The organism is Nonomuraea sp. NPDC050478 (genome assembly GCF_044458265.1).
GTDB lineage: Bacteria > Actinomycetota > Actinomycetes > Streptosporangiales > Streptosporangiaceae > Nonomuraea > Nonomuraea ferruginea.
Genome location: NZ_JBITHT010000009.1, coordinates 169,290 through 284,073 on the forward strand (window position 1 = coordinate 169,290; position 114,784 = coordinate 284,073).

General features: G+C 72.2%; 101 protein-coding genes and 1 pseudogene (2 of these 102 only partly in view). 44 read left to right on the forward strand and 58 right to left on the reverse strand.

Annotated features, from left to right (window positions below; translation table 11 throughout):
• The 11 genes from ACIBF7_RS38250 to ACIBF7_RS38300 all read left to right on the forward strand — a co-directional run.
• Positions 1–1,408, forward strand: partial view of an ABC transporter substrate-binding protein gene (locus ACIBF7_RS38250; protein WP_271277526.1) — the 3' portion only. Its footprint begins 5 nt before the window's first position; the window shows 1,408 of its 1,413 coding nt (coding positions 6–1,413); its start codon lies beyond the left edge, outside the window; the stop codon is at positions 1,406–1,408.
• A gap of 141 nt (positions 1,409–1,549) precedes the next feature.
• The gene (locus ACIBF7_RS38255; RefSeq protein WP_397199300.1) at positions 1,550–2,542 is read left to right on the forward strand and encodes a LacI family DNA-binding transcriptional regulator; all 993 of its coding nucleotides are present in this window, start codon (positions 1,550–1,552) and stop codon (positions 2,540–2,542) included.
• Between the two features lie 69 nt (positions 2,543–2,611).
• Positions 2,612–4,072 (forward strand): FGGY-family carbohydrate kinase, encoded by a 1,461-nt coding sequence (locus ACIBF7_RS38260; RefSeq protein WP_271277527.1) that lies wholly within the window; start codon positions 2,612–2,614, stop codon positions 4,070–4,072.
• Between the two features lie 9 nt (positions 4,073–4,081).
• A complete protein-coding gene (locus ACIBF7_RS38265; RefSeq protein ID WP_397199301.1) occupies positions 4,082–5,722 on the forward strand; it encodes a hypothetical protein in 1,641 nt (546 codons plus the stop codon).
• A complete protein-coding gene (locus ACIBF7_RS38270; RefSeq protein WP_397199302.1) occupies positions 5,719–7,209 on the forward strand; it encodes a DUF4185 domain-containing protein in 1,491 nt (496 codons plus the stop codon). Before ACIBF7_RS38265 ends, ACIBF7_RS38270 begins: the two co-directional genes overlap by 4 nt.
• 101 nt (positions 7,210–7,310) lie before the next feature.
• Positions 7,311–8,384, forward strand: a complete 1,074-nt coding sequence (locus ACIBF7_RS38275) for a glycoside hydrolase family 172 protein (RefSeq protein WP_364234250.1) — start codon at positions 7,311–7,313, stop codon at positions 8,382–8,384.
• Between the two features lie 16 nt (positions 8,385–8,400).
• On the forward strand, positions 8,401–9,717 hold the full coding sequence (locus ACIBF7_RS38280) for a sugar ABC transporter substrate-binding protein (RefSeq protein WP_364234247.1): 1,317 nt from the start codon (positions 8,401–8,403) through the stop codon (positions 9,715–9,717).
• 56 nt (positions 9,718–9,773) lie between these two features.
• Positions 9,774–10,706, forward strand: coding sequence for a sugar ABC transporter permease (locus ACIBF7_RS38285; protein ID WP_364234244.1), 933 nt, complete (start codon positions 9,774–9,776; stop codon positions 10,704–10,706).
• Positions 10,703–11,521: a carbohydrate ABC transporter permease gene (locus tag ACIBF7_RS38290; RefSeq protein ID WP_219549518.1), complete on the forward strand. Its 819-nt coding sequence runs from the start codon at positions 10,703–10,705 to the stop codon at positions 11,519–11,521. Before ACIBF7_RS38285 ends, ACIBF7_RS38290 begins: the two co-directional genes overlap by 4 nt.
• On the forward strand, positions 11,518–13,995 hold the full coding sequence (locus ACIBF7_RS38295; protein ID WP_364234241.1) for a GH116 family glycosyl-hydrolase: 2,478 nt from the start codon (positions 11,518–11,520) through the stop codon (positions 13,993–13,995). The genes ACIBF7_RS38290 and ACIBF7_RS38295 overlap by 4 nt, the downstream gene beginning before the upstream one ends.
• 148 nt (positions 13,996–14,143) lie before the next feature.
• Positions 14,144–15,016 carry a hypothetical protein gene (locus ACIBF7_RS38300; protein ID WP_397199303.1) on the forward strand — a complete coding sequence of 291 codons (873 nt, stop codon included), beginning with the start codon at positions 14,144–14,146 and terminating at the stop codon, positions 15,014–15,016.
• Positions 15,017–15,056: 40 nt separating this feature from the next.
• On the opposite strand, the gene ACIBF7_RS38305 is transcribed toward ACIBF7_RS38300, so the two are convergent.
• A complete protein-coding gene (locus ACIBF7_RS38305; RefSeq protein ID WP_397199304.1) occupies positions 15,057–16,451 on the reverse strand; it encodes a family 43 glycosylhydrolase in 1,395 nt (464 codons plus the stop codon).
• Between the two features lie 495 nt (positions 16,452–16,946).
• Between ACIBF7_RS38305 and ACIBF7_RS38310 the strand changes: the two genes are divergently transcribed.
• On the forward strand, positions 16,947–18,149 hold the full coding sequence (locus ACIBF7_RS38310) for an erythromycin esterase family protein (protein ID WP_364234234.1): 1,203 nt from the start codon (positions 16,947–16,949) through the stop codon (positions 18,147–18,149).
• Between the two features lies 1 nt (position 18,150).
• On the opposite strand, the gene ACIBF7_RS38315 is transcribed toward ACIBF7_RS38310, so the two are convergent.
• From ACIBF7_RS38315 to ureA, 7 genes are all read right to left on the reverse strand, one after another.
• Positions 18,151–19,404, reverse strand: a complete 1,254-nt coding sequence (locus tag ACIBF7_RS38315) for an MFS transporter (RefSeq protein ID WP_397199305.1) — start codon at positions 19,402–19,404, stop codon at positions 18,151–18,153.
• A gap of 32 nt (positions 19,405–19,436) precedes the next feature.
• Complete coding sequence (locus tag ACIBF7_RS38320) at positions 19,437–19,982, reverse strand: TetR/AcrR family transcriptional regulator (protein WP_271279963.1); 546 nt, start codon at positions 19,980–19,982, stop codon at positions 19,437–19,439.
• 29 nt (positions 19,983–20,011) lie between these two features.
• Positions 20,012–20,668, reverse strand: a complete 657-nt coding sequence (locus tag ACIBF7_RS38325; RefSeq protein WP_271279962.1) for a sugar O-acetyltransferase — start codon at positions 20,666–20,668, stop codon at positions 20,012–20,014.
• Positions 20,669–20,747: 79 nt separating this feature from the next.
• Positions 20,748–22,118 (reverse strand): APC family permease, encoded by a 1,371-nt coding sequence (locus ACIBF7_RS38330; protein WP_271279961.1) that lies wholly within the window; start codon positions 22,116–22,118, stop codon positions 20,748–20,750.
• 10 nt (positions 22,119–22,128) lie between these two features.
• Positions 22,129–23,757, reverse strand: a complete 1,629-nt coding sequence (locus tag ACIBF7_RS38335; protein ID WP_271279960.1) for an amidohydrolase — start codon at positions 23,755–23,757, stop codon at positions 22,129–22,131.
• 20 nt (positions 23,758–23,777) lie between these two features.
• Entirely contained in the window at positions 23,778–25,457 is a 1,680-nt protein-coding gene (locus ACIBF7_RS38340; RefSeq protein WP_397199306.1) for an urease subunit alpha, read from the reverse strand.
• On the reverse strand, positions 25,454–26,140 hold the full coding sequence (ureA, locus tag ACIBF7_RS38345; protein ID WP_397199307.1) for an urease subunit gamma: 687 nt from the start codon (positions 26,138–26,140) through the stop codon (positions 25,454–25,456). The genes ACIBF7_RS38340 and ureA overlap by 4 nt, the downstream gene beginning before the upstream one ends.
• A gap of 153 nt (positions 26,141–26,293) precedes the next feature.
• On the opposite strand from ureA, the gene ACIBF7_RS38350 reads away from it, so the two are divergent.
• Positions 26,294–27,295 (forward strand): LacI family DNA-binding transcriptional regulator, encoded by a 1,002-nt coding sequence (locus ACIBF7_RS38350; protein WP_187281124.1) that lies wholly within the window; start codon positions 26,294–26,296, stop codon positions 27,293–27,295.
• On the opposite strand, the gene ACIBF7_RS38355 is transcribed toward ACIBF7_RS38350, so the two are convergent.
• The gene (locus tag ACIBF7_RS38355; RefSeq protein ID WP_271279957.1) at positions 27,281–28,489 is read right to left on the reverse strand and encodes an ROK family transcriptional regulator; all 1,209 of its coding nucleotides are present in this window, start codon (positions 28,487–28,489) and stop codon (positions 27,281–27,283) included. The genes ACIBF7_RS38350 and ACIBF7_RS38355 overlap by 15 nt on opposite strands.
• 236 nt (positions 28,490–28,725) lie before the next feature.
• Between ACIBF7_RS38355 and ACIBF7_RS38360 the strand changes: the two genes are divergently transcribed.
• Both ACIBF7_RS38360 and ACIBF7_RS38365 read left to right on the forward strand, forming a co-directional pair.
• Positions 28,726–29,316: an RNA polymerase sigma factor gene (locus tag ACIBF7_RS38360; protein ID WP_271279956.1), complete on the forward strand. Its 591-nt coding sequence runs from the start codon at positions 28,726–28,728 to the stop codon at positions 29,314–29,316.
• A 3-nt stretch (positions 29,317–29,319) separates the two neighbouring features.
• Positions 29,320–30,402, forward strand: a complete 1,083-nt coding sequence (locus ACIBF7_RS38365; protein WP_271279955.1) for a CU044_5270 family protein — start codon at positions 29,320–29,322, stop codon at positions 30,400–30,402.
• A 42-nt stretch (positions 30,403–30,444) separates the two neighbouring features.
• Here the strand turns inward: ACIBF7_RS38365 and ACIBF7_RS38370 are convergent, their stop codons facing one another.
• The 24 genes from ACIBF7_RS38370 to ACIBF7_RS38485 all read right to left on the reverse strand — a co-directional run bounded on the left by ACIBF7_RS38370 (position 30,445) and on the right by ACIBF7_RS38485 (position 56,817).
• Positions 30,445–31,491, reverse strand: a complete 1,047-nt coding sequence (locus ACIBF7_RS38370) for a 2-oxoacid:ferredoxin oxidoreductase subunit beta (RefSeq protein WP_397199367.1) — start codon at positions 31,489–31,491, stop codon at positions 30,445–30,447.
• A gap of 1 nt (position 31,492) precedes the next feature.
• Complete coding sequence (locus ACIBF7_RS38375; protein ID WP_397199308.1) at positions 31,493–33,499, reverse strand: 2-oxoacid:acceptor oxidoreductase subunit alpha; 2,007 nt, start codon at positions 33,497–33,499, stop codon at positions 31,493–31,495.
• 3 nt (positions 33,500–33,502) lie between these two features.
• Positions 33,503–34,651 (reverse strand): acetyl-CoA C-acyltransferase, encoded by a 1,149-nt coding sequence (locus ACIBF7_RS38380; protein ID WP_397199309.1) that lies wholly within the window; start codon positions 34,649–34,651, stop codon positions 33,503–33,505.
• A gap of 11 nt (positions 34,652–34,662) precedes the next feature.
• Positions 34,663–35,427, reverse strand: coding sequence for a crotonase/enoyl-CoA hydratase family protein (locus ACIBF7_RS38385; protein ID WP_271280221.1), 765 nt, complete (start codon positions 35,425–35,427; stop codon positions 34,663–34,665).
• Positions 35,424–36,182, reverse strand: a complete 759-nt coding sequence (locus ACIBF7_RS38390) for an SDR family NAD(P)-dependent oxidoreductase (protein ID WP_219551448.1) — start codon at positions 36,180–36,182, stop codon at positions 35,424–35,426. The genes ACIBF7_RS38385 and ACIBF7_RS38390 overlap by 4 nt, the downstream gene beginning before the upstream one ends.
• Before the next feature lie 16 nt (positions 36,183–36,198).
• Positions 36,199–37,380, reverse strand: a complete 1,182-nt coding sequence (locus ACIBF7_RS38395) for a thiolase family protein (RefSeq protein WP_271280220.1) — start codon at positions 37,378–37,380, stop codon at positions 36,199–36,201.
• On the reverse strand, positions 37,377–38,192 hold the full coding sequence (locus tag ACIBF7_RS38400; protein ID WP_397199310.1) for an enoyl-CoA hydratase/isomerase family protein: 816 nt from the start codon (positions 38,190–38,192) through the stop codon (positions 37,377–37,379). The genes ACIBF7_RS38395 and ACIBF7_RS38400 overlap by 4 nt, the downstream gene beginning before the upstream one ends.
• The gene (locus ACIBF7_RS38405) at positions 38,189–40,426 is read right to left on the reverse strand and encodes an acetate--CoA ligase family protein (protein ID WP_397199311.1); all 2,238 of its coding nucleotides are present in this window, start codon (positions 40,424–40,426) and stop codon (positions 38,189–38,191) included. The genes ACIBF7_RS38400 and ACIBF7_RS38405 overlap by 4 nt, the downstream gene beginning before the upstream one ends.
• Positions 40,423–40,788 carry a hypothetical protein gene (locus ACIBF7_RS38410; RefSeq protein WP_187281122.1) on the reverse strand — a complete coding sequence of 122 codons (366 nt, stop codon included), beginning with the start codon at positions 40,786–40,788 and terminating at the stop codon, positions 40,423–40,425. The genes ACIBF7_RS38405 and ACIBF7_RS38410 overlap by 4 nt, the downstream gene beginning before the upstream one ends.
• Position 40,789: 1 nt before the next feature.
• Entirely contained in the window at positions 40,790–42,130 is a 1,341-nt protein-coding gene (locus tag ACIBF7_RS38415; protein WP_148031088.1) for an acyclic terpene utilization AtuA family protein, read from the reverse strand.
• A 170-nt stretch (positions 42,131–42,300) separates the two neighbouring features.
• Positions 42,301–43,089 carry an amidohydrolase family protein gene (locus tag ACIBF7_RS38420; RefSeq protein ID WP_148031087.1) on the reverse strand — a complete coding sequence of 263 codons (789 nt, stop codon included), beginning with the start codon at positions 43,087–43,089 and terminating at the stop codon, positions 42,301–42,303.
• Positions 43,086–44,228, reverse strand: coding sequence for an acyl-CoA dehydrogenase family protein (locus ACIBF7_RS38425; RefSeq protein WP_397199312.1), 1,143 nt, complete (start codon positions 44,226–44,228; stop codon positions 43,086–43,088). The genes ACIBF7_RS38420 and ACIBF7_RS38425 overlap by 4 nt, the downstream gene beginning before the upstream one ends.
• On the reverse strand, positions 44,225–45,400 hold the full coding sequence (locus tag ACIBF7_RS38430) for an acyl-CoA dehydrogenase family protein (protein ID WP_271280435.1): 1,176 nt from the start codon (positions 45,398–45,400) through the stop codon (positions 44,225–44,227). Before ACIBF7_RS38430 ends, ACIBF7_RS38425 begins: the two co-directional genes overlap by 4 nt.
• A 10-nt stretch (positions 45,401–45,410) precedes the next feature.
• Positions 45,411–46,160 carry an SDR family NAD(P)-dependent oxidoreductase gene (locus ACIBF7_RS38435; RefSeq protein ID WP_148031084.1) on the reverse strand — a complete coding sequence of 250 codons (750 nt, stop codon included), beginning with the start codon at positions 46,158–46,160 and terminating at the stop codon, positions 45,411–45,413.
• A complete protein-coding gene (locus ACIBF7_RS38440) occupies positions 46,157–47,359 on the reverse strand; it encodes an acyl-CoA dehydrogenase family protein (protein ID WP_148031083.1) in 1,203 nt (400 codons plus the stop codon). Before ACIBF7_RS38440 ends, ACIBF7_RS38435 begins: the two co-directional genes overlap by 4 nt.
• 17 nt (positions 47,360–47,376) lie before the next feature.
• Positions 47,377–48,390, reverse strand: a complete 1,014-nt coding sequence (locus ACIBF7_RS38445) for an LLM class flavin-dependent oxidoreductase (protein WP_397199313.1) — start codon at positions 48,388–48,390, stop codon at positions 47,377–47,379.
• A gap of 38 nt (positions 48,391–48,428) precedes the next feature.
• Complete coding sequence (locus ACIBF7_RS38450; RefSeq protein ID WP_397199314.1) at positions 48,429–50,132, reverse strand: MFS transporter; 1,704 nt, start codon at positions 50,130–50,132, stop codon at positions 48,429–48,431.
• Positions 50,133–50,141: 9 nt separating this feature from the next.
• The gene (locus tag ACIBF7_RS38455; RefSeq protein WP_397199315.1) at positions 50,142–51,377 is read right to left on the reverse strand and encodes a cytochrome P450; all 1,236 of its coding nucleotides are present in this window, start codon (positions 51,375–51,377) and stop codon (positions 50,142–50,144) included.
• A gap of 9 nt (positions 51,378–51,386) precedes the next feature.
• The gene (locus ACIBF7_RS38460; protein WP_219551428.1) at positions 51,387–52,184 is read right to left on the reverse strand and encodes an SDR family NAD(P)-dependent oxidoreductase; all 798 of its coding nucleotides are present in this window, start codon (positions 52,182–52,184) and stop codon (positions 51,387–51,389) included.
• Positions 52,184–52,804, reverse strand: a complete 621-nt coding sequence (locus tag ACIBF7_RS38465; protein ID WP_271279540.1) for a hypothetical protein — start codon at positions 52,802–52,804, stop codon at positions 52,184–52,186. The genes ACIBF7_RS38460 and ACIBF7_RS38465 overlap by 1 nt, the downstream gene beginning before the upstream one ends.
• Positions 52,759–53,643, reverse strand: coding sequence for an ABC transporter permease (locus ACIBF7_RS38470; RefSeq protein WP_271279541.1), 885 nt, complete (start codon positions 53,641–53,643; stop codon positions 52,759–52,761). The genes ACIBF7_RS38465 and ACIBF7_RS38470 overlap by 46 nt, the downstream gene beginning before the upstream one ends.
• Positions 53,643–54,476 (reverse strand): ABC transporter ATP-binding protein, encoded by an 834-nt coding sequence (locus ACIBF7_RS38475; RefSeq protein ID WP_271279542.1) that lies wholly within the window; start codon positions 54,474–54,476, stop codon positions 53,643–53,645. Before ACIBF7_RS38475 ends, ACIBF7_RS38470 begins: the two co-directional genes overlap by 1 nt.
• 15 nt (positions 54,477–54,491) lie before the next feature.
• The gene (locus ACIBF7_RS38480; protein ID WP_397199316.1) at positions 54,492–55,571 is read right to left on the reverse strand and encodes an ABC transporter substrate-binding protein; all 1,080 of its coding nucleotides are present in this window, start codon (positions 55,569–55,571) and stop codon (positions 54,492–54,494) included.
• Positions 55,572–55,953: 382 nt separating this feature from the next.
• On the reverse strand, positions 55,954–56,817 hold the full coding sequence (locus ACIBF7_RS38485) for a TIGR03619 family F420-dependent LLM class oxidoreductase (protein WP_397199317.1): 864 nt from the start codon (positions 56,815–56,817) through the stop codon (positions 55,954–55,956).
• An 83-nt stretch (positions 56,818–56,900) separates the two neighbouring features.
• On the opposite strand from ACIBF7_RS38485, the gene ACIBF7_RS38490 reads away from it, so the two are divergent.
• Positions 56,901–57,242 carry a DUF4286 family protein gene (locus ACIBF7_RS38490; protein ID WP_148031073.1) on the forward strand — a complete coding sequence of 114 codons (342 nt, stop codon included), beginning with the start codon at positions 56,901–56,903 and terminating at the stop codon, positions 57,240–57,242.
• Positions 57,243–57,250: 8 nt separating this feature from the next.
• Positions 57,251–57,766, forward strand: coding sequence for a nuclear transport factor 2 family protein (locus ACIBF7_RS38495; RefSeq protein ID WP_148031072.1), 516 nt, complete (start codon positions 57,251–57,253; stop codon positions 57,764–57,766).
• Positions 57,767–57,797: 31 nt separating this feature from the next.
• On the opposite strand, the gene ACIBF7_RS38500 is transcribed toward ACIBF7_RS38495, so the two are convergent.
• Positions 57,798–58,556 carry a FadR/GntR family transcriptional regulator gene (locus ACIBF7_RS38500; RefSeq protein ID WP_397199318.1) on the reverse strand — a complete coding sequence of 253 codons (759 nt, stop codon included), beginning with the start codon at positions 58,554–58,556 and terminating at the stop codon, positions 57,798–57,800.
• Between the two features lie 109 nt (positions 58,557–58,665).
• On the reverse strand, positions 58,666–59,109 hold the full coding sequence (locus ACIBF7_RS38505; protein WP_397199319.1) for a rhodanese-like domain-containing protein: 444 nt from the start codon (positions 59,107–59,109) through the stop codon (positions 58,666–58,668).
• 93 nt (positions 59,110–59,202) lie between these two features.
• Here ACIBF7_RS38505 and ACIBF7_RS38510 point away from each other — a divergent pair, with 93 nt between their 5' ends.
• Entirely contained in the window at positions 59,203–59,715 is a 513-nt protein-coding gene (locus ACIBF7_RS38510) for an Lrp/AsnC family transcriptional regulator (protein WP_148031069.1), read from the forward strand.
• Here the strand turns inward: ACIBF7_RS38510 and hydA are convergent.
• From hydA to ACIBF7_RS38580, 14 genes are all read right to left on the reverse strand, one after another.
• Entirely contained in the window at positions 59,690–61,084 is a 1,395-nt protein-coding gene (hydA, locus tag ACIBF7_RS38515) for a dihydropyrimidinase (protein ID WP_397199320.1), read from the reverse strand. The genes ACIBF7_RS38510 and hydA overlap by 26 nt on opposite strands.
• Entirely contained in the window at positions 61,081–61,467 is a 387-nt protein-coding gene (locus tag ACIBF7_RS38520) for a gamma-glutamylcyclotransferase (RefSeq protein ID WP_148031067.1), read from the reverse strand. The genes hydA and ACIBF7_RS38520 overlap by 4 nt, the downstream gene beginning before the upstream one ends.
• An 11-nt stretch (positions 61,468–61,478) precedes the next feature.
• A complete protein-coding gene (locus ACIBF7_RS38525) occupies positions 61,479–62,273 on the reverse strand; it encodes an ATP-binding cassette domain-containing protein (RefSeq protein WP_261808486.1) in 795 nt (264 codons plus the stop codon).
• A complete protein-coding gene (locus tag ACIBF7_RS38530; protein WP_397199321.1) occupies positions 62,270–63,139 on the reverse strand; it encodes an ABC transporter ATP-binding protein in 870 nt (289 codons plus the stop codon). Before ACIBF7_RS38530 ends, ACIBF7_RS38525 begins: the two co-directional genes overlap by 4 nt.
• On the reverse strand, positions 63,136–63,990 hold the full coding sequence (locus ACIBF7_RS38535; protein WP_148031064.1) for an ABC transporter permease: 855 nt from the start codon (positions 63,988–63,990) through the stop codon (positions 63,136–63,138). The genes ACIBF7_RS38530 and ACIBF7_RS38535 overlap by 4 nt, the downstream gene beginning before the upstream one ends.
• Complete coding sequence (locus ACIBF7_RS38540) at positions 63,987–65,051, reverse strand: ABC transporter permease (protein WP_397199322.1); 1,065 nt, start codon at positions 65,049–65,051, stop codon at positions 63,987–63,989. The genes ACIBF7_RS38535 and ACIBF7_RS38540 overlap by 4 nt, the downstream gene beginning before the upstream one ends.
• A 26-nt stretch (positions 65,052–65,077) precedes the next feature.
• A complete protein-coding gene (locus ACIBF7_RS38545; RefSeq protein WP_397199323.1) occupies positions 65,078–66,676 on the reverse strand; it encodes an ABC transporter substrate-binding protein in 1,599 nt (532 codons plus the stop codon).
• A 79-nt stretch (positions 66,677–66,755) separates the two neighbouring features.
• Positions 66,756–68,489 carry a hydantoinase B/oxoprolinase family protein gene (locus ACIBF7_RS38550; protein ID WP_219551905.1) on the reverse strand — a complete coding sequence of 578 codons (1,734 nt, stop codon included), beginning with the start codon at positions 68,487–68,489 and terminating at the stop codon, positions 66,756–66,758.
• A complete protein-coding gene (locus tag ACIBF7_RS38555) occupies positions 68,486–70,537 on the reverse strand; it encodes a hydantoinase/oxoprolinase family protein (protein WP_271279143.1) in 2,052 nt (683 codons plus the stop codon). Before ACIBF7_RS38555 ends, ACIBF7_RS38550 begins: the two co-directional genes overlap by 4 nt.
• A complete protein-coding gene (locus ACIBF7_RS38560) occupies positions 70,534–71,796 on the reverse strand; it encodes an amidohydrolase family protein (RefSeq protein ID WP_397199324.1) in 1,263 nt (420 codons plus the stop codon). The genes ACIBF7_RS38555 and ACIBF7_RS38560 overlap by 4 nt, the downstream gene beginning before the upstream one ends.
• 34 nt (positions 71,797–71,830) lie before the next feature.
• Entirely contained in the window at positions 71,831–72,988 is a 1,158-nt protein-coding gene (locus ACIBF7_RS38565; protein WP_271279145.1) for an FAD-binding oxidoreductase, read from the reverse strand.
• Positions 72,985–74,385: an NAD(P)/FAD-dependent oxidoreductase gene (locus ACIBF7_RS38570; protein ID WP_397199325.1), complete on the reverse strand. Its 1,401-nt coding sequence runs from the start codon at positions 74,383–74,385 to the stop codon at positions 72,985–72,987. The genes ACIBF7_RS38565 and ACIBF7_RS38570 overlap by 4 nt, the downstream gene beginning before the upstream one ends.
• Positions 74,382–74,669: a (2Fe-2S)-binding protein gene (locus ACIBF7_RS38575; RefSeq protein WP_148031057.1), complete on the reverse strand. Its 288-nt coding sequence runs from the start codon at positions 74,667–74,669 to the stop codon at positions 74,382–74,384. The genes ACIBF7_RS38570 and ACIBF7_RS38575 overlap by 4 nt, the downstream gene beginning before the upstream one ends.
• Positions 74,666–75,613, reverse strand: a complete 948-nt coding sequence (locus ACIBF7_RS38580) for a dihydrodipicolinate synthase family protein (RefSeq protein WP_271279147.1) — start codon at positions 75,611–75,613, stop codon at positions 74,666–74,668. Before ACIBF7_RS38580 ends, ACIBF7_RS38575 begins: the two co-directional genes overlap by 4 nt.
• A gap of 196 nt (positions 75,614–75,809) precedes the next feature.
• Here ACIBF7_RS38580 and ACIBF7_RS38585 point away from each other — a divergent pair, with 196 nt between their 5' ends.
• From ACIBF7_RS38585 to ACIBF7_RS38625, 9 genes are all read left to right on the forward strand, one after another.
• Positions 75,810–76,883: a LacI family DNA-binding transcriptional regulator gene (locus ACIBF7_RS38585; protein ID WP_397199326.1), complete on the forward strand. Its 1,074-nt coding sequence runs from the start codon at positions 75,810–75,812 to the stop codon at positions 76,881–76,883.
• Between the two features lie 571 nt (positions 76,884–77,454).
• Positions 77,455–77,802 carry an Lsr2 family protein gene (locus ACIBF7_RS38590; RefSeq protein WP_148031054.1) on the forward strand — a complete coding sequence of 116 codons (348 nt, stop codon included), beginning with the start codon at positions 77,455–77,457 and terminating at the stop codon, positions 77,800–77,802.
• A 208-nt stretch (positions 77,803–78,010) separates the two neighbouring features.
• Positions 78,011–78,178: a hypothetical protein gene (locus tag ACIBF7_RS38595; protein ID WP_364234166.1), complete on the forward strand. Its 168-nt coding sequence runs from the start codon at positions 78,011–78,013 to the stop codon at positions 78,176–78,178.
• A gap of 112 nt (positions 78,179–78,290) precedes the next feature.
• Positions 78,291–78,971, forward strand: coding sequence for a CBS domain-containing protein (locus tag ACIBF7_RS38600; protein WP_397199327.1), 681 nt, complete (start codon positions 78,291–78,293; stop codon positions 78,969–78,971).
• Positions 78,956–79,579: a CBS domain-containing protein gene (locus ACIBF7_RS38605; RefSeq protein ID WP_148031053.1), complete on the forward strand. Its 624-nt coding sequence runs from the start codon at positions 78,956–78,958 to the stop codon at positions 79,577–79,579. The genes ACIBF7_RS38600 and ACIBF7_RS38605 overlap by 16 nt, the downstream gene beginning before the upstream one ends.
• Positions 79,576–80,268 (forward strand): CBS domain-containing protein, encoded by a 693-nt coding sequence (locus tag ACIBF7_RS38610; RefSeq protein ID WP_148031052.1) that lies wholly within the window; start codon positions 79,576–79,578, stop codon positions 80,266–80,268. The genes ACIBF7_RS38605 and ACIBF7_RS38610 overlap by 4 nt, the downstream gene beginning before the upstream one ends.
• A gap of 176 nt (positions 80,269–80,444) precedes the next feature.
• Positions 80,445–80,780 carry a helix-turn-helix transcriptional regulator gene (locus ACIBF7_RS38615; protein WP_148031051.1) on the forward strand — a complete coding sequence of 112 codons (336 nt, stop codon included), beginning with the start codon at positions 80,445–80,447 and terminating at the stop codon, positions 80,778–80,780.
• Positions 80,773–81,366 (forward strand): TIGR03086 family metal-binding protein, encoded by a 594-nt coding sequence (locus ACIBF7_RS38620; RefSeq protein ID WP_397199328.1) that lies wholly within the window; start codon positions 80,773–80,775, stop codon positions 81,364–81,366. The genes ACIBF7_RS38615 and ACIBF7_RS38620 overlap by 8 nt, the downstream gene beginning before the upstream one ends.
• Positions 81,363–81,833: an SRPBCC family protein gene (locus ACIBF7_RS38625; RefSeq protein WP_397199329.1), complete on the forward strand. Its 471-nt coding sequence runs from the start codon at positions 81,363–81,365 to the stop codon at positions 81,831–81,833. The genes ACIBF7_RS38620 and ACIBF7_RS38625 overlap by 4 nt, the downstream gene beginning before the upstream one ends.
• Before the next feature lie 161 nt (positions 81,834–81,994).
• Here the strand turns inward: ACIBF7_RS38625 and ACIBF7_RS38630 are convergent, their stop codons facing one another.
• The 3 genes from ACIBF7_RS38630 to ACIBF7_RS38640 all read right to left on the reverse strand — a co-directional run bounded on the left by ACIBF7_RS38630 (position 81,995) and on the right by ACIBF7_RS38640 (position 83,573).
• Complete coding sequence (locus ACIBF7_RS38630) at positions 81,995–82,405, reverse strand: rhodanese-like domain-containing protein (RefSeq protein ID WP_397199330.1); 411 nt, start codon at positions 82,403–82,405, stop codon at positions 81,995–81,997.
• The gene (locus ACIBF7_RS38635) at positions 82,402–82,854 is read right to left on the reverse strand and encodes a cysteine dioxygenase (RefSeq protein ID WP_397199331.1); all 453 of its coding nucleotides are present in this window, start codon (positions 82,852–82,854) and stop codon (positions 82,402–82,404) included. Before ACIBF7_RS38635 ends, ACIBF7_RS38630 begins: the two co-directional genes overlap by 4 nt.
• Positions 82,855–83,051: 197 nt before the next feature.
• Positions 83,052–83,573 carry a MarR family winged helix-turn-helix transcriptional regulator gene (locus tag ACIBF7_RS38640; RefSeq protein WP_397199332.1) on the reverse strand — a complete coding sequence of 174 codons (522 nt, stop codon included), beginning with the start codon at positions 83,571–83,573 and terminating at the stop codon, positions 83,052–83,054.
• Positions 83,574–83,611: 38 nt separating this feature from the next.
• On the opposite strand from ACIBF7_RS38640, the gene ACIBF7_RS38645 reads away from it, so the two are divergent.
• The 3 genes from ACIBF7_RS38645 to ACIBF7_RS38655 all read left to right on the forward strand — a co-directional run bounded on the left by ACIBF7_RS38645 (position 83,612) and on the right by ACIBF7_RS38655 (position 88,734).
• Positions 83,612–84,583 carry a DMT family transporter gene (locus ACIBF7_RS38645; protein WP_397199333.1) on the forward strand — a complete coding sequence of 324 codons (972 nt, stop codon included), beginning with the start codon at positions 83,612–83,614 and terminating at the stop codon, positions 84,581–84,583.
• A gap of 391 nt (positions 84,584–84,974) precedes the next feature.
• Complete coding sequence (locus ACIBF7_RS38650) at positions 84,975–85,700, forward strand: class I SAM-dependent methyltransferase (protein WP_397199334.1); 726 nt, start codon at positions 84,975–84,977, stop codon at positions 85,698–85,700.
• 982 nt (positions 85,701–86,682) lie between these two features.
• A complete protein-coding gene (locus tag ACIBF7_RS38655) occupies positions 86,683–88,734 on the forward strand; it encodes a prolyl oligopeptidase family serine peptidase (protein ID WP_397199335.1) in 2,052 nt (683 codons plus the stop codon).
• Positions 88,735–88,796: 62 nt separating this feature from the next.
• Here the strand turns inward: ACIBF7_RS38655 and ACIBF7_RS38660 are convergent.
• The 4 genes and pseudogenes from ACIBF7_RS38660 to ACIBF7_RS38675 form a co-directional block, all read right to left on the reverse strand.
• Positions 88,797–89,381, reverse strand: a pseudogene (locus ACIBF7_RS38660) (alpha-L-rhamnosidase N-terminal domain-containing protein); the annotation flags it as partial.
• 56 nt (positions 89,382–89,437) lie between these two features.
• Entirely contained in the window at positions 89,438–90,265 is an 828-nt protein-coding gene (locus ACIBF7_RS38665; protein WP_397199336.1) for a carbohydrate ABC transporter permease, read from the reverse strand.
• Entirely contained in the window at positions 90,262–91,194 is a 933-nt protein-coding gene (locus tag ACIBF7_RS38670) for a carbohydrate ABC transporter permease (RefSeq protein WP_397199337.1), read from the reverse strand. Before ACIBF7_RS38670 ends, ACIBF7_RS38665 begins: the two co-directional genes overlap by 4 nt.
• Positions 91,191–92,492: an ABC transporter substrate-binding protein gene (locus tag ACIBF7_RS38675; RefSeq protein WP_271278226.1), complete on the reverse strand. Its 1,302-nt coding sequence runs from the start codon at positions 92,490–92,492 to the stop codon at positions 91,191–91,193. Before ACIBF7_RS38675 ends, ACIBF7_RS38670 begins: the two co-directional genes overlap by 4 nt.
• A 260-nt stretch (positions 92,493–92,752) precedes the next feature.
• Here ACIBF7_RS38675 and ACIBF7_RS38680 point away from each other — a divergent pair, with 260 nt between their 5' ends.
• The 11 genes from ACIBF7_RS38680 to ACIBF7_RS38730 all read left to right on the forward strand — a co-directional run bounded on the left by ACIBF7_RS38680 (position 92,753) and on the right by ACIBF7_RS38730 (position 106,197).
• The gene (locus ACIBF7_RS38680; RefSeq protein WP_271278225.1) at positions 92,753–93,745 is read left to right on the forward strand and encodes a LacI family DNA-binding transcriptional regulator; all 993 of its coding nucleotides are present in this window, start codon (positions 92,753–92,755) and stop codon (positions 93,743–93,745) included.
• Between the two features lie 190 nt (positions 93,746–93,935).
• Entirely contained in the window at positions 93,936–94,145 is a 210-nt protein-coding gene (locus tag ACIBF7_RS38685; protein WP_397199338.1) for a hypothetical protein, read from the forward strand.
• 138 nt (positions 94,146–94,283) lie between these two features.
• Complete coding sequence (locus tag ACIBF7_RS38690) at positions 94,284–96,722, forward strand: PEP/pyruvate-binding domain-containing protein (RefSeq protein WP_397199339.1); 2,439 nt, start codon at positions 94,284–94,286, stop codon at positions 96,720–96,722.
• A 65-nt stretch (positions 96,723–96,787) separates the two neighbouring features.
• Positions 96,788–96,979, forward strand: coding sequence for a hypothetical protein (locus ACIBF7_RS38695; RefSeq protein ID WP_271278222.1), 192 nt, complete (start codon positions 96,788–96,790; stop codon positions 96,977–96,979).
• Complete coding sequence (gene kdpF / locus ACIBF7_RS38700) at positions 96,976–97,065, forward strand: K(+)-transporting ATPase subunit F (RefSeq protein ID WP_271278221.1); 90 nt, start codon at positions 96,976–96,978, stop codon at positions 97,063–97,065. The genes ACIBF7_RS38695 and kdpF overlap by 4 nt, the downstream gene beginning before the upstream one ends.
• Complete coding sequence (gene kdpA, locus ACIBF7_RS38705; RefSeq protein ID WP_271278220.1) at positions 97,065–98,729, forward strand: potassium-transporting ATPase subunit KdpA; 1,665 nt, start codon at positions 97,065–97,067, stop codon at positions 98,727–98,729. Before kdpF ends, kdpA begins: the two co-directional genes overlap by 1 nt.
• Complete coding sequence (gene kdpB / locus ACIBF7_RS38710; protein WP_271278219.1) at positions 98,726–100,789, forward strand: potassium-transporting ATPase subunit KdpB; 2,064 nt, start codon at positions 98,726–98,728, stop codon at positions 100,787–100,789. Before kdpA ends, kdpB begins: the two co-directional genes overlap by 4 nt.
• Entirely contained in the window at positions 100,789–101,622 is an 834-nt protein-coding gene (locus ACIBF7_RS38715; RefSeq protein WP_364236759.1) for a potassium-transporting ATPase subunit C, read from the forward strand. Before kdpB ends, ACIBF7_RS38715 begins: the two co-directional genes overlap by 1 nt.
• A 1-nt stretch (position 101,623) precedes the next feature.
• Entirely contained in the window at positions 101,624–104,161 is a 2,538-nt protein-coding gene (locus tag ACIBF7_RS38720; protein ID WP_364236756.1) for a DUF4118 domain-containing protein, read from the forward strand.
• On the forward strand, positions 104,158–104,826 hold the full coding sequence (locus ACIBF7_RS38725) for a response regulator (RefSeq protein ID WP_148031035.1): 669 nt from the start codon (positions 104,158–104,160) through the stop codon (positions 104,824–104,826). Before ACIBF7_RS38720 ends, ACIBF7_RS38725 begins: the two co-directional genes overlap by 4 nt.
• A 150-nt stretch (positions 104,827–104,976) precedes the next feature.
• Positions 104,977–106,197: a S1 family peptidase gene (locus tag ACIBF7_RS38730; protein ID WP_222708908.1), complete on the forward strand. Its 1,221-nt coding sequence runs from the start codon at positions 104,977–104,979 to the stop codon at positions 106,195–106,197.
• Between the two features lie 10 nt (positions 106,198–106,207).
• Here the strand turns inward: ACIBF7_RS38730 and ACIBF7_RS38735 are convergent, their stop codons facing one another.
• Positions 106,208–109,072 (reverse strand): BTAD domain-containing putative transcriptional regulator, encoded by a 2,865-nt coding sequence (locus ACIBF7_RS38735; RefSeq protein WP_397199340.1) that lies wholly within the window; start codon positions 109,070–109,072, stop codon positions 106,208–106,210.
• 281 nt (positions 109,073–109,353) lie between these two features.
• On the opposite strand from ACIBF7_RS38735, the gene ACIBF7_RS38740 reads away from it, so the two are divergent.
• The 3 genes from ACIBF7_RS38740 (at position 109,354) to ACIBF7_RS38750 (ending at position 113,043) form a co-directional block, all read left to right on the forward strand.
• Positions 109,354–110,361, forward strand: coding sequence for an aldo/keto reductase (locus tag ACIBF7_RS38740; RefSeq protein WP_148031033.1), 1,008 nt, complete (start codon positions 109,354–109,356; stop codon positions 110,359–110,361).
• A gap of 381 nt (positions 110,362–110,742) precedes the next feature.
• Positions 110,743–111,033, forward strand: coding sequence for a hypothetical protein (locus ACIBF7_RS38745; protein WP_364236747.1), 291 nt, complete (start codon positions 110,743–110,745; stop codon positions 111,031–111,033).
• Positions 111,034–111,204: 171 nt separating this feature from the next.
• Complete coding sequence (locus ACIBF7_RS38750) at positions 111,205–113,043, forward strand: BTAD domain-containing putative transcriptional regulator (protein ID WP_397199341.1); 1,839 nt, start codon at positions 111,205–111,207, stop codon at positions 113,041–113,043.
• Here ACIBF7_RS38750 and ACIBF7_RS38755 read toward each other — a convergent pair.
• Positions 113,040–114,784, reverse strand: the 3' portion of a protein-coding gene (locus ACIBF7_RS38755; RefSeq protein ID WP_397199342.1) for an ATP-binding protein. It continues 1,051 nt past the right edge of the window; 1,745 of the gene's 2,796 nt are visible here — the last part of the coding sequence; its start codon lies beyond the right edge, outside the window; it ends in the stop codon at positions 113,040–113,042. The genes ACIBF7_RS38750 and ACIBF7_RS38755 overlap by 4 nt on opposite strands.

The window sequence follows — 114,784 nt, forward strand, 5'->3', positions numbered from 1 at the left end:
CATTCCTCGTCCCCGCCGGTTCCGGCGGGTCACGTCAGCGGTGGCCGTGACCGCCCTCTTCTCCTTCACCACGGCATGCGGCGGGGGTTCAGGCACCGCCTCCTCCGGTTCGTCAGGCACGGGCGCCGCCAAGGCGGCCGCGACCGAGCCGCTGACCGCGCAGCAGGCCGGTGAGGAGATCGCCAAGCTCCTCGGCGACCTGCCGGAGCTCACCGGCGAGACGGTGCGCGGCGTCAACGGCAAGGTCATCACCGTGGGCGGGACCGGGACCAACACCAAGGCGGGCCAGCACACCCTGCCCGGCCTCGACGTGGGCGCGCGGGCCCGCTTCGAGCGGGCCAACCGCGAGGGCGGCGTGAACGGCTACACCTTCGAGTACGCCGGGTTCCAGGACGACAACGGCCAGCCGGCCGCCTCGCAGCACGCCACCCAGAACCTCGTCGAGTCCAAGCAGGTCTTCGCCCTGGTGCCGTACGTGCCGGCCTCCGGGGTGAACGGCGACTACATCGCCAAGCACAGGGTCCCGACGTTCGGCTGGCTGGGGCAGGACTTCTGCACCTGGAACGAGAACCCGTGGATGTACAGCAACCAGGGGCAGACCTCGTGCCCGGAGGTGCTGCCCGGCAAGGCGGTGGGCTCCTCCGCCTCGCTGGAGCAGTATCTCAAGGCGACCGGCAAGGACGCCGCCTCCATCAAGTTCGGCGTCTTCGCCTCCTCCGACCCCTACGGCAAGGCGGGCGTCATCTCGTCCCGGGCGACCGCCGAGAACCTCGGCCTCAGCGTCGTCTACGCCGAGGCGGACCTGCCCAGCGCCACCGAGCCGCCGCTGTCCGACTACACCCCGATCGCCTCGCGCATCATGGCGTCGGGCGCGAACGTGGTGGCGGCCAACGTCACCGCGCCGGCACTGCTGGGCGTGCTCGGCGCGCTGAAGTCGCTGGGCTGGACCGGCGACATGATCTACGGGCAGGCGGCGCAGGCGCTGCTCGACAACCCCGGCACGGCGCAGACGGTCGACGGCATGATCGGCACCACGGCCCAGGGCGCCATGGCGTTCGGCGGGGACAGCTTCGCCCAGGTCAGCGAGGACCTCAAGGCGATCGGGTCGGACGCCCCGGCCGACGGCATCGGCACGGTGACGACGTACTGGGCGGCCGACCTGTTCCTGCAGGCGTTCGCCGAGATCGAGGGTGAGCCCACCGCGGAGAAGCTGGCCAACGTGCTCAACGGCGGCTCGTTCGGCTACGAGGCGATCCAGGGCGTCACCTGCTCGCAGTCCTGGCCCGCCGGACGGGTGCTCGCCGCCGCCTGCGCCGGTGTCGTGAAGTACGACGCCGCCGCCAAGAAGCTGACCCCGCTGGCTCCGCTGGAGAACACCGGCGGCTACTTCATCGTCGACGCCCAGTAGCGGCGGGCCCGCCGGCGGAGTGGCCGAGAGCACCCCGCCGGCGGGCGTCCACCCGGAGTCTGGCCGGATCGGGACAGCGCCTCCCGACGGGGGAATCGATTGCCGTTAGTCTTCCCCCAGACGATCCGAAACGAGGACGGGATGACGACGATCTACGACGTGGCGCGCCACGCGGGGGTGTCCGCGGCGACGGTTTCGCGGGTGGTCAACGGGCGGTCGAGCGTGGATCCGGCGCTGGCCGAGCGGGTCCGGCAGGCCATGGGCGAGCTCAAGTACCGGCCCAACGCCGTGGCGCGCAACCTGCGCAGGAGCCAGACCACGCTGTGGGCCGTCATCATCTCCGACATCGGCAACCCGTTCTTCACCGCGATGGTCCGCGGCGTGGAGGACGTCGCGCAGAAGGCCGGCTTCTCGGTCGTCCTGTGCAACAGCGACGAGGATCCCGCCAAGGAGGGCAAGTACGTCACCGCCGCGCTCAACGACCAGATGGCCGGGGTGATCATCTCTCCTTCGGGCCGGGGCACGCACGTGAACCGGCTGGTGGAGGCCGGGGTCCCGGTGGTCGTCATCGACCGGCTGCCCCGCGGCGTCGCCGTCGACACCGTGATGGTGGACAACGAGCACGGCGCGCAGCTGGCCACCGGGCACCTCATCGAGGCGGGGTACGAGCGCATCGCCTGCGTCACCGGCCCGCGCCGGTTGTCGACGGCGGCCCAGCGCCTGCGCGGCTACCAGCGGGCGCTGCGCGCCGCCGGCCGCAAGGTCAGGACGGAGCTGATCAGGTTCGCCGACTTCCGCGAGGAGGGCGGTTACGCGGCGATGGCGGACCTGCTGCGGCAGGATCCCCGGCCCGACGCCGTCTTCGCGGTCAACAACCTGATGACGGTCGGCGCCGTCGAATGCCTGGTCGACCAGGGGGTGCGCATCCCCCAGGAGGTCGGCGTGGCCGGGTTCGACAACATCCCGTGGGCCCACCTGGTCCGGCCCACCCTGACGACCGTGGACCAGCCCACCTACGAGCTGGGCCGTACCGCCGCCCTGCTGCTCGCCGAGCGGATCACCGAGCCGACCCGTCCGGCGAGCAGCGTCACCCTGCACACCCAGTTGCACGTACGGGAGAGCTCGCGCCGCTGAGCTGTTGACTCCGTCGGCGGGGTTCATTAGCGTCGGCGAAGTCAGCAATCGATTTCCCAGGGGTTGCTCGTGTACGTGCTCGGCGTCGACATCGGGACCTCCAGCAGCAAGGGCGTGCTGGTCGCCCCCGACGGCACGGTGCGGCGGTCGGCGGCACGCGAGCACACGGTGGACCGGCCGGGGCCGGGACGGTTCGAGATGGACGGCCGCCACTGGTGGCGGGAGTTCGCCGAGCTGGCCCGTGAGCTGGCGCGGGACGTGACGGTCGGCGCGGTCGGGGTGAGCGGCATGGGGCCGTGCGTGCTGCTCGCCGACGCCGGCGACGAGCCGGTGCGGCCCGCGATCCTCTACGGCGTCGACACCCGCGCCACCGCGCAGATCGACCGGCTCGAACGGGAGCTGGGCAAGGACGAGATCCGGCGGAGGGGCGGCTCGGACCTGTCGAGCCAGGCGGCCGGCGCGAAGATCGCGTGGATCGCCGACGAGGAGCCCGGACGGTACGCGAGGGCGCGGCGGCTGTACATGCCGAGCTCCTGGCTGGTGCGCAGGCTCACCGGCGCCTACGTGCTCGACCACCACTCGGCCAGCCAGTGCACGCCGCTCTACGACGTCGGCGGCCTCGGCTGGCACCGGCCCTGGGCCGACGCGGTCGCGCCGGGCATCGAGCTGCCCCCGCTGCGCTGGCCGGGCGAGCAGGCGGGCACGGTCACCGCCGGGGCCGCCCGGGAGACCGGCCTGCCGGCGGGCATCCCGGTGACCACCGGGACGATCGACGCCTGGGCCGAGGCGCTCAGCGTCGGCGCCCACGGCGCGGGCGACCTCATGCTCATGTACGGCACGACCATGTTCCTCGTCCACACCACCGCCGAGCACCTGACCTGGCCCGGCCTCTGGGGGACGGTCGGCGCGGTGCCCGGCACCTACAACCTGGCCGGCGGCATGGCGACCTCGGGCGCGATCACCACGTGGCTGAGCGACCTGTCCGGCGCCGGCTACGAGGAGCTCCTGGCGGAGGCCGGAGAGTCCGGCGCCGGCGCCAACGGCCTGCTCATGCTGCCCTACTTCGCCGGCGAGCGCACCCCGGTCATGGACCCGCGCGCCAGGGGCGTGATCGCCGGCCTGACCCTCTCGCACACCCGCGGCGACCTCTACCGGGCCGCCCTGGAGGCGACCGGCTTCGCCGTGCGCCACAACGTCGAGACCATCCGGGCGGCGGGTGGCGACGTGCGCCGCGCCGTCGCCGTCGGCGGCGGCACCCAGGGCGCCCTGTGGACCCAGATCGTCTCCGACATCACCGGCCTGCCGCAGGAGGTCCGGGTCACCTCCATCGGCGCCTCGTACGGCAGCGCGCTGCTCGCCGCCGGGCTCGTCGGCGAGGCCGGCGCCGACGCCTGGAACCCCGTGAGCCACGTGGTCACCCCGCGGCCGGAGTCGTCGGCCGCGTACGACGAGCTCTACCGCCTCTACCTGCGGCTCTACCCCAGCACGGCGAGCCTCGCGCACGAGCTCGCCGACCGTCAGCATCGTTGAAGGGCAGACATGTACGCATTCCCCCAGCTCATCGAGCCGCCCGCGGCGGAGCCCGGCGTGGTCTACACCGTCGCGAGCGGCGACCTGCGCCAGAGCGCCAACCAGACCTGCTGGCCGGTCCAGGAGAAGCTGGAAGCCGATCTCGCCCGGGCGCTCGGCGAGCTCGGCTGGTCGGTGCGGCGCGGGCACGAGGCCGACCCCGTCAAGGGTCACGGTTTCATCGACAGCCAGCGCGCCGGCATCGACGTCTTCAGGACCCTGCCGCCGGACGCGCCGCTCATCGTCGTCGAGGCGGTCTGGCAGTACAGCCACCACGTGCTGGCGGGGCTGCGCGGCCATCGCGGCCCGGTCCTGATCGTGGCCAACTGGAGCGGGCAGTGGCCCGGACTGGTCGGCCTGCTGAACCTGGCCGGGAGCCTGACCAAGGCGGGTCGCCCGTACTCGGTGCTGTGGAGCGAGGAGTTCACCGACGAGTGGTCGCGGCACGGGCTCAAGACCTGGCTGGAGACCGGAGAGATCACCCACGACACCAGCCATGTCACGAAATATCGGCCGGAAGGGGAGAGTCTGGAGATCGCCCTCGGCAAGGCCGTCGCCCGGCAGCTCGCCACCGAGAAGGCCATCATCGGCGTCTTCGACGAGGGCTGCATGGGCATGTACAACGCCATCATCGACGACGAGCTGCTCAACCCCCTCGGGATCTACAAGGAGCGCCTGTCGCAGAGCGCGCTCGTCGCCGAGATGCAACGGGTCGGCGACGAGGAGGCCGGGCGGGTCCGCGCCTGGCTCGACCGGGAGGGCCTGACCTTCCACCTCGGCACGGACGAGGCCACCGAGCTGACCGAGGCCCAGCTGACCAGCCAGTTCAAGATGTACGTCGCCGCGCTGCGGATCGCCGACGACTTCGGCCTCGACGCGGTCGGCATCCAGTACCAGCAGGGCCTGAAGGACGTGGTCCCGGCCAGCGACCTGGCGGAGGGCCTGCTCAACAACGTCTCCCGCCCGCCGGTGCTCAGCCGCGACGGTTCCCGTGAGCTGTACGCGGGACGGCCGCTGCCGCACTTCAACGAGGTCGACGAGGGCGTCGCCGTGGACTCTCTGATCACCAACCGCGTCTGGACCGCGATGGGCCTCGACCCGGCCACGACGCTGCACGACATCCGCTGGGGCGAGGAGTACGACGGACGGTTCGTCTGGGTCTTCGAGATCTCGGGTTCCGTACCCGCCTCGCACAACGGCGGCTACCGCGCCTCGTGGAGCATGCGGCAGCCCCCGATGTACTTCCCGCTCGGCGGCGGCACGCTCAGCGGCGTCTCCAAGCCGGGCGAGATCGTCTGGTCGCGCGTGTTCATCATGGGCGGCGAACTGCACGCCGACCTCGGCCGGGCGACCGTCGTCGAGCTGCCCGAGGAGGAGACCAGGCGCAGGCTCGACGCCACGACCCCGCAGTGGCCGATCATGCACGCCGTGCTGCACGGCGTCACCCGCGACCAGTTCATGGCCCGCCACCGGGCCAACCACCTCAACGTGGCCTACGCGGGCGACGCCGACGGCGCGGACCGCGCCCTCGCCGCCAAGGCCGCGGCCTTCGCCGAACTCGGCGTGCACGTGCACCTGTGCGGAATCTCCTTAGAAGGAGGGGCCCTGTGAAGCCCTTACGCATCGCACTGATCCCGCTCCTGGGCCTGGCGCTGACCGGGCCGGCCCAGGCCTCGACGACCCACTCCCCCGCCGTCGTGGTGAGCAAGATGACCGGTCCCGGCTCGGTCAGCGCCACCGACACCGCCTGGAAGGTCAAGGCGACCGACCTAGGCGTCATGTGGGACAACGGCCGCGGGGAGATCCTGGCCGCGTTCGGCGACACGTTCGGCGCCTCCTGGCAGCCGCCGGGCGCCAACGGCGACGACTGGCGCAGCCAGGTGCTGCTGCGCAGCACCGACCGGAACCTGGCCGACGGCATGTCCTTCAGCGGCGCGGCCACCGACCGGCCCGGCCACGCCAAGGAGCTCATCCCGAGCAGGAAGGTCGACGGCGACGAGATCACCGTGATCCCCACGGCCGGGGTGTCGGTGGGGACGCGGCAGTACCTCGCCTACATGTCGGTGCGGCACTGGGGCGAACCCGGCTACTGGGACACCAACTACTCCGCCATCGCCTACTCCGACGACAACGGCCAGACCTGGGTGACCAGCGGCGGCCCCCGCTGGGACAACCCCGGCGGCGCCGACCACTTCCAGATGGCGGCCTTCGTCCGCCGCGACGGCCACGTCTACATGTTCGGCACGCCGAACGGCCGCCAGGGCGCCGCCTACCTGGCCCGGGTGCCCGAGACCGCGGTCCTGACCAAGTCCGCCTACCAGTACTGGACGGGCAGCGCCTGGCAGTCCGGCGCCGACACGCTCGCCGCCCCGATCGTCGCGGCGCCGGTGTCGGAGCTGTCGGTCCAGTTCAACGCCCACACCGGCAAGTGGCTGATGACCTACCTCAAGGGCAGCGACGTCGTGCTGAGGAGCGCGAGCGCGCCCACCGGCCCGTGGAGCGGCCCGGCGGTGGTGGCGAGCTTCGCCGACTTCCCCGGGCTCTACGGCGGCTACATGCATCCCTGGTCGTCGGGGCCGGACCTCTATCTGGCGCTGTCGCAGTGGACGCCCTACAACGTCTACCTGATCCGCGTCCAGCTGAACCCGGACGGGACCATCGCCAACCCGAACCTCGTCCGCGACCCGAGCTTCGAACGCCAGGCCACGAACACGGTCGCGGCGCCCTGGAAGGTGCGCGGCAACGGCGGCGTCGACCAGGGCACCTGGGCCTTCACCGCCGACCGCAACGCCTTCGTCCGCTACAACCGCGGCTGGCATGACATCTACCAGACCGTCCAGGTCACGCCCCACACGAACTACACGCTGACCGGCTGGCTGCGCACCTCGCCCGACAACGACAACGGCTTCTTCGGCGTCCGCGCCCCCGGTGGCGCCCCGTTCGCGGAGCTCAACTTCCGCGCGCTCGGCGGCTGGACCAAGCGCACCGTCACCTTCAACAGCGGGAACCGCGGCTCGATCGAGGTCTTCGCGGGGATCTGGACGGACAACGGCGACATGTGGCTGCAGCTGGACGACTTCGCCCTGGTGAAGTCCTGATCGATGTGCGGGACCCGTACATCGATCGCGTAACGCTCATTGACCTGTCACCCGCGGGGCGATAGGAAGCGGCAATCGATTTCTCATATCCAGGAGGAACCGTGACGTATGGCCAGTACGGCAGCAGCCTGCGCGACCTGCCGCGGCTGCGCTCGCACCGCCGCAGGAGGGTGTCGAGCTGGGACCGTTCGGGCGGCAACGACGACCGCGTCACGGTGGCGCCGGGCGAGACCGTGACCCTCGCCGACATCCGCGGCGCCGGCTCGGTCAACCACATCTGGATGACCGTGGCGCCGCGCGACCCCGGCACGCCGGAGACGCACGACCGCGACTTCCTCCGCAAGCTCGTGCTGCGCGTCTTCTGGGACGACAACGAGCACCCCAGCGTGCTCGTGCCGCTGGGCGACTTCTTCGGCATGGGCCACGCCCGCACCGCGAACTTCGTCTCGGCGCCGCTGCAGATGAGCCCGCAGGACGGCAAGGCCTTCAACTGCTGGTTCCACATGCCGTTCGGCAGCCGGGCGAGGTTCGAGCTGACCAGCGAGTGCGAGGAAGAGGTGCTCTGGTTCTACTACTACATCGACTACGACGAGTTCGACGAGCTGGGTGACGGACTGGGCCGCTTCCACGCCCAGTGGCGGCGGGAGAACCCCGCCGACGGCGTCGACCAGGGGTCCATGACGAACGCCGAGTACCTGTTCGGCGGCACCAACCAGGACGGGGCGGGCAACTACCTCATCCTGGAGGCCGAGGGCCGCGGCCACTACGTGGGCTGCGTCCTGAACGTCACCAACCTGCGCCGCACCTCCGACTGGAACTGGTACGGCGAGGGCGACGACATGATCTTCATCGACGGCGAGGCCTTCCCGCCCAGCCTGCACGGCACCGGGACCGAGGACTACTTCAACACCGCCTGGTGCCCGAGCCAGTCCTACCACGCCCCGTACCACGGCCTGACGCTGCCCGGCGGGGAGAACTGGTCGGGGCAGATCTCGATGTACCGCTTCCACGTCGAGGACCCGGTGCCCTTCACCACCTCCATCAAGGTGACCATCGAGCACGGTCACGCCAACCGCCGCCAGGACGACCTGTCCTCGGTCGCGTACTGGTACCAAGAGCTCCCGCACCGGCCGTTCACGCTCCCGCCCGTCAGCGCCCGGCTGCCCATCCTGTGACGCGAGAGGAGACGACGTGCGCACACCACTCATCCGGCTGGTCGCGGCCGTGGCCGGCGCGACCGTGCTGGCCGCCGGCTGCGGATCGGGCGCCGGCCCGTCGGCGCCCGGCAAGTCCGAGATCACGCTCTGGCAGCAGAAGTTCACCGACCAGGAGGACGCCTGGTACAAGAAGGCCGTCGCGGCCTTCAACAAGTCCCAGGACGAGGTCGTGCTCAAGCATGTGATCGTCCCGGCGGACACCTGGGACCAGAAGATGAGGTCCGCCCAGGCCGCGGGCAAGGCACCCGACGTCTACACGGTCAACTACAGCAAGGTGCCCGGCTTCGCCCGCACCGGCGTGATCCAGGCGCTCGACCCGCTCATCCCGGCCGACAAGTGGACCGGGCTGCAGGAGCCGGTGCTCGCCTCGGTGGAGCACGACGGCAAGAAGTACGGGTACCCGATGCTGGTGGAGCCGTCGGCCGTGCTCTTCTACCGCAAGGACCTGTTCGCCCAGGCCGGGCTCGACCCCGAGCGGCCGCCGGCCACCTGGCAGGAGCTCATCGACTACGGCAGGAAGCTGACCACCAAGGACGTCGCGGGCGTCGTCACCGCCGCCAACCAGATCGACCTGGCCTGGTCGACGTGGGGCCTGCAGTGGAACGCGGCCGGGCACCTGCCGATCAGCGACGACTGGTCCGCGCCGCGCGCCGCCGACCCCGCCTACAAGCAGCTGCTGCAGGTCTACCAGACGCTCTACCAGCAGGGGATCATGCCCAAGCAGCCGCTGGCGCCGTACGCCGACGCCAACCCGCTGGGCCAGGGCAAGACCGCGATGATGGTGTGCGGCTCGTGGGCGGCCAGCGTGCTGCTGCAGGACTATCCGAAGCTGGTCGGCCAGATCGGAGTGGCGGCCCTGCCCTCCTTCGACGGCGACGCCACCAAGCCGACCGCGACGCTCGGCGGCTGGACGCTGGTCGTCGACGCCAAGTCCCGCGACGCCCGCGCCTCCGCCGGCTTCGTCTCCTGGCTGCTGGCCGAGGACACCACGCTGCTGGTCGAGTTCTTCAAGAACACCAAGTTCTCCAAGTACTCGCCGCGCGCCGCCGTCGCCGAGGCGATCGCCAAGGACCCGGCGGCGGCCGAGAACCCGTGGGCCAAGACGATCGAGGAGCGGGTCGTGCGGTACGCCAAGGCGGAGCCGGCCTATGACTGGGCCGTCAGCCTGGCCTTCGGCAAGGCCGTCGAGAAGGCGCTGCAGGGCAAGGACATCGACGAGGCCCTGCGAGCGGCCGACGCGGAGATCAAAGAGCTGATCGCCAAGAACGACCTGGCCGGACAGGGATCCTGATCCCGCACAGCCCGCCGCCGGTCCGCGCCGGACCGGCGGCGGAGAAAGGAGTGCCGGTGGCTGTCACGTCACTGCGGGCCACGCGCGCCCGGCCGCGCGCCGGCGCCCGCCCCCGGCCGAGGCGGGAGAACCGGGCCGCCTTCGTCATGCTGGCCCCGCTGCTGGTCCTGCTCGGCGTCTTTGTCGTCTGGCCGCTGCTGCACGCGGTCTACATCAGCTTCTTCACCTGGAGCTTCTACGACCCGGCCGTCTTCGTCGGGCTGCGCAACTACCTCAACGTGCTCACCGACGTGGAGTTCGTCAACTCGGTGACGCGCGGCCTGCTCTTCTCCGCCATCGTGGTGCCCGCGCAGGTCACGATCGCCTTCGTCTTCGCCAACCTGGTCAAGTCGGTCAGCCGGCGGATGGCGACCGTGATGAAGGTGACGATCTACGTGCCCGCGGTGATCTCCGAGGTGATCGCGGCCATCGTCTTCGCGCTCATCTACACCCACCGCGGCGGGCTGCTCAACTGGTTCCTCGACTTCTTCGGCATCGAGGCGATCCCCTGGCTCGGCGACACCGTCACCGCGCTGCCGGCCATCGCGGTCCCGGCGATCTGGATCGGCATGGGCGTGGCCTCCCTGATCATGCTGGCCGGGCTGCTCGACATCCCGGAGACCTACTACGAGTGCGCCTCGCTCGACGGCGCCGGCCCGTGGACGAAGATGTTCAGGATCACGCTGCCGCTCATGAAGAACGTCATCCTGTTCCTGCTGATCACCGGTTTCGCGGCGTCGCTGCAGTTCCTCATCCTGCCGTTGCTGATGACCCAGGGCGGCCCGGTGAACTCCACCAACCTGCCGAACCTGTTCATCCTTCAGCATTTCACCACCGACCTGTACGTCGGCTACTCGATCGCCGCCGCGCTGCTGCTGTTCGCCGTGCTCGGCACGGTGTCGGCGATCATCTTCCGGCTGGTCAGATCAGAGAAGGCGATGGACGCATGAGAGGCGCACCCGGCGCGATCCTGCGGTACGGCCTGGCCGCGGTCTTCGTCGTCGCCGCGTTGTTCCCGCTCGCGTGGCTGGCGATGGCGGGGTTCAAGGCCAAGACCGAGGTCGTGGCGACCCCGTTCCAGTTCTTCCCCGAGATGTGGCGCTGGGACAACTACGCGCGGCTCCTGGCCGACGAGGCGTTCCTGCGCTCGCTGGGCGTGACGTTCGCCGGCGCCGCCCTGTTCGCGGCGCTCAGCCTGGTGGTCAACGCGCTGGGCGCCTATGCCTTCGCCCGGCTGGAGTTCGCCTTCAAACGGACGATCTGGGTCATCGTGCTCACCACGATGTTCATCCCGGGGATCGCGATCATGCTGACCTCCTTCATCGTGGTGACCGAGCTGGGCATGCTCGACAGCCTGGCGGTGCTGGTGATCCCCGGCGCGGCGGCGGGCGTGCAGGTCTTCTTCCTGCGCCAGTTCTTCCTGTCGGTGCCGGCGGTGCTGGAGGAGGCCGCCCAGCTCGACGGGGCGGGGCCGTGGCGGATCTTCCGTCACATCTTCGTCCCGCTCTCGAAGGGCGCGTTCGTGGTGGTCGGGGCGACGTCGTTCCTGATGTTCTGGAACTCCTACATCTGGCCGGTGCTGACTATCACCGACCCTGAGCTCTTCCCGATCCAGCAGTACCTGGCGACCTTCCGCTCCGAGCGGACCAGCGAGCACGGCCTGCTGATGGCCGGTTCGACGCTGGCCGCCCTGCCCGTCATCGTGCTGTTCCTGATCTTCCAGCGGCACATCATCCGCGGCGTGCGCCTCTCGGGGCTCAAGTGAACGGCGCGGCCCGGCCCATCCCGCACGGGCAGGGCAGGCACGTGGCCATGCCGCTCGGCGGGATCGGCACCGGCAACCTCGCGATCGGCGCGGACGGCGGGCTGCGCCAGTGGCAGCTGCAGAACTGCGGCAACCATCGCGGCGTCCTGCCGTACACGTTCTTCGCGCTGCGCGTCAGCACGTGGGAGCCGCCCGCGAACGAGCTGTTCGTCCTTCAGGCGCGGTCACCGGACGCTCCGGCCACGCCGCTGGTGAACGACGACCACGTGCCCGCGTGGCAGCGCGATCTGCTGCGCACGCGCCGGGCGGTGAGCGGGACGACCTTCCGCGGCCTCTACCCCTTCGCCCACCTGGAGTACCACGGGCTGCCCGTCGAGGTCGGGCTGGAGGCGTTCAACCCGCTGGTCCCGCTCGACGTGGACGACAGCTCGCTGCCGGTCGCGCTGTTCACCTTCACGATCGCCAATCCGGGGCCGCTGCCGGCGCAGGTGTGGCTGGCGGCGGCCGCGCAGAACCCGGTCGGGCACGACGGGACCACGCCGATCGACGGCGTGCGCGGGCTCGGCTACGGCGGCAACGTCAACAGCGTGCGCCGCGCGGGCGGCTGGACCTCGCTGGTCATGGAGAACCCGCTGATCGACCCGGCGTCGCCCGGCGCCGGGCAGATGGTGCTGACCGTGGACGCGGCCGACGCGGCGGTGCTCCCGCAGTGGACGCATCCCGACGAGTTCCTCGCCTTCGTGGCCGGGCGCGCGGTCTACGGCGACGCCGAACGGGCGCGGCACGCGTCCTGGCAGGCCGACTACCAGGCGAGCGGGCCGCGGCAGGGGTTCGGGCCGAGCCCGGCGGGCCTGACGTGGAACGGCGGCGTGGTCGCCCCGATGGTGCTGACTCCCGGTGAGACCCGTGCCGTCCGGTTGTGCCTGGCGTGGTACTTCCCGAACCGCTACGCGAACTTCGTACAGTTCGGTCCGCCGAACCCGCAGTGGGGGCCGACCAGGTTCTGGCTCGGCAACGCCTACGCCACCCGCTTCGCCGACGCCCTCGACGTGGCGGCCCACGTGCGCGAGCGGTGGACGCCGCTCCGCGAGACCTCGCTGCGGTGGGTGGACGTCCTGGCGGACAGCAGCCTGCCCGCCCAGGCGGCCGAACACCTGGCCGCGCAGGCGTCGATCCCGCGCAGCCCGTCGTGCTTCCGGACGGCCGACGGGGCGTTCTTCGGCTTCGAGGGGGTGCTGGGCGCCTCGACCGTGATGTGGTCGGGCGACGTGGGGGGCTCCTGCCCGCTCAACTGCACCCACGTCTGGAACTACGCGCAGGCGGTGGCCAGGCTCTTCCCGTCGCTGGAGCGGAGCATGCGCGCCACCGAGTACGAGGTCATGCAGGCGCCGGAGGGTTACCTGCCGCACCGGGTGATCGCGCCGACCTACCTGCGCCAGCTCTGGGACGTGCCCGTCGGGGGGCCGGTCGAGCCCGCGCTCGACGGCATGCTCGGGGCCGTGCTGAAGACCTACCGCGAGGTACGGCACGGCGCCCCGCTGGAGCCCTGGTGGCTTGGGGTGAAGCGGCTGCTGGGGCACGTCCGGGCGACCTGGGACCCCGAGGGCAGCGGGGTGCTGCACGGCGTGCAGCCGTCCACCCACGACATCGACCTGTGCGGGCTCAACCCGTTCATGGGCACGCTCTGGCTGGCGGCGTTGCGGGCCGCCGAGGAGATGGCGGTGCCGGCCGGGGAGCCGGGCCTGGCCGCGGAGCTGCGCGAACTGTTCGACCGCGGCAGCGCCCGCTACGACGAGGCGCTGTTCAACGGCTCGTACTACGTGCAGGTCCTGGAGGAGGGCGACTCGGCCGAGTTCCAGTGGCTCGAAGGCTGCCTGGCCGACCAGCTCATCGGGCAGTGGTGGGCGCACCAGCTCGGCCTCGGCCACCTGCTGCCTCGCGAGCACGTCGTCTCGGCCCTCCGCGCGGTCGTCGGGCACAACCTGCGCACCGGTTTCCGCGACTTCGACCACCCCTACCGGGTCTTCGCCGACGAGGACGACACCGGGCTGCTCATGTGCACCTGGCCGCTCGGCGGCCGCCCGGCGGTGCCCACCCGCTACTGCGACGAGGTGTGGACCGGTAGCGAGTACCAGGTCGCGGCGCACTGCCTCTGGGAAGGGCTGGAGGAGGAGGCGCAGGCGATCCTCGCCGGGCTCTGGCGCCGCTACGACGGCGGCCGGCGCAACCCCTACAACGAGATCGAGTGCGGCGACCACTACGTGCGCGCCATGGCCGGCTGGTCGGTGCTCGACGCCCTGGCGGGAGCCTCCTATGACGCCACCAGCGGGCGCCTCACCCTGGCGCCGCGCGGGCACGGCCGATGGCCGCTGCTGCTCCCGACGGGCTGGGGAACCCTGATCCGGGACGCCGGCGGCGCCCGCGTGGTTCCCGCGCACGGCGAGCTGAGGATCAGCGAGATCATCTGTCACTGAACGCCCCGTCCTCGGCCGGACGCTGCTGACGGCATGGCAGATCGTGGAATGATCTATTCGTGATCGGTCTGTCATGCATGGTCCGCTATATTCGGCACGTCGCCGCCTCCGCGACATACGGCACCACTTCGGGGGTCATGGTCACCGCATGAGCCGCCTGGACGATTCCGGCCTGACCAGCGTCGGTCAGCTCGGAGGGCTTGGCCCGCCCCACCGCGGCCGGGGCGACGCCGACGTGGCCCTGGTCGACGCGCTGGACCCGCTGACCTGGCGCGCGGCCATGACCTGGCTCGCGGGCAGGCCCTCCACGGCCCGGCGGCGGACCTGCCTGCGGGTCCTCGCCTCATGGCTGCGCTGGCTGTACGCGGCCGAACAGGGCCTCGAACCGCTGGCCGCCTCCGCCGCCCATCTCGACGCCTACTGCTACGCCGCACTCACCACCGGCGACGGCGTCACCGCCAGGCCGCTGGCCCAGGCGACGGTGGCCGGCAGGCGCGCCGTCGTGGCCTCCTTCTACGCGCACGCCGAGCGGACCGGCGCCGTACGGGCGCAGCGCATCCTGAACGGCACGTCCCGCCTCACCCGGGACGAACGACGCCTGCTGCGCAGGGGGATCGCGCGGCTGGCCGGTGACGGCCGGCGCGCCGAGGCGCTCGCCGTCGCCCTGCTGGAGGCCACCGGCACGTCCGCGGACGCGCTCGCCTCGCTGTCGGCCCGCGACCTGCATGCGCTGCCCGGCGACGGCCCGCCCGTCGTGCTCGTCGTGCGCGACGAGCGGGACCCGGTCGCGTACCCGATCTCGCCGCAGATCCGCCGCCTGCTGGAGGCCGAGTCCGCCGGACGGGGCGCCGACGAGCCGCTGATCAGGCGGCCGGACGGCGGTCAGGTGGAGCCCGGCTGGATCGCCGACGCGCTCACGGGCGCCGCGCGGGCCGGCGGGCTGCCCCTGCAGCGGGCCGAACTCCTGCGCCCGCACCTGCTGCGGGCGACCGGGGTGCACGGGGACGCCGGGGGCGGGTAGAGGGCGGCCGGGCGCGGCGCGTGCCGGCCGCCCTGCCGCGTCAGTAGACGTACGGCCAGCCGGCCGCGTCATAGCCGATCTTGTTGATGCCCAGCCGGGACGAGTTGTCCGCCGCGTACCAGTGGTAGAAGAGGACGTCGCCGTCGGTGTCGGCGAGGACCGCCTGATGGCCGGGGCCGTGGATGTCGCCGTGGCCGGCCAGGATCTGCGTGCCGCCGCCGGCGGTCAGCGCCACCCCGTTGCGGTCCACGTACGGGCCGGTCACCGAGGTGGAGCGGCCGGCCATGACGCGGTAGGTGCTGGCGGCGCCCCGGCAGCACGCGTCGAAGGAGACCAGCAGGTAGTAGTAGGCGCCGTGCCGGTAGACGGTCGGCGCCTCGATCGCGCCGCCGTTGCGGCCGGCGATCGAGTGGACGGCCGAGCCGAGCCGCCTGCCGGTGGCCGGGTCGAGCTGGATCATCTTGATGCCGGACCAGAACGAGCCGAAGCTCAGCCACCAGCGGCCCTGGTCGTCGACGACGAGGTTGGGGTCGATGGCGTTGAAGTCGTCCGAGGTCCGCGACTCGATGACCAGGCCCTGGTTGGTCCACGACCCCGACGCCCCGCTCGTGCTGGTGGCGAGGAAGATCGCCGAGCGGTTGGAGCCGAAGGTGGAGGCCGAGTAGTACATGACGTAGCGGCCGCCGGTGTAGGTGATGTCCGGCGCCCAGAGCGTGTTGCCGCCGTTCGTGTACGGATGCGCCCACGGCACGCCGCCGGGGAAGGCGGACCCGGCGTTGCGCCAGGCCGTCCGGTCGGCCGAGGTCTTCAGCTGGATGCCCTCGCCGGTGTGGGCCAGCAGATAGCCGCCGGCGGGAGTCTTGGCCACCTCGGGATCGTGCACGTTGACGGAGCCGGTGACGGTGCCGGGGTCGGGGTAGGAGGGCGGCGGCGTGGACGAGTCGCCCAGCTTGACGAGCTGCCACTGCTGGTTGGCGCCGTTCAGGTCGGCGTACTGCGACAGCCGTCCGCCGTCGGCGGTCGACCACTCCCAGACCTCCAGGGCCTTGCCGCTGTTGCGGTTGATCAGCTTGACGAAGCCGTTGTCGGTGTCGGCGACGCGGAACTGCTGGTTGGCGCCGTTGCGGTCGCTCCACTGGACGATGTTCGCGCCGTCGGCGGTGGAGTTGTCGCGGACGTCGAGGACCTTGCCGCTGTGGCGGGAGCGCAGGCGGTAGTGGCCGCCTCCGGAGTCGACGAACTGCCACTGCTGCCAGGCGCCGTCGTTGCGGGCCCACTGGACGATGGGCGCGCCGTCGGCCGTGGCGCGCTCGTAGACGTCCATGACCTTGCCGCTGTGCCGGTTGACCAGCACGTACCAGGCGCTGGTGTCGATCGTCGCGGCGGCCGCCTGCCCGGCGGCCACGAGGGTCTGGCACATGGCCAGCAGTGCCACGACGGCTGCCGTGAGGGCGCGGCGGGGTCTCGGTCGTGAGGAAGCGGGTCTGTTCATAGAGCGCCTCTCGATGTTAGCGCTAACATATGGCTGGGCTGTCGAGAAAGGAAGGTCGATCGAGAACTACACCACCGAGGGCCGACGTCCGCGGTGCTGGTCATCCTGGTTGTGCGCCCAGTGTTAGCGCGAACACCCGGCCGGTCAAGGAATCGCGCGCAGCCCCGCCGTACCGCAGGAACGGCGCCCGCCGCCGCCCGCGGTCCCCGCCGCCGCCCGCCACCTGCCCGTGATCCCCACGGGGGATCGCCCCGCGCGGCTCCGGTCGCCCGGCGCGGCGCGCTGAAAGTTTCACCGCTCGCGACCGTCGCACGTCCGTGCCGCCGCGCCCGTGGCCGCTAGGTCGGACAGCTGACCCCTTTTTGAGGGTTGTGCGCCTCAACCAGGCATGGAGGCGAGCAAAGTCTCAACCGTATGTCCAACGATACCGTTGAGGGCATGACTAGTGGCATCAAGGACACCGCCCATGCCGTCGAGGCCGCCGCCGTCATGCGGCTGCTCCCGGCGCGGCCGCGGGTGCTCGCGCTGGGCGAGCCGACCCACGGCGAGGAGCTCCTGCTCGACGTCCGCAACGAGCTCTTCCGGCAGCTCGTCGAGCAGGAGGGCTACACGACGATCGCCATCGAGAGCGACTGCGTGATGGGCCTGGTCGTGGACGACTACGTCGCCACGGGCGAGGGCACCCTCGACGAGGTCATGGAGCGCGGCATCAGCCACGGCTGGGGCGCGGCGGCGGGCAACCGCGAGCTCGTGCGCTGGATGCGCGCCCACAACGAGGGCCGGCCCGCGCCGGAGCGGCTGCGCTTCGCCGGTGTCGACGGCCCGATGGAGATCACCGGCCCGGCGAGCCCCCGGGAGTCGCTCACCGCTCTTCACGGCTACCTCGCGGCCCTGGTGCACGAGAGCCTGCTCCCCTGCACCGCGGAGACGCTCGACCGCCTGCTCGGCGCCGACGAGCGGTGGACCGACGAGGCGGCGATGATGGATCCGTCCCGGTCCGTGGGACGGTCGGCCGAGGCCCGCGAGCTGCGGCTGCTCGCCGACGACCTGGCGGCGCTGCTCGACGAGCGGACGCCGCACCTGATCGCGGCGACCTCACGGGACGCCTGGGAACGCGCGCGCCAGTACGCCAGAGCCGCCACCGGCCTGATGCGCTACCACTTCTGGATGGCCGACGACTCGCCGGGCCGCATGGCGCGGCTGCTGGGCGTACGGGATTCGATCATGGCCGACAACCTCCTCGCGGCCGCACGGCGGGGTCCGGTGCTGGTCCACGCCCACAACCTCCACCTGCAGCGGCACGAGGCCGCGATGCGGATGGGCGACCTGCCGCTGGACTGGTGGGGCGCCGGCGCGCTGGTGAGCGCCCATCTGGGCGAGGAGTACGCCTTCGTGGCCGGGGCTCTCGGCACGATCCGGCACCAGGGGGTGGACACCCCGCCCCCGGGCACCGTCGAAGGGCTCCTGTACGCGCTCCCGGAGGACCGCTGCCTGGTCGACGCCCGCCGGCTGGCCGCCGTCCTCGCCGATGCGCCGCCCGGGCCCCGCGAGTCCTCCTGGTTCGGCTACTTCCCCCTCGATCCGGCCCACCTGGCTCAGAGCGACGGCATCGTGTACGTCAAGGACATGCCGCCGAGGTAGGTCAGCGCGACTGGACGTGTTCCCGGTCGACCAGGGCACGGGCGAAGACGACCGTGACGAGGCCCGCCAGCACGACGGAGAGCAGCCCGGCGCGGAGGCTGACGAGGTCGGCGACGAGTCCGACGAGGAGCGGGGACAGCAGGAGTCCCCCGCGCAGCAGCCAGCTGACGACGGTCAGGCCGGTGCCGGGGGGCAGCCCCGGCAGCTCGTCGGCGGTGTGCATGGCGGCGGGGACGAGCGTCGCGAAGCCGAGCCCGGCCAGGGCGAAGCCGATCAGCGCGGTCGCGATCGACGGCACGGCGAGCGCGCCGCCCATGCCGGCGGCGGCCAGCACCCCTCCCGCCCGCGCGACGGCGCGCCGGCCGAAGCGGTCCACCACGCGGTCGCCGGTGAGGCGGCCGGCGGTCATGGCGGCCTGGAAGGCCACCACGGCCAGGCCGGCGGTGGCGGCGTCGGCGTGCAGGCCGCTGAGGTAGAGGGCGCCCCAGGACGCGCCGGCGTCCTCGACGAGCGCGCCGCAGGCCGCCAGCACGCCGAGCGCGGCCAGCATCCGCACGGCGGGACCGGCGAACGAGCGCCGCCCGCCGCGGACGGGCAGGGCGGCCGGATGGCCTTCGGCGGCGGCCGGGGCGGCTGGATGGCCGTCTGCGGCGGCCGGGTCCTGGGCCTCGGCGGTGCGCTCGGCGTCCTCCGGGCCGGACAGCAGGAACCGGTAGGCGACCACGGCGACGACGCTGAACAGCGCGGCGGAGATGGCCAGGTGGATCGCCAGGGGCAGCCGGAGACCGGCGGCGGCCGCGCCCATCAGGCCGCCCAGCACCGCGCCGACGCTCCACAGGCCGTGCAGCGAGTTGACGATGGAGCGCCGGTAGAGCCGCTGGACGCGCAGGCCGTGGGCGTTCTGGGCGACGTCGACGATCGCGTCGAGAGCGCCCACGACGAACAGCACGCCGCCGAACGCGACCCAGTTCGGCACGAAGGGCAGGACCAGCGTCGCGATCGTCGTCAGGACGATCCCGAACGCCGCCACCCGCGCGGAGCGGAAGCGGCGGATGGCGGCGCCGGCGAGCAGCCCGGCCAGCAGCGCGCCCAGCGGGTATCCCGCCAGCGCGGTGCCGAAGACGGCGTTGGTCACTCCGAGGTCGGCCTTGATCTGCGGGTAGCGGGGGACGATGTTGAAGAACACGGCGCCGTTGGTGAGGAACAGCGCCGCGACGGCGACGCGGGCCCGGCGGACGGGCGCGGTGACGGACATCGGCTTTCCGATCGGGGTAGAGGGGGTGGGGGTCAGCGCAGGTAGCGCTGGATGGCGTCGCGGATCTGCGCGGGCGTCATCGGCTCGGTCGACAGCGCGTTGTGCAGCGTGAGGCCCTCGATGAGCGCGTCGAGGCCCCGGGCGGTGTCGGCGTCGAAGTGGCGTTCCAGCGCCTGGCGGCTGCGGGCCATCCATTCCTGGGTGACGGCTCTCAGGACCGGGTTGCGCGCCGCGGCCACGTACAGCTCCACCGTGAGCACGAGGTCGCGCTGTGAGCCGAGCAGGTCGTCCGAGACCAGCGTGATGACGGCCTCGACCGCCGCGTCCCGGTCACGGGCGGCCGCCATCCGCTCGTCGAACACCCGGGCCACCGTGGCGGCGTACCGCTTGAACGCCTCGGCGAGCAGTTCCTCAAGAGAGGTGAAGTGGTAGGTCGTCGAGCCCAGCGGCACGTCCGCCACCCTGGCGATCTCCCGGTGGGTCGTCCCGGCGAGGCCGCGCTCGGCGATGACGGTGAGCGCGGCGTCGATCAGCCGGTCCCGCCGGCCGGGGTCATGGCGGCGGGCGCGCCGTGGCACGGCCCCGCCGTCCCCGCCGGAGACACGACTCACCCCGCGCCCGGTCCGGAGCCCGGACCAGCGCCCGGACCAGCGTCCGTCCCTGCGCTCGGTCCCGCGCCCGGTCCGGTGTGCTCGATCGTGCGGATCACCCGGGCCGGGTTGCCGGCCGCGACCACGTTGGGCGGGAGGTCGCGGGTGACCACCGCGCCGGCGCCGACGACCGCGTTCTCCCCGATCGTGACCCCTGCCAGGACGATCACGCCGCTGCCCAGCCAGACGTTGTCGCCGATGGTGATCGGCGCGGCGGACTCCCACTTCGCCCGGCGGAGGTCCGGGTCCACCGGATGGGTCGGGGTCATCAGCTGCACGTTCGTCCCGATCTGCACGTCGTCGCCGATGGTGATCGACGCGACGTCCAGGGCGACGAGGCCGAAGTTGGCGAAGGACCGGGCGCCGACGCGGATGTGGCTGCCGTAGTCGACCCGCAGCGGCGGCCGGATCTCCGTGCCCTCGCCGACCGCGCCGAGCAGCTTGGCGAGCAGCCGCCGCCGCGTCTGCGGGTCACGGGCCGACGTGGCGTTGTACGCGTCCATCAGATCCGCGGCCCGCCGCATGTGCTCGGCCAGCTCCGGGTCGTCGGCGATGTACAGGTCGCCGGCGAGCATCCGCTCACGCATCGAGCGGCCGTCCGAATCATGCGTCATAAGGACGAGTGTACACATTATATGTACATTCGTACGTAAAGGATGTTTTCCCCGGTGGAAACGCGTCGGCGGGGGTGATCTACGTGGTCGGCACGGTGACGTCGTCGTCCCGTTCGACCTCGCCGAGGCGCAGCTCCGGCGGGCGGCGGGTGAACATCCGGGTCAGGCCGAGCAGGTAGACGAATCCGGCGCCGACCCAGGACAGCCCGACGACGAACGTGAGGCCGGACAGGCTGGTCCACAGCCAGAGGCAGAGCAGCACGCCGACGGCGGGCGCCACGCCGTACTTGACCAGGTCAGGCGGAGTCCGCCTGCCCTCGTTCACGACGTAGTGCTTGATCACCGAGAGGTTGACGAAGGAGAAGGCCACGAGCGCGCCGAAGCTGACCATGGCGGACGCCAACTCCAGGTCGATGACCAGCGCCACCAGCGACAGCGCGCCGACCGCGAGCGTGGCCAGCACGGGGTTGCGGAACCTGGGGTGCACGTAGCCGAAGAACCGCCGCGGCAGCACGCCGTCGCGGCCCATCGCGTACAGGATGCGCGAGACACTCGCCTGCGAGGTCATCGCCGAGGCGAACGCGCCGGAGATGTAGGAGGCGGTGAAGAAGGCGGCCAGCAGCGTCCCGCCGACGTGCCGCATGACGTCCAGGGCCGCCGAGTCCGGGTCGGTGAACGACTGCCAGTCAGGGAAGGCCAGGTGGCCGACGTAGGAGATGACGATGAAGAAGACGCCGCCGGCCAGGGTCGTCAGCATGATCGCCCGGGGGACCCGCCGCCGGGGGTCGTGCGTCTCCTCCGACAGCGTGGAGACCGCGTCGAAGCCCAGGAAGGACAGGCACAGGATCGCGGCGCCGCCGAGGATCATGGACAGGTCGGTGCCGTCGCCGAAGAACGGCTCGGTGATCGACGGCATCGGTTCACCGGCGATGGCGCGCAGGGCTCCGGCCAGGAACACCACGACGAACACGACCTGGATCCCGATGAGCACGACGTTCATCCGGCTGACCATCCGGATGCCCAGCACGTTCAGCCCGGTGACCAGGGCGATCGCGCCGACGACCCAGACCCAGGCCGGGATCGCCTCGAAGGCCGCGTTCAGGTAGATACCGATCACCAGGTAGTTGATCATCGGCAGGAACACGTAGTCCAGCAGCAGGGCCCAGCCCGCCATGAAGCCCAGGTGCGGGCCGAACGATTTCTGGGTGTAGGTGTAGGCCGAGCCGGCGTACGGATGCGCCCGGACCATCCGCCCGTAGCTGTAGGCGGTGAACAGCATCGCGACGAGGGTGACGACGTACGCGCCGGGCAGGTGGCCCTCGGTCATCTCGGTGACGATCCCGTACGTGGTGAACACCGTGAGCGGCACCATGTACGCCAGGCCGAACAGGACAAGCGAGGGCAGACCGAGCACCCGCCGCAGGTGTGGGGTGGGGGGTTGGCTGGACAAGGGTTCCTCCTCAGGGGCGTTCGTAGACGACGGACCCCTCGGTGATGGTGTAGTCGACGCGGGCGTCGGCGGCCGGGCCGGCGGCGCGGGCGAACAGGTTGCGGTCGAGGACGGCGAGGTCGGCGCGGTTGCCGACGGCGATGGTGCCGGCGTCGGCGTCGTGGTTGACGTACGCGGAGCCGGCGGTGAACGCGGCCAGCGCGACGGGCAACGGCAGCGCCTGTTCGGGCAGGAAGGGCGCGTTGTCCCGGTTCTCCGGGTCGACGCGGGTGACGGCGACCTCGATCTCCTCCAGCGGGTTGGCGGTGGTCACCGACCAGTCGCTGCCCATCGCCAGGGTCGCGCCGGAGCGCAGCAGGTCGCCGAAGGGGTACTGCAGGTCGGCGCGGTCGCGGCCGAGGAACGGCAGCGTCAGCTCCTCCATCTGCGGTTCCATCTGCGCCCAGTACGCCTGGCAGTTGGCCGTGACGCCGAGGGCGCGGAAGCGCGGGACGTCGTCGGGGTGCACGAGCTGCAGGTGCGCGATGTGGTGCCGGCGGTCGCCGGGGCCGTTGGCGGTCCTGGCGGCCTGCACGGCGTCGAGCGCGTTGCGCACGGCGCGGTCGCCGATCGCGTGCAGGTGCGTCTGGAAGCCGAGCCGGTCGAGCTCGGTGACCGCGGCGGCCAGCAGGTCGGGTTCGACGTAGGTCAGGCCGTGGTTGGCGGTGTGCCCGCCGCAGCCGTCGCAGTAGGGCTCCAGCAGCGCGCCCGTGTAGTTCTCCATCACCCCGTCGGTCATGATCTTCACGGTGGTGGGGCGGAACCGGGCGGTGCCCGTCTCCCTCTGGCCGAGGAACTCCGGGATCTGGTCCAGCCCGCGATGCCGGTCCCACCACAGCGCGCCCACGACGCGCGCGGTGAGCCGGCCGGCGGAGTCCAGGGAGCGGTAGGCGTCCAGGGTGGCCGGGGTGACCCAGGCGTCCTGCCAGCCGGTGATGCCGAGGGAGTGCAGGTGCGCCTGGGCGTCGAGGATGGCGTCCTCCCACTCCTCGCGGGAGGGCAGTGGGACGTGCCGGTCGTTGAAGGAGTAGGCCGCGCCCTCGTGCAGGGTGCCGGTGGGCTCGCCGGTCCGCGGGTCGCGTTCGATCCGGCCGTCGGGCGGGTCGGGGGTGGCTGCGGTGATCCCGGCCAGCGCGAGCGCGGCGGAGTTCACCCACGCGCCGTGCACGTCCCGGTTGAACAGGAACACCGGCCGGTCCGGCACGATCGCGTCGAGGTCCTCCTTGCGCGGGGTGCCGCCGGGGAAGTACTCCATCGCCCAGCCGCCGCCGACGATCCAGGGCCGGTCCGGCTCCCCCGCCGCGTAGGCGGCGACGCGGTCGAGGTAGGCCTGCCGGCCCACCAGCCCGTTGAGGTCCACGTTCAGCCGGTTGCGGCCGGCGAACGGCGCGTGGACGTGCGCGTCCTGGAAGCCGGGCAGCACCATCCCGCCGCGCGCCTCGATCACCCGGGTGCGCGGGCCGACGAGCTCGCGGACGGCGGGCTCGCCCAGCGCGACGATCCGGTCCCCGCGCACGGCCACCGCGTCGGACCAGCTCCGTGCGGCGTCGACGGTGTAGACGTCGGCTCCGACGATCACGAGATCGGCGTGTGGGGTCACTCGGTGCACCTTCTTCGGGGTCAGAGGAAGTACAGGCGGGACAGGGACACCTGCTCGGCCGGTGCGGAACTGATGGGCTCGCCGTCCAGCCGGACGGCGCCGGTGCGCGGGTCGACGTGGACGTGGCCGGTGCGGGCGTTGCGCACCATGTCGGGCAGGCCGATGCCGCGCGTGCCGCGTACGGGGACGCGGCGGCGGCGGGTGGGCAGCAGGTCCGCCCCGGCCTCGGCGGCGGCCCGGCTGACGAAGGCGACGGCCAGCTCGGCGGGGGCGGCCCCGTACCCGCCGAACTGCGGGCCGAGGACGAGCGGCTGCGCCTCGTCCACCGCCGCGTTCGGGTCGCCGGTCACGCCCCAGGCGGGGAACCCGGCCTTGAGCACCAGCCGCGGGGTGGCGGCGAACCTGGCCGGCTCCCAGAGCACGAGGTCGGCGAGCAGGCCGGGCCGCAGCGAGCCGATCTCGTGGCCGAGCCCGTGCGCGAGCGCCGGGTTGACGGTGAGCTTGGCCAGGTAGCGCAGGACCCGGGCGTTGTCGTGGCGGTCGTGCTCGGCCCCCCGCTCGGCCTTCATCTTCGCGGCCAGGGCGAAGGTCCGCCGGACCGTCTCGCCGGCCCGGCCCATGCCCTGGGCGTCGGAGGAGGTGATGGGTATGACGCCGAGGTCGTGCAGCACGTCCTCGGCCCCCATGGTCTGCTCGCGAATCCGGTCGCGGGCCATCGCCTCGTCGCAGGGCAGGTCCGGAGAGAGCCCGTGGCAGGAGACGATCATGTCGTAGTGCTCGGCGACGGCGTCCCGGCCGAACGGCAGCGTCGGGTTGGTGGAGGAGCCGATGACGTGCGGCTGCCCGGCCAGGCTGAGCACGTCGGGCACGTGACCGCCGCCGCAGCCCTCGATGTGGAAGGCGTGGATGGTGCGCCCGTCCAGCACCGCCAGCGTGTCACGTACAGACAGGCTCTCGTTCAGCCCGTCGGTGTGCAGCGCGACCTGCACGTCGTGCTCCTCGGCCACCCGGAGCGCGGTGTCCAGCGCGCGGGCGTGCGCGCCCATGTCCTCGTGCACCTTGAACCCGCAGGCGCCGCCCTCGGCCAGCGCCTCGACCAGCGGCTCGGGCCGCGACGAGGAGCCGCGGGCGAGGAACCCGACGTTGACCGGCCAGGCGTCGAACGCGGCGAAGGCGGTGCGCAGCGCCCACGGCGAGTTCACCCCGACGCCCCACACCGGGCCGAACTCCTGGCCGAGGATGGTGGTCACCCCGGAGGCGAGCGAGGCCTCCATCACCCGCGGCGACAGCAGGTGCACGTGCGTGTCGATCACTCCCGCGGTGGCGATCAGGCCTTCGCCGCTGATGATCGTGGTGCCGGTGCCGGCCACCACCTCGACGCCGTCGAGGGTGTCGGGGTTCCCCGCCCGCCCGATCGCGCAGATGCGGCCCTCCCGGATACCGATGGAGGCCTTGCGCACCCCGAGCAGCGGGTCGAGGATCAGCACGTTGGACACGATCAGGTCGCACGTGTCGTGGGTCGATGTGGCCTTCAGGTGCAGGCCGTCGCGGGCGGTCTTGCCGAAGCCGGCGAGGAACTCGTCCCCGCGCCGCTGCGCGTCCGCCTCGACCTCCACCACCAGCCCGGTGTCGCCGAGCACCACCCTGTCCCCGGTGGTCGGCCCGTACACCGCCGCGTAGTCGCCGCCGTTCACGGTCACTCCGATCCCAGGTAGCCGCAGGCCCGAGCGCGTTCCAGCGCCGCCTCCCGGGCGCCCGGGGCGTCCAGCGGCCCGTCCACGAGGCCGGCGAAGCCGACCACCACGCGCGCGCCGCCGATCGGCGCCAGCCGCACCCCGGTGGTCTGGCCGGGGTCGAACCGCGTCGCCGTGCCCGCCAGCACGGCCAGGTGCCGCCCGTAGGCGGCGGCCCGGTCGAACCGCAGCCGCGGGTTCACCTCGAAGAAGTGGAAGTGCGAGGTGACGCTGATCGGCACCGCCGCCGTGTTGGTGACCAGGACCGTCACGACCTCGTCACCGTACGGCTCGGGACGGTCCGCCCCGGGCAGCAGGGCGCCCGGCCCGGCCGGGTCGGGCGCCGCCGGGCCGAACGGGGCGGTGACCACGGCCAGCCGGGTCCCGTCGTCGAAGACCGCCTCGACCTTCACCTCGGTGACCACGTTGATGACGCCGGGCAGCACGTCCTCGTGGGTCAGCACGGAGCGCCCGGCGGCGATCGCCTCGCTCAGCCGCCGGCCGTCACGGGCCGCCTCGCAGACCGTGTCCGCGATCAGCGCGGTGGCCTCGGGCACGTTCAGCCGCAGGCCCCTGGCCCGCCGCGCCCGCGCCAGCTCCGCCGCGGTGAACAGCAGCAGCCGGTCGCGTTCCGCAGGAGTGAGATGCACGACGACCGCCTCCATGACCTGTAGGAATCCGCCGAGGTGGGCATGATTAGAACACGTACAGGAACGTTCCTGCAATGGTCTGGAGAAACGTTCCTGCACAGGCGCGGGAACCACGGCCGCGACCGCCGTCGCGCGGGAGTACGGTTGCCCTTGATGAACGCGCCTCGACCGATCACCTTGCAGGACGTGGCCCGCGCGGCGGGGGTGTCGACGACGACCGTGTCCGACGCCCTGAGCGGCCGGGGCCGGCTGCCCGCCGCGACGCGCGAGCGGGTGGCCGCGGTCGCCCGCGACCTGGGCTACGTCGCCAACCGGAGCGCCCGCAATCTGCGCAGGGGCCGCACCGGCGCCATCGGCCTCTACTTCCCCGGCCGCACGATCGGTCTCGAGTACTACATGCACCTCGCGATCGGCGCCGCCGAGGAGGCGCTGGCCCACGATCTGGCGCTCACGCTCATCCCGGCGACGAAGGATCCGGGGCGCGCGCCGTCCCTCCACCTCGACGGCGTGGTGGTCTCCGACCCCGTGCTCGGCGACCCGATGCTGGAGACGCTGACCGGCCTGCGCGTGCCGATCGTCACCTGCGAGCGCGACCTGACGCCGGGCGCCCGGCACGCGGGCCGGGTCGAGTCCGACCACGCCGCGGCGACCCGCACGCTGCTCGGCCACCTGTCCCGTCACGGCGGCCAGATCGCGATGCTCTGCCCCGGCGAGGAGACCGCGTTCGGCCTGGACATCCGCACCGCCTACCAGAGGTGGTGCGCCGAGACCGGCCGGACGCCGCTGGTCTACGACGTGCCGCTGGTCTGCGAGCCGCAGGACGTCAGCCGCGCCGTGGCCGAGGCCCTGCGGGCGCCCGGCGGCGTCGAAGCGATCGTCTCCGTCCCCGACGGCGGCGCGAACAGCGCCGTGCAGGCCGCCTTCCAGCAGGGCCGCCACGTGCCCGGTGACCTGCGGGTGGCCTCGTACGTCGACAGCCCTTCCCTGCGCGGCCTGGCCACCCCCATCACCGCGATCGACATCGCGCCGCGCGAGATGGGCCGCCGGGCGGCGCGGATGCTCGCCGACCTTCTCACCGGCGCCGTCGCGCCGGGCGCGGTGGAGGTCCTGCCCACCCGGCTCATGGTGCGGGCCAGCACCTCACCGGCGGGCTGAACACGGCGCGGTACGGGCGAGCACGCCCAGCGGGTCGGCCAGCAGGCCGGAGAAGCCGAGTTCGGCGGCGCCGGCCAGCGTGGCGTCGTAGCCCAGGGCCGACGTGCGCAGCCGTACCCGCTCCCGGGCGACGGGCAGCGCGTTGGCGGCGATGCGGGCGCGCACCTGTGCCGCCATGCCCGGATAGATCTCGCGCAACGTACCGCCGAAGATGACCATGCCGGGGTTGAAGAGGTTGCACAGGTTCGCCACCCCGATGCCGAGCCAGTCGCCGATCCGGTGCAGCGCCTCCTGGGCCGCCGGATCGCCGCGGTCGGCGTCGTCCGCCACCGCCCGCACGGCGTCGCGGCCGAACAGTTCGGCCGGTCGCCCGGCGGCGTCGAGCAGGGCCCGCTCGCCGACCTCCGCCTCCAGGCAGCCGTGCGAGCCGCAGCCGCACGGGCGCCCGTCGTACGGGTTGACCACCATGTGCCCCAGCTCGCAGCCGTATCCGCTGTCGCCGTCGAGCAGCTTGCCGCCGACGATGATGCCGCCGCCCACGCCGACGTCACCGTGGAGGTAGATCAGGTTCTGGAAGTTCGCGCCGGCTCCGCGCTGCTGTTCGGCGAGCGCGCCGAGATGCGCCTCGTTCCCCACCGACACCGGCAGGCCGAGCCCGAGGCGGCGCCCGAGCTCGGCGCCGAACGCCTGGTCGACCCAGCCCAGGTCGGGCCCGAAGCGCACCATGCCGTCGCCGGGCCGGATCATCCCGCAGTAGGACGCGCCGACCCCGACGCACAGCGCGTCAGGAGGAGCCTCCCCGTGCAGCCGGCGACCGAACTCGGCGAGCACCTCGACCACGCGGTCGAGGTCCGCCCCGGCGCGCGGGCGGACCGCCTCCCTGCGGTCGAGCACGATCCCGCCCAGCGCGACCCTGGCGGCGACCAGTCTGTCCACCGCCACGTCGAAGGCCAGCACGTACGCCCGGCCCGACTCGGGCCGGACCACGAGCGACGGCCGCCCCGCCCGCCCGGTGCCCTGGGGAAGCTCCTCGCGCACCAGGCCGGCCCTGGTGAGCTCCGCTATCAGCGCCATGATGGTGCTGCGGTTGAGCCGCATCCGCTCGCTCAGCGCCGTACGGGAGACCGAACCGCCCAGGTGCACGTGTCGGAGCAGGGTGCCGACGTTGTTCCGGCGGATCTCCTCCTGAACCAACCTGACCTCCGCGATCGTCCGGCTTCCCAGTATCGCGGAGTATGCCCCGGAAGTGTGATCTTCGGCACCCGGACGGCCAGGGCGGCCGGTCCTCCGCCCGCCCCGCGGATACAGTGACCTGCCGTGGCCGGGGGCGCGACGGGACGCCGATCGTCGTCACCGTCCGGAGGGCACCGCGAACAAGAACGCCCGCATCGGGCAATCAGCGCCGACCCTCTTCTCGAGAAAGGCGCCGGATGCATGACCCTTCGTACCCCGCCACACGGCTGGCCGCGGAGCCGGACGACGCGTCGGTCATCGCGAACTCCCGGCACGAGCCGGAGTGGTTCTCGGTGATCTTCGACCGGTACTTCACCGCGATCCACCGCTACGCCGCCGCCCGGCTCGGGTCCGGCGCCGCCGACGACGTGGCAGCGGAGACGTTCCTGGCCGCGTTCGACCAGCGCGACCGCTACGACCTGACCCGCCCGGAGGCCAGGGCCTGGCTGTACGGCATCGCCACCAACCTCATCGGCCGCCATCGCCGCGGCGAGCTCCGCCTCTACCGGGCGCTCAGCCGTTCGGCCGCCCGCGACGACGTGGAAGGCCACGCCGACCGCGTCACCGACCGGGTGACCGCCGAGCAGCTCAGCCCTCGGCTGGCGCGCGGCCTGCAGGGCCTGTCCCGGGGCGACCGCGACGCGCTGATGCTCGTGGCCTGCGCCGGCCTCAGCTACGCGGAGACCGCCTCGGCCCTGAACATCCCGATCGGCACCGTCAGCTCCCGGGTGAACCGGGCCAGGGCCAAGCTGCGCGAGGCACTGGGTCACGTGGCGAAGGAGGTCTGAATCATGGACGAGCTGCAGGAACTGCGCCGCTATCACGACGCGCTGCCGGAGACCTCCGCGGAGACCATCGGCGCGGCCCGGTCCCGCCTGGCGGATCACGCGCGAAGGCGTCCGCGGGCCCGCCGCCGGCCGGTGTGGGGGCTGGGCCTGGCCGGGGCGGCCGCGCTGCTCACCGTGGCCACGACCATGGTTCCTGGCGTCACCCAGGAGAAGGGCGGCGAGGTCGCCGGGGCGCGGCACTCCCCCGCCGTCACCGAGCTCCGGTTGCGACCGGTGGCGAACGCCCAGGATCTGGCCGACAACGCGGCGGTGCTGGCCTCCGGCGAGCCCGGATGGAGCGCCGGCCCCGAGCAGTGGGGCTACGTGAAGAGCCTGCGGGCCCGGACACGGCTGGACGGCGGGCGATGGCTGATCGGCAGGCCGGAGGTCACGAGCACCCACGAGCAGTGGCGGCGGCTCGACGACAAGGCGTTCGCCACCGTCGAGAAGGGCAGGCTCAAGGTCTCCAAGGGGTCGGAGTTCGAGGTGACCTACCCCTACCTGCTCTCCCTGCCGGCCGACGCCGGCCCCCTGCTGGCCCGCGTCTACCAGACCGTCGACACCGAGAACGCCAGGAATCGCGCCTCCTTCCTGCGCTCGGCCCGGGAACGTGCGGAGAACAGGGGCAAGACCCCCGAGGAGGCGAAGCGGCTGGCCGAGGAGTCGCTGCCCGCGTTCACCTCCCAGCACCGCGACCGGTGGGCGTTCCAGCTGATCGCGATGGGCATGAGGGAGACCGCGCTGCCGCCCAGGCTCCGTGCCGCCATGTACGGCGCGATGGCGAAGATCCCGGGCGTCCGCTACGAAGCCGAGGCATCCGACCTGCTCAAGCGCCGAGGCGTCACCCTCTACCACGTCCTGGACGGCTACCTGCGCGACGAGATCTTCATCGATCCGAAGACCTGCGAGTATCTGGGCTACCGCACCCTCGTGGTCGAGGACCACGAGGACAGGCCTTTCGGGACCATGAAGAAGGGCGAGATCCATGACTGGGACGCCCTGATCGCGGCGGCTGTCGTCGACAAGCCGGGGCAGCGGCCCGGCTGACTCCGCGTGGACCGTGGGGCTCGCCCTACATCCCCGGCGGACTCAGCCGATGCGCCAGGTGTCGCCGCCCATCAGCAGATCGGCCAGATCACCCTGGCCCTTCTGTGTCACCGCTTCGTCGAGCTGGCTGGTCATCAGCGTGTCGTAGGCCGGGCGGTCCACGCTGCGGAAGATCCCGATCGGGACGTGGTCGAACGCGGGCTCGTCCAGCCGGGACAGCGCGAACGCCACCGACGGGTCGGGGTTGTGCGCGTCGTGCACCAGGACCCGGTCCTCCTCCACGCTGTCGCGGGGGACGACCTCCAGGCTGCCGTTCGCCGCCCGGATGACCGCCTTGGAGGCCGAGGCGATCGGCCGGCCGTGTTCCAGCTTCAACGTGATGTCGTCGCGCAGCTCCGGGTCCTTGAGCGGTTCGAAGGCGTTGTCGTTGAAGATGTTGCAGTTCTGGTAGATCTCCACCAGGGACGCGCCCCGGTGCGCGGTCGCCTCCCGCAGCACCGCCTGCAGGTGCTTGCGGTCCGAGTCCAGGGTGCGCGCCACGAACGACGCCTCGGCGCCGAGGGCGAGGGAGATCGGGTTGAACGGCTTGTCCAGCGATCCCATCGGGGTGGACTTGGTGATCTTGCCGACCTCGGAGGTGGGCGAGTACTGGCCCTTGGTCAGCCCGTAGATGCGGTTGTTGAACAGCAGGATGTTGAGGTTGACGTTGCGGCGCAGCGCGTGGATCAGGTGGTTGCCGCCGATCGACAGGGCGTCCCCGTCACCGGTGATCACCCACACGCTCAGGTCCGGCCTGGAGGCTGCCAGCCCGGTGGCGATGGCGGGGGCGCGGCCGTGGATGGAGTGCACGCCGTAGGTGTTGAGGTAGTACGGGAACCTGGAGGAGCAGCCGATCCCGGAGACGAACACGATGTTCTCGCGCTTGAGCCCCAGCTCAGGCAGGAACGACTGCACCGCGGCCAGGATGGCGTAGTCGCCGCAGCCCGGGCACCAGCGCACTTCCTGGTCGGACTTGAAGTCCTTCAGGCTCTGCTTGGTGTCGGTCTTGGGCACCAGCGACAGGCCCTTGCCGTTGACGAGCCCGTTCATGTCAGTCACTGCCGTTCACCTGCTGATCATCACGGTCGATCACGTCCTGGATCACTGCGGCCAGTTCCTCGGCCTTGAACGGAAGCCCGCGCACCCGGTTGTAGCTGATGACGTCGACCAGGAACCGGGCCCGCAGCAGCAACGCCAGCTGGCCCAGGTTGATCTCCGGCAGCAACACCTTCTCGTAGCGCGCCAGGACGTCACCGATGTTGGCCGGCAGCGGGTTCAGATGCCGCAGATGCGCCTGGGCCACCTTCCCGCCCGCCGCCCGCACCCGCCGCACCCCAGCGGCGATCGCACCGTAGGTGGAACCCCACCCGAGCACCAGCACCCGCGCACCACCAGACCCAGACCGGCCAGACCCGGCGTGAGCGCGGGACCTGCCGGGCCCGCCAGGACCGCCGGGCCCGCCAGGACCGCCTGGGACATCGGGGTCGTGAGGGTCGTCGGGGTTGTCGGTGACGTCGAGATTGTGCGGGTCGTGGGGGTCGTCGACCTGGAGATCCGGCACGTCGATGCCGGCCACCTTGGCCGCGCGCAACCGCACCATCCGGTCATGATTGTCCGGATCGTAGGAGATGTTGCCGGTGCCGTCGGCCTTCTCGATACCACCGATACGGTGCTCCAACCCCGGCGTGCCCGGGATCGCCCACGGCCGCGCCAGAGTCTCCGGATCCCGCTGGAACGGCAAGAACGCCCCGTCCTGGCCGTTCGGCTCGGTCGTGAACGGCACACTGATGTCCGGCAGCGCGGACACCTCCGGCAGCCGCCACGGCTCCGAACCGTTGGCCAGATACCCATCCGACAACAACATCACCGGCGTCCGATAGGCCACCGCGATACGAGCCGCTTCCACCGCCGCGTCGAAACAATCCGAAGGCGACATCGGCGCGATGACCGGCACCGGCGACTCGCCGTTGCGGCCGAACAACGCCATCAGCAGGTCGGTCTGCTCGGTCTTGGTCGGCATACCGGTGGATGGGCCGGCCCGTTGCACGTCCACCACGATCAGCGGCAACTCCGTGGTGACGGCCAGGCCGACGGTCTCGGCCTTGAGTGCCACGCCGGGGCCGCTGGTGGTGGTCACGCCGAGCGCGCCGCCGAACGCCGCCCCCAGCGCCGCACCGACACCGGCGATCTCGTCCTCGGCCTGGAAGGTGCGGATGCCGAACTGCTTGTGCTTCGACAGCTCGTGCAGGATGTCCGAGGCCGGGGTGATCGGGTAGGAGCCGAGGAACAGGGGCAGCCGGGCTTGGACGGCGGCGGCGATCAGGCCGTAGGCCAGCGCCTGGTTGCCGGAGATGTTGCGGTACACGCCCGGCGCCAGCCGGGCCGGCTTCACCTCATACGAGACCGAGAACGACTCGGTGGTCTCGCCGAAGTTCCAGCCGGCCTGGAAGGCGGCGATGTTGGCCTTGGCGATCTCCGGCTTCCGCGCGAACTTCGTTTCCAGGAAGCTGATGGTCTGCTCGGTCGGGCGGTGGTAGAGCCAGGACAGCAGGCCGAGCGCGAACATGTTCTTGGCGCGTTCGGCGTCCTTCTTGCTGATGTCGACGTCTTCCAGCGCCTTGACCGTCAACGACGTGAGCGGGACGGCGTGCACTCGCCACTCGGCCAGCGACCCGTCTTCCAGCGGGCTGGCCGGGTAGCCGACCTTGGCCAGGTTGCGTTTGGTGAACTCGTCGGTGTTGGCGATGATGTCGGCGCCGCGCGGCAGGTCGGCCAGGTTGGCTTTGAGCGCGGCGGGGTTCATCGCGACCAGGACGTTGGGGGCGTCGCCGGGGGTGAGGATGTCGTGGTCGGCGAAGTGCAGCTGGAAGCTGGACACGCCGGGCAGGGTGCCGGCCGGGGCGCGGATCTCGGCGGGGAAGTTGGGCAGCGTGGACAGGTCGTTGCCGAACTCGGCGGTGCCCGCGGTGAACCGGTCACCGGTGAGTTGCATGCCGTCACCGGAGTCACCGGCGAACCGGATGATCACCCGATCGAGCTGCCGAACCTGCTTGATCACAGCTCAGACCGCCTCGATGATAGTGGCGTTGGCCATGCCGCCGCCCTCGCACATCGTCTGCAGGCCGTAACGCAGGCCGTTGCGGCGCAGGTGATGGACGAGCGTGGTCATCAGCCGCGCGCCGGTCGCGCCCAGCGGATGGCCGAGCGCGATCGCGCCGCCGAGCGGGTTGACGCGATCGGCCGGGGCGCCGGTCTCCCGCTGCCAGGCCAGGACGACCGAGGCGAAGGCCTCGTTCACCTCGAACGCGTCGATGTCGCCGAGCTTGAGCCCGGCCCGGCGCAGCACCGCCTCGGTGGCCGGGATCGGGCCCGTGAGCATGAGCACCGGGTCCGAGCCGACGACCGCCATGCTGTGCACGCGGGCCAGCGGCGTGAGCCCGAGCCTCCGTACCGCGTCTCCGGAGGCGATCGCCAGCGCGGCGGCGCCGTCGGAGATCTGGCTGGAGGTGGCGGCGGTCAGCCGGCCGTCGGGGACGAGCGGCTGGAGGGTCGCCATCTTCTCCAGGTTGGTCTCGGGGCGCGGGCCCTCGTCGGCCTCCAGCCCGGCGACCGGGACGATCTCGCCGGCGAAGAGCCCGGCGCCGGCCGCCGCGGCGGCCCGCTGGTGGCTGGCCAGCGCGAACTCCTCCATGGCCGCGCGGCTCACGTCCCACTTGGCGGCGATCGTCTCCGCGCCGCGGAACTGGCTGATCTCCTGGTCACCGTAGCGTTCCGCCCACTTGCGGCCGCCCCGGGGCATGCCCATGCCGGCGTCGGCGCCCACGATGGCGGAGGAGGCGATCGGGATCAGGCTCATCACCTCGACGCCGCCCGCCACCACGAGATCCTGCGCGCCGGACGCGACCGCCTGCGCGGCGAAGTGGACCGCCTGCTGGGACGAGCCGCACTGCCGGTCGACGGTGGTGCCGGGCACCGACTCGGGCAGGCCCGCGGACAGCGCGACGACCCTGGCGATGTTGGTCGACTGGGCGCCGATCTGGCTGACGCAGCCGAAGACGACGTCGTCCACGTGCTCGCCGGCGATGCCGGCGCGGTCCAGCAGCGCGGCCACGACCTCGGCGCCGAGGTCAGCCGGGTGGACGCCGGACAGTCCGCCGCGGCGGCGGCCCACCGCGGACCGCACCGCGCCGACGATGAAGGCTTCTCGCATGGTTTCTCCTGTCAACGTCCCTGCCACACGGGAGCCCGCTTCTCGGTGAAGGCGCGGGCGCCTTCGCGGGCGTCCTCGGAGGCACGGACGGGTTCCGATATCTCGCGCTGACGGTCGAACGCCTGCTCGGGCGGCCAGTGCGCGGACTCGGTCATGATCTTCTTGCTCGCCGAGACGGCCAGAGGGCCGTTGGCGGCCACCGCCCGCGCCAGTTCGAGCGCGGACGCGACCGCCCCGCCCTCGGGGACGAGCCGGTTCAGCAGGCCGTGGGCGGCGGCGTCGGCGGCGCTCAGCCGCCTGCCGGTGATCGCCAGCTCCATGGCCAGGTGGTAGGGCAGCCGGTGCTGCAGCCGCAGCAGCGCGCCGCCGGCGGCGACGAGCCCGCGCTGGACCTCGGGCAAGGCGAACACGGCCGACTCCGCGGCCACGATGAGGTCGCAGGCCAGCACGATCTCGAACCCGCCGGCCAGCGCGTAGCCCTCGACCGCGGCGATGAGCGGCTTGCTCGGGGGGCGCTCGACCAGACCGGCGAACCCGCTCCTGGCCGTCGAGGGACGCTCGCCGCGCAGGAAGCCCTTCAGGTCCATGCCGGCGCAGAAGGTGCCGCCCGCGCCGGTGATGACGGCGGCACGCAGACTGGGCGCCTCCTCGTACGCGTCGAGGGCCTGTTCGATGCCCTCGGCGACGGCGAGGTCGACGGCGTTGCGGGCCTGCGGCCGGTTGATGGTGATGAGCCGCACCGGGCCTTCGTCGGCCACCAGGACGGGGGCGCTCATCGGGGAGCCATCCTGATCGCGCCGTCGAGCCGGATCGTCTCGCCGTTCAGCATCGGGTTGGCGATGATGTGCTCGGCCAGGGCCGCGTAGTCGGCGGGGTCGCCGAGCCTGCTGGGGTGCGGCACGGCCGCGCCGAGCGAGGCGCGCACCTCCTCCGGCAGCCGGCCGAGCATCGGGGTGTCGAACACGCCGGGGGCGATGCTGCACACGCGGATGAGCCGCCGCGACAGGTCGCGGGCCGCCACCAGGGTCATGCCCACCACGCCGGCCTTGGAGGAGGCGTAGGCGACCTGGCCGATCTGTCCCTCGTAGGCGGCGACGGAGGCGGTCAGCACGCACACGCCGCGCTCGCCGTCCACCGGCTCGGTGGCGGACATGCGGGCCGCGGCCAGCCGGATCACGTTGTACGAGCCGATCAGGTTGGTGGTGACGATGCGGGTGTAGTCCTCCAGCGAGCCCGGGGCGCCTTCCCTGTCGACGACGCGGACCGTGCCGCCGCGGCCGGCGCAGTGCACGAGCGCGCGCAGCGGGCCGAGTCCGGCGGCGGCGTCGAGGGCCGACGTCACCTGCTCGGGGTCGGTGACGTCGGCGGGCGCGAACCGGCAGCCGAGGTCCGCCGCCACCTGCTCGCCGGGCGAGCCGGGGAGGTCGGCGATGACGACCTTCGCGCCGCCCCGGGCGAGCCGGGTCGCGGTCGCCAGGCCGAGCCCGGACGCGCCGCCGGTGACGAGCGCGACGGATCCTTCCACTTTCACGGTGATGAACTCCTGTTCACAGACGTTCGACGATGGTCGCGTTGGCCATCCCGCCGGCCTCGCACATGGTCTGCAGGCCCCAGCGCCCGCCGGTGCGGCGCAGGTTCCACAGCATGCTGGTGAAGAGCCGGCTGCCGGACGCGCCGAGCGGATGCCCGAGCGCGATGGCGCCGCCGACCGGGTTCAGCACCTCGTCGGCGACCGGGTACTCGGCCTGCCAGGCCAGGGGCACCGGCGCGAACGCCTCGTTGACCTCGGCGTGGTCGATGTCCGCGAGGTCGAGCCCGGCCCGCTCCAGCACCATGGCGGTGGCGGGGATGGGGGCGGTGAGCATCGTCACCGGGTCGTCGCCGCACACCGAGAAGGCGTGGAAGCGCGCCAGCGGGGTCAGGCCGAGGCGCTCGGCCCGCTCCTCGCTCATCACCAGCACGGCGCTCGCGCCGTCGGTGATCTGCGAGGAGTTGCCGGCGGTGACCCGCCAGCCGATCTCCGGGAAGCGCCGGGCGGCCTCCTCGTCCTGGAAGGAGGGCTTGAGCCCGGCCAGCCGCTCGGTGGTGGTGCCCGGCCTGATGGTCTCGTCGCGGTCGACGACGGTCCCGCCGGGCACGGTGATCGGCACGATCTCGTCGCGGAAGTGTCCCGCGTCGGCCGCGGCGGCGGCCCGATGGTGGGAGCGGGCTGAGTAGGCGTCGAGCGTCTCGCGCTCCAGCGCCCACTTGGCGGCCACGAGCTCCGCCGCCACCCCCTGGGAGACCAGGCCGGGCGCGTACCGCTCGGTCACCGAGGGCCCGTACGGGTCGCGGCCCATCCGCGCCGACCCCATCGGCACCCGGCTCATCGACTCCACGCCGCCCGCGACGACCACGTCGTAGGCGCCGGCGAGCACGCCCTGGGCGGCGAAGTGCAGCGCCTGCTGGCTGGATCCGCAGCGGCGGTCGATGGTGGTGGCGGGCACGTGCTCGGGGAACCCTGCCGCGAGCCAGGCCATCCGGCCGGGGGTGACGGACTGGTCGGCCGCCTGGCTGACGCAGCCGACGATCACGTCCTCGACCGTGCCGGGGTCGATGCCGGTACGGTTCACGAGCCCGGCCAGCACCTGGGCGAGCAGCTCGACGGCGTGCAGCTCGGAGAGCGCGCCGCCGGGCTTGCCCTTCCCCATCGGGGAACGGACCGCGTCGACCACCACGGCTGTCCTCATGAGGTCTTCTCCAGCTCGTCGTCGGGGGTGGTCCAGCGGGGCGGGCGCCGGTCGAAGAACGCCTGGGTGCCCTCGCGCAGGTCGCCGCCGAGGAAGAACGGCAGGTTGAGGAACTGGGCGGCGTCCAGCGCCTGCCCGGCCGGCATGTCGGAGAGCAGGGTGAAGGCGCGCCTGCCGAGGCGGACGGCCGCCGGGCTGACCGCCTCGAACTTGGCCGCGTACGCGTCCAGCCCTTCCATCAGGCCGTCGCGGTCGGGGTAGACCTTGCTGACGAAGCCGAGCCGGTGCGCCTCGTCGGCGTCGATGCTCTCTCCGGTCAGCATCATCTCCAGCAGCCGCTTGCGGGGCAGCGACCTGGCCAGGTGCGCCACGATGATCATCGGGAAGAGCCCGATCTTCACCTCGGGCATCGCGAACCGGGCCTTCGGCGTGGCCAGGATGACGTCGCACATCCCGGCCAGGCCCATCCCGCCCGCGTAGGCGGGCCCGTGGACCGCGGCGATCACCGGCTTGGGCGCCTCCAGCATGAGCCGGTGCAGGTCGACGATGGCGCCGGGCCACAGGTACGCGTCCTCGACGTCGCCCTCGGCCAGCTCCCGCATCTGCCTCAGGTCGCCGCCTGCGCAGAACGCGTCCCCGTCGCCGGTCACGGCCACCGAACGCACCTGCGGGTCGGCGAACAGGCCGAGGAAGGCGTCGCGCAGCCCGGCCGCCGTCTCCTGGTCGAGGGGGTTGCGCTCTTTGGCGCGGTTCAGCGTGACGAGCCCGAGGCTGCCGCGCCGGGTCACCAAAATCTTCTCGCCGGCGCTCATCGGCTCTCCTCCGTCTCGCCGAGGACGATCAGTGCGTCGACCGCGACCGCGCCGTGGCCGGCGGGCCTGACGAGCACGGGGTTGAGGTCCAGCTCGGCGATCCGGTCCGCGTGGTCGGCGCCGAGCCGCGACAGGGCACTGACCGTGTCCGCCAGGGCGTCCACGTCGGCGGGCGGGGCGCCGCGGAAGCCGGTGAGCAGCTTCCGGCCCCGCAGCTCCGCGATCATGTCGCGGACCTCGCCGGGCTCCACCGGGGCGGGCCGCAGCACGGCGTCGGAGAGCAGCTCGGTGAGCACTCCCCCGCTGCCCAGTAGCACGAACGGGCCGAACTGGGGGTCCACCACGATGCCGGCGATCATCTCGACGCCGTCGGTGATCTGCTGCTGCACGAGCACGCCCTCGGGGGCGTCGCCGAGGTGTGCCCGCGCGCGGGCGTCGATCCCCTCGTACGCGGCGCGCACGGCGGCGGCGCCGGCCAGGCCGACCTCGACGCCGCCGATCTCGGTCTTGTGCGGGACGCGGGCGTCCGCGACCTTGAGCACGACCGGGTATCCGATCCGCTCGGCGTGCGCCACCGCGTCGTCCGCGCTCGTGGCCAGCGCCTCGGCGGGGACGGCGACCCCGTACTCGGCGAGCAGCGCCTTGGCGGCCGCCTCGTCCAGCGGGCCGGCGCCGCCGGGCAGCGCGCGCGAGGCCGCCTGACCGGACTCCCCGGTCCGGGCCGCCGGGACGGTTCCCGCCCCACCAGACTCCCCGGTGCGGATCGCCGGGACGGTTCCCGCCCCACCGGACTCCCCGGTCCGGGCCGCCGGGCCGGTCTTCCTGGTGCGGGCGCGCTCGGCGCCGCGCCGGTAGGCGGCCAGCGTGCGGACGGCGGTGAACAGCTCGCCCGCCGAGGTGAAGACGGGGATGTCCGCCTCGGCGAACGCCGCCTTCTCCTCGTCGTTGAGCTCCCCGTCCATGGAGTAGATCGCGAGCGGGGTGCGCTCCTTCGGCGCGGCGGCCGCGGCGATCCGCTCGGAGGCGCGCCGCCCGGCGTCGCCGGTCAGCTCCTTGCGCGCGTACACGACCGTGGAAATGGCCGGGTCGGCGTCGAAGGCGGTGTAGGCGGCGGTGGCCAGGCCGCTGTCCCTGGCCACCTCGCCGGTCAGGTCGCACGGGTTGATGGCGGTACCGAAGGCCAGCAGCTCCTCCAGCTCGGCGGTGGCCGCCGGGCCGAGGTCGGGCACGGTGACGCCGGAGCGGGCGGCCCGGTCGGCGAGCGCGCCGGCCTGCCCGCCGGAGACGGACATGATGGCGACGCCGTCGTCCTGGGGCAGCCCGCGTGACAGGTAGAACTTGGCGACGGCGACGACCTCGCTGAGCTCGTCGACCCTGATGATGCCGAGCGAGTCGAAGACCGCCTGGTAGATCTCGTCGGCGCCGGCCAGCGCGCCGGTGTGCGCGGCGGCCCGGCGGGCGGCCTGCTCGGTCCTGCCGACCTTGATGAGCACGATCGGCTTGCCCAGCTCGGCGGCCAGCTCTGCGACCTTGACGAAGTCGCCGGGACGGCGGATGGCCTCGACGAACGAGACCACCATGGAGACCTCGGGGTCCTGCAGGGCGACGGACAGGTAGTCGGCCAGGCCCAGGTCGATCTCGTTGCCGGCGCTGGCGTACAGCCGGGTGCCGATGCCCTCCTCCTTGAGCCGCATGATCAGGGAGGCGGCGGTGGCGCCGCTCTGGGTGATCACCGCGACCCGGCCGGGCTCGACGCCCTGGCCGAAGATGGGCTGGATGGTGGCGAGCGCGCCGGTGGCCAGGTTGCCGACGCCGTCGGTGTTGGGGCCGACGATGCGCAGCCCGCTCTCGCGGGCGGCGGCCAGCATCTCGCGTTCCATGGCCCGGCCGTCCTCGCCGGTCTCGCCGAAGCCCTGCGAGGGCAGCACGGCCACCTTGACGCCGGCGGCGGCGCAGTCGCGTACGGCCTGGACGGTGTTCTTGGCGTTGAGCGCGATGACCGCCAGGTCGACGGGCCCGCCGACGTCGGCGAGCGAGGCGACGCAGGGCACGCCCTCGATCTCGCTGCGGGACGGGTTGACCGGGTGCACGCCGCCCGCGAAGCCGTACTGGACGAGCAGGCGCAGCGGCCACCAGCTGAGCGTGCCGGGCTTGCTCGACGCGCCGATCACGGCGACGGACCGGGGGTTGAAGAGCGTCTGGACGGCGGGTTCCGCGCCGGTGACGGTGATCACGCGACCGCCTCCGGCCGCGGTCCCGTCGGGTAGGTGGGGACGTCCTCGGCGGCGGTGATCTCCATGCGCAGCAGCCAGGCGTACATGGTCTTGCCCAGGTGGTCCGAGCGCAGCGAGCGGGTGCCCCCGCCGTCGAGCGCCCCGGTGAGCACGAAGTTGAGCGCCTTGATGCCGGGGATCTCGTAGCGGGTCACGGTGCCGCGTACGAGGGAGCCGTAGTGCTCCTTGACCCGCTCCTCGGTGAGCTCGCTCTTCAGCGTGGCGTAGCCCGCGTCGTCGTAGGCGACCAGGCCGACGTTGCACACGTCGCCCTTGTCGCCCGAGCGGCCGTGGGCGATGTCGGCGACCCTGATGTTCGCCATCTCAGACCTCCAGAATGTCGACGGCCGCGGTCACGTGCTCGCGGGGGATCAGGCAGGGCCAGAGCGAGAACAGCTCCTTCAGCGGCGGGCGGGTGCCGATGCCGCCCACGCCGGCCGGGCCGTTGTTGTAGAGGGGGACGCTCTCGGTGAAGACCTTGCGGGCCTCGGTCTCGTCCGGGCAGCGGGCGGCGTAGCGCACCACGAGCTCCAGCAGGTCGTCGTCCGCCGGGTCGGGCTCGGCCACCCGGTCGCCCCACATGGAGTTGCGCCCGACGTACTCGATCTGCACGTCGTCGGACTTGAAGCCGGCCCTGTCGAGCCGGTTCTCCAGGAACTCGATGCCGCGCCGGGCCTTGGCGTAGGCGTCGGGCCAGGTGTAGGTGAACTGGACCTCGCCGATGAAGCCGGCCCGGTAGCCCATGTTGACCTTGAGCGTGTCGGGGCGGGCGCGGCCGGTGCCGCCGGTGATGCGGACCTGGTCCGGGCCGACCTCGGTGAGCCGGACGCCGGAGAAGTCGGCCGTGACGTCGGCGGTGAGGTAGTTGGCCGGGTCGAGGATCTCGTACACGAGCTGCTCGCTCACCGTGCCGATGTCCACCCTGCCGCCGCTGCCGGGGGTCTTGGTGATGACCGCGGTGCCGTCCTCGCTGACGTCCGCGATGGGGTAGCCGAGGTTCTCCAGGCCGGGGGTCTTCCACCAGCCGCCGTCGTAGAGGCCGCCGGTGGCCTGGCCGCCGCACTCGATCGCGTGCGCGACGACGGTGGCCATGCCGAGCCGCTCCCAGTCGTCGGCGGCCCAGCCGAACTCGTGCCGCAACGGCCCCAGGTAGAGCGCGATGTCGGTGACCCGGCCGCAGATGACGATGTCGGCGCCCTGCTCCAGGGCCGTCACGATGCCGTCGGCGCCGGTGTAGACGTTGGCGTGGGTGAGCCTGTCACGGACCGAGGAGAGAGGCTCCCCCGTGTCCATGTTGGTGAACGAGACGCCCTGCGCCATCAGCCGGTCGATGTCGCCGCTGATGTCGTCGCCGGTCACCACGGCGATGCGGACGCCGGTCAGGCCGAGGTCCTTGCACAGCTCGGCGACCCGCTCCGCGCAGGCGCGCGGGTTGGCGCCGCCGGCGTCGGTGATGACCTTGACGCCGTTGGTCACGCACTGGCGGATGCTCAGGCGCAGCAGGTCGAGCACGTCACGCGTGTAGCCGTACTCGGGGTTGCGGGACCTCTGCTTGCTCAGGATCGACATGGTCAGCTCGGCCAGATGGTCGCAGCAGAGGTAGTCGATCTCCCCGCGCTCCACCATCTGGACGGCGGGGAGCACGCTGTCCCCCCAGAAAGCCATACCCGCACCCAGTCGGACTGTCTTCACTCGCTGCTCCCCATCACGATCTCACTTGATGCTAATCTTATGCATAGATTCGGCCGCGTCAATCGGTCAGCCTCATCGAATTTCTCCTGGTGGCGGGCTTGCGTGGCGCCGCCGCGGCCGGGGGACGCGCGGCGGCACCACGGTCATTGGAGGCCCAGGAGGCCCGCCAGGTTCCCGCCGAGGATCGCGGCCTCGTCCTCCGGCGGCAGGCCCAGCGCCCGCACCGCCGCGATCTCCGTGGCCGGGTCGGTCATCGGCCAGTCGGAGCCGAACACCACGCGATCGGCGCCGTGCCTCTCGATGATCTTCCGTACCCGCTCGGGCGGCAGGCTCCCGAGGCTGGGCGGCCAGGACGTCTCCAGCACCGCCCCGGAGCCGGCCACGACCTCCTCCGCCTCCTCCAGCCGGTGGTAGCCGCCGAAGTGGCAGGCGATCAGGGTCAGCCCCGGGATGCGCTCGGCCAGGGCGGGGATGTGCCGCGAGGCGCCCCGCTCGTTGGCCGCCTCGTCGCCGCCGGCGCCCACGTGCGTGATGACGGCGATGCCCTCCTCGGCCAGCGCGGACAGCAGCTCCACCACCCGGGAGTCGCCCAGCGACAGCTCCTGGAACAGCGGGTGCAGCTTCACGCCGGGGATCCCGTTGTCCTTCAGCGAGGCGAGGTTCTCCTCCACCGTCAGGTCCGGGTGGACGGTGCCGAACGGGATGAACCTGGTGCGGTCGATGCCGCCGATGAACCGGTTGGTGCCGGCCACGTGCCTGGCCACGTTGGCCACGGCCAGGCAGACGGCCAGGTCGATGCCGGCCGCGTCCATGGTGGCCCGCAGGCCGTCCAGGGTCCCGTCGTGCACCGGGTCCAGGCCGACCGGGCGGTCGGCCAGCACCTTGCGGGCGATCTCGTCCGGCCAGACGTGCGCGTGCGCGTCGATGATCATGTGGCGAGCTCCTTGACCAGCTTGCGGGAGAGCGAGTCGAAGATGACCTCGGTGGCGCCCTCGTAGACCCGCATCGGCCGGGCCGCACGGTAGAGCCGCTCGATCTTCGACCCTCGGACCAGCCCGAACCGGCCCATCACCTGGACGCACCGGTCGACCACCCGGCCGGCCGTCTCGGTCGCCGCCACCTTGGCCATCGAGGACAGGTGCAGGCTGCCCAGCGGGTCGCGGGCGGCCGCCGCGGCGGCCCGGTAGGTGAACGCGCGGGCCATCTCGATCTCGGTCCACGACCTGGCGAGCTGGTCGGCCACGGCGCCGAGCTGGATGAGCGGCCGGCCGAACTGCTCGCGGTTCGCGGTGTGCACGGTGGCCTCCTTCAGCGCCGCCTGCGCGGTGCCGACCGCCGCGGCGGCCACCGACACCCGGAAAGTCGCCAGCGTGGCCAGGCCGAGCCGCATGCCCTTGCCGGGCTCGCCCAGCCGCCACGACCGGGGCACCCGGACCCCGTCCAGCACCACGTCGCCCAGGACGTGCGGGGCGATGATCTGGTGCGGGCGGGTGGTGGTCAGGCCGGGCGTGTCCGCGGGCACCAGCACCATGGACAGGCCCGCCTCCTCCTTGCCCAGCACGCAGTAGAAGTCGGCGTCGCCGCCGTTGGTGATGAACGACTTGTGACCGCCGACCACCAGCTCGTCGCCGTCCTCGGCGACGGTGGTGGCGGTGCCGCGCAGGTCGGAGCCGATGTCCGGCTCGGTCAGCCCGAGCGCGGCGATCGCGTCCAGCGCGGCCACCCGGGGCAGCCACCGCTCGCGCAGCTCGGGCGTGCCGCCCCTGGCCAGCGCGTAGCTGCCGATGCCCTGCATGGCGAAGAGCGAGTCCAGGTGCGCGCTCTCGGCGGCCAGCTGCTCGCGGACGACGGCGACGGCCAGCGGGTCGAGGTCCGCGTACCGGCCGCCGTACTCGGCGGGCACGCACACGGCGGCCAGCCCGCTCGCGGCCAGCGCCGCGCGCATCCCCGGGTCGATCGCGTCGGCCTCGTCCGCCTCGGCGGCCAGGTGCGCGACCGACGCGGCGAGCGCCGCGGCCTCCTCGCGCAGCCCGTGGTAGCGCTCGGGGAGCTCGAACTCGGCGCCGCTCATCGGGCGGCCGCCGGACGCTGGTCGAAGCCGCGCCCGAACAGCTCGGAGGCGATCCTGACCCGCTGGATGGCGGGCGTGCCGCCGGCGATGGCCCAGCCGTGCGCGTCGCGGTGCAGCGCCTCCAGGCCGAACTCCTCGGTGTAGCCGTTGCCGCCGTGCATCTGCATGCCCAGGTCGGAGACCCGCTTGCCCATCTCGTTGGCGAAGCACTTGGCCAGCGACACCTCCAGCGGGTCCGGCAGGCCGCGGCCGGCGTTGCCCGCCGCCCGGTAGATGAGCAGCCGCGCGGCCTCGACCTGGAGCGCCATGTCGGCGACGGTCATCTGCACGTTCTGGAACTCGACCAGCGTCCGGCCGAACTGCTTGCGCTCCTGCACGTACGCGACGGCGCGGTCCAGCGCGGCCTGCCCGAGGGCCAGGCTCATGGTGGAGTTGCCGAGCCGCTCGATGGAGAAGACGCCGAACAGGTCGCGGAACCCGCCGGGCCCGACCACCAGGTTCTCGGCGGGCACCCGGGCGTCCTCGAAGATCAGGTCGGCGGACGGGATGGTGCGCCAGCCCATCAGCCGCTCCCGCTGCCCGAACGACAGGCCGGGCGTGTCGGCGGAGACGATGATCGCGCCGATGCCCTTCGACCCGGGCGCGTCACTGAGCCTGCAGTAGAGCAGGTAGTGGTCGGCGTGGCCGCCGTTGGAGATCCACCGCTTGGTGCCGTTGATGACGTACTCGTCACCCTCCAGCCGCGCCCGGGTGGTCATGTCGGTGGCGGCGGAGCCGGCGTCGGGCTCGGAGATGCCGATGGCCATCGTCACCTCGCCCGTCACCACCTTCGGCAGGTACTTCTGGCGCTGCTCCTCGGTGCCGAAGAACTCCAGCACCCGGGCCGGGCCCACGTTCGCCTCGAACACCTGGAACGCGGCGGAGCGGCACTCCTTGGCCAGCTCCTCGATCACGATCAGGGCGTCCAGCAGGGTGCCGCCCGCGCCGCCGTACTCCTCGGGCAGGGCCAGGCCGAGGAAGCCCAGCTCGGCCAGGCGCGTCACCTCCTCGGCGGGCAGCGGCGCGCGCTCCAGGTCCCACTGCGCGGCCTTGGGCGCGTACACCTCCTTGGCCACCTTCGCGGCGACCTCGCGCAGGTGGAGTTGCTCATCACTGAGCCGAAAACCGTTCACAGCAGTCTCCTCAGATCTTGGCGGTCTCGCCGCCGTCGATGACGTACGTGGCCCCGCTGACGAAGCCGCTCAGCGGCGAGGCCAGGTAGCAGACCAGGGCGCCGATCTCCGCCGGGTCGGCGACCCGGCGGGCGGGGATCTTGGCGACCCGGCGGCGCAGCGTCTCGGGGTCGTCGAGCACCGCGCGCTGCGCCTCGGTGGCGAACGCGCCGGGGGCGATCGCGTTCACCTGGACGCCGTGCCTGGACCATTCGGCGGCCAGCGCCTCGGTGAGCCGGACCAGCGCGCCCTTGGACGCCGAGTAGACCGCGAGGCTGCCCTTGCCGCGCACGCCGGAGATGGAGGCGACGTTGACGACCTTCCCCGAGCCCTGCCCGACGAAGATCTCGCCACAGGCGCGGGCGAGCAGGGCGGGCGCCACCACGTTGACCGCGAAGACGTCCTCAAGCAGCTCGGCGGTGGCGTCCAGGAACTTCCCCGCGGGCGCGATGCCGGCGTTGTTGACCAGGATGTCCAGCCGGCCGAACTCCCGCAGCGCCCGCTCCGGCAGGGCCGCCAGCCCGGCCGCGTCGCGCATGTCGCACACGACGCCGGCGATGCGGCCCGGCGCCTCGGCCGCGAGCTTGTCCAGCTCGTCGCCGGAGCGGGCCGCGGCCACCACGTTCACGCCCTCGGCCACCAGGCTGCGCACGGCCGCGGCGCCGAGGCCGCGGCTGGCTCCGGTGACGATGGCGACCTTGCCGTCGAGTTCCAGGTTCACGCGCGCGCTCCCGGCTTGGATGGACGGCGGTGCCGGTCCATGGACTTCCAGCCCAGGGCGTCGTCGGCGATCAGGACGGCCTGGATGTTGGCCGAGCCCTCGCCGGTCTGCCAGAGCTTGGCGTAGTTGAGATAGGTGCTGATCGGCAGCTCGTCGCTGAAGGCGTAACCGCCGAAGATCTCGGCGGTGGCCTGGGCCGCCCGGTTGCACACCTCGCCGGCGTAGTACTTGGCGATGGAGCTCTCCCGGGTGGGGATGACGCCCTCGTCGTAGCGGGCGGCGGCGTCCTGGACCAGCGCCCTGGCGGCCGACACCTCGCAGGCCATGTCCGCGATCTGCTTCTTGACCATCTGGAAGGAGCCGATCCGCTGGCCGAACGCCTCGCGCTGGTTCGCGTACTCGACCGAGGCGTCCAGGCATGCCTGGGCGAGGCCGACCGAGCGGGCGGCGACGGAGAGCCTGCCGTAGTCCATGGCGCTCATGGCGACCTTGAAGCCCTCGCCCTCCTCGCCGAGCAGGTTGGCGGCCGGCACCCGGACCTCGCTGAGGATGACCTCGTTGGTGGGCATCAGCTTGCCGAGCACCCGGCAGGGCACCCGGCTGGTGGCGAAGCCCGGCGTGCCGGTGGGCACCACGAACGCGCTCACCCCGCGGTGGCCCAGCTCGGGATCGGTCTTGGCGTAGACCACGGCGACGTCGGCGACGTTCGCGTTGGTGATCCACATCTTGCTGCCGGTGATGACGTAGTGGTCGCCGTCGCGCACGGCCCTGGTCCGCATGGCGCCCAGCAGGTCGGAGCCGCCGTCGGGCTCGGTCATCGCGTTGCAGCCCAGCAGCGTGCCGGAGATCAGGCCGGGCACGTACCGCTCGACCAGCTCGGCGGCGCCCCAGTTGGCGATGGTCAGCGGCACGGTCGCGGCCTGGAGGTTCATCGCGGCGCTCAGCGGCGGGTAGGCCCAGGCGAGTTGCTCGGCGACCGCGGCCAGCGCCTGGTAGCCGGCGTCGGTCCCGCCCACCTGCTCGGGGAAGCAGCAGCCGAAGAAGCCCAGCTCGCCCATCTGCCGGTAGAGGTCGCGGGGGAACTCCCCGGCCTCCTCCAGCTCCCGGATCCGGGGGCGGATCTCCTTGAGACCGAAGTCGCGCACGAGCGCTCCGAGCTCCTGCGCCGCCTCGCCGGCCATGTCGGTGGCTGTCACCATCTGATCCTCTCTGCGTCTCAACCGGCCAGCTCGGGAAGCACCCGGGTGCCGAACAGCTCAAGCTGGCGCATCGCCTCGGCGTGCGGGAGCCCCTGCCAGTGCGACTTGTACATGAAGTGCGTCATCCCCAGCTCGTCGCGGAGGCGGCCGAGCTGGTCGACGATCTCGGCCGGCGAGCCGAGCAGGAACTGCCGCTCGACGTCGATGCCGGGCGCGTCCGCCTGGACCGGGGTGTTCTCGCCCGACAGCCCCCATGAGCGGTAGGTCTGGTAGCGCAGGGCGCTGCGCCGCCGGGCCAGCTCCTCCGCCTCGCGGCGGGAGGAGGCCACGATGAGCTCGCGGCGCAGCGGGAAGTCGCCGTCGAGGGGCAGGCCGTGCGCGGCGCGCTCCTCCAGGAAGATCTCGCGCAGGCCGGCCAGCTCGTCGTGGCTGGGGAACGGCGGCGCGTACCAGGCGTCGCCCAGCCGTGCCGCGCGCCGCACGGCCGCCTCCGACTGGCCGCCGATCCAGACGGGCGGCCCGCCCGGCCGCGCCGGCTGGACGGCCGGGAGCACGTCCTCGACCTTCCAGTACGGGCTGTCGAAGTCGACCTTCCCCCCCGACCACAGGGCCTTGATGAGGGCGAGGCCGTGCTCGAAGCGCTTGACCTTGGAGCGGGAGTCGATGCCGAAGGCGCGGAACTCCCGCTCGGAGTAGCCGAGCCCGGCGCCGAAGACGCAGCGGCCGTCGGTGACCACGTCGAGCGTGGCGATCTGCTCGGCCAGGTCGACCGGGTTGGCCATGGACAGCAGCATGATGCCGGTGACGGCGGTCATGCGGGGCGCGGCGCCGTGCAGATATGTGAGGTACGGGACCGGCTGGTAGTAGCGCAGCTCGGTGCCGAGGAAGTGCTGACCCGCCACCATCATGTCGAAGCCGAGCTGGTCGGCGACCCTGACCAGCTCGCGGTGCTCTCTCAGTTGTTGCCCGTACGGCGTCTCGGCGCCGTGGATCGGCGTGGTGAGGATGCCGAACCGCACTCCAGAACCCATCCTGACTCCTCTGCAATCCCTCCTATTGATACACATGATTATCCTCGTCCTGCAACTCGGGTCCGGCTGCTGAGAAGGACGAGGGCCGCGGACAATGCCGTGCAGGCCGTCACGGTGAGCCAGGCGGCGGGCAGGCCCGCGGCCTCGGACACGGCGGCGAACAGCAGCGGCCCGGTGGCCGCGCCCAGGGCGGTGCCCAGCTGGAACCTGGCCCCGGCCACTCCCGGCCGGTCCGGATGCTGCGCCAGCACGCCCATCAGCAGCAACGCCGGCCAGCCCCACGCGCCGCAGAAGGCGACGACGGTGCCGGCCACGGTGAGCGCGGTGCCGCCCGAGGCCATCGCGAGCATCCCCACCGCGCAGGCGGCGATCATCACGGCCGCGGGCCTGAACCCGTCCGACCCTCGCCGGTCCGCCAGCCGCCCCGCGCCGAGCCGCACGACGAGCGACACGAGACTGGTGACCGAGATCACCAGCCCCGCCGTACTGACATCGAGCCCGGCCCGCGTGAGCGTGCTCACAGCAAAGGTCGTGAGCGAACCAATGGACAACGTCCCAAGCCCGGCCACAACCGAAACCCGCACCAACGACGTCACCACCCCCGGACCTGCGCTCCCGACCCGCACCTCCCCAGCAACCGCCGCGGACCCTGGACTCGCGGGCGCGGGCCGCACGTCTCCAGCGTCCGCCGCAGGCCCCGCACTCGCCACAGGCCCCGGACTCGCGCTTGCGGACCGCACCTCCCCAGCGGCGCCCGCAGAGCCCGCCCCCGCAGGCGCTGGCCGCACGCCTCCAGCGGCCGCCGTCGGCCCCGCACTCGCCAGAGGCCCGGGCCCCGCAGGCGCGGGCCGCACGCCTCCAGCGGCCGCCGTCGGCTCCACACTCGCCACAGGCCCGGGCCCCGCAGGCGCGGGCCGCGCCTCCCCGACCGCCGCCACAGACCCCGCACTCGCCACAGGCCCTGAACCCGCGCTCTCGGACCGCGTCTCTCCAGCGGCCGCTGGAGACCCCGAACTCCCCACAGGGCCCGGACCCGTAGGCGTCGGCCGCGTCTCTTCTGAGGTCTCCGCCGAGTCCTGATCTCTGCGTGCGGGTTGCGCAGTGGGCGTAGTCGTCGGTGGGGTTCGGTTCGCGTGAGAGGAGCTTGGGGCCGGTGAGGGCCGGGTGCGGGGGAGGCTGGTTGCGGCTGCGGCCACGGTCAGGAGGGTGGCGAGGACGAAGGCCCATTGCCAGCCGATGGTCAGGGCCACCAGGGGGACGGCGAGCCCGGCCAGGAGGGCGACGACGGGGGTCGCCGACTGCTTGGCGCCCAGGGCCGTGCCGCGCAGCCGGGCGGGGATCTCACGGACCACGACCAGGTTGCTGGCGGGCGCGACCACCCCGTACCCCACGCCCGCGACGACCAGCCACGCCAGCAACGCCGCGACCGACCCGCTAGTGGCGACGCCGAGCTGGCTCACCAGGCTGACCGCGAGCCCCGCCAGGGCCGCGCGCCGCCAGCCGGCGCGGTCGATCAGACGGCCGCCGGCCAGGGCGGTGAGCCCGGTGCACGCCCAGAACGCGGTCACGCACAGCCCGAGCGCGCCGTCGCCGATGCCCAGGTCGGCCTGGATCTCGACGGCCAGGACACCCACCAGGATCGGGGTGGACACCACCGCCGCCAGCATGAGGATGGCCGCCCACCACGCCCGCCCGCCGGCGGGCACCGGCCGGGACGCCTGGACGGTCTCGGCCGGTTCCACCCGTTCCCGCTACAGGGTCACGGGCACGGTACGCGGCCCGCGCATCTTCAGCCCGACGTCACTCGCCGCCTCGGGGTCGGCCAGCCGCATCTCCGGGAACCGGTCCAGGAAGAGGTTCACGCCGATCTCCAGCTCCGCCTTCGCCAGCATGGCCCCCAGGCAGAAGTGCCGCCCGGAGCCGAACGCCAGATGGTCGGCCGCTCCCGAGAACGCCTTGGTCGCGTCCAGGTCATCGCGTTCGAGCACGAACCGGTCGGGATCGGCGTAGCGCCGGTCGTCACGGTTGGCCGAGCCGATGAGCACCAGCACCGTGGACCCCGCCGGGATGAGCACGCCGCCGAGCTCGACGTCCTCCGTCGTCTCCCGCGTGTTGATCTGCGTCGGCGGGGAGAACCGCAGCGTCTCGGCGACCGCCTTGACGACCAGCGAGCGGTCGTGCCTGATCCGCTCGAACTGGCCGGGGTCGGCGAGCAGGTTGCGGAACAGGCTCGCGAAGGTCTTGTCGGTCGTCTCCGCCCCGGCCGTCAGCAGCAGGCTGACGTACGCCCTGATCTCGTCGTCGGCGAGCGGCTCACCGTCGATCTCGGCGGTGGCCAGGACCGACAGCAGGTCCTCTCCGGGGTTCGCCCGCCGTTCGGCGATGAACGGGGTGACGAACTCGCTGATCTCCGCCCGGATGGCGGCGGCCTCGGCGATGATCTCGGGGTCGCGGCCGAGGTTGGAGATGACCCGGATCACGGCGGTGTACCACCGCAGGAACCTCGGGTGGTCCTCCTTGTCGAAGCCGAGCAGGTCGGCGATCACGTACACCGGGAAGTAGTTGGCGAAGTCGCGCACCAGGTCGACGTCACGCCGCCCGGCCAGGTCCCCGGCGAGGTCCGTCGCGGCGCGCAGCACGATCTCCTCCACCACGGCGCCCGCGTTGCGCATGAGCATCGGGTGCAGCCGGTCCAGGCTCTTGCCCCGGAAGGCGGGCGACACCAGGGCCCGGTGCCTGGCGTGCTCGGTGCCGTCCATCTGCAGGATCGTCTTGCCGTGCACCGGTTCGAGCTGCCACTCGTACGCCTTCGTACTGAAGACCGGGTTCTTGTACACCCGCGCGACGTCCTCGTACCTGCTGACCAGGTACGCCCGCACGCTCTCGTCCCAGACGACCGGCGCCTCGGCGCGCAGGCGGCGGTAGAAGGCGTGCGGGTCGGCGGCGACCTCCGGGGACAGCAGCTCCGGCAGACCACGATCAGTCATCACAACTCCTCACGACTCCAGCTCGGACCCGGTGGCCTTCCAGGCCGTGAACCCGCCGTCGACGCTCCACACCGCGCCGTTGACGAACGCGGCGGCGGGGCTCGCCAGGAAGCAGACGACCTCGGCCACGTCACGCGGCTTGCCGATGGAACGGCTGAGGTAGTTCGCCAGGACGTCCCGGCGGGTGGCCTCGGGGTCGGGGCGGGAGGCGATGTAGCGCGAGGCCATCTCGGTCTCGATCATCCCGGGCGCGTAGCAGTTGACCCGGATGCCGTCGGGGGCGAGCTCCAGCGCCAGGCTGCGGGTCAGCTGGGCCACTCCGGCCTTGCTGGCCGCGTACGCGAGGGTGTGCGGCCGGGCCAGGCCGGCGGCGATCGAGGCGGCGTTGATGATGGAGGGGTTCTCGCTGCGCCGCAGGTACGGCAGCGCGGCGCGAGCGGCGAGGTACGGGCCGCGCAGGTTGACGGCGTGCACCCGGTCCCACTCCTCCGAGCCGAAGTCCTCGATGCCGAGGGTGCGGCTCACCACGGCGTCGGCCACGCCGGCGTTGTTGTGCAGCACGTCGAGGCCGCCCATGAGAGCGGTGGCACGTTCCACCATCTCGGTGATCGAGGCGGGGTCGCTCATGTCACCGCGCACGTAGTCGGCGCGGGGGCCGATCTCGGCGGCCAGCCGCCTGCCCGCGTCGTCGGCGATGTCCGCGATGACCACCGTGGCGCCGCGGGCCGCGGCCAGGCGCGCCGTCTCGGCGCCGATGCCGCTGGCGCCGCCGGTGATGAGGAACCGCAGACCTGACACGTCTGACATCAGCCGGGGACCTTTCTGAAGTAGTTGGCGTGGCGGGGCCCGGTGAGCGCGTCGCTCACCGGCACCTCGGGCTCCCGGCCGGCGCGGGCGGCGCGCTCGCGCTCCTCCCCCACGGCGATCCGGCGCTCCTCGCACCGGGCGATCCCGCCTTCGGGCACCGCGTACAGGGTGAGGTAGCGGTAGGGCGGGCTCTGCCCGCCGACCGGCTCCAGGGCGAAGCGCTGGGCGCCCTCGAATCCCATGTGCTCGAAGGTGTGGGCGAGGTGCACCTGGTCGTACCAGCGGGCGTACTCGCCCTCCCGGCCCTGGACGGCGTTGTTGAAGACCACGAAGATCTCCCGATGGTCCTCGGGCAGGGACTCGGACGCCGAAGGGCTGACCCATCCGGTCTGCGGCACGGCCCGCCAGGCGACGTCACCGAACCCGGGGTCGAGCGCGCCGGGACCGGTCACGCGGGCGAGCGCCAGGACGGGGAAGACGGTGTCGTTCTCGCCGATGTCGCGGGCCAGCGACCAGACGGCGGCCCCGTCAGGGGCGGGCAGCCCGGCGGGGCCGAGCGCGATGAACGTCTCCATCAGGCCCGCCCGGTCGGCCGCTTGGGCTTCCAGCGGAGCAGCCACATCTCCATGAGCCGGATCAGCAGCATCAGGGCGATGCCCACGATCATGAGCACGAAGATCGCGGCGAACGTGCCGGCGGTGTCGAACTGGTTGGCCGACTGCACGAGCAGGTATCCGAGCCCGCGGTTGGACGACATCATCTCGGCCGTCACCGCGACCACGAGCGCGTACGGGGCCGACACGCTCAGGCCGGAGATGATGAACGTCATCGCCGAGGGCAGGGTGGCCTTCAGGTGAACCTGCAGGCGGCTGGCCCGCATGAGCCGGAGCTTGTCCACCAGCAGGTGGTCGACGTCCTTGACCCCCGCGTACGTGGAGTAGAAGACGAGGAAGGCGACCACGCTGATGACCAGGGCCAGCTTGGAGCCGATGCCGATGCCGAACCAGAGCATGAACAGCGGCACCAGGGCCAGCCGCGGGATCGCGTAGATCGCGTCCACGAAGGGCTGGCAGACGGAGGCGAGGAACGGGCTGACGCCGAGGACGAACCCGGCCACGAGGCCGGCGAGCGCGCCCAGCACGAACCCGATCACGGTCGTCTGCAGCGTGACCCACAGGCTCGGCCACAGCAGGTTCTGCGAGACCCAGAGGCCCATGGCCTCCCAGATGAGGGACGGCTTGCTGACGTAGTACTGGTCGATCAGGACGTGCGGTTCGCCGGGCTTGCCGGCGAAGTACTCCCAGGCCGCGAGCCCGGCGACGAGCAGCGCCACCTGGATCGCGGTGATCAGCAGGCGCCGGGTCAGCCTCGGGTTGAGCCCGCCGGAGACCGCCGGCGCGCCGACCGGCTTCGGGGCGGCCTCCGGCCGGCCGGCCTCGATCGTGTCGGACCTGGTCATCAGTGATCCTCCATCTGCGGGCTGAGCAGCGCCCACAGCCGTGACCAGACCGCGGCGAACTCGGGGTCCGTGCGCAGCGATCCGAAGTCGCGGGGCCGGGCGAAGGTGATGGGCTCGACGTGGATGATCCGCCCCGGGTTCGCGCCGAACACCACGACGCGGTCGGCCATGAGGATGGCCTCTTCGAGGTCGTGGGTCACGAACAGCACGGTCTTGCGCTCGCGTTCCCAGATCTCCAGGGTCTGCCGCTGCAGGTTGAGCCGCAGCTGCGCGTCGAGCGCGCCGAAGGGCTCGTCCATCAGCAGCGTGTTGGGACGGTAGACGAGGGTCTGCGCGAGGGCGGCGCGCTTGAGCATGCCGCCGGACAGCTGCGACGGGTACCTGTTGCCGTACTGGCCGAGGCCGACCAGGTCGAGCACCTGGGCGACCCGCTCCTTGCGCTCCCGGCGGGGCACCTTCTGCACCTCCAGCGGGAGCGAGACGTTCTTCTCCACGGTCCGCCAGGGCAGCAGGGTGTCCTTCTGGGTGACGTAGCCGACGTCGTTGTTGATGCCGTTGATGGGCTTGCCGTCGTAGAGCACCTCGCCCGTGCTCTGGGTGAGCAGGCCGGCCGCCATGTTGAGCAGGGTGCTCTTGCCGCAGCCGCTGGGGCCGATGATGCAGATGAACTCGCCCTTGCGGATCTCCAGGTCGATCCCCTGCACGGCGGTGAACGTGCGCTTGGCGGTGGTGAAGGTGCGCCCGACCTGGTGGTAGCTCACCGCGATCGGACGGTCGTCCGCCTGTGCCGCCGCGGCGGACGCGCGCTCGGCCGATGTTCCGATGCTGGACACGGGTCTCTCCCTCACTCAGGCGTCCGGCAGGGCCTTGACGAGCTCGGTGTCGTAGAGCTCCTCGAACGGCACGGAGACCGGGTCCGGCTTGCCGATGTTGTAGACCTTGATCAGGTTGTCGGCGAGCTCCTGGGTGGGCACGATGCTGCCGGTGAAGACGGGCAGGATCGCCTCGATGCCGGTCTTCCACGCGGCGTCGCTGGTGCTGGCGAAGAACTTCTGGTGCAGGGCGTCGCTGTGCTCCTGGCTGAAGTCCTTGGCGTCGTCGCGGGCCTGCGTCATCGCCTTGAGGAACTTCGTCACCGCGTCGGGCTGGTTCTTCAGGAAGTCAGGGTTGACGGCCACCACGATGTAGGGGATGTTCGCCGCTTCGGGGGCGTCCTTGACGATGTCGATGAACACCTTGCCCCAGCCGTCGGCCTCGGGGCCGGTGGTCTGGCTGGGGAACCCGGCGAGCCCGTCGGACGCGCCCTGCTTGACCGCGGCGGTGCCGGCGGCGGCGTCGCTGAACGGCTGGATCGTCACGTCGCTGTCCGGCTTGAGGCCGCCGAGGGTGAGGATCTGCCGGAACAGGAGGTCCGTCGTGGAGCCGGTCGCCGCTGAAGCGATCTTCAAACCCTTGAGCGCCGCGAGCTTCTCCTGGTACGGGGACTCAGGCGTGACGCCCTTCTGGGCCAGCTTCTCCAGCGTCTGGTTGTTGAGCGTGATCTGCTCGGGCGCCGGGGCGCCGAGCACCGCCACCACCTTGACCAGCTTGCCGGCCGCGGCCGAGGCCAGCGGAGCCGTCCCGCCGGTGAGCGCGATGTCGGCCTGACCTTGGGCGACGGCCTGGATCAGCTGGTTGGCGTTGAAGATGGAGGTCTTGTTGTCGATCTCGATGCCCTGCTGGGCGAAATAGCCCTGGGCTTCCGCCTGCAGCCTGGGATAGCTGCACAGACAGGCCGAGCCGGCGTCGATGTAACTGATCGTGGTCAGCCCGCCATCGGCGGACGCGGCGCTCTCGCCACCCTCCGGCGAGGAGGAGGCGCATCCGCTGACGAGAACCGTGAGCAGGACCGCGAGGGCCGAGGCAACGAGTTTTGTGGAACGAACCATAGGAGCGCTCATCTCCGGGGGGGCGTGCAGGTAGGCCTCAATAATTCCTGATAACGATAGGGACAGTAGAGCGCAACGTCAACGATTTCTCCGCGTCGACTTGGCGTCACCAGGACGTCTGCGAGCAGCCAGATCTTGCCCGTGACGGACTCGGCAGGCCCGGACGGACCCTCATGAGGGCAGGGTAAGCGATGGCCGGAGCGCGCTGCGCCCCGGCCCTGTGCCCTCTACTGGTTCCGTACGATTGGTTATCACCGATAGCGCGGCAGGTGCCGCGGCGGGGACGCCCCGGCGACCGGCGCGCCCGGCTTTCCGTCCGGAGACGCCCCCGGACGGCCCGATCTGTTGACGGGATCTTCAACAAGTCCTGGGCGGGCCGCGCTCAGGCGAGGGCGCCGTCGGCGCGCAGCCTGGCCGCGGCCTCGGTGATCCAGGCGGTGACCTCGCCGACCTCCGCCACGGCCCTGGGCAGGTTCAGCACCACCTCGTCCACGTCCCGTTCGGCCAGCGCACGGACGCCGGCGAGCGGCTCGTCCTCCGGGGCCCGCGCCACGATGTGGAAGGAGGAGCGCTCGCGGCCCTGTCGCTCCAGCTCCGCCTGGAGCGCGGTGACGTAGGAAGCGGTCTGGTCCGCCGTGCCGGGAGGGCCGTACCAGCCTTCGCCGTGCTGGACGGCGCGGGCCAGGGCGCGCTCGCTGGCTCCGCCGATGAGCACCGGCACCGGCGCGGTCACCGGCGGGGCGACGGTGAGCTCGGGGAAGGAGTACCACCGGCCCTCGTGCCGCACCGGCTCTCCGGTCCACGCCCGGCGCATGACGTCCAGCATCTCCTCGGTGCGGCCGCCGCGGCCGGAGAACTCCTGGTCCAGGGACTCGAACTCGGTGCGCATCCAGCCCACGCCGACCCCGAGCACGAGCCGTCCGCCGGACAGCTCCTGGGCGGACATCACCGAGCGCGCGGCGATGAGCGGGTGGCGCAGCGGCAGCACGTAGACGCCGATGCCCAGCCGGATCCGGGAGGTCGCGGCCGCCAGGTGGCCCGCCATCACCAGCGGGTCCGCGAACGGCGTCGCCGGGTCGAAGCTCGGCCGGCCGTGCGCGCTGTACGGGTACTTGCCGTCGGTCATGGTCGGCGAGACGACGTGGTCGGGGATCCACAGCCCGTGGAACCCCTCCTGCTCGGCCGTCTCCGCGATGGGCCGGTACCACGTGAGCGGGAAGCCGAAACAGCGCACCGACACCTTCATGACGCTCTCACCTTTTCTTGACATGGCAACGTGGTCACCATACTAATCATGCATACCAATTATGACTCCGGGAGGGCACAACCATGACGAAGCGCCCAGGCGTGATGGTCGCCATGTTCGACATCCCCGACTCCTTGGACGAGGAGTTCAACACCTGGTACGAGGAGGAGCACATCCCCGAGAAGATCGGCCGGGTGCCGGGCTTCCTGAGCGCGCGCAGGTACAAGGCGCTGGACGGGCGGCCGAACTACCTGTGCATCTATGAGCTGGAGGACGTCTCCGTCGTCGACAACCCCGACTACCAGCAGAACTACCGTAACGGCACGGTGACGACCGAGCGCATGAAGGCCAAGGCCAAGACCTTCTACCGCAACGTCTACGTCCAGATCCACGAGGCCGCGAACGGCCTGCCGCTGCCGGAGTGAGGACGGACATGAGCGACCTGGAGAGCCGGATCCGCCGGCTGGAGGACCTGGAGGAGATCCGCGGCCTGGCCGTGCGGTACGGGTTCGCGGTGGACGAGCGCGACCTGGACGGCGTGTGCGCGCTCTTCACCGAGGACGCCGAGCTGCGCACCATGAGCGGGCCCGGCAAGGGCAAGGGCGTCGCGGCGATCGCCGCCTACTTCGGCGGCCGGTTCGCCGCCCTGGGGCCGACGAACCACTTCACCCACGGCCACGTCGTGGACTTCGACGACGAGGACCCGGACGTGGCCACCGGGCTGGTCTCCTCGCACGCCGAGGTATGGCGGGACGGCGCGCCGATGATCACCGCGCTCCGCTACCACGACCGCTACCGGCGCGGCCCTGACGGCTGGCGGTTCAGCGAGCGGGTGCAGGCCTACATGTATTTCGTCGACGTCCGCGAGTATCCGCAGGCGCTGGGCGACCGGCTGCGCATGCGGGCGGGCGACCCCTGGAAGAAGGCGGACTGGCCGGCCGGTCTGTGACCGGGTGGAGGGCCGCTCGCGGCCCTCCACCTCAGGCCCGCGCGTCCCAGCGGATGGTCTGCTCCAGCAGCTTCGGATGCTTGCGCTCGACGTAGCGGACGTAGGCGTCGATGTGTTCCTGCATGCGGGCCTCCGCGCCCGCCGCGTCGCGGGCGGCGATCATGGCGTAGATCTCCTCGTGGGCCTTGAGGATGGCCTTGCGCCTGCGCTGCGGGTAGTCGCTGCCCACGGCGCTGTAGTCGACGGCGGCCACGGTGCCGTCGAGGATGCCGAGCAGCGAGTCGACGATGTAGCCGAAGAGCGCGTTGCCCGACCCCCAGGCGATGATGTCGTGGAAACGCTGGTTGGTGTCGAAGAAGATGTAGTCGTCGTCCATGTGGTCACGCATGTCGGCCAGGCACTGGCCCAGCTCGGCGACCTGCTCGTCGCTCATGCGCTCGGCGGCCAGGGCGCCCGTCTTGGGCTCCAGCGTGGCCCGCACCTCCATGATCGCCCGGAACGGGGCCTGCTTGACCTGCATGAGCAGCAGCATGGTGCTGGCCAGGTGGGACGGGTCGGGGTCGAGCAGCACCGGGCCGCCCTTGGGGCCGGGCTTGAGGGCGATGACGCCGTGGAACTCCAGCAGCCGCAGGGCCTCACGGAGCGTGCCGCGCCCGATCTCGTACTTCTCCAGCATGATGCGCTCGGGCAGGAGCATGTCGCCGGGGTGGAGGTCGTCCCGGCTGACGTCACGCATGATCCGCTGGGCCACCAGCATCGCGGCCTTGGGCGGCCGGGTACCGTTCGTCATGTCGCCCCTTCGTGGAGGTGATCGCCCGAGGTCCTGAATCTATGCTAACCATAGCGGTTGATACACCCCTGGTGGCGACGTCGGCGAAGCCGGTCCCGGCCGGGCGGGGTCAGCAGTCGCAGCCGATGGCGTGCGCGGGAGCGGTGAGCGGGTCCACCGCGCGGACGACCCGGCCGTGGTCGTCCTCGACAGGGTAGCCCTCGCGGGCCCAGTACTCGAACCCGCCGATCATCTCCTTCACCTGGTAGCCGAGCTTGGCGAACTCCAGCGCGGCACGGGTGGCGCCGTTGCAGCCGGGTCCCCAGCAGTAGGTGACGACCGGCATGTCCAGGGGGATCTCCAGAGGCGCGCGACGGGCGATCTGCGCGGTCGGCAGGTGGACGGCGCCGGTGACGCGGCCCTGGGTCCAGGCGTCGTCCCCCCGGGAGTCGATCAGCACGAACCGGGCGCCGCGTTCCTGGTCGGCGTGCACGTCGGAGGCGTCCGTCTCGAACTGGAGCTTGCCGGCGAAGTGGGCCACGAGAGCGTTCGCGGCGGAAGTGACGGGTGACATGCCTCGACGATACTGACGGCTCCGGCCTCGGCTGAAGAGCCGATCACCGGCATTCCGCCGCTATAGCGGGGAATTTGATGCAATATCTAGGACATGACCTTCAGTGTCCCTTACGAGCTCGACAAGGTCGACGCGAGCATCCTGCGGGCTCTCCAGGCGAACGGCCGGCAGAGCGTCGCGGACCTGGCGCGGAGCATCAACATGAGCCACAGCGCGACGGCGGAGCGCGTCCGGCGGCTCGAACAGGCGGGCGTGATCACCGGCTACGGCGCCCAGGTCGACCCGGAGCGGCTCGGGTTCACGATCATGGCCTTCCTGCGCCTGCGCTACCCGAGCAGCGCCTACGAGCCGCTGCACAGCCTGCTCGCCGAGCTCCCCGAGGTGATCGAGGCCCATCACGTCACGGGCGACGACTGCTTCGTGATGAAGGTCGTCGCCACGGACATGAAGCACCTGGAACGGGTGAGCGGCCGGATCGGCGCGCTCGGCGGCGTCACCACGAGCGTCGTCTACTCGTCCCCGCTCCCGCCGAGACCGCTGCTGCCGCCGGGACCGCCCGCCGGACCGGACGGCCCTCCGCTCAGCGGCGGGCGGGCGCCGGTGTGATCGGGCTCGCGGCCAGGTGGCGGCCTCGCGGGGTGGCGTCGGCGAGCACGCCGTCGTGGACCACCACCCGGCCGCCGACCAGGACGGTGCGCGGCCGGCCGGTGACCGTCATCCCCTCGTACGGCGTGTAGTCGGTCGCCATGTGCAGGTCGCCTGAAGTGATCGTCCAGCGGGCGGACGGGTCCCAGATCGCGATGTCGGCGTCGGCGCCCGGCATGAGGGTGCCCTTGCGGGGATACAGGCCGTTCGTCCGGGCGGGGTTGGCCGCGGTCAGCTCGACGAACCGGCTGACCGGAAGCCCGCCGCCCGCCACGAACTCCGAGAAGATCACCGGCAGCCGGGTCTCGACGCCGGGCAGCCCGTTCGGCATGGCGCGCACGTCGGACCGGCGCGACTCCTTCTGCGCCACGTCGTAACAGCAGTGGTCGCTGCCGATCGTGGTGATCTCGCCGGTGGCCAGGTGGCGGGCGAGACCGTCCACCACCGGGCGCGGGCGCAGCGGCGGGCAGCACACGAACCGCTCGGGGGCGGCCCCGGCGTAGAGGCCGTCGTCCAGCACCAGGTGGTGCGCGACGGACTCGGTGTAGGCCGCCAGGCCGCGCCGCCTGGCCGCGGCCACCAGCTCGACGGCCTCCGGCGTGGACTGGTGCACGAAGTAGACCGGCGCCTTCAGGGACTCGGCGATGGCCAGCACCTCGGCCACGGACGCGGTCTCGGCCAGCTCGGGCCGGGTCGCCGCCATGTGCTCGGCGCCGATCCGGCCGTCGTGCGAGCAGCGCGTCTGGGTGTCCTCGATGATGTGGTTGGCCTCGCAGTGGATCACCACCATGCCGCCCAGGTCACGCAGCGTGGACATGGTGCGCAGGATCGTGTCCTCGTCGGCCATCGTCTCGCCGCGGTAGGTGGTGAACATCTTCACCGTCGGCATGCCGTCGGCGACCAGCGAGCGGAGCTGGTCGGGCACCGTCTCGTCCCAGTCCACGACGCAGGCGTGCAGCGCGCTGTCGCACAGGCCGCCCGCCGCCTTGGCCCGCTGGGCGTGCGCGGCGTCGGCGGGAGCCTGGCCGGGGCGCGGGATGGCGAAGTCCACGATGGTGGTGGTGCCGCCGAACACCGCGGCCGTCGTGCACTGGGCGTAGTCGTCGAGTGAGGTGAAGTCACCCGAGGTGAAGCCGACGTGGCAGTGCGGGTCGACGCCGCCGGGCAGCACCAGCATGCCGCCGGCGTCGATCTCGGCGGTGCCGCGCGGCGCGGGCGTGCCCGGCTCGGCCAGCGCGGTCACCCTTCCCTCCGCGACGAACACGTCGGCGGGGGCGCACCAGCTCGCCTCCGCCACCGTGCCGCCGCGGATCACCACGGGGTCGCTCATCCGCCGGCTCCGGCCAGGTGCGCGCGCCAGCCGCCGGCCTCGCTGATGTCCACGACGCCCGGCGCCTCCAGCGCCTCGGCGCGCATCCGCATCGACAGCGAGCCGCTGCCGTCGGCCAGCTCGATCACGCCGAGCTCCAGCTCGGGCGGCTCGCCCGGCAGCAGGTGGTCGCGCAGGATCTCGTACGTGACCTCGTACAGCTCGCCGGGCACCGCGTAGCCGTCGCCGACCGGGTGGAGGCCGGGGAACTCGTCGCGTACGGAGTAGAACCGGTAGCGGGGCGCCGTCGTCGCCGGCCCCAGGAACCGCGCGCCGGCCAGCGCGGCGTTCAGGCTGCCGCCCGACATCGCCTGGCCGTTGACGAACATGCGCAGATTCTCCACGTGGTGCTCCTTCATGCGGTGGTGTGGCGCCGCTTGGCGAGCGCCGGGTCGGGGACGGGCACGGCGTCGAGCAGCGAGCGGGTGTAGGGATGGCTCGGCTCGCCGTAGATCTGCTCGCGGGTGCCGATCTCGGCCAGCTCGCCGTCGAGCATGACCGCCACCCGGTCGCAGAGGTAGTAGACGACCGCCAGGTCGTGGGCGATGAACAGGATGGACAGGCCCAGCCGTTCGCGCAGGTCGCGCAGCAGGTTCAGCACCTGAGCCTGGACCGACACGTCCAGCGACGAGACCGGCTCGTCGCAGATGAGCAGCCGCGGCTCCACCGCGAGGGCGCGGGCGATGGAGATGCGCTGGCGCTGCCCGCCGGAGAAGGAGCGCGGGTGGCGGTCCAGGTGCTCGGCCGACATGCCGACCGTCTCCAGCAGTTCCGCGGCCCGTTCGCGGCGCCGCCGGCGATCGGGTTCCAGCCCGTGCACGAGCAGCGGCTCGCCGACGAGCTCGGCCACGGTCATGCGCGGGTTCAGCGACGAGTACGGGTCCTGGAAGACCATCTGCATGTCCGCCCGCAGGGCGCGCAGCTCGCGCCGCCCGGCGGTGAGCACGTCGCGGCCGCCGAGGAGGACCCGGCCGCTGTCCGGGCGGGTGAGCCGGGTGACGCACCGCGCGGTGGTGGACTTGCCCGACCCGGACTCCCCGACCAGGCCGAGCACCTCGCCCGGCGCCACGTCGAAGGAGACGCCGCCCAGCACGCGCCGCCCGCCGAAGGTCTTGACCAGGTCACGGACCTGGAGCAGCGGCTCGCTCACGATTCCTCCTCCTCGGGCGCGTTCCCGGCGGCGCCGATGACGGCCAGCGGCCGGGTGACGTCGCCGCCGATGCGCGGGACGGCGGCCAGCAGCGCCCTGGTGTAGTCGTGCCGGGGCGCGTTGTAGATCTGGTCGACGGTGCCGGTCTCGACGGCCCGGCCGTGGCGCATCACCACCGCCCGCTCGGCGAACCCGGCGACGATGCCCAGGTCGTGGGTGATCAGCAGGATGGACATGCCGCGTTCGGCGGCCAGCTCGTGCAGCAGTTCCAGGACCCGTGCCTGCACCCGCACATCCAGCGCGGTCGTGGGCTCGTCGGCGATGAGCAGCGCGGGCTCGGCGATGACCGCGATGGCGATCACCACGCGCTGCCGCATGCCACCGGAGAACTGGTGCGGGTAGTCGTCGACGCGGTGCTCCGCGTCGCGCACGCCCAGCCGTTCCAGCAGCTCGATCGCCCGGCGGCGGGCCACCCTTCGGGACACGCCCCGGATGACGAGCGGCTGCATGACCTGGCGGCCGATGGTCATCACCGGGTTGAGCGAAGCCAGCGGGTCCTGGAAGACCAGGCCGACCCGGCCGCCGCGGATCTCGCGCATCCGGCGCTGCGGCAGCCCCAGCAGGTCGACGCCCTCCAGCTCGATCTTGCCGGCCAGCCGCGCGTCCGGATCCAGCCGCAGCACGGCACGCGCCGTGACCGACTTGCCGGACCCCGACTCGCCGACCAGGGCGACCCGCTCGCCGGGCGCGAGGTCGAGGTCCACGCCGTGGACGACCTGGGCCATGCCACCCGCGCCTCCCGCGCCTCCCGCCGCCGGGTAGGACACCCGCAGGTCCCGGATGCGGAGCAGGGGGTCGGTGCTCATCGCGCCTCCTGACGGATCGTCGGGTCGTTGCGCACCCGCAGCCAGTCGCCCACCAGGTTGAACGCCAGGGCGGTCAGCAGCAGGGCGAGGCCCGGGAAGGCCACGGCCCACCAGGCGTTGGTGAGGTTGTTGGCCTCACCGGCGATCATCGCGCCCCACTCGGACGAGGGCACCTGGGCGCCCACGCCGATGAAGGACAGGCCGGAGATCACCAGCATCACCGCGCCCACGTCCACCGTGGTCTGCACGTAGAGCGTGTTGAGCGCGTTGGGCAGGATGTGCCGGAAGATCAGCCGTCCCTGCGGGACGCCCATGACGCGGGCCGCGTCGACGTACTCGGCGTCCTTGACCTCGCGGACGAGCGTGCGCACCAGCCGGGCGTAACCCGGCCACCAGGTGAGCGACAGCGCGATGACCGCGGAGGACAGGCCGGGCCCGAGCGCGGCGGCCAGGCCGAGGGCCAGGATGATCGCCGGCAGCGACAGCCCGATGTCGGTGATCCGCATGAGCACCTCGTCGACGACCTTCCCGCCGAGCGCCGCGAGCGTGCCGATCAGCAGGCCGATCAGCGTGGAGGCGGCGATGACGACCAGGGTCGCCGGCAGGGTGACGCGGGCGCCGTACAGGACCCGGCTCAGCACGTCCCGGCCGTTGGAGTCGGTGCCGAGCCAGTGCTCGGCCGACGGCGGCAGGAGCGACCGGGAGAGGTCCACCGCGTACGGGTCGTACGGGGCGAGCAGCGGCCCGGCGACGGCCATCAGCACCACGAGCGCCGCCACGGCGAGGGCGATCCCCTCCACGACGGGCACCCGGCGCCGGGTCCGCGGCTTGGCGGCGGCGTGCGCGCTCATGCCGGCACCTCCGTCGCGGGGGCCTCTGAAGGTACGGTCGTGCGCCGCGCGCGGGCGCCGGTGTGGCGCAGCCTCGGGTTCAGCCAGAGCTGGACGAGGTCGACGGCGATGTTCGCCAGCACGAAGACCACTCCGATCACGAGAACCGTGCCGATCACGGCGTAAAGGTCGTTCTGCAGCACCGCGGTCACCGCGTAGGAGCCGATGCCGGTCCTGCCGAAGACGGACTCGACCAGGACGGTGGAGCCGAGCATCCAGCCGAGCTGCATGCCGAGGATGGTGCTGGCGGGCACCAGCGCGTTACGCAGCCCGTGCCGCACCACCACGCGGAACTCCGACGCGCCGGTCGCCCGGGCCAGCGCGATGTAGTCGCAGCTCAGCGCGGTGAGCATGGAGGAGCGCACGGTCCTGGCCACCACCGCCACGAACGACGCGGCGAGCGTCACGGCCGGCAGCAGCAGGTGGGCCATGGCGTCGCCGAAGGCCGCCATGTCTCCGCTGAGCAGCGCGTCCACCGAGGTCATGCCGGTGATGGCCGGCACCTGGCGGCCGAAGGAGAGCTGCCCGGTGAGGGGCAGCACCCTGAGCTCGGCGGCGAACACCAGCTGGAGCATCAGGCCGAGCCAGAACACCGGCACGGCCGCGCCCAGCAGGGTGATCAGCCGGGCGGCGGCGTCCGCCGCCCGGCCGCTCCGCCAGGCGGCGTACGTCCCCAGCGGCACCGCCACCACGATGTTGATCACCATGGCGGCGAGCACCAGTTCCAGCGAGGAGGGCAGCATGGCCGCGACATCCTCCAGCACCGGGCGCTGGGTGAACACCGACGTCCCGATGTCTCCCTGGAACAGCCGGCCCATGTAGGCCAGGAACTGGTCCCACACCGGCTGGTCCAGGCCCAGCCGGGCGGCGACGGCGGCCACCTGCTCGGCTGTCGCGTTGCGCCCGGCGGCGGCGCGGGCCGGGTCGCCGGGCAGCACCTGGGTCATCAGGAACGTGACGACGGCCAGGCCGACCAGCACGACGACGCTCGTGACGAGCCGCCGGAGCAGCAAACGGGCCATGCGGGGGTCCCTCCTCGTACCGCGGCTCAGCCGACCTGGATCTTGTAGACGTCCACGGTCTGGTGGTGGGCCGGCTGGTAGGTGTAGCCGGTCAGGCCCTGGCGCAGGACCGTCACGTACTGCGAGTTCGCCAGGTTGACGGCGTAGTGGTCGGCGGCGATGAGCTTCTGGGCCTCGCTGTACGCGGCGCACCGCTCGGCCTCGTCGGTCGCCTGCTGGCCCTGCTCGGTGAGCTTGTCGACCTCGGCGTTGTCGTAGCCGCCGCTGTTCAGCCCGCCGTTGGCGAAGCTGGAGTGGAACTGCAGGTACAGCACCGCGTCCGGGTCCGGGTACGGCGGGAAGCCGTAGATCATGCCGAGGTCCGGCGTGGTCTCGTTGGTCTTCAGCCGCTCGACGTACTGCGGGTAGGTGATGGCCTCCAGGTTCAGCTTGACGCCGATCTCGGACAGGTTGGACTGCAGCAGCGTGGCGGCCTGCTCCATCTCCGCCGTGGCCTTCAGGTACGTCATGGTGAGCGTGACATTGCTCAGCCCGGCGTCGGCCAGGATCTGCTTGGCCTTGGCCACGTCCCTGACCGGCTGCGGCGTGGTCTCGTCGAAGCAGGTCATGCCGCTGGGCAGGACGCCGACGGCCTTCTTGCCGGCTCCCTTGAGGATGGCGCTGACGTGCTGGTCGTAGTCGTAGGCGTGCGCGATCGCCTCACGCAGCTTCGGGTTCGACACCGCCGAGTCCTTCATCTTGAAGAACACGTACAGCTGGACGTTGGTGTCGGCCTTGTCGACCGTGAACCCGGAGCCCTCCATCCCGGCCCAGTCGGTGGGCGCGATGTCCATCGCGATGTCGACGTCGCCCGAGGCCAGCGCCGTCTTCTGGGTCGCGGCCTGCGGGAGGTAGCGGAACACCACGTCCTTGGCCTGGTTGGTGAACCCGCCCCAGTAGCCGTCGTAGCGGGTGAAGCGCGCCTCCTGGTTGGCGGTGTAGCCGGCCAGCTTGTACGGGCCGGACCCGGCGTCGTTGGTGGCCAGCCACTTCTGGCCGTCGTCGTCGCCGGCGTTGGCGGTCACGAGCTTGGAGTTGAGGAGGTAGACGCGGGTGAGCGCGGAGGCGAACGGCGCGTTCGGCTGCTTGAGGTTGATCCGCACGTGGGTGTCGTCCACGACCTCGGTGGAGTCGTAGGCGCTCACCAGGGACGCGACGCCGATGCCGAGCCGGGCGACGCGGTCTAGCGTGTACTTCACGTCGGCGGCCGTCAGCTTGGCGCCGTCGTGGAAGGTCACGTCGTCGCGCAGCGTCAGGTCGAGCGCGGTGCCCTTCTCGTCGAACTTCCACTCCGTGGCGACCGACGGCGACAGCTCGTTGCCCTCGTACCGCAGCAGCGTGTCGTAGGCCGGGATGGACACCTCGTCCACGGTGGAGTTGTCCGCCTGGACGGGGTCGAAGGTCGCCGGGGGCTCGTTCTCGGCGATGATCAGGGTCTGCTTGCGCGCGTCCGCACCTGCCCCGGTGGAGCCGGCGCCGCCGCCGCACGCCGCGAGGGCGAGGGAGGCGGCCAGGGCGGCCGCGACCAGACGCAGGGGACGGACCCGGCGGGACGGTCCCGCTGATGGGGGGATGCGGTGGTGCATGGATCTTCTACCCTTCATGAGTACGCCGTTGCGGCGAACACCTGCTTCCGGCCACGGCGCCTTGCCGTGTCCCACGTGGTCAGGACTCCGGGGCGGCCGTTCGCGCCGCTCTGGCCGGCGTGGGCCGCCAGGCTCCGGAGTCGTCCACGACGACGCCGTAGACCCGCTCCGCCGCCTCAGCGCTGACGTAGCCGTCGAGCACGTCGGCGACCACGGCGGCCGGGTCGCGGTCGAGCGGGTCGCCGTACCCGCCGCCGCCCGCGGTGCGGTTGACGAAGCGGTCCCCCGCCCGCATCGCCGCCCGGTACATGCCGACCCGCTTGGCCCGGTCGGTGCCCGGCCACAGCACCATCTCGCTGGGCTCGGGCTCGTGGCCGCCGTCCAGCGCCCAGGGGCGAGTCTTGCTCTTCTTCTTCATCGACAGCACCTCGCCGTCGGCGAGGTAGCGGACCTGCCGCAGCACGCCCACGCCGCCGCGGAAGCGGCCCGCCCCGCAGGAGTCGGGGATCAGCTCCAGCCGCTCGTGGAACACGGTCGACTTGTGCTCCAGCACCTCGATCGGGGTGTTGCGGACCACGCTCTGCGAGGGGTGCTGCTGGGCGTTGGCGCCGTCGCGGTCCTTGCGCGCGCCCCAGCCGATGCCCTCGTTGTTGCTGATGACGAAGTCGGCGCCGGTGCGCGGGTCGTTGCCGAGCGCCATGAAGCCCGGCTCGTCGCCGCCGGAGGAGGCCGGGATGGTGTCGAGCACCTGGGCCAGGGCCTTGTGCAGCAGTTCGAAGGCGACGATGGCGCTCCACTGGGTGAACGTCGCCACCGGGTACTGCGCGTTGAAGAAGTTGCCGGGGTCGGCCACGACGGACAGCGCCCGGTAGTGCCCGGCGTTGGACGGCTCGTCCGCGCTGGTCAGCTCCTTGAACGTGGCCTTGGCCAGGCTCTCGGTGGCGCCGATGGGCAGGTTGACCGGGCCCAGCACGGCGCCGTCGGAGCCGTTGAAGTCGACCTCCATGTGGTCGCCGTCGATGGTGACCTTGACTTCCATCCGGATCAGGTCGTCGGTGATGCCGTCGTCGTCGCAGTAGTCCACGGCGGTCCAGGAGCCGTCGGGCAGCGCGGCCACGGCCTTGCGGGCGACCCGCTCGCCGTGCTCGATGAGCTGACGGATGGCCTGGTCCACGGTCTCGCCGCCGAACTTCTCCCACACCTGGGCCAGCCGGTTCTCGCCGGTGCGCAGCGCCGCGAGCTGGGCGTGGAAGTCGCCGATGGTCAGGTCGGGCAGCCGGGAGTTGAACCGGATCAGCTCGATGATGTCCCGCACCGGCTCGCCACCGCTGACGATCTTCGTGCCGGGGAAGATCAGGCCTTCCTGGTGCATGTCGGTCGAGTCCAGGACGTAGCCGGGGGCCTTGGCGCCCAGGTCCATCCAGTGGGCGCGGACCGCCAGGTAGGCCGCGGGGCCGTCGTGCCCGTCCCGGAACACCGGGGCGAACAGCATCGCGTCGTAGGAGTGCGCGCCGCTCCAGTACGGATAGTTCAGCAGGTAGACGTCGCCGGGCGCGAGGTTCTCGCGGCCGACGTACTCCACGCCCTTGACGATGGCGTAGTCGTTGGCGCCCAGGAACGAGGTGATGCCGGCCGCCTCGGCGGTCAGGTCCAGGTCGGCGTTGTAGATCGAGATGCCGAAGTCCAGCACCTCGTAGATGACCGGGTTGAACGCCGCCCTGACCAGGGTGCGGCGCATCTGCTCGCCCACCGAGACCAGGTAGTTCCTGATCACCTCGACGGTCGCGCCGTCCAGCCGCTCGCCCGTGCTCATGCCTGGCCTCCCGTGATCACCAGTTGCCCGTATCGGTCGACGGTGAGCCGCTGGTCTCCGAAGATGACCGTGGTGGAGGTGCCTTCCTCCACGATGGCCGGCCCGCTCACCTCGTGGCCGGCGCCCAGGGTGGCCCGCGCGTACACCGGGAACGGGACCGTCTCACCCGTCGCGACGTCGAACGCCGGGCGCTCGGCGATCGGCTCGGGGGTGGCGGTCCCGGCCGGCGGCAGCTCGCGCAGGCCCGGCTTGGCCAGCCGGCCCACCGCGCGCACCCGCAGCGTCAGGATCTGGCCCGGCTCCGGCATCGCGTGGCCGTAGCGGGCCTCGTGCTGCTCGCTGAAGCGGGCGAGCACGGACGCCGCGGTGTCGCCCGGCACCAGGTCGATGCCGAGGCTGTGCTCCTGGCCGTGGTAGCGCACGTCCAGGCGGCGGATCAGGGTGCGGTCCTCGGGCTTGACGCCCTGGGCGGACAGCACCTCCTCGCCCTGACCTTCCAGTTCGGCGAACGTGTCCTCCACCGCGGCCAGCGTCTCGTCGGTCAGCGGGCGCAGGACCGTGGTGGCGAACTCGTACTCCAGGTCCGACATCAGCATGCCGAAGGCGGAGAACGCGGCCGGGACCTGCGGCACGATCGTGGTGGCGATGCCCATCTCGCGGGCCAGCATGGGCGCCAGGAGCGGCCCCGCCCCGCCGAACGCGAGCAGCGCGAACTCCCTCGGGTCCAGCGCCCGCTCGACCGTGATCTCGCGCAGCGCGCCGACCGTGCGGGCCAGCAGGACCTGGAAGACGCTCGCCGCCGCCTTGGTGACGTCGACGCCGAGAGGCTCGGCCAGCTCGGTCCGCACGGCGGCGCGGGCGGCGTCGGCGTCGATGGTCATGTCGCCGTCCAGGAACCCGGAGGGGTCCAGGTAGCCGAGGACCAGCGCCACGTCGGTGACCGTCGGCTCGGTGCCGCCGGCGCGGTACGCCACCGGGCCGGGCACCGCGCCCGCGCTGTGCGGGCCGACCTTGAGCAGGCCCTCGTCGATCCAGGCGATCGAGCCGCCGCCGGCGCCCACGGTGCGGATGTCGAAGATCGGGATGAGCAGCGGGAAGCCGTCGATGGCGGCCTCGTGCACCTCGCCGGGCTCGCCGTCCTCGATCACGCAGCAGTCCAGGCTGGTGCCGCCCACGTCGAAGGTGATCACCTTCGGCAGGTTCTGCTCGCGGGCCAGGAAGGAGGCGCCGACCACGCCGCCCGCGGGCCCGGACAGCACGGTCATCAGCGGCGCCTGCCGGGCCAGCTCGGAGGTCATCGCACCGCCGCCCGAGCGCATGATGTGCAGCGGGTGGGTCAGCCCGGAGTCGTTCAGCCGCGACTCCAGGGTGGCGATGTAGTCGTTCAGCACCGGCCGGATGTAGGCGTCGAGGGTGACCGTGCTGGTCCGCTCGTACTCGCGGTACTCGCGGGTGATGTCGGTGGAGGTCGAGACCGACACCTCGGGGTACGCCTCGCGCAGGATGCGCGCCGCCAGCCGCTCGTGCTCGGGGTTGGCGTACGAGTGCAGGAAGCAGATGGCCAGCGAGCGCAGGCCGTGCTCCTCCACCAGCACCCGGCCCGCCTCGCGCACCGCGTCCTCGTCCAGCGGCTCGATCACCGTGCCCTGGGCGTCCACGCGGCCGGGCACGCCGACGCGGTGCCGGCGGGGGACGAGGGGCGGCGGCGGGGCGTAGGAGAAGTCGTACATGTACTGGGAGGGCACGTTCGCGCGGGCGATCTCCAGCAGGTCGCGGAAGCCCTCGTTGGTGATGATCCCGACGTCGGCGCCGCGCCGCTGGAGGATCGCGTTCAGGCCCAGCGTGGTGCCGTGGACGAACGCCTCCACGTCGTCCAGCCGGTCGGCGAGCCCGCCGACCGCGTCGAGGACGCCGCGTGCCGGGGCGTCGGGGGTGGTGGAGGCCTTGTGCAGCCGCAGTTCGCCGGTGGCGTCGTCGTAGGAGATGGCGTCGACGAAGGTGCCGCCGATGTCGACGGCGAAGCGGGTGCGGCCGGAGTCCTGGCTCACTGTGCGCCCTCCGTGGCGTGGTGGTCGGGTACGGCGGGCAGGTCGTCGCGGACGACCCGCCCGGCCTGCATGACGAAGGTGATCCGGCGCAGCGCCGACAGGTCGCTCAGCGGGTCGCGCTCGGTGACGATCAGGTCGGCGAGGTGGCCCTCCTCCACGACGCCCGCCTGCCCTTCGAGGCCGGTCAGGCGGGCCGCGTCGAGGGTGCCCGAGCGCAGCGCCTGGTGGGTGTCGAGCCCGGCCTCGGCCAGGAGCTCCATCTCGCGGACCGCGACCACGGTGTCCTCGATCGGCGCGCCGGGCGGGTAGTCGGTGCCGGCCAGGAAGGTGATCCCGGGCTTCTCCGGGTCGGACGGGTCGGCGACGCCGGCCGCGATGGCGGTGCGGATGCTGGCGAGATGCCCGGGGCCGACCTCCAGGGCCCGCTCGATCTGCCACGGGGTGAAGGCGTGCTCGGCCATCCAGTCGGGGCAGCGGGTCACGCACAGCGTCGGGGTCAGGTAGACCCGCTGCGCCGCCATCTGCCTGGCGGTGGCCTCGTCGAGGTCGTAGGCGTGCTCGTAGCCGCGCACCCCGGCGGTGAGCGCCTCGCGGATGGCCGAGCCCGCGCCGGCGTGCGCGGTCACGTACGTGCCGTGCTCGTCGGCGGCGCGGACCACGGCGCGCATCTCGTCGACGGTCATCTGCGCGCCGTTGAACGACTCGCCCTGGTGGGCGATGCCGCCGGTGATGAAGATCTTGATGAGGTCGGCCCCGGCGGCCAGTTCCGTGCGGGCGGCGCGCAGGAAGGCGTCGTAGCCGTCGGCGTAGGCGCAGCCGCTGCCCTGCCCGTGGCCGCCGGTCGTGGAGATCGCCCGGCCGGCGCCCACGATCCGCGGCGCCTCCACCCAGCCCTGGCCGGCGGCGGTGCGGACGAGGAGGTCGGCGCGGTTCTGCTCGTGCACGGTCCGGATGGTGGTGACTCCCGCGTACAGCGCCTCGCGAGCTCTGGACAGCGCGCGCAGAGCCGTGATGCCGGGGTTCTCCGACTCGTCGTTGTCCGAGAACGGGTAGACCACCGACAGGTGGGTGTGCACCGAGATCAGCCCGGGCAGCAGGTAGCGTCCGCCCAGGGGCACGGTGCGCGCTCCGGGGGGCGGGGCGTCGGTGGTGATCCGTTCGATCCGGCCGTCGCGTACGACGACGTTGGTGTCCCGCCGGATCGATCCGGATCGCACGTCCACGACGTGACCGCCGGACAGCCACACGGGCTCGGTCACGGGCGCTCGCCCGTCTATCGCTGTCACCGTTTCCTCATCTCTTCTTCTCGGGGAGGTTGTGCATGAGCCGATCCGGCCCCAGGTCGGAGACGTCCACGGGCGGCTCCGCACCGGCCACGAGGCAGCGCAGGGTCTCGGCCCACAAGGGGGCGAAGGTGAAGGCGTACGTGCCGCCCGCGACGAGGAACCCCGGCCTGCCCGGCACCTCGCCGATCACCGGCATCTCGTCGGGCGTGGCCGCGAGCGGCCCGGCCCACGCCCGCAGCAGCCGCAGCCGGCGGACGAACGGCAGGATCCGCACGGCCAGGGCCAGGTTGCCCACCATGCTGTCCACGCCCGCGTCGCTGCGGCCGTCGAGGTTCAGCCGGCGGGCCGGCCAGCCGCCGCCGACCAGCAGGTTGCCCGCGTTGACCTGTTTGACCGACAGTCCTTCGCCGATGTGCTGGACCAGGTGCGGCAGGCCCGACGAGCAGCGCACGGTGGCGTGCATCTGGATCGCCACCGGGGCCATGTCGAGCGCGACCCCGGTCAGGGCGGCGATCTTGTGCAGCCACGGCCCGGCCACGTCGATCACCACAGGGGTCTCGATCTCCCGCGCACCGGCGCGCACCCGCCACGAGCCGCCCTCGCGGGCGATCGCGGTGACCGGCGCGAACGGCACCACCTCGGCGCCGTGCCGCACCGCGTCGTCCAGGTAGGCCGGGGTGACCTTCAGCGGGTTGGCGTAGCCGTCGTGCGGGCACCAGGTGGCGGCGGCGACGGTCGGCCCGAGCTGCGGCAGGGCGTCGCGGGCCGCGTCGCCGCCGAGGATCTCCGTCTTGATCCCGGCCGCGTTCTCCCAGGCCTGCTTGTCGTACAGCTCCTGGACCTGCTCGGGGGTCTCGGCGACGGTGAACCCGCCGCTGCGGCGCAGCTCGACCGAGGCGCCCAGGTCGTCCTCGACGGTCTCCCACAGGTCGCTCGCGGCGCGCTGCAGCGGCGCGAACCGGGCGCTGTCCAGGGGGACGGCCTGGCCGGGACGCCGGGTGTGCACCGCCTGCACGTGCAGGTTCCCGGCGGTGGTGCCGGAACCCTCACGTCCGGGGGCGCCGCGTTCCAGCACCACGACCCGGTGGCCGTCGCGGGCCAGCCTGCTCGCCGCCGACGCGCCCAGCACGCCGGCGCCGACGATCACCACGTCCGCCGTCCTCATGCCGGCTCCCCTTCGCCGGCCATCTCCAGCAGCGTGGCCACCGGCACGGGGCGGACCGGGAGCCGGGACGGGAAGACCCCCGCGGGCAGCCCGTCCGCCGGGGACGTCCGGGTCACGGCGGTGACGGCGAAGCCGCACTCCCGGCCCTGGCACGGTCCCATGCCGGCGCGGGTCCACGCCTTGGCGGCGTTCACGTCGCGGCCGGCGGTCCTGGCGATCCCGCGGACCTCTCCGGCGGAGACGGCCTCGCAGCGGCAGAGCGTGGCGGCGTCCGGCAGCGCGGACGGCAGCAGCCGCGCCAGCTTGGCCGGAGCCGGGTAGAGCGCGTCGGTCAGCCGCTTGAAGTGCGCGAGGCGGCGACCGGCCGCGGCCAGCCCGCGCGCCTCGCCGGCGCGGGGTTCGTGCCCCTCGCGGCCCAGGATGTCGAGCGCGGCGGCGAGGCCGCGGACCTCCGCGACGGGCGCGCCGCCGATCCCCGCCGCCTCGCCGATGACGTACACGTCGTCGCGCGAGGAGCGCCCCGAGTCGTCGAGCTCCGGTGTCGCGTCCCCCGTCGCCGGATCGGTGCGCACCGCGCAGCCGAGCATCCTGGCCAGGTCGGTCTGCGGGCGGAAGCCGTACCCGACGCAGAGCGCGTCCACCTGGACCGTGCGCACCGGCCGGGTGGGCGCGGTGGCGGCGGCCAGCGTCACGGAGGTGATCCGGTCGCCTCCGTCGGCGCGCACCACCACGGTGTTCTGCCAGAGCGGCACGCGTGCCCTGGCCAGTCGCGCGGCGTATCCGGCCAGCTCACGCAAGCGCGCGGGATGCCGTACGGTCCCGAGCGCGCGGGTGCTGGGCCGGTAGGGACGGCCGGCTTCGGCGATCCCGGCGACCGTCACGCCGAGATCCAGCAGCGAGCAGGCCACCGGCAGCAGGAACGGTCCAGAGCCGGCCAGCACGACCCGCTCGCCGATCGGCGTGTGGTCGGCAGCGGCCAGATGCTGGGCGAAGCCGGGCGTGGTCACGCCGGGCAGCTGCCAGCCGGGGAAGGGAAAGGGGCGCTCGTGGGCGCCGGTGGCGATGATCAGGTAGCGGCCGCGCAGCCGCACGGGGCGCTCCGCGGGGTCGCAGACCAGCAGTGTGCGCCCGTCGTCGCCGACGCCCCAGACCAGGTGGCCGGTGCGGCACTCGACGCCGGCCGCGCGCACGGCGCCGACCAGGCGCCCGCCCTCGGGGCGGTGGTCGCCCCAGACGCGGGCGACCTCGGGGGCGGGCCGCCTGAAGTACTGGCCGCCCAGCTCCGCCTGCTCGTCGACGACGGTGACGCTCAGCCCGGCGGCGGCCAGCCGGTGCGCGGCGGCGAGCCCGGCGGGGCCGCCTCCGACGATCACCACGTCGCGCTCGTGGACGGTCACGCCCGCTCCTCCTCGGTCTCGACGCGCATGCCGGGGCGTACCGGGGTCAGGCAGGCCCGCACGCCGGGCCGGCCGTCCACCGTCACCTCGCATTCGAGGCAGACGCCCATGCCGCAGAACGGGCCGCGCGGCTCCTCGCTGACCGGGTTGTAGCGGAAGGTCCAGGTGCGGTCGCCGACGAGCGCCGCCGCGAGGCTGACGCCCTCGACGACGCTGACCGGCCGGCCGTCCACGTGGATCGTGACCGTGCGCGGCGGCGTCCCGATGACGGCCTTCGCTCTCATGCCCGGGCTCCCGCCGCGGCCTTCAGGCCGGATTCGGTCAGGACGGCGTCGATCGCCCGCAGCGTCGCCTCGTCCTCGATCGGCAGGAGCGGCGGGCGGACGTGCCCGCCGGGCTGGCCGAGCAGGTTCATCGCGGCCTTGAGCTGGGCGATGGGCGTGCCGTAGACGCCGCTGTAGTCCGGGTTGATGAGCCGGGACGACAGCGCGCCGTAGCGGCCGGCCCACTCGCGGGCGGCCTGACGGTCGCCCGCGGCGACCGCCTCGTAGTAGGGGACGGCGAACGGGGCTCCCATGCCGCCGCCGTCGATGTTGCCGTCGCCGCCGATCTCCATGAGCACGGCCAGGCCGCGCCGGTGCAGGAAGCTGCCGAAGACCCGCACCCGGTCGCAGACCGCCTCGACGGTGCCGAGCATCCGCAGCCAGTCGCCGGTGCTGTCCTTGATGGCGACCACGTTGTCGAGCGCCGCCAGCCGCTCGGCCAGCCCGGGATGGGCGGAGATGTCCACGGCGACCCCGCGCGGCCAGTTGTAGACCATGAACGGCAGCGCGGTGGCGGAGCTGATGCGGTCGTAGTAGTCCACGATCTCGTCGGGGCCCGGGTGCACGTACGGCGGCGGCGTGGCGAGCACGCCGTCGGCGCCGGCGGTGGCGGCGTGGCGGGCCAGGCCGATCGCCTCGTCCGGCGTGTAGGCGGTGATGCCGGCGACCACGGGGAAGCGCCCGGCGACCTCCTCCGCCGCGATCTCGACGACCCGCCGGCGCTCGTCCGGGCTCTGGCTGAACCACTCGCCGGTGCTCCCGTTGACCAGGACCCCGTGCACGCGCTGCTCGGCGTAGAGGCGCAGCAGCGCGCGCCACGCGTCCTCGTCGAGGCGCCCGTCGGCGGTGAAGGGAGTGGGAGCGGCAGGCCAGTAGCCGTGCCAGGTGACGTCGTCGCGGTCCATGCGGTTCTTCGACCTCTAAAAAGTTGGAATGGGATCGATTGCATAAGGTTGTAGCATCCGCCGGTTTCCGGTCAAGGGCGAAACCGGGTTTTTACCCGCGAAATCTCGGCGTTACGTCGACGTACGAGTGATCTTCTGGAAGGATCACCGTGCACGATGGGATCGATCCCAAAGATCCACGCCAGGCAGGAGGACGATGCGGATCGGACTGAAGGAGGTCGCCGCGGAGGCGGGGGTGTCGCGCAGCACCGCCTCTCGCGCCCTCAGCGGCTCCCCGCTGATCTCCGCCGAGACACGAGCGGCCGTCGAGGAGGCGGCCGCCCGGCTCAACTACCGCCCCAACCGGCTGGCCGGCGCCCTGCGCACGCGGCAGTCCCACCTGGTGGGCCTGGTGCTCAACAACCTCATCAACGCGTCGTTCCACACGATCGCCGAGGTCGTCCAGCGCCGCGCCGCGGCCGAGGGATACCAGGTCGTGCTGGGCATCACCGACGCCGACCCGGCGCGGGAGAAGGCGTTCCTGCTCACCCTCGCCGCCCACGGCGTGGACGGCATCGTCATGATCGGCACGGGCAAGAACGGCGCGACCACCAACGCGCTGCGCGCCGAGGGCGTGGCGGTGGTCAACGTCATCCGCCGTCCGATCGACAGCGCCGCCCCGGCCGTGCTGGCCGCCGACCGGGAGGGCGCCCACGCGGCGACCGCCCATCTGCTCGACCTCGGTCACGAGCGCATCGGGTTCATCGGCGGCGAGCCGACGGCCAACTCCGGGCGGGAGCGGTTCGCCGGATACGAGCAGGCGCTGCGGGAACGCGGCCTCGACCCGGACGCGTCACTGATCGAGCGCGGCCCCTTCACCCCCGCCTTCGGCACCGAGGCCATCGCCCGGCTGCTGGGGCGCACGCCGCGGATGACCGCGCTGTTCGCCGCCAACCACGAGGCCGTGTTCGGGATCCTGCCCACGCTGGCGAGCACCGGCGTCGCCATCCCCGGCGACCTGTCGCTGGTGTGCTACGAGGACATCCCGTGGCTGCGCTACTGGTCCCCCGCCATCACGGTGGTCGACAACGGCGCCAGCGAGCTGGGCGAGCTGGCGATGAACCTCCTGCTGCACCAGCTGAAGCAGGTCCGGGGCGCGGAGAACGGCGAGACCCCCAACGGCCGCGCCTACCGGGTGGGCGCGCAGCTCATCCTCCGCGACTCCACCGCTCCCCGCGCGCGGAGCGGCGACCGCCCGTCCGGTCCGCCCGCGGCGGCCGTCGAGGCGTAGAGATCGGGACTGAGCCGCGGGCGAGTTTTCGTCCGCGGCTCTGCTGTTCCATGCGCGCCGGCGCCGGTCTGGAACGTACCGAACGCCTTGGGCTACTGAATTCGATTTCGACAGCACGCGCTCATCGCCCCGATGCATGGGCCCGCATCCGGCGGCGAAACCGCCGTGAAGAAGCCTTTGCCGGGCCCCGCTCCGGGGGATCGGGGAAACCGCCGGACGGGCTTTTCTCAATACGGCCGGGAATCAGGCTGGCGGAAGAGATGCCGAGCTGATATGGACGCTGCACCGGACATCCGCCGTTATCGGCTACGCACTGGTCACGCCGGGTGGGACGGATGGATCGGGCGCGCGGGACCGCCCGGCTCCCAAGCGCTCAGGACAACCTTCTCCCGCCATGAATCGGCCCGTTCTCCCGTCGACATGCCCGCCCGCTCCGGATGGTTCAATGCGCGCCCCGGATGACTTCACGCTCCGGTCTCCGCGTTTCGCACGCACCATAGTCACGGGAGGACAACCCGTCTACTGAAGACCGCTACAGTAGACCGCAAGCCTATGACTATGGAGCTGCAGCATGGCTAAGCAGATTCGCGAGATTTACATTGACGACCTCGACGGAAGCCGGATGTCGTCCGAGAACGTCGTCAAGTTCGGCCTCGACGGCGTCGCCTATGAGATCGATCTGGGAGAGAAGAACGAAGAAGCGTTGCGCAAGGCGCTGTCGCCCTTCATCACCAAGGCTCGCCCGGTCAAGAGCGAGCGGGCCGGGCGCGGCCGTCGCGGGTCCGGCGGCGCCGCCCGCGCGCTGAGCCGGGAGAAGTCCGCCGAGATCCGGCAGTGGGCCAGGGCCCAGGGCCTGCCGGTGAGCGAGCGCGGCCGGATCGCCTCCTCGGTGGTGGAGAAGTACGAAGCCGCCCACTAGGGCGCTCCTGGCATCGCCCGAGAGGTGGCCGGCCGGCCACGGGCTCGGGCGAGCTTCAGGCCCCGGCGGGGCCGGAGCGGCGGCGGCCCACGGCGCGACGGCGCCGGCCACAGCCATAGGTCCCGGAAACCAGGGGCGTTCGCCGCTTCCCCCGGCCCGCCCGGGAAACCATCCTGACGGTGTCACGGCATGTGGAGGTGAACCGATCATGATCGGTGGACGCGTGATCATGGAAGCCCCGGCGATCGACGCCGAACTGCTGACCCTGAAGAAGCGGGTCGACGACCTCGACGAACAGGTGCGCACGCTGACGGCCGCCTGCCTCGCCCTCGCGCGCGCCGTCGAGAACGCGCCGCGCCGGACCCCGTCCGGCTGAGCGTCCGCCCCCGCGTGGCGCGCTGACCAACGACCGTCCGGCAGAGGACTTCCGGCCCTTCGATCCGCCTCCTCCATGAGGTGCGATGGATGGGACGACAAAGGAGACCCCGATGCGGATGACCGTCGCGGACGTGATGACGACCGAGGTCGTCTCCGTCACCGCCACCACCCCGTTCAAGGACATCGCGGAAGCGCTCATCACCGGCGGCATCAGCGCCGTCCCCGTCGTGGACGACGACCGCCACGTGATCGGCATGGTGTCCGAGGCCGACCTCCTGCGCAAGGAGGAGTTCAGGGAGCAGTTCTACCGTGAGGGCTACCGGCCGCCGCTCCGCGCCCGGCTGCGCAACCCCAAGGGACGGCAGAAGGCCGAGGGCGACACCGCCGCCGAGCTGATGACCGCTCCCGCGGTGGCCGTCTCCCCTCAGGCGTCGGCGGTCGAGGCCGCTCGCCTGATGGACGCGCACGACGTCAAGCGGCTGGCCGTCGTCGACCCCGACGGCCGGCTGGCGGGCGTCGTCAGCCGTCGTGACCTGGTCAAGCTGTTCCTGCGCGGCGACGAGGAGATCGCCGCCGAGGTCCGCGAGGACATCCTCGACCACGCGCTGTGGGTGGAGACCTCCGGCGTGCGGGTGGAGGTGTACCAGGGCGTCGTGACGCTGTCCGGCTGGATGGAGCGCCGCACCGAGGCCGCCATCGCCGTCCGGATGACCCGCCGCGTCAACGGCGTCGTCGATGTCATCGACAAGCTCACCTGGAAGCAGGACGACTCCGCGTGGGAGGGCAGGTAGCCATGCTGGTGCGCGAGGTCATGAGCAGCCCGGTGGTCACCGTCCGCGGCGCCGACCCGGTGCGGCGGGCCGTCCGGATCCTGCACGGCCACGACATCACCGCCGCTCCGGTCGTCGACGACGCGGGCCGCCTGGTCGGCGTGGTCAGCGAGCTGGATCTGCTGCGCGGGGAGTTCGAGCCCGACCCCCGCGCCACCGTGACGCCTGTCCCCCGGACGGACGGGCCGCCGCCGCACCGGGTGCACGAGGTGATGACCGGCGACGTCGTCACGGTCACCGAGACGACCGACGTCACCACCGCCGTCGACCTGATGGTGGGCAAGCGGATCAAGAGCCTGCCCGTGCTCCGCGGCAAGGAGATCGTCGGCATGGTCAGCCGCCGCGACCTGATGGCCATGCTCGCCCGTACCGACGACGAACTGCGCGCGGCGGTCGAGGCGGCGCTGCGCGAGCAGTATCCCTCCGGCCCGAGCTGGGACGTCACCGTGCGCGACGGCGTGGCCGAGCTCAGCGGGCCGCCCTCCGAGCACGCCGGTCAGATCGCCGGTCTGCTCGCCCGCACCGTGCCCGGCGTCGTCCGGGTCAAGCTCCTGAGGAGATCGCCATGACCGCCATCGTCGAGAACGTGATGACCACCGACGTCGCCGCCGTCAACCAGAACGCGTCCTTCCACACCGTGGCCGAGCTGCTCATCAGCCGGGGCGTCAGCGGGGTCCCGGTCCTGGACGACGAGAACCGCGTGCTGGGCGTCGTCTCCGAGGACGACCTCCTGGCCAAGCACGAGTTCAAGCAGCTCTACTACGGCGAGGACTACCGGCCGCCGCTGCGGGCGCGCATCCGCCACGGCGCGGGCGCCGGGGGCGGCGGCTACCGCAAGTCGCTCGGCGAGACCGCCGGCGCGCTGATGACCAGCCCCGCCCGTGTCACCACCCCCGACACGCCGGTCGTGGCCGCGGCACGCGTGATGGACCGCTACGGCGTCAAGCGGCTGCCCGTGGTCGACGCCGGCGGACGCCTGGTCGGCATCGTCAGCAGGCGCGACCTGATCAAGATCTTCCTGCGCCCCGACGAGGACATCGAGCGGCACGTACGGGAGATCGTCCGCGCCGGCGACCACGCCCTGGACGTCGCCGTCGCCGAGGGCGTGGTCACCCTGACCGGCACCCTGCCCGAGCACAGCCAGGCCGTCACCGCCGTCCGCCTGGCCGAGAACGTCGACGGCGTCGTCTCCGTCCGCGACGAGCTCAACTGGAAGCACGACGACATCGCCGACGTGCCCATGTGGGGCGGCGCATGACACACGCGCCGGAGCGGACAACACCAGCACCGCGCCCGAACCTGTCACCACCGGCGACGCACGCCGACGGCGGAACCACAAAGGTCACAACCTTCGGCCGCCGCACGAGTCCTCGTTGACACCCGAACCGCCGATGCTGTATGAAACCAGGTGGTTATTGAACTTCTAGGTTATGGATGAGTGTGCTCGACGACACCTTCGCCGCCCTCGCAGATCCGACGCGCCGGGCGATCCTCGCCCGGCTCAGGTCTGGCGAGGCCACCGTGACAGAGCTCGCCCGCCCGTTCAACATGAGCCAGCCGGCGATCTCCAAGCACCTCAGAGTGCTCGAACGCGCCGGGCTCGTCTCCCGGAGCCGGGATGCGCAACGACGGCCCTGCCGGCTCCAGGCGGGTCCACTCAAGGCCGCCACCGACTGGCTGGAGGGCTATAGCCGGTTCTGGGAGGACCGCTACCAGAACCTCGACGAACTGCTGGACGAACTCAAAGGTGAAGAGGCCAACGATGGGTGAGATCGCCGACCGCTACCGGCGGCGCGCGGACGCCTTCGACCGCAAGGTCGCGACCGTACGCCCCGATCAATGGAACAACCCGTCCCCGTGCGAGAAGTGGACCGCCCGGGATGTGGTGCGGCACATCATCGACATGCACGGCGTGATACTGCGCCAGCTTGACCGCACGCCCAGCGCCGCGCCGTCCGTGGACGAGGATCCGGTCGCCGCGTTCCGTTCCGCGCGGGCCGACGTCGAGGCGATCCTGGACGACCCTTCGCTGGCGAGCCTTGAGTGTGAGACGCCCACCGGCAGCATGACGGCCGAGGAGCACATCGACAAGGTCCCGAGCGCCGATCTTCCGCTGCACGGATGGGACCTCGCCCGAGCCACCGGCCAGGACGACACGATGGACCCCGCCGATGTGGAATACCACTGGTCGGCCATCACCGCGCTGCCGGTGGACCTGCTGGAGAAGTACCGCACGCCCGGTGCGTTCGGTCCAGGCGTGGAGGTGTTCGGCCCGGAGGTGCGGATCGAGGAGGACGCCCCGCCGCAGGACCGGCTGCTCGCCCTCATCGGCCGCGATCCGCGGTGGTCCGCATGACGGCTGGGGTCACCGTCCTGACGCCTTCCGACCGGACTGTGGTGATGCTGCGGGTCTTCAGCGCCCCTCGCCATCTGGTCTTCGACGCCTGGACCAAGCCCTCGCTGCTGGTCAAGTGGTACGGCGCGCGCGGCTGGAACCTGGTCGTGGCCGAGGTCGATCTCCGTGTCGGCGGCGCGTGGCGCTTCGTCTGGGATGGGCCGGACGGCGCCTCGATGGCCTCCAGCGGGGTCTACCGGGAGATCGATCGGCCCGCCCGCCTCGCTTACACGGAGTCCTTCGACGACCATTGGTACCCGGGCGAGTCGCTGGTCAGCCACGACTTCACCGAACAGGACGACAGGACGACGCTGACCACCACCATGCTGTTCGATTCGCAGGACACCCGCGATCTCGTCGTCTCCTCCCCCATGGCCCGCGGTGTGGCCGAGGGCTTCGACCGACTGGATGCAGTGCTATCCCGATGACGTAGATCCTGATGCAGGTCGGCGACCAGTCCACCACCAGGTCATTCGGACTCGGCACAAGCCCGACATGAGCACGTGGTGGCTGTCTTGTGTCACGCCGCCACACCCGAGATCACGATCTCCGGCTGCCGCTACGGGGCGGCGGTGCCGCCCGTCGCCGTCTACGCGGCGGTGCCGCCCCTTGTGGGCAGGCCGGCCGCGCGCCAGGCGTGGAAGCCGCCGACGACGTCGGTGGCCTTGGTCAGGCCGAGCTCGTGCAGCGAGGCGGCGGCCAGGCTGGAGGTGTAGCCCTCCGAGCACAGGACGATGACCTCGACGTCGTAGCCGGTCGCCACCGGCAGCCGGGCCTCTCCCGCGGGGTCGAAACGCCATTCGAGCACGTTGCGTTCGACGACGAGCGCGCCCGGCACCTCGCCCTCGTCCGCCCGCTGGGCCGCCGGGCGGATGTCGACGATGAGCGCCCCGGCGAGGGACCGGGCGTGCGCCTCGGCGGGCGGCAGCCGGCGCAGCAGCCTCCGCCTGTCGTCGAGGATCCGGTCGATCGTGCGCGCGCCGGGCGGCGGTCCGGTCACCACTGCTCCGCCGTCTCCTCCACCAGCTTGACCAGGCCGTGGTCCGTGAGCTCGTAGCGGTTCATCGTGGACAGCGGAGGCGAGTAGACGTGCACGCTGACCGCCGGCGCGGCGGAGCCGTTGTGGACCTCGTGCACGTAGCCGGGGCCGAACTCGCGGGCCTCACCGGGGGCGAGGTCGCGTTCGGCGGTCAGGTCGTGCTCCCGGAGGGTGCCGAGCGCGACGGCGAAGGCGCCCCGCGAGCCGCCGTGGTCGTGGAAGCCGGTCGTCTGCCCGGGAAGCCAGCTGATCAGCCAGACCTCGTGGTCGTCGTCCTGGTGGAGTCGCTCGTACCAGCGCTCCCCGGTGTTCAGCCGCACGCGCCCCACCCACGCGTCGAGGTCGGCGGCGATGGCGCGGGCCCTGCCCTCCAGGCTGGGACGGGCGGGCGCGGATGTCGTCACGGTCATGTCGGTGTTTCCTGCTCTGGTCGATGCCGGTCGTCGTCACGCGGATGCGGGCGCCGTACACAGCGCGCTCGCCTGCCGTCCGAGATCGACGGGCAGGTCTGACCAGAGAAGGGACCCGGAGTGCATGCGTCACAGGTTGGCCGAAATTCCCCACTAAGTCAACCTGAAATTAAGGGTTTTGCTCAGAGGCCCCCACGTCACCGGCCGGCGTCGTCCCGGCGTGGCGTCTCGAAGCAGGCGAGCCAGGTGGCCAGCAGCGCCTCCAGCTGGGCGGCCTCCTCAGGCGGCAGGCAGTCGAGCAGCCGGCGTTCGTTGCGCATGTGCTCGGTGAACGCCTCGTCGATCAGCTCCCGGCCGGCGGCGGTCAGGGCGACGACCCGGCCGCGCCCGTCGCTCGCGCTGCGGCGGCGGGTGACCAGACCCGCGCGTTCGAGCCGGTCGATGCGTTTGCTCATCGCCCCCGTGGTGACCATGGTGTGCGCGGCCAGCTCGCCGGGCGCGCGCTCGAAGGGTTCGCCTGCGCGCCGCAGCGTGGCGAGCACGTCGAACTCCCCCTCCGCCAGCCCGTAACGGCGGTAGACCGCGCAGAGCTGCTCGGTCAGATGTCCGGCGAGGCGGTGGAGGCGCCCGATCACGCCCTGCGGCCGCACGTCCAGGTCGGGCCGCTCGCGGGCCCACGCTCGCTGGATCCTGGCCACGTGGTCCGAATACTCGCTCATGGTTCCAATATATCTTCCTGGGAAGTTATATTGCTTCCATGGAAGCTACCTTCCGCTGGCTGCCCGTCACCGCGATCGCGCCCGTGGCGTGGGGCGCGACCTACTACGTCACCCAGCAGTTCCTGCCGGCCGACCACCCCATGTACGGCGCCGCGATCCGGGCGCTGCCAGCGGGCCTGCTGCTCCTCCTCGTCCGCAGGAGACTCCCCCGGGGATCGTGGTGGTGGAAGTCGGCGGTGCTCGGCACGCTCAACATGGGCGCCTTCTTCGCCCTGGTCTACCTGGCGGCGCAGACGCTCCCGACCAGCGTCGCCTCCACCATCATGGCGACCTCCCCCATGGTGATGATGCTGTTCGCCTGGGCCGCCCTGTCCGAACGGCCCCGGGTGACCCATCTCGCCGGGGCGTGCGTCGGGATCGCGGGCGTCGGCCTGATGCTGCTGGAGGACATGGGCGCGGCTGGCCTCACCGGCATCCTCGCCTCCGTCTCCGCCATGACGATGTCGTCCCTGGGCTACGTGCTGGCCAAGCGGTGGAGCGGCGACGTCGACGTCTTCTCCCTCACGTCGTGGCAGCTCATCGCGGGTGGCGCCGCGCTGGTGCCCGTCGCGGTCGCGGTCGAGGGCGCGCCGCCGCCGCTGGACGGGCCCGCGCTGCTCGGCTTCGGCTACGTCACGGTCATCGCGACCGCGCTCGCCTTCGCGGCCTGGTTCGCGGGGCTGCGCCACCTGAGCGCCGGCACGGTCGGGCTCATCGGGCTGCTCAACCCGGTGACGGGAGTCCTCCTCGGTACGGTGCTCGCCGGCGAGACGCTGACCGGCCGGCAGATCTTCGGACTCGTCCTGGTCTTCCTCGGCATCCTCCTGGGACAACCCATCGCGGCCCGCCTCACCAGACGCCCCCCGGACCGGAAACCGGCGGATCATTCCCCGTGGCGGGTCGCGGAGAAGGAGCCGCCGGGCGGTGAGGCCCCGCGGCAGGTCGCAGAGAAGGGCGCCCCCGGGCGATAACGCACCACGGCAGGTCCCGGAGGGACGCCGCCAGGCGATAACGCCCCGCTGCAGGTCGCAGAGAGGGGCACCGCCGGGCGATAACGCACCGCGACAGGTCGCAGAGAAGGGCGCTGCCAGGCGATGACACATCGCGGCAGGTCGCGGAGAAGAGGGCCACCGGGCGATGACGCACTCCGGGAGGTCGCGGAGAAGGGGGCTGCCGGGCGGTGACGTCACGGAGAAGCGTGCCATGCGCTCCCGGTCCGCACGTAACGGCGGCGGAAGCGGAAGCCGCTTACGGCGGTTGCCCACCGTTTTGGGGCGGAAGCGGAAACTGCTTTCGGCGGTTTCCCACCGTTTTGGGGCGGGTGTTCGAACGTGACATCGGCGGGCGAAGTACCCTGGGCCGATGTTCTCGCCTCAGGGTCCGTCGCTGCGTGAACTGGTGGTCCAGGCGCTGTCCTCGGTGGAGCGGGGTTACGACCTGCTGGCCCCGAAGTTCGACCACACGCCTTTCCGCACCCCCGACAGCGTCCTCGACGCCACGGCCGACGTGCTGCGCCCGCTCGGGCCGTTCGGTCAGGCGCTGGACGTGTGCTGCGGCACCGGCGCGGGCATGCGGGTCCTCGCGCCCCTGTGCCGGGGACCGATCACGGGCGTCGACTTCAGCGCCGGCATGCTCGCGCGGGCGCGCCGGACGCACCCGGACGCCGCGTGGGTCCAGGCCGACGCCCGGGCCCTGCCCTTCGCCGGGTCCTTCGACCTCGCGGTCAGCTTCGGGGCGCTCGGGCACTTCCTGCCCGCCGAACGGCCGGCGCTCTTCGCCGGGGTGCGTCGCGCGCTGCGGCCCGGCGGGCTCTTCGCCTTCCCCATCGGCGCGCCGCCGCCCGTCACGTCGGGCATGTACTGGGCGATGCTCGGGTTCGACCTCGCCATGCGGGCCCGGAACGCGCTGTGGCGCCCGCCGTTCGTCATGTACTACAACACCTGCCCGCTGAGCGCGGTCCGCGCCGAGCTGACAACGGCCGGGTTCACCGTGACGACGGCCCCCTTGACGGCTCTGGGCCGACGCGACGACGGCAGCCCACGGTGCCTCCTCGTCCTCGCCCACACGATCAACCACCCGGCACCGTAAGCATCCGGCACCGTACGCGAACCCCCACCCTGGGTGGAGGCCGCCCGGCACCGTGAAGGTTCGGTACCGTACGCGAACTCCTTCCGGGTTCGTGGGGAGGCCGCCCGGCACCGTGAGGGTCGGGTCCGTACGCGAACCCCCGCCCTGGGGTGGTGGAGGCTGCCCGGCGCTATGAGTATTCGGTACCGTACGCGGGCTTCCATCTGGGTTCGTGGGCAGGCCGCCCGGCGCCGTGGGGGTCCGGTCCGTACGCGGACCCCCGCTGGAGGCCGCCCGCCACCGTGAAGGTCCGGTACCGTACGCGGACCCCCACCCTGGGTGGAGGCCGCCCGGCACCGTGAAGGTTCCGTACCGTACGCGAACTCCCCCGGGTTCGTGGAGGAGCCGCCCAGCACCGTGAGAGTCCGGTCCGTACGCGAACCCCCGCCCTGGGGTGGTGGAGGCTGCCCGGCGCTGTGAGTATTCCGTACCGTACGCGAACTCCCCCGGGTTCGTGGGGAGGCCGCCCGGCGCCGTGAGGGTCCGGTCCGTACGCGAACCCCCGCCCTGGGCGGAGACTGCCGGGCGCCGTGAGGGTCCGGCACCGTACGTGAGCTTCCGAGCTGGGGTTGTGGAGGCGGACCGGCTTGTCGTACAGCCGGATCTCCGCGAGCAGGGTCGGCGCGAGGTGCGGGTCGATCTCGTCGATCAAGTCCGGTTCGAGAAGCTGAGCGCCGATGCCGGGCGAGAACGCCCCGAGGTTCCTTCCGCCTGCCCGATCCGGGCCGCCTCGGACGCGCCGTAACAACGAGGCCGCACCGTAACGAGGGTCGCGCTGTAACGAGGGGTCGCGCCCGTAACGACGGGGCCGCACCGTGACGACGGGATCGTGCCGTAACGACGAGGCCGCACCGTGACGACGTAACCGCAGGGTGGCGGGAAGGGCGATCGGCGCTGGTTTATGCGGTTGCGTCCGGCTTGGCGGGCGTGCCTATGATCCCCCATGCCTCCCCTCACGCTTCCTCGTCAGCATGCCCGTACGGCCCGGTTCAAGCTCGGCGTCCCCAGGGACTTCACGATCTCGCCGGACGGCGCCCGGGTGGTGTTCCTCAGGTCCTCGGGCGGTGACGACCCGGTCAACCGGCTGTGGACGCTGACCCTGGCCACCGGGCAGGAGCGGCTGCTCGCGGACCCCGGCACGCCGGGCGGAACGTTGCCGGAGGCGGAGCGCGCCCGCAGGGAACGCACCCGCGAGCGCGCGAGCGGCATCGTCGCCTACGCCACCGACGCCGCCGTCACCAAGGCCGTCTACGCGCTCGACGGCGCGCTCCACACCGTCGACCTGCTGACCGGTGAGGTCACCCCGCTCGGCACGACCGGATCCGACCCGCGGCTCGACCCGGCCGGGCAGCGCGTCGCCCACGTGTCCGACGGCGCCCTGCACCTCGACGGCAAGCCGCTGCTGACGCCCGACGGTCCCGAGGTGACCTGGGGGCTGCCCGAGCACGTGGCGGCCGAGTCGATGGCCCGCCACCGGGGCTACTGGTGGTCGCCCGACGGCACCCGCCTGCTGGTGGCGCGGGTGGACAACGCCCGGGTGAGCAGGTGGCACCTGTCCGAGCCCGCCGATCCTGGCAGGCCCTCCAGGACCATGGCCTATCCGGCGGCCGGCACCGACAACGCCGACGTGACGCTCTGGCTGACCACGCCGGCCGGGGAGCGTACCGAGGTGGTCTGGGACAGGGCGGCGTTCGAGTACGTCGCGGCGGTGTCGTGGACCGGGCAGGGGCTGCTGATCCTGGTGCAGAGCCGCGACCAGCGCACCACCCGCCTCCTGGAGGCCGACCCCGCGACGGGCGCGACCACGCTGGTGCGCGAGGACGCCGACGACGCCTGGCTGACGCTGGTGCCCGGCACCCCCGCCCGCACGGCGGCCGGGGAGCTGGTCTGGACGGTGGACCGCGACGACACCCGCCGGCTGATGGTCGGGGACGACCTGGTCACGCCGCCGGGCCTGCAGGTGCTGCGGATCCTGGCGGTGGACGGCGACACCGTGCTCGCGCAGTGCTGCGACGAGCCGACGGAACGCCACCTTTACAGCTACTCCAGGGCCGCGGGGCTGACCAGGGTCACCTCCGAGCCGGGGGTGCACACCGGAACGCGCGCCGGCGGCGTCACCCTGGTCGTCAGCCGCACTCTGGAGGAGCACGGGACCCGCGTCACGGTGACCGGCGGAGGGGCGGCCACGCCGATCGTCTCGAACGGCGCGACCCCGGTCGTGCGCCCGCGGGCGGACCTGGTGTCGCTGGGCGAACGGGAGCTGCGCGGCGCGATCGTGTTCCCGTCCGGGCACGTGCCGGGCTCGCGGCGGCTGCCGGTCCTGCTCAGCCCGTACGCCGGGCCGGGCGGCGCCCTGGTGCTGCGCGGGCTGGACGACTACGCGGTCGCGCAGTGGTTCGCCGACCAGGGCTTCGCCGTGCTGGTCGTGGACGGGCGCGGCACGCCGGGCCGCGGACCGGCCTGGGAGCGGGCCGTGCACCTCGACAAGCTGAGCGCGGCGCTGGAGGACCAGGCCGACGCGCTGCGGGCCGCCGCCGGCCGCTTCCCCGACCTGGACCTGGACCGGGTGGCGATCCGCGGCTGGTCGTACGGCGGTTATCTGGCCGCCGCGGCCGTGCTGCGCCACCCCGACGTCTTCCACGCCGCCGTCGCGGGCGCGCCGGTCACCGACGCCCGCCTCTACGACACCCACTGGCAGGAACGCTACCTCGGCCATCCCGACCGGAACCCCGAGGCGTACGACCGCAGCTCCCTGATCGCCGACGCCCCGAACCTGCGCCGCCCGCTCATGCTCGTGCACGGTCTGGCCGACGACAACGTCTTCGCCGCGCACACCCTGCGGCTGTCCGCCGCGCTGCTGGCCGCGGGCCGCCCGCACACCGTCCTGCCGCTGTCGGGCGTCTCCCACATGACCGCCCAGGAGCAGGTCGCCGAGAACCTTCTCCTGCTGGAGCTGGACTTCCTGCGCCGGGCGCTCGGTCCGGAGCCCAGCTGATCACGCCCAGCGGAAGACGTGCCGTCCGGCTCCCACCTCGACGGCGGTGTCCGGGTCAGGGGCAGGTGGACGGCGGCGGTGGTGTTCGCCGGCACCACCACGACGAGTTCCGTCTGGTCCCCGGTCCGTTCCCAGCCGGCCTCGGCCCGGCCGTACGGGGTGTCGAGCGTGGCGCGGGCGCGGGTGAGGCCGCCGCCGGGAAGCAGGCGCGCGTCGTGGGACTCGCCGTCGTAGAGGCTCGCGGCGGTGACCTGGTTCGGCGCGCACCGCCAGGCGCCGTCGGTGGCGACGGTGTCCGTGGTGCCGTCGGAGTAGGTGATCTCCAGCTGGGTGATCAGGGCGGTCCGGTCTCCGTAGACGGCGGACCTGCCCCCGGCGAAGCCGACGCGGCCCCGGTACCAGCCGTCGGCGAGGGTGGCGCCGATCGTGTTGGCGCCCTCCTCCAGCAGGGCGGTGACGTCGTGGGTGCGGTAGCGCAGCCGGTGGTGGTAGCTGCTCCAGCCGGGGGCGAGCACGTCGTCGCCCACGACCCGGCCGTTCATCTCGACTTCGTACGTGCCGTGCGCGGTGACGTACAGGCGGGCCCGCTCGACGGGACCGCGCCGCTCGCGCGAGCCCAGCTCCGGTCCTGGCCAGGGCACGAGCACCGATTCCCCGGACGCGACGACGCCGGTGCGGGTGCCGTCGCCGCAGAGAGGTCATGTCATCCCTTGATGGCGCCGGCGGTCATGCCGGCCACGATCTTGCGGTTGAAGAAGACGAAGGCCAGCAGCGGCGGGATCGTGATCAGGACGATGTCCATGAACAGCAGGTTCCACTGGGTGCTGTACTGGCTCTGGAAGTTGTAGAGGGTGACCTGCACGGTGGCGTTCTCGTCGCCGGGCAGGAAGTAGAGCGGGTTGACGAAGTCGTTGAAGACGGCCACGGACGAGGTCAGCACGACCGTGATGGTGACCGGCCGGAGCAGCGGGAAGATCACCCGGAAGAACAGCCGCGCCCCGTGGCAGCCGTCGATCTGGGCCGCCTCGTCCAGCTCGCGCGGGATCGCCGCGATGAACGCCCTGAACAGCAGCATCGCGAACGACAGCCCGTAGGCGACCTCGACCAGGATCAGCCCCGGCAGGGTCTTGAACAGGCCCAGTGCCTGCAGCAGCCAGATGGTGGGCACGATCGCGGGCGGGATGATCAGCCCGGACAGCACCAGGAAGTCGACCAGCGTCCCGACCCTGCCGGCGCGGCGCTGCAGCACGAACGCGGCCATGGCGGCGAAGAACACGATCAGCGCGACCGAGGCGACGGTGAGGACGGTGGAGTTGACGAAGGCGCGCAGCAGCACGTAGTCGCGCGCCTGAACGACCTCGACGAGGTTGTCCACCACCCGCCAGTCGACCGGCCAGGCGAAGTCGAGATCGGCGGCCTGCGCCGGGTCCTTGACCGCGGTCAGCAGCATGAACGAGAACGGCACCAGGAAGATCACGGTGGCCAGGACCAGCGCGATCGTGTCGGCGCCGAACCTCCTGAAGGTCCTCATACGGCGACCTGCCTCTTGCCCAGGACGTAGGTGAGCGGGACGACGATGGCGGTGACGATGAGGAACAGCAGCACGTTGCCGGCGGTCGACAGGCCGAAGAAGCCCGCCTGATACTGCTTGTAGATGATCGAGGCGATGACGTCGCTGGTGAAGCCGGGACCGCCCCGCGTCATCGTCCAGATGAGGTCGAACGACCGCAGCCCGCCGATGAACGACAGGATGATCACGGAGTAGGTGGCGGGCCAGGACAGCGGCAGCGTGACGTGCCGGAACCGGTGCCAGGCGCCGCCCCCGTCGACCTCGACCGCCTGGTAGTAGTCGCGCGGGATCGACATGATCCCGGCGATGTAGATGACGGTGGCCAGGCCCACGCCCTTCCACACGTCGACCAGCGCCACCGACAGCAGGGCCGTGTTCGCGTCGCCGAGCCAGTCGGCGCCGTCGACGCCGGCCAGCGCGAGGGCCTTGTTCACCAGGCCGGTGTCCGGGCGGAGCAGCGCGCTGAAGGTGATGCCGACCGCCACGGTGGACACCAGGACCGGGAAGAACACCACCGCGCGCAGGAATCCGCGCAGCCGCAGTCTGGACGTGAGCAGCACGCCCAGCAGCAGGCCGAGCACCACCTTCAGCCCGCTGGTGACCACGGCGTAGACGATCGTGTTCCGGAAGCCGACGCGCAGGTTCTGCTCGGCGAGGAAGTCGCGGAAGTTGTCCAGGCCGACGAACTCGCTGTCGAACAGCGTCCACCGGGTCAGCGCGAAGTAGAACGCCATCACGGTCGGCACCAGGAAGATCACCAGGTAGACGACGGCGGCCGGCAGGTAGAGGGCGTACGGGTAGGGCGACCTGCGCCTGGCCGCCGGCCGGGCGTGCCGCTCGGCCGGCGGCCCGCCGGGCCCCGCGCGGAGCCCGGCACGCTGCTCGGTCACCACCCTGCCAGCCCCAGTTGCCTGGCCTGCTTCTCCACGTCCTTGTCATACTGGGCGGCGCCCTCGGCGGGTTGCGTCAGCCCCGAGCCGACGGCGACGGTGATCTGCTCCAGCGACGGGCCCTTGATGGGCGACAGGAACTCCAGCGCGGGCGTCGTGGCGCCCCGGTCGATGTAGGCCTGGAGGTCCTTGGCCACCTGGATGGCGTCCTCCGGCAGCTTCGACCCCTTGATCCGGTACGGTCCGGACGGCTGGACGGCGGCGGTCACGGCTTCGGTGCCCGCCGGGGAGGCGACGAAGGCCAGGAACTTCTTGGCCGCGTCCAGGTGCTCGGTGGTCCTGGCGATGTAGAGGGCGGCGGGCTCCCAGACGGTGGCGCCGCCGGCGGCCGGGTCGTCGCCCGGGATGCCGAAGTAGCCGACGTCGGTCGCGGTCTGAGGGTAGGTCTCCAGGAGCGGCGGGAGCAGCTGACTGAGCATCGCGTAGTGCGCGCCCTCGCCCTCGACCAGCATCTTCAGTCCCTGGTCGAGGGTCGCCGAGCCGAAGCCCTTGTTGAGGTGGCCCTTGGCGTGCACGTCGGCGAGGTGCTGGAAGCCGCCCGTCGCGGCCGGCGTGGTGGCGAACTTGGCCTTGCCAGCGGTGTAGTCGGCGGCGAAGCCCGGCACGGCGGCCTGGACGTTGTGGTAGTCGGCGAGCACGAAGATCTGGGACGTCCAGGTGTCCTTGAACGTGCTGATCACCGGGGTGACCCCGGCGGCCTTGATCGTGTCGTTGTTGGCCATGAAGTCGGCCCAGGTCCTGGGGACCTCCAGGCCGAGCCGCTCGTAGACCTTGCGGTTGTACAGGATGCCGCCGCCGCCCATCGTGGTGGCCGGGACGCCGTACGCCTTGCCGTCGTGCGAGACGACGGGCAGGTAGTCGGGCTGGACCTGGGCCAGGACGGGATCCCCGGTCAGGTCGACCAGGGTCTGGGCCGGGTTCAGCGCCTGCAGCAGCGAACCGGAGTTGTACCAGAACACGTCGGTCATCTCGCCGGTGGACAGCCGGGTCTTGACGACGTTGTCACCCTCGCTGCCGCCCGGCTGGTGCTCCATGTCGATCTTGATCGTGGGGTCGGCCTTCATGAACGCGTCGGCCAGCGCCTTGGAGGTGTCCACGGTCGACTGGTCGCTGCCCGTCATGAAGGACAGGGTCACGGTGCCGTCGGCGGCGGGCTCCGAGCCGGATCCGCACGAGGCAAGGGCCGCCGTCGCGAGCACGGCCACGGCCGATGCCAGCATGCGGTGGGAGGTCTTCACACACCCTCCAGGGGTTTTGAATCGTTTTAAGCGGCTCCCCGATGCGGTTAACGTAGGCGTTGCCCGAGGGGGTGTCAAGACATGATTTGGGTAACGGTACCCACTCTTCTCGCAGTTGAGATCGCTGTACTCACTGGTAATGCAGGTACTGTTTCCCTCGTCGGACCGGCTCACCTCCAGCTCGTACACTGGGATCACCCCTCGGGAATTGGAGCCTCATGGTCGCGCCCAGCCGACGCCGACGAGTGACGATCAACGACGTGGCCAGCCACGCCCAGGTCTCCGTCACCGCGGTGTCCAAGGTGATCCGCAACGCCTACGGCGTCAGCCCCGCCATGAGAGACCGGGTCAAGACGGCCATCGAGGAGCTGGGCTACCGGCCCCAGGCCGTGGCGCGGGGCATGCGCGGGCGCACCTTCACGATCGGCCTGATGCTGCCGCACATCAGGAACCCGTTCTTCGCCGACATCCTCGACGGCCTCACCGAGCAGCTCGCCGGCACCGACTATCGGGCGTTCATGATCCAGGGGGGCGCCACCCGCAAGGTGGAGAGGCTAGCGGTCGACGCCCTCATCGACCGCCAGGTCGACGGCATCATCATGGTCGCCCCCCTCGCCTCGAAGGCGCGACTGGAGGAGGTGGCCCAGGAGAAGCCCACCGTGGTGCTGGCCCGCCACGAGCGGTCGTCCTTCTACGACTCCGTCTACGACGACGACGAGGCGGGCGCCGAGCTGGTCGTGAAGCACCTCATCGAGCTCGGCCACCGCCGGATCGCGCACATCACGCACCAGGACGACAGCCAGGCGCAGCCGGCCGACCTGCTCCACAACATCCGGGCCGCGACCTACGAGCGCGTCATGCGCGAGCACGGGCTGGCCGACGAGATCGCCGTCGCGACCAGCTTCTACCACGAGAAGGGCGGCTACGAGGGAGCGCGGGAGCTGCTGGACCGCGATCCCCGACCGACGGCCATCTTCGCGGGGGCCGACCAGGCGGCGTTCGGCGCGCTCGCCGCGGTCTACGAGGCCGGGCTCCGCGTCCCGGCGGACGTCTCGGTGGCCGGCTACGACAACACCCACCTGGCCGCCCTGCCCAACATCACCCTGACCAGCGTCGACCAGGAGGGCTCCGTCATGGGCGGCGCCGCCGGCAAGCTGCTGCTGGAGCGCATCGAAGGCCGCACGTCCGCGGTCCGCTTCTCGGTCACCCCCAGCCTGGTCGTCCGCGGCTCCACGGCCCCGCCCGCGTCCTGACGCGTGGGTAACGTTACCCACGAATCCACGCCACGCGGCCGGATGAGGTGGGACGGGAGCGGGAACCGTTGCCTCTTGACGGCACATGAGGGAGCGCTTACGGTGACGACGTCCGCGGATGTTAAATCGTTTCACTCTCCAGGGGGCTCACCACGGAAGAGCGGCCATGCCGCCGGAAGGGAGTGACCTCGTGTTCACCGCACCTCGCCGGACCCGCGTGCTCGCCGGGGCGGGGGTGTCTCTCGTCCTCGTCCTCTCGCAGCCCCTCGTCCCCGACGGCGAGCGGCAGGCCGTGCTCGGCGCGCTCGTCGAGCTGGTGTACGCCTTCCACCCCAACGGCGGCGGCCATGCGGTCTACGAGGTCGCCTCCGGCTCGTACACGTTCGCGGCGACGACCTGACCCGCACGGCGGTCACCCTCGTGACACGGGGGTGACCGCCTGGTCTGGATTCCCCCGCGGTGTTAGCGTCGGGGGCGGAGCGCCGGGAAACCGGGGCGGCCATGTCGCGCATGGCGCCGGCCATGAGGAGATGGCGCGATGAAGCTGATCGGGTTGTCCGAGATCGACGCCTCCATGATCGACCTGGTGGGCGGCAAGGGCGCCGGGCTCGGAGAGATGATCAGGGCGGGTGAGCGCGTCCCCGACGGCTTCTGCCTCACCGTCGAGTGCTACCGGTCAGGAGAGCTGCCGGAGCGGGAGCTGGTCGAGGCGTACGAGCGGCTCGGCGGTGGGCGGGTGGCGGTCCGGTCCAGCGCCATCGCGGAGGACCTGCCGGAGGCCAGCTTCGCCGGGCAGCAGGACACGTACCTCGGCGTCGAGGGTCACGCGGAGCTGATCGACGCGGTTCGCCGCTGCTGGGACTCCCTGTTCACCGAGCGCGCCGTCGCCTACCGCGCCGCCGTGCACGTCGAGGACGAGCCCGCCATGGCCGTGGTGGTGCAGCGCATGATCGACCCCGTCGTGGCGGGGGTGATGTTCACCGCGAACCCGATCACCGGCTGCCGTACGGACATGGTCGTCGACGCCGCTCCCGGTCTGGGCACCGCGATCGTCGAGGGCACCGTCGTACCCGACCATCATGTCCTCCGCCGGGGAGCGCCGGCCGTGCCGGACCCGGACGGGTGTCTCGACGCGGCGCGGCTCGAAGAGCTGCGGGCTGCGGGGGCGCGGCTGCAGGAGCATTTCGGCTCGCCGCAGGACGTCGAGTGGGCGATCGACGCCGGGGGGACGCTGTGGCTGCTGCAGTCCCGGCCGATCACCACGCTCTTCCCGCCGCCGCCCGACACCGGTGACACGCGGCTCTACCTGGAGTTCGGCCACATGCAGGGCATGCTGCGCCCGTGCACCCCGATGGGGTTCTCGCTGCTCAAGTCGGGCTCGAGCCTGTGGTTCGAGGCCGCGGGGGCCCGGGTCGACCGGCGCGACCCGATGCCCCGGCTGGTGTCGATCGGCGGCCGGCTGTTCTTCGACGTGACCGACTTCCTGCGCAGCGGGGTCATGCGCGGGCGCCTGGGGACCTCGCTGGAGATCTACGGGCCAAGGGTGCAGGGCGCCGTGCTGAGCATGCTGGACGATCCGCGGTTCGCGCCGCGGCCCGGTCTGCCGTTCCGCGTCGGCAGCCTGGTCAAGGGCGCGCTGCGGATGTTGCCCGGCGGGGTCGCCGGAGTCGTGTCGAGCCTGGTCAACCCGGATCTCGCCCGCGCCCGCGCCTACCGTGGCGTCGCGGAGATCAAGCGCCTCACCACCCCGCCGGGCGAGTCCGCCACCGCCGCGGAACGGCTGCGGTGGGTGATCGAGGACTCCCACAAGCCGATCATGAACATCGACATGCACGGGATCCTCTGGCCGTTGGCGGCCGGCTTGATCGCCGGGACGATCCCGGCCGCGCTGCTCAAGGGCGTCGCCTCGGACGAGGAGCTCGACACCGTGCTCGGCGGCATGCCGTACAACGTGACCGCGGAGATGGACCTCGAGCTCTGGGACCTCGCGGTGCGGGCCCGCGAGCACCGCGAGCTGTTCCTCGGCACCCCGCCGGAGGAGCTCGCCGCCGGATACTTCGCCGGTGACCTCCCGGACATCGGGATGGCGGGCTTCCTGGCGAAGTACGGGATGCGCGCCGCGGCCGAGATCGACGTCGGCGTGCCCCACTGGGACGAGGACCCCGCGCCGCTGTTCGCGACGATCGCCAACTATCTCCGCGTCGACGACCCCGGGCAGGCGCCCGACGTGCGGTTCAGGGCGGCGGCGGCGAAGGCCGAGCGGATGATCGCGACGCTGTCGCGGCGGGCGCGGCGCAGACGGCCGGTGCGCGGCCGGCTGGCGGTGTTCTTCATGCGCCGCTCGCGCCGGCTCACCGGGCTGCGGGAGATCGGGAAGTTCGCCTGGCTGCCCGCGATCCAGGCGGCCCGGCGGCAACTCCTCCTGGTCGGCGCGGACCTGGCCGCCCGTGACCGGCTGGCGGACGCCGGCGACATCATGTTCCTGACTCTCGACGAGGCGCGCGCCGCCGTGCACGACGGAACCGACCAGCGGGGACTGGCCGCGAGGCGGCGCGCGGAGTACGAGCGGGAGCTGCGGCGGCCCTCCGTTCCCGGCGCCCTGCTGTCCGACGGGACCGACGTGGAGGCGCTCGCCCCCGCGCGGCCGGTCCAGGACGGCGTGCTGACCGGGATGTCGGGTGCCGCGGGCCAGGCGACGGGCCGGGCTCGGGTGATCCGCGACCCGGTCGGGGCGCACATCGACCCGGGCGAGATCCTGGTGGCGCCGACCACCGACCCGGGGTGGACGCCGCTGTTCATGACCGCGGCCGGCCTGGTGACCGAGACCGGCTCGCCGGTCGCGCACGGCCCCACCGTGGCCCGCGAGTACGGGATCCCGGCCGTCATCTGCGTCCGCGACGCCACCCGCGAGATCACGACCGGTCAGCTGATCACGGTCGACGGCACGGCGGGCACGGTACGCGTCGAACCGGAGTGACCGGCGGCGCGCGTCGCTTTCGATGGCACGCGTAGAGAAGCCGTCAAGATTCGGTTCGTAGCCGTATGAAACCCGTCAAGAACGGCAAAACCCTCCATACCTCAGCGTTCGCTTGTTCTGCGGCCACCGCGGTGAAGGCGGCGGCGCTCTCGGACATCGAACTGAGGAGTGGAATGGCAGACGTCATCTTCGTCGCCCTGACGATCGCGGTCTTCGCGGTCCTCGGGCTGGTCGTCAGGGCGGTGGAGCGGCTGTGAACGCCGTCAACGCGACCGGTCTCGTGGTCGCCGTGGCCCTGGTGATCCTGTTGGTCGCGGCCCTGCTGTTCCCGGAGCGCTTCTGATGAGCACCACCGTGGCGGGCCTCGTCCTCGTCACCTCGCTGATCGCGGCGCTGGCCCTGGTGCACAAGCCGTTCGGCGACTACATGTACCGCGTCTACTCGACCGACCGGCACAACCTCGTCGAACGCGGCATCTACCGGCTGCTCGGGGTGCGCGCCGACGCCGAGCAGCGCTGGGGCGTCTACGCGCGCGCCCTGCTCGCGTTCTCCGTCGTCTCGGTCCTGGTGGTGTACGGGCTGCAGCGGCTGCAGGACAAGCTGCCGCTGAGCCTGGGCATGGCGCCGGTCACCGACCACATCGCCTGGAACACCGCGGTCAGCTTCGTGACCAACACCAACTGGCAGGCCTACTCCGGCGAGTCCACGATGGGCCATCTGACCCAGATGGCCGCGCTGGCCGTGCAGAACTTCGTCTCGGCCTCGGTCGGCATGGCCGTGGCGATCGCCCTGGTGCGCGGGTTCGCCCGGCGTGCCGCCGGCACGATCGGCAACTTCTGGGTGGACCTGGTCCGCGGCACCGTCCGCGTCCTGCTGCCGATCGCGTTCACCGGCGCGCTGGTGCTGGTCGCAGGCGGGGTGATCCAGAACCTCTCCGGCGTCCACGAGGTCACCACGCTGACCGGCGGCACCCAGGCGATCACCGGCGGCCCGGTGGCTTCCCAGGAGGCCATCAAGGAGCTGGGCACGAACGGCGGCGGCTTCTACAACGCCAACTCCTCCCACCCCTTCGAGAACGCCACCGCCTGGACGAACTGGGTCGAGATCTTCCTGATCCTGCTGATCCCGTTCGCGTTGCCGCGCACCTTCGGCAGGATGGTCGGCCAGGTCAGGCAGGGCTACGCGATCGTCGCCGTGATGGGCGTGCTCGCGCTGGCGAGCGTCCTGCTCACCAACGTCTTCGAGCTCTCCGGGAACGCGACCGTGCCACAGGCGGCCGGCGCCGCCATGGAGGGCAAGGAGATGCGTTTCGGCGTGTCCAACTCCGCCACCTTCGCCGCCTCCACCACCCTGACCAGCACCGGCGCGGTGAACTCCGCCCACGACTCCTACACGCCCTTCGGCGGCATGATGACGCTGGTCAACATGATGCTCGGCGAGGTCGCCCCCGGCGGGGTCGGCTCCGGCCTGTACGGCATGCTGATCCTGGCCGTCATCACGGTGTTCGTGGCCGGGCTGATGGTCGGCCGCACGCCGGAGTACCTCGGCAAGAGGATCGGCGCCCGCGAGATCAAGCTCGCCTCGCTGTACTTCCTGGTGACCCCGGTCCTGGTGCTGGCCGGGACCGCGTCCGCGATGGGATCGGAAGAGCGGCGCGCGGCCATGCTCAACACCGGCCCGCACGGCCTCTCCGAGGTCCTGTACGCCTTCACCAGCGCCTCCAACAACAACGGCTCCGCCTTCGCGGGCCTGACCGTCAACACCCCCTGGTACGACGTGGCGCTCGGCCTGTGCATGGCCTTCGGCCGGTTCCTGCCGATCATCCTGGTGCTCGCGCTGGCCGGCTCGCTGGCCGCGCAGTCACCCGTCCCCGAGGGCGCCGGCACGCTGCCCACCCACCGGCCGCAGTTCGTCGGCATGGTCGCCGGCGTGACGATCATCCTGGTCGCCCTCACCTTTCTTCCGGCCCTCTCGCTCGGCCCCCTCGCGGAAGGACTGTCCCGATGATCCGCTCGCTGCCGGACGCGTTGAGAAAGCTCAACCCGGTCACGGCGTGGCGCAACCCGGTGATGTTCATCGTGGAGGCCGGCGCCGTGTTCGCCACCGTGCTGGCCGTCGTGGAGCCGACGTTCTTCGCCTGGGCCGTCGTGGTGTGGCTGTGGCTCACCGTGATCTTCGCGAACCTGGCCGAGGCCGTGGCCGAGGGCCGCGGCAAGGCGCGGGCCGCCACGCTGCGCGCGGCCAAGACCGGCACCGAGGCCCGCAGGCTCAGGAGCCCGGACGACCCCGGCCACTGGGACGTCGTCCGGGCGCCCGAACTGCGGCAGGGCGACCGGGTGATCGTCGAGGCGGGTGAGGTCATCCCCGGCGACGGAGACGTCGTCGAAGGCATCGCCAGCGTGGACGAGTCCGCCATCACCGGCGAGTCCGCCCCGGTCATCCGCGAGTCCGGCGGCGACCGCTCCGCTGTCACCGGCGGCACCAAGGTGCTGTCCGACCGGATCATCGTCGAGATCACGCAGAAGCCCGGCGAGAGCTTCATCGACCGGATGATCGCCCTGGTCGAGGGCGCGAACCGGCAGAAGACGCCGAACGAGATCGCGCTCAACATCCTGCTGGCCGCGCTGACGATCATCTTCCTGACCGCCACCGTCACCATGCAGCCCCTGGCCATCTACACCAAGCTCGTCAACCCCGGCGTGCCGGACTCGCTCGCCCTCGGCGCGGACGGCGTCACCGGCATCGTGCTGGTCTCCCTGCTGGTCTGCCTCATCCCCACCACGATCGGGGCGCTGCTGTCGGCCATCGGCATCGCCGGCATGGACCGCCTCGTCCAGCGCAACGTCCTGGCGCTGTCCGGCCGCGCGGTCGAGGCCGCCGGCGACGTGTCCACGCTGCTGCTGGACAAGACCGGCACGATCACCCTGGGCAACCGGCAGGCCACCGAGTTCGTCCCGGTGGACGGGGTCGCCGAGGCGTACCTGGCCGAGGCGGCGCAGCTGTCCAGCCTCGCGGACGAGACCCCCGAGGGCCGCTCGATCGTGGTCCTCGCCAAGCAGCGCTACGGCCTGCGCGAGCGCCGGCCGGGCGAGCTGGCCCATGCGGAGTGGGTGCCGTTCACGGCCCAGACCCGCATGTCCGGGGTCGATCTCCCACCGGAACCCGGCGCGCCGGACCAGGCCGGGCGCCAGGTCCGCAAGGGCGCCGCCACCGCGGTCATGAAGTGGGTGCGCGACGCCGGCGGCCACCCCGCCGACGAGGCCGGCGGTCTCGTGGACGGCATCGCCGCCTCCGGCGGCACCCCGCTGGTGGTCGCCGAGAAGGGCCGCGTCCTGGGCGTGATCCACCTCAAGGACGTGGTCAAGGAGGGCATCCGGGAGCGCTTCGACGACATGCGCCGGATGGGCATCCGTACCGTCATGATCACCGGCGACAACCCGCTGACCGCCAAGGCCATCGCGGACGAGGCGGGAGTGGACGACTTCCTGGCCGAGGCCACCCCCGAGGACAAGCTCGCCCTCATCAAGAAGGAACAGGAGGGCGGCCGGCTGGTGGCCATGACCGGCGACGGCACCAACGACGCCCCGGCCCTGGCCCAGTCGGACGTCGGCGTGGCCATGAACACCGGCACGAGCGCCGCCAAGGAAGCCGGGAACATGGTCGACCTGGACTCCAACCCGACCAAGCTCATCGAGATCGTCGACATCGGCAAGCAGCTCCTCATCACGCGCGGCGCGCTGACCACGTTCTCCATGGCCAACGACGTCGCCAAGTACTTCGCGATCATCCCGGCCATGTTCGCGGCCGTCTATCCCGGCCTGGACGCGCTCAACGTCATGCGCCTGGCCAGCCCGCAGTCCGCCATCCTGTCCGCCGTCGTCTTCAACGCGCTCGTCATCGTCGCGCTGATCCCGCTGGCGCTCCGCGGGGTCCGCTACCGGCCGTCCAGCGCTTCCAAGCTGTTGTCGCGCAACCTGTACGTTTACGGCCTGGGCGGCATCATCGCGCCGTTCATCGGCATCAAGATCATAGATCTGCTGATCCAGTTTCTTCCGGGGATGTCATGATGAAACGCCTGCCAAGCTGGGTGCGCCGGTACGCGGCCGCGATCCGGGCGGTCGCCGTCCTGACGGTGCTGCTCGGCCTGATCTATCCCCTGGTCACCACAGGCGTCGCCCAGATCCTGTTCAACCACCGGGCCAACGGCTCGATCGTCGAGGGCGGCCGCGGCAGCTCGCTGATCGGCCAGTCCTTCACCGACGCCGGCGGCGATCCGGTCAAGAAGTACTTCCAGTCCCGCCCGGCGGCGTCCGGCGAAGGCTACGACCCGACCTCCACGGGCGCGAGCAACCTCGGCCCGGAGGACATCGTGGACGTCCTGCCGGTGCCCGGCGCCGGGGACGAGGGCAGGCAGTCGCTGCTGACCCGGGTCTGCGCCCGCTCGAAGGCGGCCGGTGAGCTGGAGGGCGTGAGCGGCGCCCGACCGTACTGCACCCCCGACGGGACCGGCGCGGTGCTGAAGGTCTTCGCCGGCCACGCGGTCAGCGTCAACCAGGCCTGTCCCGCCACCCCGTTCATCGCCTCGTACCAGGGCAAGAGAGTGGAGTGCGCGAAACCGGGCGAGGACTACGCGGCGGGCCGTACGGTCGCGGTGCGCGGCGACGCCGGGCCGCCGGCCGTGCCGGCGGACGCGGTGACCGCCAGCGCCTCCGGGCTGGACCCGCACATCTCCGTCGCCTACGCCGAGCTCCAGGCGCCCCGGGTGGCGCGCGAACGCGGCCTGCCGCCCGCACGGGTCAAGGCCCTGGTCGAGGAGCACACCACCGGACGCGCGCTGGGCTTCATGGGCGAGCCGGCGGTCAACGTGCTCGAACTCAACCTCGCCCTCGACGGGGCGTGACGTGCGGGGGCGGCTGCGGGTCTACCTCGGGGCGGCGCCCGGGGTCGGCAAGACGTACGCGATGCTCGCCGAGGGCCGCCGCGCCCGGGAGCGCGGCCGGGACGTGGTCGTGGGCTTCGTCGAGACCCACGGCCGCCCCCGCACCGCCGCCCTGCTGGAGGGCATGGAGATCGTCCCCCGCAAGACCATCGTCCACCGGGGCGCCGCCTTCACCGAGCTGGACGTGGCGGCCGTCATCGCGCGCAGGCCGAAGGTGGCGCTGATCGACGAGCTGGCCCACACCAACGTGCCCGGCTCCGAACGCGTCAAGCGCTGGCAGGACATCGACGAGATCCTGGACGCCGGCATCAACGTCGTGACGACGGTGAACATCCAGCACCTGGAGTCGGTCAACGACGTCGTCCAGGAGATCACCGGCGTCCCGCAGCGCGAGACCGTGCCCGACGAGGTGGTACGGCGGGCCGACCAGATCGAGCTGGTCGACATGTCGCCGGAGGCGCTGCGCCGCCGGATGGTCCACGGCAACGTCTACGCGCCGGAGAAGGTCAGCGCCGCGCTGTCGAACTACTTCCGGGTCGGCAACCTCACCGCCCTGCGCGAACTCGCTCTGCTCTGGGTCACCGGCAAGGTGGACGACCAGCTCGACCGCTACCGCGCCGAGCACGGCATCACCACCACCTGGGAGACCCGCGAACGCGTCGTCGTCGCCCTGACCGGAGGCCCGGAAGGCGACACCCTGGTGCGCCGCGCCTCGCGCATCGCCGCCCGCACCAAAGGCGCCGACCTGCTGGCCGTGCACGTCACCAGCTCCGACGGCCTGGTCGCCAGCGACCCGGCGAGCCTGGCCCGGCAGCGCGCGCTGGTGGAGAGCCTGGGCGGCAGCTACCACCAGGTGGTCGGCGACGACATCCCCCGCGCCCTGCTGGACTTCGCCCGGGGCGTCAACGCCACCCAGCTCGTCCTGGGCGCTTCCCGGCGCGGCAGGTTCGCGCAGATCCTCTCCCGCGGCGTCGGCCTGGAGACCACCGCGCTGTCCGGTTCGATCGACGTCCACCTCGTCACCCACGAGGAGGTCAAGCGGGGCCGCCGGCGGCCCGAACGCGCGCGGGCGGCGCTGACCCGCAAGCGGCGGGTGGCCGGGTGGATCGTGGCGGTGGCGGGCCTGCCGGCGGTGACCGCCGCGCTCTGGCCGTTCCGCGACGTGATCTCGCTGCCCAGCGAGATCCTGCTGTTCCTGTGCCTGGTCGTCGTGGTGGCGCTGATCGGCGGCATGCTGCCGGCGATCGCCACGGCGGTGGGCGGGTCGCTGCTGCTCAACTGGTTCTTCACCCGGCCCACGGGAAGGCTGACGATCGCCGATCCGGACAACCTGCTCGCGCTCATCGTGTTCGTCCTGGTCGCGGTGGCGGTCAGCACGATCGTGGACGTGGCCGCCCGGCGTACCCGCCAGGCGGCCCGCGCCGGGGCGGACGCCGAGGTGCTGTCCACGCTGGCGGGGCACGTGCTGCGGGGCGAGGCCGCGCTGCCCTCGCTGCTCGCCCGGCTGCGCGAGACGTTCGGCCTGGACTCGGTCACCCTGCTCGAACGCGTCGGCGAGCCCACGCCCGACGACAAGTCCGAACCCGGAGCCTGGCGCATCGTCGCCGTCTCCGGCTCCGCCCCCTGCACCGCGCCCGCCGCGGCCGACACCGACGTGGTGATCAGCGACGAGCTGGTCCTCGCCGCACGCGGGCGGCTGCTGGACGCCGGCGACCGGCGCGTCCTGGAGGCGTTCGCCGCCGAGGCCGCCGTCGCGCTGCGGCAGGAGCGCCTGGAGGAGGAGGCCGAACGGGCCAGGCCGCTGGCCGAGGCGGACCGCATGCGCACCGCGCTGCTCGCCGCCGTCAGCCACGACCTGCGCACCCCCCTGTCGGCCGCCAGGGCCTCCGTCGAGAGCCTGCGCAACCGCGAGATCACCTGGACGGACGAGGACCGTGAGGAGCTGCTCGCGACCGCCGACGAGTCCCTGGCCCGGCTGGGCCGGCTGGTGGAGAACCTGCTCGACATGAGCCGCCTGCAGGCGGGCGTCCTCGGCCTGTCGCTCCAGCCCATCGCCCTGGAAGAGGTCGTGCCCCGCGCGATCGACGACCTGGGCCCGCTGCGCGGGCGTGTCAGGAGCGACGTCTCCATCGAGCTGCCGGAGATCGTCGCCGACGCGGCCCTGCTGGAACGCGTGCTGGTCAACCTGATCAGCAACGCCGTCCGCTACAGCCCGCCCGCTCACCAGGTGCTGGTGACCGGCAGCCGGCAGGACGACATGGTCGAGATCCGGGTGGTCGACCGCGGCCCCGGCATCCCGCCGGAGGACCGCGAGCGGGTCCTCCTGCCGTTCCAGCGGCTCGGCGACCGCGACAACGGCACCGGCGTGGGGCTCGGCCTGGCCCTCGCGCGCGGGCTGACCGAGGCCATGGGCGGCACCCTCACCCCCGAGGAGACTCCAGGAGGAGGTCTCACGATGATCGTCAGCATGCCGGTCCACTTCGAGACGTCGACCTCATGACCAGGATCCTGGTCGTCGACGACGAGCCGCAGATCCTGCGCGCGCTGCGCATCAACCTGACGGCACGCGACTACGAGGTCGCCGTCGCCACCGACGGCGCCTCCGCGCTGCGCCAGGCCGCCGAATGGCATCCCGATCTGGTCGTGCTCGACCTCGGCCTGCCCGACGTCGACGGCGTGGAGGTCATCCACGGACTGCGCGGCTGGACGCGGGTCCCCATCGTCGTGCTGTCCGGGCGGGCCGGCAACCAGGACAAGATCGAGGCTCTGGACGCCGGCGCCGACGACTACGTGACCAAGCCGTTCAGCATCGAGGAGTTCCTGGCCCGCATCCGCGCCGTCTCCCGCCGCGCCGCCACGCGGGACACCGAACTCGCCGCCGTCCACCTCGGCGACCACACCGTGGACCTGGTGCGCAAGACCGTGTCAGGCGGCCTGCGGCTGACGCCCACCGAGTGGCACATCCTGGAGATCCTGCTGCGCAACCCCGGCAAGCTCATCCCCCAGCGCTACCTGCTGGCCGAGGTGTGGGGCAGCACGTACGTCAAGGAGACCCACTACCTGCGGCAGTACATGGCCCAGCTCCGCAAGAAGCTCGAACGCGACCCCGCCCACCCCCGGCACCTCATCACCGAACCCGGCATGGGCTACCGCTACACCCCTTGACCCCCGTGCGGCCGGCCACGGACCCGCGTGCCCCCTTCGGGGATCCGAAGGGGGCGACCCACGGACCTTTGAGCTGCGGATTCAAGGGTTGCCGAAGATTTGCGGAAGGAGCGGCCCGCAGGCTGGCGCCTACACATCGACGGTGGAGGTATGTCAGTGAGACAACGCATTCATGGGCCGGTCGCCCTCGTCGTCGCGGCGCTGCTGCTGTCAGCCGGGACGCCGGCCTCGGCCGCGGCTCGTACCGGCTTACCGGACCCGCCGCCCGTTCAGTCGCCGGCGGAAGCCCTGCGTCAAGATCTGAAGCTGGTCGCGGAGGGCAAGGGCTGGACCCTGGCGCAGGCCGCGGCGGACCGCAAGGCGGCGGAGGCCGTCGGTGACGTCGCCGCGAAGGTCGCGCGCGAGAGGCCGGAGATCTTCGTCGGCTCGGCCGTCAACCCCCTTCCCGGCGGTGCGCCGACGCTCTACGTCAAGGGGCCGGCCGATGCGTTCGTCGACCGGCTGGTGGCCGGCGCGGACGTGGACATCGACGTCGTGGACGGGCAACCGTACTCGTTCGGTGAGCTGGAGGAGCGCCAGCTCACCGTGCACAAGGCGCTCGTGGCCTACGGTTTCACCTCCGTGGCCACGTCCGTCGACATCGTGGGCGCGGGGCGGATCCCGGCCCAGGTCACCGAAACGCCGGGGGTCGACTCGCGGCCGGAGGCCGTGCTGTCCGCGATGCCGCAGGGCCTGCGCCCGCACATCGATCTCGCCGTGCGGGACGAGCCGGTCACGAGCCTGGAGTTCGGCTTCGGCGGGGAACGGGTGCGCGGCGGCGGCTCCCAGTGCACCAGCGGCTGGCCGATCCTCGCCAACGGCGTGCTTCCCGGCATCACCACCGCGGGCCACTGCGACGGCATGAACGAGATCGACTGGACCGACGCGGGCCTGTCGTTCCCGATCACGCCCCAGTTCCAGCATCGCCGGGCCTGGGGCGACGTGGAGTACCACTTCGGCGTTCCCGTACTGGCGGGGATCTTCTACGCCAGCAGCGCCGACGTGCGGGAGGCGAGGTCGGTGGAGCCGGTGGCCGCTATCAGCCTGGGCGAGTCCGTCTGCCAGTACGGCCGGTCCTCCAACGTCAGGCACTGCACTCCCGACGTCGACAGCGTCTCGGTGACCTGCACGTTCGCCCCCTTCCCCTTCCCGACGGAGCGGCTGGTCGGGACCGACAACGACGTCGGCATCAGTGGCGACAGCGGGGGCGGCTGGTCCTTCAACGACACGGCGTACGGATCGCACGTGGGGAACTGCGACAACGGCGAGGTGTTCAGCGCGGCCGACTACTACGACGAGGCGCTCGGCGTCCAGGTGTGGCTGGCCCCGTGACCTCGGCGGCTCACGATCCGGTCCCTCGCGGCGCGACCGGCCGCGAGGGACCGGAGCTTCGCGCCCCGCCGAGCTTGACCCGGACCTCCTCGGCGCGGTGGTGGCCGAGCTGGTCGAGGATGTCGAACGCGTCCTGCCAGTGGCGGTGGGCGGCGGCGGGATCGCCGGCGTCGTGAAGGATGTCACCGAGCGAGCTCAGCGCCAGGCCTTCGGAGTACCTGGCGCCGAGCTCGCGGAACAGCGCCAGCGCCCGCGCGTAGCAGGTGACGGCCTGGCGGAGATGGCCGAGGCGGCGCCGGATGAAGCCGAGGCTGTCCCAGGTCGCCGCCTCGCCCTGACGATCGGCGATCTCCTGGTAGAGCGACAGGGCCTGCCGGCAGTGGGCGAGGGCTCGGTGATGGTGGCCCAGGTGGGCGTGGTGCCAGCCGATGGCGTTGAGCCCGGCGGCCTGGCCACGCCGGTTCTTCAGAGTCCGGAACAGGTCGAATGCCTGCTCGTCGTGGGGCAGCGCCTCCCGGTGGTGGCCCTGCTGTGCGAACAGCCGGGCCATGCAGCGGTGGGCGTGGGCCTGCCCGGCGCGGTCACCGAGCGCACGAAACAGGTGCAGGGCCTGCCGGAGGTGCTCGCCGGCATCACCGTACCGCCGCACGGAGATGTACGCGAGCGCGAGGCCGCAGTGGGCGTGGGCCTCGGCGGGGCGGTCCGCCAGACGCCGGGCGGCCTCCAGGGCGGCGCGCTGCGTCGCGGCCTGATCATGCCACAGCCCTCGCCTGTCGCAGAAGGTCATGAGCGCCCACCCCAGCCGGCAGACGTACGCGTCGGACCCGGCGTCGTCGACGGTGGCCAGCAGCGCCGGGTACTCGGCGCCGAACCAGGCCCGAGCCGCGCGGTGGTCGGCGATGTCCGCCACGACGACGCCGGGCCGGGGCGGGGGCAGCGTCAGCGGCTCGCGGTGCGGGCTGAGCGCCCGATCCGCGCGATGGGCGGTGTGCAGGTAGTGGTCGAGCAGCCGCCTCAGCCCGGCTCCCCCGGCGTCGAGACGGCCGGACAGCTCGGCCGCGTAGAGCAGCACCAGGTCATGCGCCCGGTAGCGGTCAGGGACCGGCTCGTCCAGCAGATGCGCGTTGACCAGTTCGCGGAGGAGGGCCCGGGTACGGGTGACGGTCAGCGCCGTGAGGCTGGCCACCGCCGGCAGGCTGATCTCCGGTCCCGGGGCGCGGCCCAGGAGGGCGAAGACGCGGGCCGCACCGGAGGACAGGGCATCGTACGAGCAGGACAGGACCGCCCGCAGGTTGACCGCCAGTTCACCGCCGTCCAGGGCGTCCAGCCGGGTGGTGGCCTGCCGCAGCTCACCGGCGAGCACGCCGAGGGAGAGCCCGGGGTGGACAGCGGCGCGGGCGGCGATGACGCCGAGCGCCAGCGGCAGGCCCCCGCAGTGGCGGATCACGGCGGCGACGGCCTCGGGCTCGGCCGCCGTCCGGCTCGCGCCGAACTCGCGGGTGAGCAGCCGGCGTGACTCGGCCTCGGTCAGCACGTCCAGGACCAGCGGCCGGGCGCCGTGCGCGGTGATCAGCCCGGTCAGCCTGCGGCGGCTGGTGACGAGCACGGCGCAGGTGGGAGTGGCGGGCAGCAGCGGCGCCACGTGGGCGGAGTCGCGGGCGTTGTCCAGCACGATCAGCATGCGTCTGCCGGCGGTCAGGTGCCGGTACATCGCCGCCTGCGCCTCCGGATCCGGCGGGATCACGGCGGGCGGCACGCCGAGAGCGTCGAGGAAGGAGCGCACCGCGACCGCCGGGTGCAGGGGATCCGCCGCCGGGTCGAAACCCCGGAGATTGACGTGCAACTGGCCGTCGGGGAACCGGTCCGCGTTCTCATGGGCCCACCGCAGAGCCAGCCACGTCTTGCCGAGGCCGCCGGCACCGCTGATCGTCACGGTGCCCCCCAGGCCGGACGGCGCGCGCATGGCCTCGCCGAGCGCGGCGAGCTGGCGGGCCCGCCCGGTGAACGACCGCGGTGGCGCGGGCAGCTGACGCGGGATCAGCGGCTGGACGGGCCGTTCGGCCGCCTTCACGGGCTCGCGTACGACCAGGGCCGGATCCGTGGTCAGGATCCGCACGTGCAGATCTCGCAGTGCCCGGGTGGGGCCGGCGCCCAGTTCCTCGGCGAGCAGTCGCCGAAGCCGTTCGTAGACGTCGAGCGCGCCGGCCTGGCGGCCGCAGCGGTAGAGGGCGAGCATCAGCTGACCCGCGATCCGTTCGTCCAGCGGATGCGCGGAGGCGGAGGCGGTCAGCTCCGCCAGCAGCCCGGCGTGCCCGCCGCGGTCGAGGACGAGATCGTTGCGGTCCAGTTCGGCGGCCAGACGCTCCAGGGCCACGCCATGACGGACGTCGTTCAGCCACGCGGAGTCATGCCCCGCCACCAGGTCGCCGCGCCATAGACGCAGCGCCCGGTCGAACAGGGCCAGGGCGGTTCCGCCCTCCTCCGCCTCGCGGGCTTCGGCGACCAGCTTCCGGAACTTGAGCAGGTCCACGGTCATGGGGTCGACGGTGAGGGCGTACCCGCCGGGCCGGCGCACGAGGCCGACACCGTCCATCTCGGTCAGCACCCGCCGCAGCCTGCACAGATAGCCGTGGACGGCCGCGCGGGCGCGTTGCGGAGGGGCCTCACCCCATACCCGATCCAGTATCTGGTCGGCCGACACGACACGATTGGCCTCGATCAGGAGCACCGCCAGGACGCGGCGTTGCCGTGCGTGGCCGAGATCCACGAGCCGGCCGTCGGCCGCCGCCTCGACCTCGCCGAGCAGCCGGAACTCCACCGGCGGCCCGGCCGGTATCGTGCCCGTCGAGTCCGCCGGAGCGTGCTTCATGGCCATCGGGACCCCCATAGAGCCCCTTCCGACCGGCGGGATCATGCGTACATTCCCGATCTTCAGGGGGACATGGCAACTGACTCCCTGATGATCGCCTCCGGCCCGGCATCGATCCACGTCTATTTACCGGCTGCACCGGACTCGGCGTCGAACCCGGTGGCCCACCGGCCGGGCACTTGACCTGGAGCGCACTCGAGCTTCTAGCGTCATGACACGGGCGCGCCACGGGGGCCGCCGGGATCGCGGGCGTCATCGCCACGAGATCGAGGAAGGACGCGAATCACATGAAGACCGTGCAGCTCGGCCGTACCGGTGAACAGGTCAGCCAACTCGCCCTGGGTTGCATGATCATGGGCACCGCCACGCCGGAGGACGAGGCCGTCGCGATCCTGGACCGGTACGCCGAGGCGGGCGGCGGCTTCCTGGACACCGCCGACTGCTACGCCTGGTGGGAGCGCCGGGGCAGCCGCGGCGGCGAGAGCGAGGAGCTGATCGGCCGCTGGCTGGCCAGGACCGGACGGCGCGAGGACGTGTTCCTGGCCACCAAGGGCAGCGCCGTCCCCCGTGACCTGGACGCGGTCTGGGCCGGCGGCCGGCCGGACTGGGAGGTGGCCTACAGGACGTTCGCCGGGGCCGGGGCGAAGACCCTGCGGGAGGCGATCGACGGCAGCCTGCGCCGGCTCGGCACCGACCACGTCGACCTGTACTACGTCCACGTCGACGACCGGGCCACGCCTCTGGAGGAGACTCTGGAGGCGCTCGCCGGGATCGTCAGGGCCGGCAAGGCCCGCCACATCGGCTGGTCCAACGCGCGGACCTGGCGGCTGGAGCGCATCCGGCAGCTGTGCGCCCGGCATGGTTGGCCGGCGCCGGTCGCGCTCCAGCAGCAGCACTCGTACCTGCGCCGCCGCGCCGGGCTCCGGCACGCGTCGATCGTGGACGACGAGCAGCTGGACTACCTGGAGGGGCATGACGACCTGACCCTGGTGGCGTACTCCCCCATCCTCAAGGGCATCTACGACGACCCGGCCAAGCGCGAGGGCCACGGGGCGATGGAGCCGTACGGCGGCCCGGACGCCGAGGCCCGGCTCGCCGCCGTCGCCGAGGTGGCCGCCGAGGCGGGCGTGACGCCGAACGCGCTGGTCCTCGCGTGGCTGCTGCGCCAGACCTCGCCCACGGTCGTGCCGCTGATCGGGCCGCGCACGCTCCAGCAGTACGAGGCGGCCCTGCCGGCGCTCGACGTCAAGCTCACCGACGAGCAGTTCGCCCGCCTCGACACGGCCGGCGCCTGAGACGAGATCCGCGCCGTCTCCCGCCGCGCCGCCACGCGGGACACCAAACTCGCCGCCGTCCACCTCGGCGACCACACCGTGGACCTGGTGCGCAAGACCGTGTCAGGCGGCCTGCGGCTGACGCCCACCGAGTGGCACATCCTGGAGATCATGCTGCGCGACCCCGGCAAGCTCATCCCCCAGCGCTACCTGCTGGCCGAGGTGTGGAGTGGCCCAGCTCCGCAAGAAGCTCGGACGCGACCCCGCCCACCCCCGGCACCTCATCACCGAACCCGGCATGGGCTACCGCTACACCCCGTGAAGGCGGCGCGAAGGCCGCATGAATGTGCGCGGGAATAGCCTGCCCGCTGTTCCCCAGCAGATTTGAAACGGAGGATATAGGTGCGTATCGCCATTATCGGCACCGCGCTCGCGGTCGGTCTCACGCTCTTCACCGGCAGCGCCGCCGCGACAGCCACGGTCGCGAAGTGCAACTGGACCCAGGCGAAGCTCAACGTCAGCAAGACGTTGTATCGCACGGCGACGGGATGGACCCCCAAGGGGTCGATTCCCAGCGGCACAGTGATCATTTTCTATTACACGAAATACTCCCGGTTGTCCGTCCCGTCGCGCAACGGCTATATAGCGCCTGGGGGGATGACGGTCATCGACGGGGGCACCTGCCCGTCCTGACGCGCGTCGCTTCGCCACCGCCGCCGGCCTCGTCCGCGCGGCGGTCCGCTTTTCCGGGGGTGACGCCTCATGGGCGACTGTTAGTCCCTGTTCGAAAGGTTCGAGCGGGCTCGCCGTCCGCTCTAGCGTGTGCCGCGGCTGTTCTCCGGCACTCGCACGAAGGTGATCGTCATGGTGGCGTCGCGTTTCTCGATCTTGGGGTCTCTGTCGGTCACGACCGAGGAGGGCATCCGGACGTCCGTGCCGGGTCAGAAGAACCGGGTCCTGCTCGCCACGCTGCTCCTGCACGCCGACCAGTGCGTCTCCGTGGACCAGTTGGCCAGGCGCCTCTGGGGTGACAGACTCCCGCGTGACCCGCGCCGCGTGGTGCAGACGTACGTCGTCCGCCTGCGTCGATGGCTCGGCGACGGCGGCCTGATCCGGACGCGGGACGGCGGCTACGTCATGGAGCTCGATCATGAGCGGCTGGACCTGCTCGAGTTCCGGCGGCTGCTGCGTCTCGCGGCTCGGGCCGGCCGCCCGGAGGACGAGGTGGCGCTCCTGCGCCGGGCGGTGGGCCTCTGGCGCGGCCCGGCGTGCGAGAACGTGGAGTCGGACGTGCTGCACCACCTGGATGTGCCCATCCTCACCGAGCAGTATCAGCACGCCGTCGAGCGGCGCGTCGACCTGGAACTCCGGGCAGGTCCGCCAGGTGAGCTGATCGCGGAGCTGCGGGCTCTCACCCGGGAGCATCCGCTGCGTGAGCGCCACTGGGCCCAGCTGATGACGGCGCTGCGCGGGTGCGGGCGCAGGGCGGAAGCGCTGGACGTCTACAGCTCGGTGTTCCGTACGTTACGTGACGAGCTGGGGATCGAGCCGGGCCGCGAACTGCGCGAGCTGCACGAGGCGATCCTGTCCGGCGACGACGTCGCCTTCCCGGGGGTGACGCCGCCACGGGAGCTCCCCCCTGACGTCAGGCACTTCGTGGGCCGCGCCAAGGAGCTCCGGCTCCTGGACGACGCCCTGGCCGAGGAGGGTTCCGCGGCCAGGACCGCCGTCGTCGTCGGTCGTGGCGGCGTCGGCAAGACGGCCATGGCGATACGGTGGTGCGCCTCCGTGGCCGGGGACTTCCCGGACGGGCAGCTGTACCTCGATCTGCGAGGCTTCGACGCGCGGCCGGCGCTCGAACCCGCCGACGCGCTGCGCGCCCTGCTGCGCGGCCTCGGCGTCGCCCCCGGCGACATACCGGCCGACGAGACGGCGGCGTCCGCCCTCTTCCGGACGCGCACCACCGGCCGCCGCCTGCTCGTCCTGCTCGACAACGCTCTCGACACCCGGCAGGTGCGGCCTCTCCTGCCGGGCCGCGGGCCGGTGGTCGTCGTCACCAGCCGCAACCAGCTACGAGGGCTCGTCGCGAGCGGCGCCGCGACACGGGTCGTCCTGCGCCCCCTGTCAGGCGACGAGTCGGCCGCCCTGCTCGCCGGTCTGCTCGCCAAGGACCCGGCCTGGCGGGAGACGGACCAGGCGCGCCGCCTCGCGGCCCTGTCCGACGGCCTGCCCCTGGCCCTGCGCGTCATCGGCGAGAGACTCGCGCGTCAGCCCGAGCTGCCGCTCACGGACCTCGTACGGGACATCGACGCCGATCCGGACGCCGTCGCCTCCGGTGACGACGCGGTGCACGCCATGCTGTCCTCCTCCTACGAGCGGCTCGACACGACGACGAAGCGCGTCCTGCGCCTCACCGGCGGTCTCCATCCGGGCCCGGTGCTCGACCCGCGCCCGGTCGCCGCACTCGTCGGCATGCCGGTCGACCGGGTACGGGCCCACTTCGACCACCTGGTGGCGAACCACCTCGCCGAGCAGACCGGCCCCCACCGCTATGAGCTGCACCGCCTGGTCAGGTCGTACGCGGCCGCGGAAATGCGACGCCAGGACACGGCACCGGACCAAGACGCGGCCCGTGGCGCCCTGCTGTTTCTGCGCGAATACAGACCATCCACGATCGACGCGGAGGCCCCCGTCCGGTTCTAGCCCTCGGGCGGCGCCGGAGCTGGGGGCAACGGGGCGAGTCCGAGGTCGCGTAGCGTGGCGGCGCCGCGTGAGGCGTGGGCGCCGCCGGCGAGCACCAGGGTTCGCGCGGACTGGTAGCGGCAGCCCGCGGCGTCGAAGGCGGCCGCCAGGGCGGGCAGCGCCTCCCGGTCGCCGTCGAGCAGGGCTCCGGCTCGCTCCACGATGGCGCCGGCGACCGGGTTGCCGGCCACGACGGCACGTGCCCCGGCCACCCGGTCGCGGGCGTCGGGGCTTCCGGCCAGTACGGCGGCTTCGGCGCGCAGCGCCACGTACCAGTGGAGCCAGATCCAGGTGACCCACTGCCACACCTCGCCCGGCTCGGGCGCCAGCCGCTCCAGCGCCTCCGCCGCCTGCCCGCGGTGGAGGAGCGGCAGCGCGTCGAAGACCGCCCCGTAGCCGCGGGTGTTCCCCGGCGAGTCGTCGAGCCGGCCCAGCACCGCGCTCCACTCGCGCGAGGCGTCCAGGTCGCCACGCAGGGCGTGCGTCATCGCCACCGCGGCCGCCGGCGGGCCGAGGACCGACCTGGCGGGCCGGCCGGCCCGCTGCCACGCGTCGAGGAACCGTACGCCGCCGGTGAGCACGTCCTCGACGTCGCCCGCCAGCGCGTCGGCCACCAGGAGCCAGCCCGTGGCGCGGTGGCCGACCTCCGCCAGCAACGGATGCTCCGCGAGCCGCCGCGCCCACCGGCGGGCACCCGGCAGGTCGCCGGTGCCGATGCCGGCCTCGGCCGCCTCCCCCAGCGCCTCGATCAGCTCGTGGGTGCCGGCCGGGGTCTCCGGCGCGGACGAGAGCAGCGTGATCCGCCGCCGGGCCGTGCCCGCGGCGGCGAACGTGTCACCGGCCCAGCTCCGGGCGCAGGTGAGCGTGTCGAGCGCGGCGGACTCGGCGAGCGGGTCGCCCGTGCGGCGGGCGAGCTCGACCGCTCGTTCCGCGCGGGCGATCGTCGCCTGGACCGCGTCGTCCAGGCCCTCCTCCGCCCCGACCCCGGTGAGCGCCCGCCCGGCCTCGGCCAGCGCCACGGCGGCCTCGGCGGCCGCGTCGCCGCCGGCCAGCTCCCGTGCCCGGGTGATGAGCGCGTCCGTCTCCTCCGGTGGCAGTTCCCGTACGAACTTGCCGGAGAACCGGCAGGCGTTGGCGGCGGCGATCGCCAGGTCACAGGCGGCGCCGGCGAGGTCGCCCGACCGGCGGGCGGCGTCCGCGGCGGCGCGCTGCAGGCGGTACATGTCGTCGCCGCGCATCCTGCACCCGGCCACGGCGGCGGCCTGCCGGAGCATCGGCGCGGCGGCGGCGTCGCCGGCGAGCGCCGCGGCCTGCTCGTAGCGCTCCTGGGACTCGCCGATCAGGTTACGGGTGAAGGTCAGCTCCGCCAGGGATCGGGCGAGGCGGTACGCCTCCGCGCGCCGTTCCGGCCGGTCGGCCGCCCACGTCAGGGCCGCGCGCAGGTCGTCCGCCACCGCGTCGAACCCGGCCCGCCAGCCCTCCCGCGCCACCGCCAGCCCGTCGGCCCGCTCCAGGCACCAGCGGACGTGGCGGGATCGGGTGACGGCCAGCTCATCGGCCTCGGACAGCCGTTCCATCCCGTACTGGCGGATGGTCTCCAGCGCCCGGTACCCGGTCCCGCCCGGGGCGGCCGTCACCACGAGCAGGCTCTGTTCGGCCAGCCGGGCCAGCCCTTCGGCGACGATGCCCTCTTCGTCCCCGG

What these genes read in the sequence shown, in the direction of transcription:
- ACIBF7_RS38420 (WP_148031087.1), bottom strand. Translation starts at nt 43,089, where the DNA reads ATGATCATCGACGCGCACGCGCACGTCTGGCCGGACGAGATCGCCCGC.
- ACIBF7_RS38540 (WP_397199322.1), bottom strand. Translation starts at nt 65,051, where the DNA reads ATGGCCCGTTTGCTGCTCCGGCGGCTCGTCACGAGCGTCGTCGTGCTG.
- ACIBF7_RS38300 (WP_397199303.1), top strand. Translation starts at nt 14,144, where the DNA reads ATGAGCCGCCTGGACGATTCCGGCCTGACCAGCGTCGGTCAGCTCGGA.
- ACIBF7_RS38265 (WP_397199301.1), top strand. Translation starts at nt 4,082, where the DNA reads ATGTACGCATTCCCCCAGCTCATCGAGCCGCCCGCGGCGGAGCCCGGC.
- ACIBF7_RS38500 (WP_397199318.1), bottom strand. Translation starts at nt 58,556, where the DNA reads ATGACGAACGGTACCCGGCCGCCCAAGGCCGCGATGCTGGTGGCCCAG.
- ACIBF7_RS38625 (WP_397199329.1), top strand. Translation starts at nt 81,363, where the DNA reads ATGACGGCTGGGGTCACCGTCCTGACGCCTTCCGACCGGACTGTGGTG.
- ACIBF7_RS38640 (WP_397199332.1), bottom strand. Translation starts at nt 83,573, where the DNA reads ATGAGCGAGTATTCGGACCACGTGGCCAGGATCCAGCGAGCGTGGGCC.
- ACIBF7_RS38415 (WP_148031088.1), bottom strand. Translation starts at nt 42,130, where the DNA reads ATGGCTTTCTGGGGGGACAGCGTGCTCCCCGCCGTCCAGATGGTGGAG.
- ACIBF7_RS38425 (WP_397199312.1), bottom strand. Translation starts at nt 44,228, where the DNA reads ATGAGCGGCGCCGAGTTCGAGCTCCCCGAGCGCTACCACGGGCTGCGC.
- ACIBF7_RS38550 (WP_219551905.1), bottom strand. Translation starts at nt 68,489, where the DNA reads ATGAGCACGGGCGAGCGGCTGGACGGCGCGACCGTCGAGGTGATCAGG.
- ACIBF7_RS38505 (WP_397199319.1), bottom strand. Translation starts at nt 59,109, where the DNA reads ATGTCACCCGTCACTTCCGCCGCGAACGCTCTCGTGGCCCACTTCGCC.
- ACIBF7_RS38650 (WP_397199334.1), top strand. Translation starts at nt 84,975, where the DNA reads ATGTTCTCGCCTCAGGGTCCGTCGCTGCGTGAACTGGTGGTCCAGGCG.
- ACIBF7_RS38645 (WP_397199333.1), top strand. Translation starts at nt 83,612, where the DNA reads ATGGAAGCTACCTTCCGCTGGCTGCCCGTCACCGCGATCGCGCCCGTG.
- ACIBF7_RS38410 (WP_187281122.1), bottom strand. Translation starts at nt 40,788, where the DNA reads ATGGCGAACATCAGGGTCGCCGACATCGCCCACGGCCGCTCGGGCGAC.
- ACIBF7_RS38370 (WP_397199367.1), bottom strand. Translation starts at nt 31,491, where the DNA reads ATGAACGGGCTCGTCAACGGCAAGGGCCTGTCGCTGGTGCCCAAGACC.
- ACIBF7_RS38615 (WP_148031051.1), top strand. Translation starts at nt 80,445, where the DNA reads ATGAGTGTGCTCGACGACACCTTCGCCGCCCTCGCAGATCCGACGCGC.
- ACIBF7_RS38725 (WP_148031035.1), top strand. Translation starts at nt 104,158, where the DNA reads ATGACCAGGATCCTGGTCGTCGACGACGAGCCGCAGATCCTGCGCGCG.
- ACIBF7_RS38460 (WP_219551428.1), bottom strand. Translation starts at nt 52,184, where the DNA reads ATGTCAGACGTGTCAGGTCTGCGGTTCCTCATCACCGGCGGCGCCAGC.
- ACIBF7_RS38750 (WP_397199341.1), top strand. Translation starts at nt 111,205, where the DNA reads ATGGTGGCGTCGCGTTTCTCGATCTTGGGGTCTCTGTCGGTCACGACC.
- ACIBF7_RS38455 (WP_397199315.1), bottom strand. Translation starts at nt 51,377, where the DNA reads ATGACTGATCGTGGTCTGCCGGAGCTGCTGTCCCCGGAGGTCGCCGCC.
- ACIBF7_RS38350 (WP_187281124.1), top strand. Translation starts at nt 26,294, where the DNA reads ATGAACGCGCCTCGACCGATCACCTTGCAGGACGTGGCCCGCGCGGCG.
- ACIBF7_RS38440 (WP_148031083.1), bottom strand. Translation starts at nt 47,359, where the DNA reads ATGGTGACAGCCACCGACATGGCCGGCGAGGCGGCGCAGGAGCTCGGA.
- ACIBF7_RS38580 (WP_271279147.1), bottom strand. Translation starts at nt 75,613, where the DNA reads ATGGACCGCGACGACGTCACCTGGCACGGCTACTGGCCTGCCGCTCCC.
- ACIBF7_RS38470 (WP_271279541.1), bottom strand. Translation starts at nt 53,643, where the DNA reads ATGACCAGGTCCGACACGATCGAGGCCGGCCGGCCGGAGGCCGCCCCG.
- ACIBF7_RS38385 (WP_271280221.1), bottom strand. Translation starts at nt 35,427, where the DNA reads ATGAGCGCCCCCGTCCTGGTGGCCGACGAAGGCCCGGTGCGGCTCATC.
- kdpA (WP_271278220.1), top strand. Translation starts at nt 97,065, where the DNA reads ATGAGCACCACCGTGGCGGGCCTCGTCCTCGTCACCTCGCTGATCGCG.
- ACIBF7_RS38495 (WP_148031072.1), top strand. Translation starts at nt 57,251, where the DNA reads ATGAGCGACCTGGAGAGCCGGATCCGCCGGCTGGAGGACCTGGAGGAG.
- hydA (WP_397199320.1), bottom strand. Translation starts at nt 61,084, where the DNA reads ATGAGCGACCCCGTGGTGATCCGCGGCGGCACGGTGGCGGAGGCGAGC.
- ACIBF7_RS38445 (WP_397199313.1), bottom strand. Translation starts at nt 48,390, where the DNA reads ATGGGTTCTGGAGTGCGGTTCGGCATCCTCACCACGCCGATCCACGGC.
- ACIBF7_RS38480 (WP_397199316.1), bottom strand. Translation starts at nt 55,571, where the DNA reads ATGGTTCGTTCCACAAAACTCGTTGCCTCGGCCCTCGCGGTCCTGCTC.
- ACIBF7_RS38395 (WP_271280220.1), bottom strand. Translation starts at nt 37,380, where the DNA reads ATGAGGACAGCCGTGGTGGTCGACGCGGTCCGTTCCCCGATGGGGAAG.
- ACIBF7_RS38665 (WP_397199336.1), bottom strand. Translation starts at nt 90,265, where the DNA reads ATGAGGACCTTCAGGAGGTTCGGCGCCGACACGATCGCGCTGGTCCTG.
- ACIBF7_RS38490 (WP_148031073.1), top strand. Translation starts at nt 56,901, where the DNA reads ATGACGAAGCGCCCAGGCGTGATGGTCGCCATGTTCGACATCCCCGAC.
- ACIBF7_RS38575 (WP_148031057.1), bottom strand. Translation starts at nt 74,669, where the DNA reads ATGAGAGCGAAGGCCGTCATCGGGACGCCGCCGCGCACGGTCACGATC.
- ACIBF7_RS38485 (WP_397199317.1), bottom strand. Translation starts at nt 56,817, where the DNA reads ATGAAGGTGTCGGTGCGCTGTTTCGGCTTCCCGCTCACGTGGTACCGG.
- ACIBF7_RS38740 (WP_148031033.1), top strand. Translation starts at nt 109,354, where the DNA reads ATGAAGACCGTGCAGCTCGGCCGTACCGGTGAACAGGTCAGCCAACTC.
- ACIBF7_RS38590 (WP_148031054.1), top strand. Translation starts at nt 77,455, where the DNA reads ATGGCTAAGCAGATTCGCGAGATTTACATTGACGACCTCGACGGAAGC.
- ACIBF7_RS38695 (WP_271278222.1), top strand. Translation starts at nt 96,788, where the DNA reads ATGAAACCCGTCAAGAACGGCAAAACCCTCCATACCTCAGCGTTCGCT.
- ACIBF7_RS38315 (WP_397199305.1), bottom strand. Translation starts at nt 19,404, where the DNA reads ATGTCCGTCACCGCGCCCGTCCGCCGGGCCCGCGTCGCCGTCGCGGCG.
- ACIBF7_RS38655 (WP_397199335.1), top strand. Translation starts at nt 86,683, where the DNA reads ATGCCTCCCCTCACGCTTCCTCGTCAGCATGCCCGTACGGCCCGGTTC.
- ACIBF7_RS38545 (WP_397199323.1), bottom strand. Translation starts at nt 66,676, where the DNA reads ATGCACCACCGCATCCCCCCATCAGCGGGACCGTCCCGCCGGGTCCGT.
- ACIBF7_RS38255 (WP_397199300.1), top strand. Translation starts at nt 1,550, where the DNA reads ATGACGACGATCTACGACGTGGCGCGCCACGCGGGGGTGTCCGCGGCG.
- ACIBF7_RS38635 (WP_397199331.1), bottom strand. Translation starts at nt 82,854, where the DNA reads ATGACCGTGACGACATCCGCGCCCGCCCGTCCCAGCCTGGAGGGCAGG.
- ACIBF7_RS38610 (WP_148031052.1), top strand. Translation starts at nt 79,576, where the DNA reads ATGACCGCCATCGTCGAGAACGTGATGACCACCGACGTCGCCGCCGTC.
- ACIBF7_RS38380 (WP_397199309.1), bottom strand. Translation starts at nt 34,651, where the DNA reads ATGCGAGAAGCCTTCATCGTCGGCGCGGTGCGGTCCGCGGTGGGCCGC.
- ACIBF7_RS38510 (WP_148031069.1), top strand. Translation starts at nt 59,203, where the DNA reads ATGACCTTCAGTGTCCCTTACGAGCTCGACAAGGTCGACGCGAGCATC.
- ACIBF7_RS38360 (WP_271279956.1), top strand. Translation starts at nt 28,726, where the DNA reads ATGCATGACCCTTCGTACCCCGCCACACGGCTGGCCGCGGAGCCGGAC.
- ACIBF7_RS38620 (WP_397199328.1), top strand. Translation starts at nt 80,773, where the DNA reads ATGGGTGAGATCGCCGACCGCTACCGGCGGCGCGCGGACGCCTTCGAC.
- ACIBF7_RS38565 (WP_271279145.1), bottom strand. Translation starts at nt 72,988, where the DNA reads ATGAGGACGGCGGACGTGGTGATCGTCGGCGCCGGCGTGCTGGGCGCG.
- ACIBF7_RS38400 (WP_397199310.1), bottom strand. Translation starts at nt 38,192, where the DNA reads ATGAGCGCCGGCGAGAAGATTTTGGTGACCCGGCGCGGCAGCCTCGGG.
- ACIBF7_RS38600 (WP_397199327.1), top strand. Translation starts at nt 78,291, where the DNA reads ATGCGGATGACCGTCGCGGACGTGATGACGACCGAGGTCGTCTCCGTC.
- ACIBF7_RS38585 (WP_397199326.1), top strand. Translation starts at nt 75,810, where the DNA reads ATGCGGATCGGACTGAAGGAGGTCGCCGCGGAGGCGGGGGTGTCGCGC.
- kdpB (WP_271278219.1), top strand. Translation starts at nt 98,726, where the DNA reads ATGATCCGCTCGCTGCCGGACGCGTTGAGAAAGCTCAACCCGGTCACG.
- ACIBF7_RS38290 (WP_219549518.1), top strand. Translation starts at nt 10,703, where the DNA reads ATGAGAGGCGCACCCGGCGCGATCCTGCGGTACGGCCTGGCCGCGGTC.
- ACIBF7_RS38310 (WP_364234234.1), top strand. Translation starts at nt 16,947, where the DNA reads ATGACTAGTGGCATCAAGGACACCGCCCATGCCGTCGAGGCCGCCGCC.
- ACIBF7_RS38730 (WP_222708908.1), top strand. Translation starts at nt 104,977, where the DNA reads ATGTCAGTGAGACAACGCATTCATGGGCCGGTCGCCCTCGTCGTCGCG.
- ACIBF7_RS38365 (WP_271279955.1), top strand. Translation starts at nt 29,320, where the DNA reads ATGGACGAGCTGCAGGAACTGCGCCGCTATCACGACGCGCTGCCGGAG.
- ACIBF7_RS38535 (WP_148031064.1), bottom strand. Translation starts at nt 63,990, where the DNA reads ATGAGCGCGCACGCCGCCGCCAAGCCGCGGACCCGGCGCCGGGTGCCC.
- ACIBF7_RS38325 (WP_271279962.1), bottom strand. Translation starts at nt 20,668, where the DNA reads ATGACGCATGATTCGGACGGCCGCTCGATGCGTGAGCGGATGCTCGCC.
- ACIBF7_RS38690 (WP_397199339.1), top strand. Translation starts at nt 94,284, where the DNA reads ATGAAGCTGATCGGGTTGTCCGAGATCGACGCCTCCATGATCGACCTG.
- ACIBF7_RS38595 (WP_364234166.1), top strand. Translation starts at nt 78,011, where the DNA reads ATGATCGGTGGACGCGTGATCATGGAAGCCCCGGCGATCGACGCCGAA.
- ACIBF7_RS38530 (WP_397199321.1), bottom strand. Translation starts at nt 63,139, where the DNA reads ATGAGCACCGACCCCCTGCTCCGCATCCGGGACCTGCGGGTGTCCTAC.
- ACIBF7_RS38715 (WP_364236759.1), top strand. Translation starts at nt 100,789, where the DNA reads ATGAAACGCCTGCCAAGCTGGGTGCGCCGGTACGCGGCCGCGATCCGG.
- ACIBF7_RS38735 (WP_397199340.1), bottom strand. Translation starts at nt 109,072, where the DNA reads ATGGCCATGAAGCACGCTCCGGCGGACTCGACGGGCACGATACCGGCC.